We start from the raw sequence: 104929 nt of genomic DNA on the forward strand, positions 1-104929 counted from the left end.
TGACTTTGTCAGCATCCCTCTCAGGGTGAAAAGTATGTGCTTTAGGGATTGGATGCAACTGACCAGTTAATTTTACAGATTGGTATTACTGCTAGCTAATATATAACGCCTTTAGCAACTTAGCTTATCCTTATCAAAGACAGCACTGACTATTTTATTGGTCAAACTAGGCTGCTTTATTGTTTTATAAAACAGCCCTATTCGCTTTAAGCTAAATAGATTTAACCTAAATAAACTAAACTAGACAGGTTTAAGCTAGACTTTTATTAGGCCCAAATACTTCATAATGTATTTTATCGTCAGCAATCTGCAATGTTTTTAGCTGTTGATATACTGCTTTCATCATCGCTAACGGCCCACAAATATAATACTCTGCACCAGCAGGTAATGAATCGCTAATTTTCTGTAGATCGATCATGCCTTTGTGCTCACCTTCAGCTGTTGTTTCTTGGTAGAAACAATGTGCTTTAACCTTACCTTGTGTAACCAATGAATCCAGTTCAGTTTTAAAGGCTTGATGTTGCTGATTTTGATTACCATGGATAAAGTGTATATCGCGTGGCTGTGCTTGCTGAGTTAAGGTTTCTAACATCGCTTGCATTGGTGTAATTCCAACACCGCCACTAATTAATACCGCAGGGTTAGTTGACTCTTGTAACACAAACTCACCGCATGGTGGTGTTACTTTAAGCGTGTCGCCCACTTTATACTGGTCGTGTAAGTAATTTGAAACAAGGCCTTCGCCCTGTGCGTTTAACTCTTTTTTAACCGAGATACGGTAACCCTTTTGATCAAAAGCGCCAGATAAACTATATTGTCTAATTTGTTGGTATTCTTGTCCCTCAGGATGTAGATGAACACTAATATATTGGCCTGCAGTATATGCAGCAACAGTACCTTGATCAGAAGGTTGTAAGTAAAAAGAAGTGATAAGCGGTGTTTCTTGGTGCATTTTTACAATAGTAAAATCACGAGTATCTAACCAACCACCCTCTTTCTTAGCATTTTCTTCGTATAGTGCTTTTTCTCGTTCGATGAATACATTCGCTAGTACACCATAACCACTCGCCCAAGCTGAAATAACCTCTTCGCCAGGGTTTAAGATTTCTTCAATAGCTTCTAACAATGCGCTTCCTACTAGCGGGTAATGCTCTGCTTTAATACCTAAACTAGCGTGCTTTTGTGCAATACGCTCTACGTCGCCTAAAATAACCGATAAATCATCAACGTATTTTGAGAAAGCATAAACTGCCATTGCTAATGCATGTTTTTGATTACCTGATTTTTGGTTAGTCATGTTAAAGATATTTTTTAACTCAGGATTTTTTTCCAATAAGATTTGGTAAAAACGTCCAGTGATCTGCTCGCCATATTCAGCCAAAGCAGGAGTACTCGCTTTAATTATTTTAATCTCATTATCTGTTAACATGTGCCACCTCATTAAGTTGCATTTTAAATGCTTATTTAAATTTAAGATGTATATTAAATACTTATTTCAAAAGATGCAATTAAAATGCATAATTAAAAGTAATTCATTAGAGGTGGGTTACAAAACACCATTAATCATTATTAAAAGGTCATATATTGCAACTTACTAAGCACACAGATTACGCTGTTCGAGTTTTAATTTATTTAAACACACAGGTCGATCAAACCGCGTTATCCAAAGCCAATGAAATCGCTGAACTGTTTGATATCTCGTTTAATCACCTGACTAAAGTGATTCATCATTTAGGGAAAGCGGGGTTTATTCAAACCATACGAGGCAAAAGTGGTGGTATTAAGCTGGCTAAACCTGCGGAGCAAATCAATCTCGGTGATATTATTGAAGTAATGGAAACAAACTTATCTCCGGTTAATTGTCAGGAACCTCCCTGTCGTTTAGATAGCGTTTGTTTAGCCAAACCTATTTTCCATAAAGCGATGCAGGCGTTCCTTGATGAATTAAGAAAGCATACCTTGGCAGACATCTGTATCACTAAAAGCAATGATGTCTGGAAGTTAAATCTAGATCAGCCTGTCAATATAGTAGAGTAACAGGCTAATTGAGCTTATGTTGATTCAATACTTGACGAGAATATTGCACAATTTGTTGGGTTAATTGTTTCATCATTTCACCACCTAATTGCCAGCAATGCCAGTATAAAGGAACCTGCACTCTGTGCTCCGGTAATAGGTCAACTAAACGTCCGCTTTGCAAATGCTGTTCAACACTGAAGGTACTATTAAAGCTATACGCCCCACTCGCTAAGGTCAGGTCAACAAACGCTTCTGAAGAGCGAATTGTATGGCAAGGGTAATGCCCCATCTGTAATTGAAAATGCTCTCTCATAAATGAAAAGTGCATATCATCATGTTGATCAAAGGACATTGCTGGTGCACGTCGCAAACTTTCTCTATTAACACCTTGCTTAAAGAAACGTGCAATAAAATCAGGGCTAGCAACACAAACATATTCCATATAACCAAGAAAATGACTATCACTGCCGCTAATCGCTTTTTCTTTACTGGTTAAACAAGCAAGCGCTTCACCGCTGCGCATTCTTTCCCAGGTCGTCGACTCATCTTGTACAAATAAATTAAGTTGAACATTCTGCTCTTGGATAATTGGGCTTAATGCAGTGATTAACCAACTGGCAAGGCTATCTGCATTGACAGCCAATGGTAATACTTGTGCTTGATTACTTTGCTGATCCAGTTGTTGATTCAACTCCATTTCCAGTTGTAACACGCGTTGATAATGCCCTAATAAAACTCGTCCTAATCGTGAAGACTGAGGTGGTGTTGAACGAATCAATAAGGGCTCACCAAACTGCTTTTCTAATAACTTTATGCGTTGTGAAATGGCAGATTGAGTAATAAATAAACGTTTGGCAGCACGTTCAAAACTTTGCTCCATCACCACAGCATCCAAGGCTTTTAGTAACTTGTAATCAATGTTGCTTAAATCCATCTGCTCACCCCTTTACACAGGCTATTTATCAAAACAACAGCTTAACACGATATCATTAGAAAAATTAATTAAACATTAAATTTATTAGCTATATTAACAATGAAAATATATTTATAGTGCGCTCTCTGATAACGACTTACACACAAGATTAGAGAGAGAGAATATGATTAGTACTTATTTTACTGGCTTAACCTTAATGGCGACTTTAATTATGCCAATTGGTATGCAGAATGCCTTCGTACTAAATCAAGGTATTAAACGCCAACACCATCTTTTTGTGGCTTTATTCTGCTCTCTCGCCGATGCGCTATTTATGTCTATTGGTGTATGGGGCGGCGCAAAAATCTTTAATTCAAACCCATGGTTGTTAATGGCAATCGGCATACTCGGTGCTGTATTCATGTTTTATTATGGTTTTTTATGCTTCAAAAGTGCTTTTAAAGGAGGCAATGATTTAGCAAAGGATAACGCCAGTCGAAGCTTTAAAGCGATTGTTTTAGCTTGTTGTGCGTTCACCATCTTAAATCCACATGTTTATATCGATACTGTTGTTATTCTAGGTGGGTTTGCAGCGAATTTAACGGCAGCAGAGCGTCCTTGGTTTGTATTTGGTGGTGTGAGTGGATCGTTTATCTGGTTTTTTGGATTATCATTGTTAGGACAAAAACTATCACCTATTTTATCTAAGCCTAGAAATCAGCAAATAATAGACTTTGTAATTGCTTGTATGATGTGGCTATTAGCGACTTATTTATTATATTATGTGGCTATAAATTAATGATCAGATTAGGAATATTATTTTGCAGACACTTGCAGCACTCAAAGCCGGAAAACTCAAAGGTATAAAACGCTTAAAGCTATCAGAAGCACTAACCACATTTCCCATGGAAATTTTAACCTTAGCTGATAGCTTAGAAGTGCTCGACTTATCTAACAATCAATTAAGCGATATACCGAGTGAAATAAAACAGTTAACTAAGCTTAAGATCCTATTTGCATCAAATAATTTATTTACTGTTTTACCTGCTAGTATCGGGCAATGTCCAGCCTTAGAAATGATTGGCTTTAAATCAAACCAAATCACTACCGTACCGGAAACAGCATTACCTTTACCCTTACGCTGGTTGATTTTAACTGACAACAAAATTACTCAGTTACCACAGACACTTGGCCAGCGCCCTCGTTTAAAGAAATTGGCTTTAGCAGGAAATCAATTACAAACATTACCTGAGAATATGGACCAATTACATGAACTTGAATTGTTACGTATTTCAGCAAACCAACTGACCGACTTCCCAACACAGTTATTACGCTTACCGAAACTGGCTTGGTTTGCCTTTTCTGGCAACCCTTTTTGCTCGCATACTCTGCCTATCCAATCAGTACCTGAGGTTGCTTCAAGTTCGTTGCAATTAAATGAGACCTTAGGACAAGGTGCTTCTGGTATGATTTATCAAGCTAATTGGTTAGGTGATGTTAATGAAGCAGGACTTTTTCCCGCGCAAATTGCGGTAAAAGTATTTAAAGGTGAAGTTACCAGTGATGGCTATCCGCAAGATGAATTGCAAGCTTGTTTAAAAGTGGGTAACCATAATAACTTGGTTAAATCAGTGGGGCAGGTGAATGAAAGTGATTGCCTCGCATTAGTCATGGAACTGATTCCAGCTACATATAAAAACCTAGGTTTACCGCCTAGTCTTGACAGTTGTACAAGAGATACATTTGCTGACAACTTCACTTTGACCATTGAAAGTATTGAGAAAATAGTTAAACAGATGCAAGAGGTGTTTGAACACTTACACGCTAATCAAGTTTGCCATGGCGATTTATATGCCCATAATACGCTTTTTGATCAGCACTCAAACATCATCTTTGGCGATTTTGGCGCCGCAAGTATGTACCATATGCTCACAAAAGATATACAGGATAAAATTAAACAGATAGAACAGAGAGCCTTAAATCACTTTATAGATGATTTATTGGGAGTATGTTGTGCTAAAGATAAAAATACCGCGACTTATCATGATTTAGCTTCCTTGTTATAAAAATTAAGTTATAAATATCAAGTTATAATACCAATTATATTAAATAAGTGATCTAAATTTTGCGCAGAAAAAATGACTTAGTTTAAGGCGTAATTTGAGTTAAATAGTTGTTCTATTTGCGAAAATTACAACGAAGAAATAAGTTATTTTAGCAAGTAAAATAGATCAGTTAATTAGTGTGATTGGTATAACTATCGAGCTGTAAATAAAAAAGCGCTAACTCAGTCAAGGTGTTAGCGCTTATATGTTAGGTAAGTAAATCGCTGATTATCTTAGATCATCAACCACTGCTAACATCGCGACTAAAGAAGCTTCTCCTAACTTAATTGAACGCTCTGGCGACCATCCCATGGTTAAATCAGGTAAGTTATCATTGTCTTTAAATGGCATTTCTAAGGTATTTGCTAAACAATCAAAACGCTCTGCAACCCAGTTAGTTGCAACCGTCATATTCGCTTCACCAGGTGCATCAATATCGTAACCAAACTCAGATTGGAAGTCCGCACTAGCCAATGTTAACACTTCAGAGAATCGGTCACGTAAAGTCGCAAGACGCTCACTATAGCTTGGCGTACCTTGAGATCCCGCTAAGAATACAAAGGGTAATGCTTCATCACCGTGTACATCATAGAATAAATCAACACCAGTCTCTTCCATTTTCTTAATTACATGAAAAACTTCAGGGCTCTTTTCAAGGCTAGGGCTTTGCCACTCTCGATTTAAGTTAATACCTGCTGCATTAGTACGTAAATGTCCGCGTACACTGCCATCAGGATTCATATTCGGTACGATGTAGAAATTGGCTTTATCTAATAATAGTTTTGCTGTTGCGTTGTCGCTATCAAGTAAACTATGCAGTAACCCTTCGATTAACCATTCTGCCATTGTTTCACCTGGATGTTGACGAGCTGTGATCCAAATATTACGTTTGTTGGTGTCGCCATCTCCCACCTTAACCAATGATAAATCACGTTTATCAAGTGTTTCACCAAGATGCTCTAGACTCACTAAAGGATGCATCTGTACAGCGGCAAGAAGATCTTGATGGCGCTCATAACTATAAGGGGCAAAGTAAGCAATTTGAATCGTTTCACATTCCATTTCGGCAATAATGGTTAGCTTGCCATCTTTATAGAAAGTAGGTAATCGAAACCAGTGTTGACGATCATAAGAAGCAACGGCTTGGTAATCTTCCCACCCTTCTACATAAGAAGATTCAGCAGCATTTAAAATGTTAAATACATATTGCTCACCCACTTGACCTTCTACGCGAAAGTTAAACCATTGGAAAAACTCATCTCCAACGTCTCGGCGAATAGCCAATTGAATGTCTTTTTTGTCATCTTGATTAATAACGTCTATATTGCCAGCATCGAAATTAGCTGTGATACGCATATCAGTTCCTTTGTTGCTTTATATGATAAAAATAAAGCATAAACGATTGCATAGCTGCATCATAGCGTTTGCTACTATTTAAATACATTTTAAGCTTTATTTATGGTCTATTGAACGGCATCGAAGTGTGTTTAACGGTGTTGGGAGGAGCAAGAGGAATTCATGATGGTTGGAAATGGGTGTTGCTAAATAGTCTTAGCAACACCTGTATTTTTTAGCTTTCGCGTTTTGAAATAGCTTTCATGGCTAAAATAACCAATACAAAGGCCAGTGATGCAGCAATTAATGACGTTACCGTCGAACCAGTAAAGCCAATCACAACGAAACCAACGACTGAGACAAATGCCATCGATAATGCGTAAGGTAATTGTGTTGAAACATGAATAATATGCTCACAACGCGCACCTGTTGAAGATAGGATAGTGGTATCGGAAATAGGCGAACAATGATCACCGAAAACAGATCCTGCTAACACAGCACTTAACATAGGCAACATCATAGCTAAATCACTTGCAGCAGCCATATCACCGGCAATCGGTAACATGATCCCGAAAGTACCCCATGAAGTACCCGTTGAAAATGCCATCGCACCTGATAAAACAAATAAAATAACCGGTAACCAATGCAGGTTAATATTTCCTTGCACTAGGCTTGATAGGTAAACACCGGTATTCATATCACCGATTACACTACCAATTGACCAAGCAAAAAATAGAATAACAATCGCGCCAAACATCGATTTAGCACCAACCCACAAAGCAAACTTAATAAGTGAGAGTGGTTGCTTTTGTTTAAGCACAGTTAATAAAGCAAAGCCTAATCCTACTAAACCACCGTAAACCAATGAAGTACCTACGTCAGTATTTTCAAATGCACCTAATACCGAAAAAGCTTTACCATCAGCAGATAAAGCCAGGTTGCCTGTATATACCATAAAGAAGACAGTAGCCAAGATTAAACTAACAATAGGATAAACCAAGTCCCCTACTTTACCGCGAGTTGACTCTTTAATGCCTAGCTCATCTTGTAGATCAACATGGTTTTTATCGTCTAGATCTGTGTGTTGTTCCGCTTTTATTTCATGCTTCTTCATCAAACCAATATCAAGTTTGAATACGATAACGGCAAATACCAACAATAAGGTAAACACGGCATAAAAGTTCATTGGTATCAGAGCAACATATGCACCTAATGCAGAATATTCTGTCATACCATGACTCACTAATATCCCACCAATAATGGTCATGATATATGCGCCCCAGCTTGATACTGGCATTAAGATACACATAGGAGCAGCGGTAGAATCTAAGATATAAGCTAATTTAGCACGAGAAACCTTATAACGGTCTGTAACAGGTCGTGAGATTGAACCAACAGCTAAACTGTTAAAGTAATCATCAATAAAAATAAACACACCTAAAAACGCCGCTAATAAAGAAGCGCTTCTTTTATTTTTAATATGATTCATTGCCCAATTAGCAAAAGCACGTGTTCCACCTGACAGTGTTAACACTGCTGTCATCATGCCTAGCAATAATAAGAAAGCGACAATACTCATATTCCAAGTATTGATGCCTCCATCTTCAATAATAACCCCTTGCACTGTACTATAAATATACGTCGCAGAAGAGAGTACTGAAAAATCAGCTAACAGTAATGCCCCTAAAATAATACCTATGCCCAATGAGAGTAATACTCGGCGAGTAATAATAGCTAATCCAAGTGCGACAGCAGCGGGAACAATCGACAGCCCTGAAGCTGAAAAGTCGATAAGAGACATAAAATTTCCTTTATTCTAAGCTGCATAGATATGGTTGAATAAAAGAATATAACAACACAGCCTATGCTTTAAATATACACACTATTTAACAGCGTATTCTAGGGCAGAGGATTTTATACTAAATCGATTAAGTATGTGAAAAAAACTTGCTTATGAAGAAAACTAAATGACAAAACAATATGTATATAGAGAGAAATTAAGATAATAGAACCAAATCCATTACTTAACCACCCCTCTAGAGGTATTAACAACACTGATGATTTGTTAATAATTGGCCATTACTGGGTTCAGTTATATTAAGCGAATTTAAAGTAAATCACTCATCTTTATCAAACAAAGGGGATAACTGTTGATTACCTAACCATTGATAACAATGTTCATCAACCTGATCACGCTTCTTAACCCTATGCGTTTTCTTTGTACCTAAAATAATAAATGCAACTGGTTCTTGCTGCTTAGTTAAGCCAAACAATTGATGAACTTGCGGTATTTCTGCTGCATCGGTACTGTACCAAATAGCAGCAACTCCTTCTTGCTCTGCAGATAATAGAATATTTTGACATGCGGCAGCCGCAGCTAGCACTTGATCTCGTCGAGAAACCGCATGAGGCTCTGCAATATCAGCAGAAACTAATAGCACCATGGGTGCATCTTTTAAATAACTCGTTAACCGGCGAACTCGTCCAGGTTCAATATGTGCTGCATGCTTCAACCAAGCATCACACATCAACTCACACATATTTGCGACACGATCAGTATCCACCACCACAATGTGCCAAGGTTTAATATTACCGTGGTCTGGTGCACTCATCACCGATTGTAAAATGCGTTTTAACTTTACATTATCAGGAGCGGGATGTTGCATCTCATGTACATGACATGAACTACGCTGATAAATAAGATCCAATAATGACATCCTTACTTCCTTCTATAACCTAATAAAATTAAACAAATAAAATACAAACCACCAATAATTGAAACTAAAATACCACTGGCAATTTCAAATGGTGCCATCAAGGTTCTACCTAAACCATCGGCCAGTAATAATAACCAAGCACCGATTAGGCCACTGCCTAACAGTAAAACCCAGTGACGAGTTTGCCCCATTAAACGAAGAATATGTGGTGATAATAAACCGACAAAGGCAATGGCTCCCACAGCAGCAACAGCTGCAGCAGTCAATAATACAACCAATAAAATAATCAACAGGCGTAATTTCATTAATGGTTGACCAAGATGTAACCCCCAATCTTCGCCTAACGTAAATAAATCTAGGTGGCGAGCTAATGCAAATAACCCTAAACAGCAAGGTAATGTAACAGCCATCAGTAACCAACCTACTTGGGCATCTGCGCCATAAGTAGTACCTGTTAACCAAAGCACAGTAACAGAGGCGGCACCAGAACCAAAAGTTAACACCATCGAAGCAATGGTTCCACACCAAGCAGAAATAGCGATCCCTAACAGCGCCAATTGAGAGACGCGTAATTGATAATACATGGCGATAAATAAAACAATAACAACAATCGCTGCACCAATTAATGCCCATAGGAATAAATCCAGCCGTGATGCATCTGGCCAAACTTGTAACGCCAAAATAATGCATAAAACTGATGCTGAAGTTGCGCCTGATATATCAGGACTTGCCATTGGATTACGGAATAATGCCTGTAATGCACAACCGGCCATTCCTAGCCCTAATCCCGCCATTACGGCAACGCCCATACGCCATCCTGTAAACTGAAATTCAATAGCGTTAGGCCAATATGAGGTGGCTGTCCATATCAACAAAGAAGCGGGAATAACAATAGCCCACAGTTTAGGTAATTTAATCAAAGCAGCTAAGCCAAATCCATTTTCTTGGATGGCCATGCCCATGGCACTTTTTTTACGACATAACAGATACAAAAAGAATGGCATGCCTAACAAGACTGTTAATACCCCTGTTGGTAAACGAAATCCTGAAATGGGTAATGAGCGAGAAAAAAGCTCTGAAGCAATCACTAATAAAGCACCAAAAATACTCGCACAAATAAGTTGTTGTCGTGTTTTATTAAAGCCTAGCATTCTCGCTATGTGAGGAGCCATTAAACCAACAAAACCTAATACGCCGACCATTGCCGTCACTAATGATGCTTGTAACACAGCGATCAGTAGCAAGAGAGCTCGCCAACGACGAACCGATAACCCCACCACATTGGCGGTATCATCACCTAAACTCAACATATCTAATTGACGATGGCATAACAAAGGTAATATCAATAACAATAATGAAGGTACAATAATAATATTTAACAACTGACTGTCACTTTGCCCAATATTACCGCTCCCCCAAAGAAATAATCCATCCATACGCTGCTCTGCATAGATCATAATCGCCGAAGATAATGCCCCCACAGCCAAACTCATCGCCATGCCAATCAGAATCAGTTGTAGTTTTCCACCACCAATCACTTGAGACAACAACAAAATTAGCATAGATATTACAAGTGCAAAGCTAAAAGCAGATAGCCAAACCTGCCATATGGAGGGGTCATCAATGACTAAATTAACAACCATTGCTCCCAATAAAGCGCCAGCACTAATACCTATTGTTGATGGAGAAGCAAACGAGTTTCCTAACGCCGTTTGCACAACCGCTCCAGATTGAGCCAGTAAACAGCCACACAATAGTGCCATTATCAATGTCGGTAGTAACAACTCATAAAGGTAGGTTTGCTGATAACTGTTGTTCAACACATTCTCTTGGTATGACTGCCAACTAAAAATAGCGATCACAATGATGGTAAGCGATAAAAGAGACCATAGCGCTGGTCTTTGGTTAAGTGAACTTTTCACATTAACGTACATCACTTCCTCCCTTAGTATTGGTTAATGAAGCATGGTTACTCGCTACTTGTTTCATTAGCAATACTTTCGTAAATGCGCGTGCCATTCGAATCACGGATACAGGCCCACCAAAACTCCACAATGGTGATACTGTATAAATATCATCATTTTTTACAAACTCATGTTCATTCCATAATGGGGATAGCATCATTCTTTCCCCTTTCCCCGAACTTTCTTGAACGAGAATCAACCCTGTATCACCTAACATTTTTATTTGCTCTAATTGTAAGTGGGTGAAATCTTTACCTGGTAACGTAATATCCCACTCGTAACTCAAGCCTAACTGTTGCGCTACAGAAGCCGCTAAACTTTGCTGGGAAAAAACTCGAAGCCCATACCCCATCCCGACGAATTTACCGTATGCTAATTTCTTCCCTTGTAAACCAGCATCTACCAATACCTGTTTTAAACGAGCCAACTCTGCATCCATTTCAAGCAACTGAAGTGCAGCTAGTTCACTTTTACCAACACGATTGGCAAGCGTTTGATAATTTTCGCGCATCTGTTGCATATAGCGATACTCTGTTTGCTGAAAACCAGCAAACTGCTGTAACAGCAAGGTTGGTGCTATTTCATTTAACTCATTTAATATACGAGCATGGCGAAATGGGTAACCAATAATTAATTCAGGCTGTTGCATTACAATGGCAGGAAAACTAGGAAAGGCACGATCCCCTACTTCAGCAACACCATCAGGCAAAGCTGGGTGGTTTGATTGCCACTTCCGATAACCATTTTTAGAGGTCATCGCTAACGGTTTAATACCTAAAGACAGCAACATTTCAGTAGCTGACCAATTTAATGCGATAACACGAGGTTGTGTGGCTAATGTTGAAGGAATCGAGAGTAATGATGTCATTTCACCTGAAGCATCAATACGTTGAATAATACTCTCATTAGTAAACTTGTCTTGTATGCTATAAACACTAGTGCTTAATAGCGTTAATAAAGCACAAAGAATATACCGGCTAAACATTACTTAACCCTCGGTAACTTAGTCTCATTTACGACTGATGTTCTTGGCCAAAGTAAAGTTTGCCCTTCAACTTTAACGCGAGCAACTGAGGTATTATAAACCTTAGAGACTCGTTCAGCCGTCAGGACAGAATCAACATCACCAGCAACAACCACTTTACCTTTTTCAAGCATAATCGCATTGTCACTAAACTCTTGTGCATGGTTAAGGTCATGTAATACCCAAATAATCGTTTTTCCATATTGTTCATTTAAACGTTTAACAATATGTAACAATTCAACTTGGTGACCAATATCTAACCATGATGTTGGTTCATCTAGTAAAACAATATCCGTATCTTGAGCAAGTACCATGGCTAACCAGCAGCGTTGTGCTTCTCCACCAGATAGTGTTTCAATGGCAAGGTCAGCAAACTCTAATACTCCTGCTTCCTCCATCGCCCAGTGCATTTTTTGTTTATCTTTTTTAGTTAATGGCGCGAACCAACGGCGGTGAGGATGACGGCCAAATTCAACCAGATCGCTAACGGTAAGCCCAACAGGTGTACTATGACGTTGCGGTAACATTGCCAATTTTAGCGATAAATCAGCACGGGAATACTGCGTTATTCCCTTTCCAGACAATTGGATTTCACCTATACTGGCTTTTTCTAAACCAGCAATCAGCTTTAATAAAGTGCTTTTTCCAGAGCCATTAGGACCAATTAACGCGGTCACTTTCCCTTTATGGAATTCGCAAGAAATATTATCTAGGATTAACTTGCCACCTAGGCGGCAAGTTAATTTATTCACAGTAAGCAATTTAATCGACATTAAAATTTTACGTTGTAGTTAACAGAATAGGTACGGCCTTGGCCTTCATAGTTAAATAAACTATCGTTGTAAGCCGCATTGTAATAGTAGTTTGCACGTTGAGACCATAATGTTTGGTATTCACTGTTTAACAGATTAGTAATACCAAGCTGAACTCGACCAACAGGTAAAGCAATGCCTGCCAATAAATCAACCGTATTATATCCGTCCAAATCTTTATCATCGCCATCGGTATAATCAAACATTTGAGTTGTTTGCAGGCGTGTATTAAATAACGCTTTCTGCCAACTAACATAAGCAGTTAACTTCGAAGGGCTCGCAGTCGTTGCATCTAAGTTAACCCACTTACCGTCTGATTTGGTTTCACTAACAATATAATTAAAGTTACCACCTGCGGTGACTTCTTCAGTTAAGTAATAATCAAGTTGAGCTTCTAACCCATAAATACGTTTTTTATCATCAACAAGGGAAATTGAATAATCGCTTTTATTAACTTCAATCGATTTATCTGATATAGAGTAATATGCGGTCAACTGAGTAGATAAATTCTCATTATGTAATCGCCACCCTAACTCTACAGCATTGGTTTTAATACCATCTAACGGGCTATCTGCTACATTAATACTATTTGCAACTGAACCATCAGCGTTATATGAACCTACCCCATAAAATTTAGCACTGTCAGGAATCTCGAAACCTTGGGAGAAATTGAACCATACCTGTTGGGCTCTATTTATTTTATAAAGCGCACCTAGGTTCACTAAGAAATTCCCATAATCGTTAGATCCTCCTTCTATTTCGTCAAAATATCCCTCAGGCGCCAAACCACCTAACTCATAAGATTGCTGAGTGGCTGCAACAAAGTCGCTTATGTGAGTGTGAGTATATTGATAACGCAATCCACTGTGTATATTCAATGATGAATTTACATCGTAATCAGCTTGTACAAACCCCGCTAAAGACGTTGTTTCTACGTCAGGGTAACGTCCTGTGGTGCCAATTTCTTGTAGGGTTAAACCATTTGATACGCCTGCGGTTGCTAGATCATAATAGTGCTGCGTTGTATCTGACTTTTCAAATTCAGCATCCATACCATAAACTAAATTAAGTTTATCAATAGGGTTAGCAGTAAAAACTAACTTAGAGCCAAACACAGTCGTATTTTGCTCTGAAGCACTAATCGACGTTCCTGCATAAAATGGATTAAAACGATATGACTCATAACGTCCAAAAAATTGTAGATTCATCGTTTGGTTATAAAAATCACTATCACTATAATTTGCAGTAAGCATATAACGAGTCGTTGAGGCTTGATCATCAAGATTGTATCCTTCAACCATTCCTACTTCTTCAGAGCTTGACGCTGGGGCATAGGCATAGTTAGCGCCATAATCAATGCCATAATCACTATCTTGACCACTATCGTAAAATTGAGCAGTCAGTTCAAGGCGTTTTGTCTCAGAAATCTCATAGCCAAGGCTTCCCATCACATCCAATTGATCAATATACTGAGAACCTGTTTGAGCAGGGTCTTGTATTATCATGTCGCCATTTGAATCATAAGCGCCTTCCGCTTTATCATAAGAGATAGCAAGTCGAGCATCTAATTTATCTTGTTTAATAGAAATAGATTGAGCAACTTGATATTGCAAGTCTTCGCTGTTATTGAATCCGCTTTGTGCACTAACCCAGCTTTCATAATGAGTACCTTCCTCATCACTGCCTTTTTTAGTAATGATATTAATAATCCCGCCTGTACTACCACCGCCAAACATAGCGGTTGCACCGGCAACAACTTCTATACGAGCAATATTAAACGGGTTAATAGAATCAAAGTAACGGCTAACTAAACGTGAAGATTGTAATGAAACACCATCAATCATCACTAATGCAGTACGCCCTCGCATATTTTGTCCTGCATTTGAACGAGATTGGCTACCCACATCTAAACTAGGAATTAAGTTTGCTAATAAATCTTTAAATTCAACCCCCGATTGTGCTTGCTCTACAATTTGCTCTTCTTCAATGACCTGCACTGTTGCCGCAATATCACTGATATTTTGAGCTGAGCGGTTAGCGGTAATGATCATGCCATAATCGTTGTCATACTCTTTTTCTGCGTGTACTTGTAATGACAATCCCAACATACCGACCATAATTGGGTTTAAAATAAATTTAGTTTTGTTAGATTTAGTGAGTTGCATATTAAATTCCATTTAGACAAAAATGAGTGTTAAAAAACTTTTCATAAATAATTAGTTTTAAGTATTGTTAATTTTTAATAATCGACTGTTATTGGCTTGAGAGTTGTTATAAGAACTGTAAAACACAATTCCCCAAGCAATTAATATAAGTGTTGTGAATAAACCAAAACTTAGTAATAAAAACGACTGCCCAAAAACTAAAAGCCCTCCTCCGACTAAACCACCACAAGCATTACCTAGGGTATGTCCTTGGGATACGGAAGCAGACGCTCGCGCTTTATTATGCTCACTTGCGTGTATCGCTATCGCGGTATACCAAACAGGCCCCATAGATAAAGCAGCACTTAATAAAACAACGGCAATAATTAGATGCTGTTGCATAATAAATAAAGTACTGCCAATAATGAGGCTTACTGCAATCACAAGTAAAAAGACTTTAGGGTAACGGCTTAGAGGACGGTATAAAATAAACAGAGAAGTTAATGCACTTGCGCTTGATGCAAATAATAAGGTTGCAGTGACTTCACTTGCTAATGCAGCATTAGCAAACTTAACTAAAAATAACGGTCCTAAGCTAAACTGTAACTGTGATGAAAATAAAGAAATAAGGAGTGCGCTAATACAAATGCTTAGTAACAATGGATTGTTAAATAAAGTAAATAATTCTGGCTTATCTTTATTAGACTTGGCCTTATTAGGTTTAACAGAATCAAGTTGCTTTGATACGGAGACATTTTTTTCTTTATTAAGGCAAGCAACACACAAAGCCAAAAAAGTAATGGTAGCAATAAACCATAAGCTAAAATAATGAATCTGAACCGGTACAAAGGTCAATAAAGGAACTGTTATACGACCTACATTTATCGCAATGCTTGACCAGACTAATTTTTCCCCTTTACTGTCAGAACGGGATAATGTGATCTGTGTTATAGGAATGATGGCACTACAAAATATGCCATGTAACAATCGACTACTGCAAAGAGTTATTACTAAAGCTACACCATAAAAAGAAGTAAATTGCAGTAATGAAACAAAGGTTAACTGTGAAGCAAGAAAGCCTACTAAGACCCAACGTATAATAATCGTCAGTGGTTTATTCGCTACAAGTCGTTTATCAAGTATTTTTCCCCATTGACCAGAACAGTACATAAAAACAAATGTGCCAATCGATAAAGGAATCGCCAGTTGTAAGGCTGAAAGCTGCCCTCTTAACATCATTTCTGGTATCAGAATTAAAGTAGCAGCTTGCAGTGCTCCTAATATCCAGCATGATAAAATCAACACCCCCTGCATTGTTATTCCTATTTCTCTAAATACAACCAATCAAAGCAAGTATAATGATAATTACTCGCATTAGTAACGATAATGAATCGCATTATTGTGTAATTTTATGTTGAATACAACTACTAAATGACATCACCGTTAATGAAGCCTAGCAACCGATAACATTCGGATGTTAATAACATGGCGTACAAACAGTCGTTGCGCTATTTGAAGGAATATCTAGTACTCTTTGATGGTCACTTTTATGAGAAAAATATACGATTAATAGATACGTTTAATTTAACTTTGGTGGGAAGAAAAAAAGCAGTGAAATAAAAAACAGGTATGATACCAATCTAAGTAAAATGCAACAAGATAAAGAGCGAAGTGCTTTGTTTTATTGACTGCACCTTCAAGGGAGGCTGAAGCCACCGCCCCGAGATCAAAAACAAAAATCATCGAAGAAAAATGCTAAAAGGTAACTAGCGAAGTCATTCTTTTATTCATTGCATCTACAAGGGAGGGTAAAAAAAGAAGCCGCAGAGCTCCTTTGCTCATAATACTAAGCTGACGCTTAATTCGCCCACCGCCCCAAAGTCAAAGCAAGGTTCCTGAAAGTGAGCAGACCTAGCGTTAATAAATGGGTGAGTAACTATCTAAGCGAAGTAGTATTGACGTTCGCTTCGGGGCGGTGACTTTAGTCTCCCTGCTTGCATCAAAGCAAAAACCAAAACAAACTTCATCTAAGTAAAATGCAACAAGGTAAAGAGCGGAGTGCTTTGTTTTATTGACTGCACCTTCAAGGGAGGCTGAAGCCACCGCCCCGAGATCGAAAACAAAAATCATCGAAGAAAAATGCTAAAAGGTAACTAGCGAAGCCATTCTTTTATTCATTGCACCTTCAAGAGAGGCTGAGGCCACCGCCCCGAGATCGAAAACAAAAATTATCGAAGAAAAATACGATAAGGTAACGAGCGAAGTGTGATCTTTTGTTCATTGCATCTGCAAGGGAGGGTAAAAAAAGAAGTCGCAGAGCTTCTCTGCTCATAAGACTAATACCAATCTAAGTAACAAATATAATCTAATTGATTTATCTATTGCGATTAAAGCAACTCAAAATGGATCATATAAAAAAGACAGATTTTAAAGTACTTGCCCATAAGCAAACTTCATTACAAATGAAAATGCGTTTGTTGGCTTTAGCACATTTTCAAGATAGCCATTCACGAACCCAAATTGCTCTGTTCCTAAAAGTGAGTAGACCTAGCGTTAATAAATGAGTGAGTAACTATCTAAGCGGAGGCCTCGAAGGGTGAAAAGTATGTACTTTAGGGATTGGATGAAACTGACCAGTTAATTTTACAGATTAGTATGAGAGCAAGAGATCTAATATAAAATCGTATCACCTTACTTTATCAATGCATTTAAAAACAAACCCCCCCTACTCTAAAAAGAGTAGGGGGTTTATTAACTTTACCATCGCTTAATAATATTTATTGTTCAATAAACAATTAAATTATTAATTAGTCAGCGATCATTAGTGAATCATTGATACATTCAAGGTTAGTGTTACCCATCAAGTAAGTATCGATTGCACGTGCTGCTTCACGACCTTCATTAATACAACGTACGATCAATGATTGACCTGTACGCATATCACCGGCAGCAAAAACACCATCTTGGTTAGTTTGGAAATCGTCAGTTTTAACGTTACCGCGCTCATCAAGACCAATTTCTAACTGTGCTAATACACCTGTTGGTTCTGGGTGTAAGAAACCCATTGCCAAGAATGCTTTAGTACAAGGAATTGAACGTACAGAACCTTCAATTTCTTTAAAGTTTGGACGTTGACCTGGTTGTGCTTCTTCCCACTCGATATCAGCAACGACTAACTCTTTAACGTTACCGTTTTCATCACCGATGAACTCTTTGGTTAGGATTGACCAATGACGATCCACACCTTCTTCGTGAGAAGTGGTTGTTTTTAAGATCATTGGGTACGAAGGCCAAGGCATGTTAACAGTACGTTTTTCAGGTGGAATCGGCATGATTTCCACTTGTGTTACTGATGCAGCGCCGTGACGATTTGAAGTACCAACACAGTCAGAACCTGTATCACCACCACCGATAACAACAACATGGTCATCTTTTGCGTGAATTTCTTCAGTTTTAAGATCCATACCGTTAGCACGACGGTTATTTTGACCTAGGAATTCCATTGCAAAGTGAACACCTTTCAGGTCACGACCTGGAATCGGTAAATCACGTGGTACAGTAGAACCACCTGTCAATAACACAACGTCAAACTGCTTGCGTAAATCTTTTGCATCAAAGTCAACACCGATATGCGCGTTAACAACCATCTTGATACCAGCTGCTTCCATTACCGCGATTTTACGATCGATAACGTCCATACCTAGTTTAAAGTCTGGGATACCAAAGCGTAATAAACCACCAACTTTTTCATCACGTTCGTAAACTGTCACAGTATGACCTGCTGAGTTTAACTGCTCAGCTGCAGCTAAACCTGCAGGACCTGAGCCGATAATAGCAACGGTTTTACCACTGCGTGAACGAGGAATTTTTGGTTTAACGTAACCTTCAGCATAAGCTCTTTCTACGATGCTTTTTTCAATATTACAAATCGTAATCGGGTCTTGGTTAATACCTAATACACATGAACTCTCACAAGGTGCAGGACAAACACGGCCTGTAAACTCAGGGAAGTTATTAGTCGAGCTTAGGATATCCCAAGCTTCTGACCAACTATCACGGTAAACCGCATCATTGAATTCAGGAATGATATTACCAATCGGACAACCGTTGTGACAGAAAGGTACACCACAATCCATACAGCGAGATGCTTGGTCATTAACTTTTTTACCAAACTCATCGTTTTGTACAAACTCTTTATTATTTTTTAGACGCTCTTCAACCGGTAATTTTGGCGGAAGTTCACGGCCTAATTCTAAAAATCCAGTAGGCTTACCCATTATGCTTCTCCTTTCGCTCGAGCCGCTAATGCCGCTTTATAATCGCGAGGCATTACTTTAACAACTTTCGCTAAACTTGCTTCAACATCAGCTAAGAAATCGGCAGCAGTATTAGACTCTGTTAATTCGAAATGTTTAGTTACTTTTGCAATTAATAAATCTTTATCTTCTTGCTCTAGTGGATCTAGGTCAACTAGTTCCATATTACAGTTAGCAACAAATGATTCATCTCTATCCCAAATATAAGCAATACCACCACTCATACCTGCTGCAAAGTTACGACCTGTTGAACCAAGGTTAATCATTAAGCCACCAGTCATGTATTCACAACCGTGGTCACCGATACCCTCAACAACAACTTCCGCACCTGAGTTACGAACACAGAAACGTTCGCCTGCCATACCATTAATGTATGACTCACCCGATGTTGCACCGTAGAAACATACATTACCTACGATAATGTTGTCTTTAGATACAATGCTTGAGTTACGGTGTGGATGGATAATAATTTGTCCACCAGATAAACCTTTACCCCAGTAATCGTTTGCGTCACCTTCAACAGTAAACTCAACACCTTTCGCTAGGAAACAACCAAATGATTGCCCAGCAGAACCGTTGAATTTAATTTTCATTGGCTGAGGTAAACCTTGGTCGTTATACACTTTCGAAATTTCATTCGACAACATGGTGCCACAAGAACGGTCGATATTAGTAATTGGGAATGAACCCGAAACTGCTTCGCCTTTCTCTAGTGCAGGTTTAGCTAACTCAATTAGTTTTCTATCTAACACTTCTTCAAGGTTATGGTTTTGAGTTGTTTGGTTAAACATGCCATCTTCAGCTTTACCCTGTTGTTTAAACAAGATAGTGCTTAAATCTAAGTTTTTGTATTTCCAATGGTTGATATCAGAACGTACTTTTAGATTTTGAGTTTGACCTACCATTTCAGTGATAGTTTTGTAACCTAGTTTAGCCATGTTTTCACGCATGCCTTGTACCATGTAACCGAAGAAAGTAACAACATCTTCTACACGGCCGTCAAAACGCTCACGTAATGTTTTGTTTTGTGTTGCGATACCAACAGGACATGTATTCAAGTGACACTTACGCATCATAATACAACCTTCAACCACTAACGCAGCTGTTGCAACACCCCATTCTTCAGAACCTAATAACGCAGCAATAGTTAAATCGCGTGGCGTTTTCATCTGACCATCAGCTTGTAAAACGATACGATTACGTAAACCATTTTTCATTAGCGTTTGATGTGCTTCAGATAGTCCTAATTCCCATGGTAAACCCGCATGACGAATTGAAGAGATTGGCGATGCACCAGTACCACCATCAAAACCAGCGATTAAGATAACGTCTGCTTTTGCTTTCGCTACACCAGAAGCAATCGTACCCACACCCGCTTCCGATACTAATTTAACGTTAACACGGCCAGCACGGTTGGCATTTTTCAAATCGTAGATAAGCTGTGCTAAATCTTCGATTGAATAGATATCATGATGCGGCGGTGGTGAAATAAGACCTACGCCCGGTGTTGAGTGACGAGTACGACCAATCCAGTCATCTACTTTATGACCTGGTAATTGACCACCTTCACCTGGTTTAGCACCCTGTGCCATTTTAATTTGGATTTCAGCAGCATTGGTTAGGTAGTACGATGTAACACCGAAACGACCAGATGCAACCTGTTTGATAGCTGAACGTTCCCAGTCACCGTTTTCTTTTGGTGTGAAACGAATTGGATCTTCACCACCTTCACCAGAGTTTGACTTAGCGCCAATTCGGTTCATGGCAATCGCTAACGTTGAGTGAGCTTCATGTGAGATAGAACCGAAGCTCATCGCACCTGTTGCAAAACGTTTCAATATATTTTCAGCAGGCTCTACTTCATCAATTGAGATTGGACCAGATGCATTTGGTACAAATTCAAATTGGCTACGTAAAGTCGCAGCATCATCACCTTGTTGATCAACAGCAGCAGCGTATTGTTTAAACTGCTCGTAATTCTTATTACGTGTTGATTCTTGTAATAATGAAATCGTTGTTGGATTAAATAGATGTTTTTCACCACGTTGTTTCCATTGGTAAACACCACCTACGTCTAAACGTTGGCTTGGCACTGCACGTAATGGATAAGCAAAACGATGGCGTACTAAGATTTCATTAGCAATATCGTCTAGTGAAAGACCTTGGATACGTGTCACAGTCCCTTTGAAGTAATCATCAACAACTGCTTTACTGATACCCAATGCTTCAAAGATTTGCGCACCTTGGTAAGACTGAATCGTTGAGATACCCATTTTCGAGAAGATCTTCAATAGACCAGCATCGATTGCCGCTTTGTACGACTTAAAGATATCTTCTACAGATTTATCTGCAGGTAAACGTTTCTTCGCTTGTAGATCAACAATCATCTCTTCAATTAAGTAAGCGTTAACAGCTGAAGCACCGTAACCAATTACTGTTGCAAAGTGATGTGTTTCACGTACGTCACCAGTTTCTACTACTATGTCACACATAGCACGTAGGCCACGTTTGATTAAGTAGTGATGTACCGCACCTGTTACTAACATAGCAGGGATTGGTGCATGGTCAGACGTTGCATTACGGTCAGAAAGAATGATGATTGAGTAACCATCGTGAATTGCATCTTCTGCGTATCGACAAATACGTGCTAATGCTTTCTTCAGTTTGCCTGGTTCACCAGAAGCAGCAAAGAATGTTTCTAATGTTTTAGCTTGTAAATGTTTATCATCAAGTGCATTAATTTTTTGTAATTCAGCATTACTTAATACAGGTGATTCAAGCTCAACTTTATGACAGTGCTCAGGTGTTTCAGATAATAAGTTCTGATCTTTACCTAAGTAAGTATTCAGCGACATAACCATACGCTCACGAATCGGATCGATTGGTGGGTTAGTTACTTGTGCGAATAACTGTTTAAAGTAGTGAGATAAATGTTGAGATTGATGTGATAGAACCGCTAACGGCCAATCCACACCCATTGCACCCAATGGTTCTTTACCATCGCGGAACATTGGTAGAATAATCTCGTTTAATTCTTCAGAACTAACACCGAAAGCTTGTAGGCGTTTTAATAGTTTACCAGCATCTGGTTGAATATTACGCTCTAATGCCGCAGGTTGATCTTCTAATTTAACTAGGTTGTCATTTAACCAAGTTTCGTAAGGTTTTCTAGCTGCAATACCATCTTTCACTTCATCATCAGAGATGATACGGCCTTGTTCAAGGTCGGCAACAAAAATACGACCTGGTTGTAAACGACCACGTGATTTAATGTTTTCAGGTGCAATTTCAACTACACCAGACTCAGATGCCATTACTAAGAAGTCATCTTTAGTTACTGTGTAACGAGATGGACGTAGACCGTTACGGTCAAGCGTTGCACCAACTTGTACACCATCAGTGAAACAAACAGATGCTGGGCCATCCCATGGTTCCATTAGGTTGGCATGGTATTGATAGAATGCACGACGTTTAGGGTCCATTCCTTTGTTTTCTTGCCAAGCTTCAGGAATCATCATCATTAATGCATGAGGAAGGCTACGGCCAGAAAGTACTAATAATTCTAATGCCATATCAAAACTTGCAGAGTCAGACATACCGTCTGTACAAATTGGCATTAACATATCTAATTCAGAACGTGTAAAGAATTCAGCTTCAAGCAATGCTTCACGCGCTTTCATCCAGTTGATGTTACCACGTACCGTATTGATCTCACCGTTGTGAGCAATGTAACGGAATGGTTGTGCTAAACGCCAGCGTGGGAATGTATTCGTTGAGAAACGAGAATGAACCAAGGCTAATGCAGTAACCATGCTTGGATTTTGTAGATCTAGGAAGTACTGAGGTACTTGCTCAGTTGTTAACTGACCTTTATATACGATTGTTTTGTACGAGAAAGTATTAATGTAGAAGTTATCTTCGATACCTTGCACTGACTCTAAACAAATACGTGTAGCATAATTACGTAAAATAAATAACTTACGCTCTAACACATCTGGGTCCATATCCGGACCACCAGTAACGAACATATGCTCAAATTGTGGTTCTGTGCTTAGCGGGTCATCACCAATCATTGAGTTATCTGTAGGAAGTACACGGTAACCAATAACTTCAAGGCAAAGACGTTCTGCAGTTCTTTCTAAAATTTCACGACAATGATCACGGTGATTTTCATCTTTTGGGAATAGAATAGTACCTACACCGTATTGATCGAAGCGAGGAAGTGTAATGCCTTCCTTTAATGCTTCTGTTACTAAAAACTCATGCGGTTTTTGTAAAAGAATACCTGCACCGTCACCACTACATGGATCACAACCTTGTCCACCACGGTGTTCCATACGCGCTAGCATCTCTAAAGCTTCCGTCACAATTTTGTGTGATTTGCTATTTTTTAGATGAGCTACAAAGCCAATTCCACAGGCATCGTGCTCCATTTCTGGCACATAAAGGCCTTGAGCGTTTTGCTCTTTATTTGTCATAAACATGTCCTTCTAGATCCAACAATATGGTTTATTACATTGTTAAGTCTAATGTTTCCGAAGTGCTATACACGACTTGTTATTGAATAAACAAAAACAAGCAATTAATTTTTTTTACTTTTTGTAAGAAAACTACTTTTAAGAAAAGTGCACTTTACAAAGCTTCCTTGCTCAATAAATAAAGTTATTTAAAGCCTAGCAATATTAGGGGTTGTATCTTATTTATTGAGAAACACTCTATTGTCAGAGCTGTAATTTCGACAGTATTCTATCTTTTAAGCAAGATAAAATCCAATTTTCTTATTCACTCCATATTCATTTACAAGAAATGCGCGACACAATGCCCACTTCCCCTTTAAAAAAATAAGGTAAACAACTGATTTAAAATAGAAAATAAAATATTCAAGCATTAATATTCTAATTAATACCCGCAATAACCCAGTAAAGTAACTTCATGAAATTGAATTTTTACTTATTATATGTGAATATAAATTCACAAATGATAGTGATTATCATTACAATAAAGGTAGGTATGGCTTAATCAAAATAATGCCTAAAAAAATAAATTCTTAACAAATTAAAGCTTTTAATCTGTTATTTTTTTATCTATTTTCACTTCATATTACGCTTAAAAAATAGAGAATCAATGCTTGAAAATAAGCTTATAGATAAAAAAATGCATAAATGCTGTTATAAAATTACACTAATAAATAATAAATGGCGTTTATGTGTATAAAAAAGAAGATGTTTTTACAAAAGTACATTGCGCGGAATAAAGCAAAACCTGGCAGGACATAAATATTAATATTGAAAGGTAAATTAAACTAACAAAAGGCTGTTAGTCCCCTTCTTACTACAGCTTATCTAGCGAACCTTATAAAAAAATGGCCTTGTATTTGCACAAAGCCATTTATAACAAAAAATTAATTAAACTTTACTACCCTTGCACTCCGCCTTGCGTTAATTTGACAGGATCTAGGAGTCGATTAAGTTCATCTATTGAAATATCTGTGTTTTCCGCGGCTACTTCTACGATTGGTCGACCACTTTTGTATGCTAACTTGGCTATTTCAGCTGCTTTTGCATAGCCAATAATAGGATTCAATGCAGTCACTAGAATAGGATTTCGGGATAACGCTTCTTTGAGTTTTTCCTCTTTAACAACAAAAGTCGCAATGGCTTTGTCTGCCAATAAATGACTAACATTGGTTATAAGTTCGATGCTTTCTAGCAAGTTACTAGCGATTAAAGGTAGCATCACATTAAGTTCAAAGTTACCTGATTGACCAGCAACTGTAATCGTTGCATCGTTACCAATAACCTGCGCCGATACCATACAGGTCGCTTCAGCGATAACTGGATTCACTTTACCTGGCATAATCGATGAACCTGGTTGTAATGCTTCTAATTCAATCTCGCCTAAACCAGCTAAAGGCCCAGAATTCATCCAACGCAAATCATTGGCTATTTTCATCATACTCACCGCCAGTGTTTTCAACTGCCCAGAGAGAGAAACGGCAATATCTTGTGAGCTAATATGAGTAAAGAAGTTATCTGCCGGTGTAAAATTAAGTTGTGTTTTCTTGCTCAATGCTTGGGTAAATTTATCTGAAAAAGCAGGATCCGCATTAATACCTGTACCAACGGCTGTTCCACCTTGCGCTAAGCTTTGCAGGTTAGGCTGTAATTGTTCTAGTACGCCTTTATTTATCGCAATTTGATCAGCCCATGCAGTTAACGTTTGACTCATTCTAATAGGCATTGCATCCATTAAGTGAGTACGCCCCGTTTTTACATACTGATCAACCGTTTCCGCTTTGCTTCTAATGGTATCGATTAAATGTGTTAACGCAGGTAATAACTTATTATTAAGCTCTAACGCAGCACTAATATGAATCGTTGTAGGAATAATATCGTTACTACTTTGACCATAATTAATATGATCATTAGCACCGACAGTATCGCCATATAGTTTACTGGCTAAAGTCGACAATACTTCGTTCGCGTTCATATTAGAACTAGTACCTGAGCCGGTTTGGAATACATCAACTGGGAAATGAACCTGAAAATCACTGTCTAATAGTTGATCCGCTGCTTGGCAAATCGCTTTTCCCATTTCAGTCGGGATTAAATTCAATTCTGCATTTGCCTCAGCAGCAGCATATTTAGCTAAGATCAATGCACTAATAAAGGCTTTAGGCATCCCTTTACCACTGATCGAAAAGTTATTAATAGCGCGCTGAGTTTGTGCGCCATATAACGCATCAATCGGCACATCTAATTCACCCATGCTATCTTTTTCTATTCTTGTCTGTTTCATGTTTATCCTTTTGATATTTACTGTTGCAAGCTATGTTTAAAATATTGAGCGGTCAGTGATAACTCATGTAATAACGTTTGAACTTGTGTTTGCTGTTTTTCATTTTTAGCAATACGTTGTAATGAACAAATTGGCTTATAAATATTGTCTAGACAAGTACGTCGCCAATGCACAGGAATAAGTTCATCCGCAATTGTCTCTAATAATAAATAAAACTGTTCTTGATAGTGAGATTGTAGGTTGAGTTCTTCATAACCTATGTCTTGTTTAGATTCTTCAGCAGATAACCACAGAGAGATTAGCATTGGGTTATCAGGCTCTTTTGCATATCTAATTTTATCTTTTAAGGTGGATAGCATGATACTCATAGCAATAACTTCTTTGAAATAAATACCCAACAACAACATCAATATTGATAATCATTATCAACAATAAAACTAAACATTATGTGATGACGTGCAAAAATTAATGACGATTAAAACAAAAGCAATGACCTGTAACTTAGAGATTAAATGGCGTGCAAGCTAAAGATGAATGGAAGAATAAAAAGGCTTGCTAAGTAATACATAGCAAGCCCTGAAGGAATAAACTAAATAAGGTGGCTAAGGTTAGTAAACATCCCTCACATACCTTTTTTGTTTTTTCAATGTAGCGACATATTGAATCGCTTCTTCCGGCGACATTTTACCGTGCATTTCGATAATTGAGTGCAACGCTTTCTCTACATCTTTGGCCATATACATTGCGTCACCACAAATAAAGAAATACCCGCCCTTCTCTAGCCAAGCAAACAGTTGCTCGCCATTTTCAAGCATACGATCCTGTACATAGACTTTTTCTGGTTGGTCTCGAGAAAAGGCTAAATCTAATTTACTGATCAAGCCGCTTGCTTGCATCGCTTCTATCTCTTGTTGATAGATAAAATCAGTTTTACTATTTCTATCCCCAAAAATAAGCCAGTTCTGACCTTTTGCTTCGGTTGCTAAACGTTCTTCAAGGAATGCCCTAAACGGTGCAATACCCGTTCCAGGTCCGACCATAATCATTGGTGCATTAGGATCAGTAGGCACTGCAAAATGGCTATTTGGCGCAAAGTAACATTTTACTTTATCGCCTATTTTAGCTTGGTCAGACAAGAAGGTAGAGCATACTCCATTATGATCACGTTCATTACTTCGATAACGGACATTACCTATCGTAAGATGCACTTCGTTATTATGTTGCTTAATACTAGATGAGATAGAATAAGCGCGTGGAGCAAGCGGTTTGGTCAGATTAATAAACTCGACGACACTGAATTGCGCTTGTGGGAAAAGCAGCAATAAATCTATCGTATCCTTGCCCCATAAGAAGTCATTAAGTGCGTCAATGTCACCATTCACTAGTTTAGATAATTGTTTATCTCCACTTCTAATGGCTAACTCAGCAATAAACTCTTTGCTTGGAATACGAATTTCAACTTCTTCACTAAAAATTTGCAATAAGCTAATACTCTCTCCCTTATAGGGGATCATCTCTTTGCCCGTTGCATCAAATAATGCCAATAGCTCTGCAACTAGCTCAGTTCTATTTATCGGAATCACGTTTAATGCATCACCGGCTTCATAAATTTCGCCACTATCACCCAAAGAAAACTCATAATGAAAGGTTTCTTTACTTGATCCTGCTTTAGTTAAAGCCGTTTTAGTGATCAGCTCAGCTTGTAATGGATTTTTACGAGTGTATTTTGATTTAGCTTTTTTAGTTGCTTTCGCTTTAACCGCCTGCGTACTCTCTACAACCGATCCTTTTGTCGCAATATCCGGTAACACTTCTGCAGTCCATTGACTTGCTAGATCTTCAAAGTCGATATCACAGTCCACGCGGTCAACGATACGTGTTGCACCCAATGCTGCTAATCGCTGATCCCACTGAATGCCAGCCAAACAGAAATCATCGTAATTTGTATCACCTAGGGATAAGACAGAATAGAAAGTATTATTGAATTTAGGTGCATCTTGTTCATTAATTGCATCCCATAACGCTTGTGCATTATCCGGCATCTCCCCTTCACCATAGGTGCTAGTTACTACTAATAAACGCTCAACAGAAGCAAGCTCTGATAGCGTGATATCATCCATATCAAGCACACTTGCTGTTAAACCATATTGTGAAGCTAACTCTGCCGCTTCCTCTGCGACAGTTTGTGCATTACCGGTTTGGCTGCCGTAAATAATAGTTAAAGGTTTAATAGCAGGTGCCACTGTTTGCTGTGCGCTTGTGCCTTCTTCTTTTACTAATAAACGTGTATGTAATCCAGCTAGGAAGCCGCCTAACCATTGTTTTTGTTCGCCGTTAAAAGGCATGTTTTCTGGTAAATATGGTACTTTTAAGTCACTCATGAAAAACTCCAATAAATTAAGCAGTATCTTTAATAGCAAGCGCTAAGATATGACAATAATGAGCAGCAAGTTGCTGTTCAAAAATAGGTAACTCAGCTAACTTAGCTTGATTTACACGGTTTCGTTCGATGATCCACACACTAGTGCCCCACGCGTTACTATCAGAAACTTCTTTTTTATCGAGAGATTCTTTATAGTCTTTTAAACGTTTATCGGCGAGCAAATAAGCAAGCGCTTGGTCATCGTAACTTGCTAAAACTGATTTACAGTCTTTAGCCAGTACTTCAATTAACTTTCTATCCTCACTTTCAAATAAATACTCAGTCACCCGATCAACAGATTCGCCTTTACTAACCGCATCAGACTTCTGAGCAGCTTCAAATGCACGACGAATAGTGCCCGTTGCATTGATGTACTGACAAATAAGTGTGCTATCTAATTCGCCATAATCAGGTAGTTTTCCATTAAATAAATAGTGTTGCTGATCTACTTGCTGATAAGCAGATTTAATGGTTAGCATCAGCTGTTTTGCATGATATTGGGATAGCTCTTCAAGCATATTTTTACGCGCTGAATGAGCCAATATCTGTTCACTACATTGGTAGCTAAATAACGATAAAGGAATTAGCACATAAAAATGCTGTCTAGTCTCTTTCCAATTATCTAACAACATTTGTGTTTTAAGCGATTTGGTCGCCAACAAGTGTTGCTTTAAGTGATAACGTAATGCCATCTCATGGCCTGTCGTTAATTCACTCTCTTCGGCTAAACAGATGGTTTTGACTGAATCTTTGCTGCACTTAGTTAAAATAGAAGCTGTTATGTCATATTGATATGCACAGCCACCGCTCATGCCATTACCAAAGCCTTTGCCAAAAGCGCCTAAGTTGACGATCGCACCATTGGTCATATATTCACAACAAAAATCACCGACGCCTTCAACAACAGCAACAGCACCAGAGTTTCGCACACCAAAACGGTCGCCAGCTTGCCCTTCAACAAATAGCTCTCCACCCGTTGCCCCAAATAGCGCAAAGTTACCAATTAAAACATTACCAGCAACATCGCTTGCTCCGCCGCCTGGGCTAGTGACCACAATTCGACCACCACTTGCGCCTTTACCCACACCATCATTACAGGTACCGTCATGGATAAAGGTCATACCAGAGTTAAGGAAAGCCGCATAACTTTGTCCAGCAGAATGACTGGTTTTAATTACTAAACTGCCAGCCGCTAACACCTTACGTCCATTCGATAATTGCTGGATAGCAGGATGTGCTTTGATCTGTTCGCCACTTAAATCATAATTAAGCAAACGCTCAATATCGATAGACAGCTGACCGCCCACTGTTTTATTGCAGTTATCTAAGGCAGGCCCATCGATAGTCAAGGAAGGTGCTGAAGCATTGATTAAATCGTTTATTGCCTGCTCTAAAAAGCGATCGTCAGGGGTGAAGTTGGCCTCTAAATAGATAGGTGAAGTCACTTTGACTTCTTCAACAGGTTTGAACATGCCTGTCATATCCAATTGCCCGACCATCGCGGTATGATTAAGCAGATATAGAAGTTCGGTTTTACCACGAATCGCGTTTAAACTCTGATAGCCTAATTCAGCCAGTAACTCTCGCACTTCGTGAGCGACGTTTAAGAAGTATTGGGCCAGAGCTCTTGGGTCACCCTGATAAAGCTCAGCATTAGTTGTTAATCCGGCAGGACATTTAATATTACAGTTTTTTGCCATCACGCATTTCAGCATCATTAATGCTGTGGTTCCAAACTCAAAAGAGTCGCCCCCTAAAATGGCAGACTTAATGACATCTAGCCCTGTTTGATGAGCATCAGAACAACGCAATACAATTTTATCGCGCAAGCCATTTTCTGCTAATGATTGATGTACTTCCGCAATACCAATACAAGATGCTCGACCAGTATTTTTTAAGCTGGTTACCTGTGCAGCCCCCGTACCACCTGTATTACCGGCTACATTAATCACATCGGCTCCAGCTTTAGCTACACCGACGGCAATTGTCCCTATTCCTTCACTGGATACTAATTTAACCACAACACGTACTCGTGCTGCTTTAGCGTCGTGAATCAGTTGCCCCAAGTCTTCAATGGAATAAGTATCATGATGTGGCGGTGGAGATACCAGCTCAACGCCAGGTGTACCACCACGAGCGGCTGCAATTTCGACATTCACTTTTGCAGAAGGCAGCTGTCCACCTTCACCGGGTTTAGCCCCCTGGGCAATTTTTATTTCAATTTCTTGTAATGCCGGATCGGCAAGGTAACCAGTCCATACGCCAAAACGCCCTGACGCAAACTGCTTAATTTTACTGGCTTTTACCGTATTATAACGAGAAGAGTGTTCTCCCCCTTCTCCTGAGTTACTCATCGCGCCTGCAATGTTAGTACCTTGTGCAACTGCTTCATGTGCTTTTGCAACCAATGCACCATGACTCATCGCTCCGGAAGCAAAACTTGCAGTAATTTGATGAGCTGGTTGAACTTCTTCTAAGCTGATAGATTGAGGCGCAGAAAATATTTTGTTTACCCATAACAAGGCATCACCTACACAATGTATAGTAACCTGCTTAGCATCTATGCTAGTCAAAGTGACTTGATCTTTGTGTAAGATTTCAATCGCTTGATATAATTGCTGATGCCTTTCTTGGCTTGGCGTGGATAGCGCTAAACTCGCTTCGCCTTGCTCATTAACTTCAGCCGTTAACCCTTTTACAGAAAAACGCGGTGAGCCCTTATAAGAAACACTATTAAACGCAGTAACGAAATCTATCTCTACTTCACAGTCATCGAGTAACAAAGGTAACGCCAGCACATCACGCAATGCAGCGGGTCGCTTATCACGCTCTTCATGCATGCTTAAGGAAAATTGTCGGTACGCAGATGTAATGTTAAAAGTATCAATTTGAGCAGGTGTTCGTGCTTCAAAGCCTAAATCAACATAGCCGGCATCTTCAGGAATGGTCAGTAACTGCTCTTGCTCTACCGCGGCCTGTTGATCAACATAACTGATAGTTTCTTCCGTCATATTAATATATTCACGCACGGCGGTATTACCAAAACTATGGCCCGCCCCCTCTGCACGCTCTTTAAATAACCCTAATACAGGGATTTGATCGAGGCTTTGAATATCAAATACTTTTTTATGCCAATGCGCCGAACTATCTGCTAAATCAGCAAATCGAGCTCCCCCAACAGGTGAATGAATATTAGGAAATAGTTTTGCTAATGCTGAGTCTTGGGTATCGATAAAGTTAGATTCAAAAAACTCACCGCCGATATAACTTTCAACGGTACATAAACCAAATTTACCCATGGTTTTCATTAACGCTTTTTCAATCGCTTTTTGGAATTTTTGTAAGCCTTTTTCCATCTCACTTAAATTGCTACAAAGCTCTTGAGCACGGTAATAGACAGAGATAGGACAAACAGCAGATGCGCCAAATCCTAATAAACAGGCGATATCATGGGTACTGGAAATTTGTCCGGTTTGAAAGATTAAACTGGTTGTAAAACGTAAGCCTTTTTTAATCAAACGTTGATTCACAGATGCAATCACTAACATCGCCGGTACCGCAGCCAATTGATGAGATACCGCTTGGTCACTTAATACAATAATTTCACAGCCGTTACTGGCTAATGCTTCTGCTTGATCAGCAATCACTTCAAGCTGAGTTAACAAACGCACTTGATTGGCTTTTGAATTATTTAAATCAGCTTCATACAAGGTATCAATGGTGGCAACTGATAGACGATCTTGTTGTAAGATTTGCTGAAGGTGTTGTGGCTGTAAAATAGGAGATTCAAGCGTTAACTGTTTAGTTTTTACTTTCCCTTGTTGTTCATCCCCCATATTCGCTTTAGCCCCAAGCGTAACTCTTAGCGTCATACCATCAGCTTCACGAATACTATCTAAAGGCGGATTAGTCACCTGTGCAAAGCGTTGGCTGAAATAACGTGACATTCCCCCTTCATCTTTTGCTAAGGCATTAGGCGCAAGCCCATATCCCATTGCAGATATTTTTTCCATGCCGCTCTGAATCATTGGGTCAAGCATAAACTTAAAGCTTTCTTGGTTTAAGCTATAAGCAACATGGCGTGCGGCTAAACTCAAGCTAGAGGTATAATTCACGTCAGACAGCGGCACTTCAGGCAGCTGCGATAATTCGATACGCGCTTCCTGTAATAATGCTGAATAAGGCTTCTCTTTGGATAATCGCGCTAGTATGTCATTTGTATAAGATACCTGTTTTGAGGCATGGTCAAACACCACCATCCCGCCTGCTTCAATGCGTCCTCGGCGAATCACTTCATTAGCAGGGAAATCAATCTGACCCGCTTCACTCATAACGGCTAAATAATCATTGGTTTCAACGGTTCTTAATGGTCGTAAACCCAATCTATCGAGACGAGCTCCTATTTTGATGCCATCACCAAAAATAAACGCAGCCGGACCATCATTTTTCTCTTCATAAAGTGAGAAGTATTCGAGCATATGGCGTACTGGTTCAGTTAATGAACTATCATTTTCCCAAGCTGGCGGCATCATCGCTAAAGCAGCAAAATCAATCTCAAGGTCATCTTCACAAATACGACGAGCCAGTGTTTGGTCTAAACGCGCGGAATCTGACTGGCCTTGGGGAAAAATCACTTTTTTCTTTTTAAAACGCGCAATCGCATCTTCACTTAAACGATTTTTTCTATCGGTATTTAACTCGCCATTATGGGCCATACGATGAAATGGTTGAGCAAACATGGGGTTAGGGGCGGTATTAGTAGAGAAGCGTGTGTGGAAAAATAATGTATGTATTTTATGGTCTTCATCCACTAGATCTTTGAAATAAGGAATAACCTCCCAACTGTTTAAACGTCCTTTTAATACCTGTGTGCGACTGCTCATCGACATCGGATATAACCCATATAATTCAGGCTGAGTATAAGCAGGATATTCAATGGCTAGTAACGCCTGATGAATTTGCTTTTCAAATTCAGTTTGTGAATTAATATGCTGGGGACAATGAAAGATTAATTGCTTAATCGAAAATTGTGCCGCTTGGCTGGCTTCATTAAGCGCATTTAAATCAACGGGCAGTTCGCGCCACATGATAATTGGGAATTGAAAATCATTGAGTATATTTTCAATAATTTCATCTGCTACTTTATGCTGTGTTTTGTCTACGGGATAAAAAAAGTTAGCAACACCAAAACCACCTTGCTGTAACGTTTTATCGCCTGTCACTTTACGGAAAAAATCTAAAGAGATGTCAATATTGACACCAGCACCGTCACCAATTCCCTGCGCACTCATTCCTCCTCGGTGAGGAATCATACATAATGCTTGGTGTGCATGAGCTAATAACTGATGCGTTTGCAAACTGTGTTTGTTAGTAATAAACCCAACGCCACAACTAGAATGCTCATCATTTCTATCAAATAAATATCGTTTCATCATAATCCATTAGAACGACTGATCGCTAAGTAAAAAAAGAAAAGGGTTTGGAGAATAAACATTCTAAACTATAAATGCAAATAACTATCATTACCATAAGGAAAATTAAAACTCAGCTATTAACGTATTGTATTAGCTCGTTTCTTTTTGCTAAAAAGCGTAAACTAATGCTTTAACTAGGATAATACAGCGGATGAAATCCTCCCCTTTCTTTAAAAAACCAGAAAATTTATTACTAACGATGGCCTTTATTATGCCCCTCGTTTTTTCAGTTTGGATGGTATTACTCAATAACTTTGTGGTAGAAAAAGCGGCTTTTACAGGTGTTGAAATTGGTATTTTGCAAAGTCTACGTGAAGTCCCAGGCTTTTTAGCTTTCACGGTTATTTATGTTTTACTGTTCATTAAAGAGCAACGTTTAGCGATAGTTTCTTTGGCAATAACCTCAATAGGTGTGGCCATTACTGGCTTTTTCCCTCAGGTTATTGGCCTTTATTTAACCACCGTATTAATGTCGATCGGGTTTCATTATTTTGAAACAGTGAATCAATCATTAACCTTACAATGGATAGAAAAACAAAAAGCGGCGCATTTTATGGGGCGTATCTTATCTATAAAAGCAATCGCATCCTTATTAGCATACGCCAGTGTCTGGTTATTGATGGACCTATTTCATATCAGCTATCAAATAACTTATTTGCTGTTTGGTGGTTTGGGTTTAGTGTTAACCATTGTATTAGCCAATGCCTTTAAACAATTCCCGCCAATAACGGAACAAAGCAAGAAATTCATCTTAAAAAAACGTTATTGGTTATATTATGCTCTGACCTTTTTCAGTGGTGCTCGCCGACAAATATTTGTGGTCTTTGCTGGTTTTTTAATGGTCGAAAAATTCCATTACAGTGTTGCCCAGATCAGCGCTCTATTTTTAATTAACTATGTATTCAATTGGTTATTCGCCGCTAAAATTGGCAAGTTAATAGGCCACTTTGGAGAGCGTTCTGTTTTAATATTCGAATATATTGGTCTCGCTATATTATTCATCTCCTACGCTTTAGTTGAAAACAGTACAATAGCTGCCTCACTATATGTTATTGATCACCTGTTCTTTGCCTTAGCAATCGCCATTAAAACTTACTTTCAAAAAATAGCCAATCCAGAAGACATTGCTTCAACGGCAGGTATTAGTTTCACGATTAATCATATCGCCGCAGTTGTTATTCCGGTTTTATTAGGTATTGTTTGGATAAATAATCCTGCTTGGGTGTTTTATTGTGGTGCAGGGTTTGCTATCTGTTCATTAACTCTGTCTCTGTTAATACCTAAAAACCCAATGAAGGGTAATGAGTTTAGCTACAGTAAAGAAACAAAAAGAGTGGTTTAATGAAAGAATTTGCTCAAAATATTTATACTATTTTGTCTTATATTGAAAAAGGCAGCTTAATTACATATGGCCAACTGGCGAGTCAAGCTGGCTACCCTGCCCATTCACGTCATGTAGGTAAAATACTTGCTAAGTTACCCAAAGATACCCGTTTACCTTGGTTTCGAGTGGTTAACTCACAAGGAAAAATATCATTGCAAGGAGATGCCTTTATCCGACAAAAAACCTTGTTAGAGCAAGATGGTATCACTATTACAGAGCAAGGAAAGATACTCAAATTTAAGCAGTATTTAGGTTAAAGGTAATGACTCAAATAATCTAGGTGTGTCAATCAAGATGAGGAAGTGAGGTAAAAGACTTTCTCAATGCACTAGTTAACCAAGATAGCTAATTTAGATAAGCATCTAGAAAAATATTAATCAATTTAAGCTACCCACACTACCTTAGCATTTTTATATAACAAGGTAGTATGAGCATAGCATTGAGCAATAAAAGCTTATCACTTAATGAGCAGAAGAGATTAACCTAAAGGACCATTTACAATAGTTTGTTTTAGGCCTTCAATAATGTTTTCACCTGTTTCTTCTTTAAGCTCTTGATACCAAGTTTCTGTCGCAGCCGGATCTTTAGCATGAATAACGTCACAACGTTTACGTGCTTTCAATACTAGATCTGTTGCACGTTCGTGACGCATAGACTCATAAGCCGCTAGCGCAGTTTCAATATCTTTAGTTTCAGAAAAAGCCATACCAAGTGCCACTGAGTCTTCCATAGCAGAACCACCACCTTGACCAATATCAGGTGTTGTTGGATGAGCGGAGTCACCGAGTAAAGCTATTCTTCCTTTAACAAAGGTATCAATTGGCTCTACATCATGAATCTCAATACGGTTTGTGGTCATTGGATCTAGTTTTTCAATTAACGTTTGAACAGGTTCAACCCAACCTTCAAAATAACCTTTTAAATCATTGCGTAATGTTTCACGATCTTCTGGTAAACCAAGTGGTAATGGTACATCAAGGAAAAAGTAGAAACGGTTATCAGCAATCGGCATCACTGAAACACGTTTACCTTCGGCAACAAAAATAGTCCATTGTTGCTTCGGTGCAATTGATTCATCAACCTCAATTAATCCATTCCAATTCACATACCCTGCATAGCGACGTTCAATTTTCTTACCGATAACTGTTTCACGTACCGCTGAATTTGCACCATCAGCAGCAATCATAAAGTCGCCTGTTGCAGAAGTTCCATCAGTAAAATAAGCTGTCACGCTGCTTTCATCTTGCTCAACACGTTCAATACGTTTACCAAATTGTACTTTTTCTCTTCCCCAGTCATCGATCATCATAGACTGTAAATCAGCACGTGATACTGGGCATGGTCGTTCACCGACGGCATCAATTAAAGGAGATAGGCTAAATTGTGTCATGACCGTACCTGTCTTCGCTTCTAGGTACGCCATACTGAGCATTGGCCCACCTAGTTTATCCATAATGTAACCCATACCAAGATGGTTCATACATTTAACACCATTTGACCAAACAGATATCGCCGCACCAACAGGCTTCATCACTTTAACAGCTTCAAATACCTCACACTCAATTCCCTGTTGTTTTAATGACGCAGCAGCTGACATTCCACCGATTCCTGCACCTATAATTAAAGCTTTCATTATGACATCCCTTTTATTACATAAAGTTTAATACGATATAAATCTTGAAGAACAGCCTCATTAGCATTCGAATTTTTATCAAGATACCTAGCTTTTAAGCTAGCGCTCTTTATTTGCTGTTCGATTTAATTACCTAAACAATAATTCAAGATCCGCACCAACTTTTTTAAATATGCAAAAAATATAAAAAATAAATACAAAAAAAGCATTCTTTAGGAATATCTAATCAACTTTTCTGATGTAATTGCTTTTATTGATATTTATTCTTTCAACAAATAAACAATCAAAGCGTGAAATGAATAGACATGTTGACCAAACGGTTAAACTCTGCACTAAAATCAACCAAAACGACTTATTATGGTGCATTAATCTAAAGCAAGCGGTACAAATAATAATCGTAACGAAGGGTGATGAATTGCTTCACGCACTGCTACCCTTATTAAAATATCAATAAAACTAAAGACGAAATTCACCAAAAACAGATGAGTCACAATAAAAAAATGCTGGGCAGTAACTCATAAAACGTGGATCATGAATGGCTATGCGTTATTAAATCAGGTCATGAAAAAGATCAGAACTGACTATTAAATATTGTATGATAAGCCTCTGAGCATCAAAATTTTTTCGTTTTTTAAAATCACTACTTGACTCTGTACCACGGTACAGAGTGTAGGATGGGAGTTATCGATGAGTGAGAACAAACCTATTACCATTGGTGTACTGGCTAAGGCTGCTAATGTTGGCGTAGAAACGATTCGTTTTTATCAACGTAAAGATATTATTCAGCAACCGCCAAAAACCAATGGATTTCGTCACTACTCTAATGAAGACATCAGAGTGGTACGTTTAGTCAAAAAGCTGCAAGGCGTTGGCTTTTCCTTAGACGAGATTAAGGAATTTCTTATTTTCGATAGTTGTTGTAGTCAATCACAATCGGTCGTGAAACAGAAATCGTTGGCAAAAATTGAAGAAATTAAAACACAAATTTCAGAATTGCAGTCAACGTTAAAAGCGCTGGAACTATTTTCAAATACTTGTGGCTCAAGTAATAGTGTCCAAACTGATTGTCATTTACTAGATTGTTTTGAAAACCATTGGCAGTGTTGTAACACTGACCAAACCCTAACCTAATTGGAGAATAAGCATGAGCGATTGTAAATGTTGTGAAGATCAAAAAACACCTGAATGTTGTTGTAATACTGACAGCTGCAAATGCGCTGACGGTTGTGTTTGTGGTGATTGTTGTCGCGATTCAGATTGCTGCTAATACAGTTATTATCTGAATGCGAAGATCGGCCTACCTTAATAATTAAGTCACTAATATTTAATTAAAGGTAGGCAACTTTACCCCAGCCTACTATCTAAATCTAATCCAACGACCTAAAAACTAATAGACTTCACCTGTGATCTTTACATAATTCATAAACCACTATTAAACTTTCTTTTTGCTTAATCTTGCTGTGAGTAAATAAATTATTAAGGTTTGTGTCAGTAAAGAAACGGTCATGGAGACTTCATACCAATCATGGTAAATACTATTTAGGTTGTCACCTAAAAAGCCAGTCGTAGCTAATAAATGCAAAGGCCATACACAATATAAATTAGCTAAACTACTATCTAAGAGCACTAATATAAACAAAGTGGCGATAGAAAAAACAAATGAAATTGTAAATACCTTCACTAATAATACCTCAACTTTACTCGAATAAATCACATCTGGTTAATGAAAAAATGTAACAGGATAATAAAAAACCTGTATGTAATAGCGCTTACCGTCGCCCTCTTTATCATGTAAAAGATGATGACATTAAATAGTAGATCCCCTTTCATTAAAAACAGCTTTGTCACTCTTATACAGCGACTTTCAAAAGAAATGCTTTTTATAGGGGAAACTAGTTAGTATAGGGCATTTTTTCAACATAAAGCCCGACCAAGTAGGCCGTTGTGTTTCACGACAATTAACTAGCTAATAATGAATTTATAATTACTGAGTTTTTTATTTTAATCAATGGATTAACATAAAATATGCGAGTGAAGTATGGTAGAAGAATATAAAATGAGAGGAATAATAAAGTGCTTGAAAATTCATATTCATGCTTATTTTTTTAAATTATTTTATGTCGAATTAAGAGACACAGTATTAAAACTTATAATATAAAAAAGGTGATAAATATAATTATCACCTTCATGGTTTTCATTAACTAATTAAAATTAGTATTGTTTAAGTATTTCTATAATAGTATCCACACTTTCAGCTGTGATAATCTTTTCAATAGCATCATCACATTGGAATAAATTTGATAAGGCCATTATCGTTTGAATGTGCCTATCAGAGTCTTCAGCAGCTAAGGTAATGGACAAATAAACATCGCCATTATCTTCTGACTCAAAATCTACTCCTTGTGTAAATACTGTAATCTGCAATGCACCTTGATTGACACCATCTTCCGGACGAGCATGTGGCATTGCAAGTCTAGGAGCTAAAACATAATAAGGCCCTATTTTATGGTGTAAATCCTTAATCGCATCTACATACCTCTGCTCTACTTTTTTATTTACTAATAGTTTAGAACAACAGATATCTAATGCTGCGTTTACAGTTAAATTATTCTCTTTGCAAATAACAATACCATCGGTACCAATTAAGTCAAATATACTCATAGTACCATCCACCCAAGGAACAACCCAACAACGCCGAAGTCAAAATCAGCAAAGGTCGTTGCTTCTAAACCTAAACCACCGAGTACAGGCAATAACAACATAGGTAAAAATGAAATACATAAACCTTGTGTAAATGCCCCTAATATTGCACCGCGTAAACCACCAGTCGCATTACCGTATACACCAGCAGCCCCTCCAACAAAGAAGTGTGGAACTACCCCAGCAACAATAATCGTCCAACCAAATGCGCCTTGAATTCCCATTGCCAAAAGACCCGCAGCAAATGAAGAAATAAAACCTATTAATACTGCATTTGGAGCCATTGGGAAAACCATTGGACAATCTAAAGCTGGTTTTGCACCTGGAACTAATTTATCAGAGATCCCCTTAAATGCAGGCACAATTTCAGCGATGAGCATCTTCACACCTTGAAGAACGATATAAACACCGCCCGCAAAGGTTAAAGATTGGATAAAAGTAAATACCACCCAATTTTGTCCACCTGAAACCTCTTCTACAAAAGCGCCACCAGCAAAAATAGAAGCTAATAAGAAAAAGACTCCCATTGTTACCGCAATTGCAACAGGAGTATCACGTAAAAACATCAAACTTTTCGGCACATTAATATGCTCTGTGGACTTAGAAGTATCACCAAGCTTGCTACCGATATAACCAGCAACAACATAAGAAAGTGTTGAAAAATGTCCTATTGCTAATTGATCAGTCCCCATTACCTTTTCAGTATATTTCTGTCCTATTGCTGGCATAATTACCATTAATGAGCCAACAATACCTGAACCTAAAGCAACTAAAGTAATACCAGTAATATTTGCCGTTGATAGAATAACAGCAACCAACATAGACATAAACATTGTATGATGACCGGTTAAAAATATATATTTTAAAGGAGTAAGACGAGCTAATAGTATATTCACCACAAAAGCGAAGAACATAATTAACGCCATTTCATAACCAAAGGCTTCCTGAGCAATTGCAACTATTGCTTCATTATTGGGAATTACTCCACTTACGCCAAACGCCTCAGTGAATACTAATGCAAAATTATTTAACGCACCGACTAAAGCCCCTGCACCAAATCCTAAAATTAGAAATCCCATTACCGTTTTGATAGTGCCTTTCAATACCGATGATAGGTCTGCTTTTTGAGCGACTAATCCGATAAAGGCAATAAGGCCGACCATAAGTGCAGGCTCTTTTAATAAGCCAAGCATAAATTCAAAGAAATTAACCATATTAACCTCCTTATCCTTTAATGATATTTGTTAATTGCTCTTCTATCGCTTCTTTATCAAAAATATTAGTAAGACTGATGATATTTTTTTTGCCCATATCTTCCAACTGAGCTGCTATATCTGTTGCTGCGACCCAGATATCTGCTTGACTTGAATGAGCAGAGGATAGATCTTCATGATCAACATTCGCATCAAAGCTAATTTTTTTGACTACATCTTTAACCGCCATCTCCATCATAAGTGATGTCCCTAAACCATTTCCACATACCACTAATATTTTAGTCATATTACTTTCCCTTTATTAGGTGAATTAAAATTTCTATGTTGTTAATTTGAGGAAAATCATAACTGAATGAAGGGAAGGCAAATGTGATAACAGTCGCGAAACAAAAGTAGTCTTGCGATCACTGTCACAATTTCAAGTTTACTGAAAAGGGAGCGATTAGATAATCAATAAAAATTAAGGATCTAACGATAGAAAATAAAAGTTGGGACAAAAACAATTAATAAATATTATTAGGTAGGTTAAATTTAGTTATTTTCCGTAATCTGAAAGCATTTTTTTCACGATGGAATTAACAACTTTGTCTCTCTTTGTTAAGTCCTTCAAAGATAACATCTTACTATTATTAGGCTTACTTGAATCAAGTTTATTTAATTGGTTTCTCATTTTTTGTACTGCAGGTAGCAACATTTGCAGTTTTTCATTTTGCTCATTGTTTAGTATGACTATATTTTCAGACTGGATTTCTATAACAGTTAACCAACCGTGCTTTAAAGAATAAACTTTTTCACCTAATAAAACTGATTCGGGAGGGACGTTACGGTCTGGTACATTACCACTTCTAAGTTTTGCAGCACTGATAGAACGAATATTGCCTGTATTTTCAAAGCAAACAATAACGGTATGACAATTATAATATTCAACAATTGTCACATAACCAAATTTATTGGTTTTAAACTTTGCTCCATTTTGCATATCCAAAGGTGCAGCTATTTTTTTCACTTAAAACGAACCTTTTATTACTCTATAATTTAAACATTATAAAAACAGTTATTATATCAATTTACACTTCAGAGCATATAACTAACACTGAAATGAGTATATGTTTTAAAGTGTAAATAAGTACAAATATATAAACAACTGATACTTGAGAAAAAGAAACTCAAGACTTATGTATTTAAAGAATAGACGTATAGACTATATTTAGGAACAGGAGTTGTTCTTAAGTGCATCATCACCATCAATAACTGCAGACCTTAACTTACAATAACTAAAAGCACTCAAAAAGTACTTTTTGAAAATAAATAACAACGCATTTCTAGATTGTATTACTTTGCATTAATGATTTACTCATCACCCAGAATAAAAAACAGTCAGTTTCTTAAACAGAATTTAAAAATTTTTCAGAAAAATAACAACTATCATCATCCAAGCTCTCTGAATTTACAAATAGGCGTTTTCTAATTTATAAATAAATTATAACCTGAGTTTATAACTCATAAACTCAGGTGTTGGATACAAATATTTATTTCAAATGCGGTGTTTTAGTTGTGACATGTAAATTTTGTGCACGATGACGTAATACATGATCTAATAAAGTAATCGCCATTTGTGCTTCTGCGATAGGCACTGCGCGAATCCCTACACATGGATCATGACGCCCTTTGGTGATCATTTCCGTCGCATCACCATCGGTTGTAATAGTACGACCAGGAATAGTTAAACTAGACGTTGGTTTTAAAGCAATAGAAGCAACAATATCTTGCCCTGTTGAAATACCACCTAACACACCACCAGCATGATTTGATAAGAAACCATCAGGGGTCATCTCATCGCGGTGCTCAGTGCCTTTTTGGTTGGCAACTTCAAAACCATCACCAATTTCCACTCCTTTAACGGCATTAATGCTCATTAAAGAATGCGCTAATTCAGCATCAAGACGATCAAAAACCGGCTCGCCTAAACCAACAGGAACACCAGAAGCCACTACTGTTACCTTAGCACCAATTGAATTACCTTCTTTAATTAACGCTTTCACGCAATCTTCTAGGTCCGTTAATTTACTTGTGTCAGGGAAGAAGAAAGGGTTATTTTCTACTTCGTTCCAATCAATAGTATCAGGTGTGATATCGCCCATTTGGCTTAAGTAACCACGGATTTCAATACCAAATTGCTCTTTCAAGTATTTTTTAGCAATGGCGCCAGCGGCTACACGCATTGCAGTTTCACGTGCAGAAGAGCGACCGCCACCACGGTAATCGCGGTGTCCATACTTTTGATGGTAAGTGTAATCAGCGTGACCAGGACGAAATAAGTCTTTGATAGCTGAATAATCTTTAGAGCGTTGATCGGTATTTTCAATGATTAAACCAATGCTACAACCCGTTGTTTTTCCTTCAAATACGCCAGATAAAATCTTAACTTGGTCACCTTCTTGGCGCATCGTTGTATAACGAGATTGCCCTGGACGACGACGGTCTAAATCATGTTGCAAATCTTCTTCAGTGATTGCTAAGTTCGGTGGAATACCATCAATGATGCAACCTAACGCTACACCATGGCTCTCACCAAACGTTGTCACTTTAAACACTTGACCAATACTGCTTCCTGCCATTGTTAATTTCTCACTTTAATAAATGTTAAATAATACGCATCATCACAACTACGATGTTGCTATAACTAGATGTTAATGTTTTCAAGCTGTGCTTTAGTCAGAGTAAATACACCGTGTCCACCAATTGAAAATTCAATCCATTGGAACGGGATCTCTGGGTAAGCAGCTTGTAAGTGAACTTGAGAGTTCCCTACTTCAACAAATAAAACACCGTTATCTGTTAGCATACCTGCAGCTTGGCGTAACATATCACGCACAAGATCTAAACCATCATCACCACACGCTAAACCTAATTCAGGCTCATGTTTATATTCGTCTGGTAAGTTTGCCATATCTTCAGCATCAACATAAGGTGGATTAGAAACAATTAAGTCGTACTTCTCATTTTCTATGCCACTAAATAAATCAGATTGAATCGGGAACACTTGCTCTGAAAGGCCATGATTTTGGATATTAATATCCGTCACTTCTAATGCTTCTTCAGATAAATCAACTGCATCAACTTCTGCTTCAGGAAACTCGTAAGCACAAGCAATAGCAATACAGCCACTGCCCGTACATAAATCTAAAATACGTTTTGGTGGTGTCGTTACCCAAGGTTGGAATTTAGCTTCAATCAATTCAGCGATTGGAGAGCGAGGTACTAACGTGCGCTCATCAACATAAAACTCTAACCCTGCAAACCAAGCACTGTTGGTTAAATAAGGTACTGGAATACGTTGTTCAATACGCGTCACAATAAGGTCCACTAACATTCTACGCTCACGTTTTGTTAAACGTGATTGTAAAACAGAGACATTGCTTTGAAGCTCAATATTCAAAGAAGGTAATATTAACTGTACCGCTTCATCCCAAGCATTATCAGTACCGTGGCCGAAAAATAATCCAGCACGGTTAAATTCAGTCACCGCCCAACGTACCATATCTTGAATGGTAACTAACTCGTCAACCGCTTCATTACTAAAAATCGTATCCAATTTATTCTCCACTTAAGGTAAACTCCGCATACTCAAAACGCTAGATTAGGAAGAAGCATGGCCGACAATAAAAATGACAATGATTTTTCGCTGTTTAGCGCAGAATTTGCTGGTATCAAAAAATTGCAACAGGATACCATAATTTTGCCACCGAAAAACATTAAGAATAAAGCTGTTATCAAAGAAAAACGTGAACAGAACTTTGAACAGAGCCATTTTTCTGATGCTTTTGAGCCTCTATTACCTGCAGATGGCCCTGTTCGTTATTGTCGAGGTGATGCTCAAAAATACCTAGTGAAACAGTTACGCCGAGGCGACTTTGCTCCAGAGATCATTCTAGATTTACATGGTTTAACTCAACAAGAAGCAAAGAGTGAATTGGCCGCTTTGATTAATTGTTGTAAAAAAGAAGGGTTATATTGTTGTAGTGTTATCCATGGAATGGGCAAGCATGTCCTAAAAAAGCAAGTTCCTTTATGGCTAGCTCAACACCCTGACATCCTTGCTTTTCATCAAGCACCGCTTGAATTTGGTGGTCAAGGCGCATTGTCGGTATTAGTTGAACTTGAAGACTGGCAAATGAAAGAAGAGAAAAAACGTTAAACACCTGTTTATTCACGTACACCACTCTTTAAAAGATGAACTCCCTCCCCTTATTAATTTAATAGCCCCTAATAAATAAAGAGAAGCACGCTCCATGCTAGAAAAAGTGACTTCTCTCTTTTTTGTAAAACCTGCCATCTATTTTAAAAAATTAAACCAATTATTGAACTTTCAAGGCTAGTCAAATGACAATAAATAAGTAAAATAATCATCAAACCAGCATAAAGTTATAAATAATCTTTAATTTATGGATTATTTTTGTAACTCAGCATCGTTCTCAAACTGCAGTGAGAAATATGACATGAAAGATTCGAAAAACATGACCGTCCGTGTAAGCTTTAATCAACAGACCACCGCGCCTCTCAAAAATAACGGTGTACTAACAGAAAAACCGCGTCGTCAATATTACTGGGGACGTATCGCCCTCTTAATCGCTGCAATATTAATAATATTGATTACTATCATTATTAGTTTTAAACATTATTTTGGCGAAGACGAGCAACCAAAATCACAGCCAGTAGTCAAAGACCTAACGATCACATCCAACGAGATAAACTCATCTGAAGCGAAAAACACCAATTCTCTCAATACAAATACCACAACTGCACGAACAAACTCCAGCAATCAAGCGTCAACAACGCCAATTGTTGAAGCGACTCAAACAACGGCCCAAGCAACAGTTCAAACAAAGGATACTGCTGAAGTAACACCTCGTTCCAATGGCCTATTTAGCCAGCCTAATACAACCATTTTCTCTGATAATATTAAACGCTTTAGCTTAGCACCTTATATAAATGGCAAAGAACCTGCTGGTGACTTCAGCTCTCTCACATTTAAGAAGAACATTACGACGATCTGGGCATTCTCTGAAGCCATTAACTTAAGAAATGAAACGCTATATTATGTTTGGAAATTAAATGGCAAGCAGTTAGCTAAAGTAAGAGTTGGTGTAGGGGCTGACCGATGGAGAAGCAACTCAAGTAAACTCGTACAAAAAAATATGCAAGGTAACTGGTTAGTTGAATTACAAGATAGCCAAGGTAAAGTGCTGGCCAACAGTAAATTTACCTATTAAAACAGTTAATATGATGATGCTATTACCCACATATCGACCTGTCATTGATATTAGGAAATAAAAGTAGTCTCACTTAATAAAAATAGCGCTATTAAAAATCAGTGTTTAGCTTTATCAAAGCTGGCACTGGTTAATCTAATACTTTTGATGCAAAAAATGATTACCTAAGCATGACTTAAATACTCCTTCTCACTCGTTTCAAAATGGTTTCGTAATCGAGGTGAGCTTGGTATTTTTCATAGTCCAAGCCTTTTGCAAAAATATATTTAGTCACTAAAACACGTGCTTGCTGCAATAAAGTATCTGCGTCCCAGTCTAATTCATAAAAGCGATTGACGTGGGCGATATTAATTGCATTGATAAAAACTTCCTTAGCGGTATCACCGGCAATTAAAATTCTTTTAGTATGAACAAATCGAATATCTTCTGCGATACCTTCCAAAAATGAAACCTGACTTCCTTGGCAATGGGTTATACCTGACACAATTAAAACCAGAAAGTCGCCTTGCCTATCGATTTCATCCATTTTTTTTAAGGCTTCATCCGCCGAGTTACATTGCGATAAGGTCATAAACTGAGCAAGAGGCGAAAGCGCTTGTAACAAATTAAAGGTAACTTCTGCATCATCGTCAACACAAACAAGATGTAACTTATCCATATATACTCCTTAAATATGCCCAACTAAGTTTAATATCCAAACCATAATAAAACTTAATAAAATACCTGAAACCCCGACAATCACCCCCACTTTTGCCATATCTTTGGTTTTTATATGGCCAGTGGCATGCGCTAAAGCATTAGGAGGTGTACTAATGGGTAGCGACATTCCCAATGAAGAAGCGAATGTAATCACTAATAATAAAGTAACTTCGCCCCCTAATGGAATCAGTGAGCTCATTGATACTCCGAGCGTCGCCATAATCGGCATTAATAAGTTTGCCGTTGCGGTATTAGACATAAAATTAGCCATCAATAAACTTAAAAATGCCGCCCCAACTAGCACCACATAAGGAGAGAAAGAATCAAAAGGAATGCTATACACTATCAGGGCGGCTAACCCACTTTTGTCTAAGGCTAACCCCAATGCAATACCACCGGAAACTAACCACAAAACATCCCATGATATTTTCTTTAAATCATCTTTAGTAATAATCCCTGCCATTAAAAATATCGTCACCGGTATCATCGCGACTGTATAGGAGTTCATGCCATGAACTGAGCCCATTAACCACAATAGAATCGTGATAATAAATACCGCATAAACTAATAATGCTTTGGGTGTTTTTAAAAACTCACCTTGAATATCAAGCACTATTTCACGCTGATTTGCAGGAAATATTTTATTGATTAAGTACCAAGAAAAAGCCATCAATATAATCGTAAAAGGCACACCAAATGCCATCCACTCAGCAAAGTTAATACTATTCTCACCTTGTAAATACTTTAGTGCAATTGCGTTAGGTGGCGTGCCAATAGGCGTACCAATACCACCAATATTTGCAGCCAGTGGAATACATAATGCAAAGGCTACTCGACCAGGATCTTTAGGGCTGAACAAAGCAATAACTGGCCCCAAAATAGATAACATCATGGCAGTTGTCGCGGTATTTGACATAAACATTGAAAACAACCCGGTGATCAGCATCAACCCTAACATTAAAAAACGAGGTTGCTGACCAAACGGCTTAAGTAGAACACGTGCTAAATTAACATCTAAGCGATATTTTGTTGCCGCAATAGCCAGAAAAAAACCACCCAGAAACAGCATAATAATCGGGCTAGCAAAGGTAGCCATAATATCAACATAACTTATCGGATCGCCGTATTGTTGCAAACTCTCGCCACCACGAAACAGAATGAGTGCTTTATCTGAGACCAACAACAACTCAAAAGTAATGATCGCAACGGAAGTGGCATGAATGGGAATAGGCTCTAATATCCAGCTTAATGTAGCAAACACAAAAATGGCGGCGATACGCTGCTGAACAATTGTCATACCTTCAAAGGGAAAAGCCGACAGTGGTAAATACAGAATAAATAAAGGTACGCATATCGGTAATATATATTTCAAATATTTATACAATCTAACCTCCCCAAATCTAACTAGAAATAAGATTATCGAGGAATTGAGATGAATAATAATAGGCTTAGATCAATAACTGCTTTATAAGCGTAACCTATCTTATTGATTTGTGGAGCAGATCAAAGTAACACCAGCATAACTATCAAGCTCAGTTACTTTCTTAGATCCCAATCTTTATCAACTAAACTGTGTTGTTGTAATAAATTGATCACTGCCTCTAATACTGGCCCCGAGGTATGACTGCGAGAAACTAAACACCCGACCACTGTTAACCAACCATCGTACTCATGAGCAACGGGTAATGTTACTACCTCGCCAGCAGCAATACTTTCAGCAGCCAATAGCTCTGGCACCACAGCCCAACCGACATTTTGTTTAACCAGTTCAACTAATGCTTTATGCGTGTTGGCATACCATGCAGTTGAACTAATCTTATAACTAAACCACAACTCTTTTTTCTGCACGCTACGATGAACACATTGGCGGTACCCTTTCAAATCAGCTTCTTCTACTACCGATAAGTTAGCCAACGGATGTGTTGGCGAGGCAATAGTCAAAAACCGTGCATGTCCTAACGTAAAAAAGTCCATATCGACTTTCAGTTCACCATCAACATAAACGATACCAATCTGCGCATCTCCGGCACGCACCATACTTTCCACATCAAAGGTTGGCGCAACAACTAACTCAATGTGTGTAATAGGGAATTGTTCCGCGAGCGGCGATAAAATCTGCATCAAGGCCGCATTTACTAAGCTTTCATCAATGGCAACCACTAATTCATGCTCTTCACCTTGCGCTAACGATTCAACCTTTTGATCAAAATTCTGTTGTTGATGTAATATCGACTTGGCAATGGGCAACAAAGCTGTCCCTTGTTCGGTCAAGGCAGGCGTATTTTTATCACGATTAAATAAAGTTTTATCAATCGCAATTTCAAGATTTGCAATGGATTGACTCACCCCCGATTGTGCACGTTTTAATTGCCGTGCTGCAGCCGAAAAAGATCCCGTTTCACACACAGTCACGAATATTTTTAATTGCTCTAGGCTATACATTGAATTTACCTCATTATTTTCACACTAGGTTATCACGGTTCGTGATAGCTTCTAACTTTCTTGTGAAATTTAGATCTTTATACTCTCAGCTTCTACATGTGTAGAAACATTAACTTTAGAGAGATAAAAACAAAATGAAACCGATTGAACGTATTTTCCACGCTGTATTATTCGAGGTATTAGCAGTGAGTTTAGCTATTCTTGTCTTAATTGCATTCACGGATCATGATCCTGCTTCACTATCAGGAACCATGATAATAGTTGCAACTATCGCGATGGCATGGAACTTTATCTATAACTGGGGTTTTGATCGGGTTGTAACCGGAGATAAAACCAAACGTACCCTCTCATTACGTATTGTTCATACCATCTTATTCCAAGGCGGGTTATTAATTTTCACCATCCCGGTTATCGCTATCTTATTATCGGTGGGATTATGGGAAGCATTGATGATGGATATTGGTGTTACTATTTTTATTACAATTTACGCTTTCTTCTACAATTTAACTTACGATCATGCCAGAGCCTTCATTATGCGTGACCGTCAAGTAAGCTGTTAACCTTATTCCTATGGCCTATTTTAGTGATTAAAATAGGCTTTTTTTAGCCTGCCCCCCTGCCGCTGCTCTATTCTTTAAAACAACACTACATTGATTAGGTAATCACAAAAATAATCCCGTTACTCTGCCTCACTTTATTATTAACAAATAGTATAAACTGTTTTTAACATTATCAGTATTATCAATACATTAGAAAACGATATACTAGTTAACATTAAATGAATCCAAGAAATAAAAGCAATAACAGGAAACAACAATGTCACAGCAAATTATTAAAGACTTAAATACACGCTACACCACTAAAAAATATGATCAAACAAAACGTATTTCAGCTGAAGATATGCAAATAATCAAAGAAGCCTTACGTTTATCAGCTTCATCAATTAACTCACAACCATGGAAATTTATTGTGATTGAGAGTGATCAAGCGAAACAACGTTTACATGATACTTTTGCTAACAAGCACCAGTTTAACCAATTACATGCAAAAGAAGCATCACATACGATTTTATTGGCATACGATCCTAAATTTACCAAGGATAAATTCCGTAAACGTGTTGATGTAGAAGTTAGCTCAGGCCACCTACCAGCGGAAATGTACGGTAGATTTATGGGCGCTTATGCTTTTGCCGATGCGAATACTGACGAGAATGGCGTTAACGCTGCATGGACTAAAGCACAGGTTTACCTTGCACTAGGTAACATCCTGCACACATTGCCGCGCATGGGTATCTCTTCAACACCAATGGAAGGTGTTGATGCTGAGTTAATCGGAGAAGCATTTAAAGAAGAGCTAGATGGCCATATTTGTGAAGTGGCGTTAGCGATCGGTTATCCAAAAATAGAAGAAGACTACAATTACGGCTTACCAAAAGCACGATTAGCAATGGATGATGTCATTACTGTTGTTTAAAACAGTCAGCTGATAAAAATAGTCAGTTAATAAAGGGGCATCACAGCCCCTTTATTATTTGCTTTAACGACAGGTTAAATTTACAACCTTAATAGTGTTGCTTTAAAAAGTGAATAATATCCTGAGACTCATACAGCCACTGATCACTTTTACCCTTTTCAGAAATCAATAAGCACGGTACTTGTACTTTACCGCCACCAGCCATTAATTCTTTTCTTAATTTGTCATGCACATCTAAATCTTTGTAGGTCACAGGGACTTTCTGACTCTGAATAACTTTAATCACTCGTTTGCAGTACGGGCAATGTCCCATATGGTAAAGGGTTAATTTCATGAAAACTCCTCTTTGAATAATCTGTAATACGCTAAAGTGAATGAAAGCCGACGCTCAATATTAAATATCTATACAGCCTTACCTTGTTTGATGAGCTCTTCTTTTAATATCGCCGTATTACGGGTGTTCGCTTTAAAGTAGGCGTCAAAAAAATCACCAAATAACGGAATTAACCCACCGAAGAAATCGATTAAAATATTAATAAGCATCTTTAATTTAGTACGTTTACCTGCCCCTACCTTATGGGCTTCAAGCAACACATAACTTGATAAAGCCACACCAACAACATCCCCTGCCACAGGTATTAAACCGATAATAGCGTCAATCCCAAACTTAAACTTCGTAAAAGGCACACCAATATTACTATCGGTTATTTTACTAAAACGCTCCAGCCGTTTAATCGCTGCATCCATTTTCTGTTGGGAGGGCTTATCGCCTTGTGTTCTTTTTGACTTAAACATCTACGCTCCTCCGTAATAAAAACGAATTAAAAAGAGTAATAAGACGAATATCTAATATAAGAGCCTACCACTTATTAGCAAAGGTTTAATATAAAAATAAGAAGTTGATTGAAGAAAGGAAGTATAACCAAGGGCTTTGGTGAGTTTAGAGTGCAACCAATAGGAAAAAGTTATTTCCAGCCAATACTTCCATTAATATTTTTGAGTTGCATTTCAAAAGCCCATTCACAAAATACTCTCTCTAATTGATAACGTTCAGTAACATTACCTTCGTAGATACTATCTTTGACTATATTTTCTTGATTTTGAACAAACTCTTTAAATAAGTTTAAAATGTGTATTTTTAATTTATTTAATTGTTCGTCACAGCTCACTATATAAAATGGCAACTCAATAATTGGAGGCTTTATTTGACTAGTAATTGGAGTATTGAAAGATGGTGTGTCAGACTCCATTTTTCTTATGTGTAAGAATAAAGAGTATTCGAGCGTGCCTTTTTTAAAATAAAAAAGGTCACAATAAATATTAGCATTAAGCCCATCTCGTTTATCTGGGTATGTAATAAACTCAATATCAGGAAACGGAATAAGTAGTTTCTCATTTTGAAAATTAACGACAGGAACTTCATTGATTATTGTATTTTTAAACTTTAAAAAGTAGTTATACTTTATTGGCTTCTCGCTTAAACTATTCTGCCACCAATATTGACCACATTCGGATTCTGTATCACCAATTTCAATTGTAAAATCAGGATCCGGTGCATAAAATGCCGAATTTATGCCATTATAGATCCAATTATCCGCGTCCTCTAAAATAAAACCAAAACGCTTTGATGCAGGTAAATCCAAACCAAAATTTTCAGCCCACATTGCTTTTATATCTCGAGGGTTGGCGCAAGAATCTTTTGGTGTATTTGTATCTTTAACTCGAGAGTATATTGCTCCAGCTCGTAGAAATGTCCCTTTTAACTTTATTTCTTTAGTCAAAAAGTATGGTTTTACTCGCTCATTAGAAATTGTAAGTATTGCGATGTCTTTATCTTGGTATTTAATGAATTTTAAATTAATCTTAGGGACGTTATTTTCCGCAAATGGTTGTCTTCCTAACAAATCTAAAATATCAGCTTGTGTATAGTTTTTATTCACCGGCTCCAATCCAACCACATGAAGCTTATCAGAGATGCCAAAAATTAAGTATCTATCTCCATTATGAATAACATTAGATAAACAAATAATATCATGTAGTAAATCATAAGGATTATCATGAAATTTTTGCTTAAAGTCCCACCATAAGCCTTCACAATTCTGGGAGATTAGATTTGAAACAATTTCGTGCATGCAACCTCGAATAGCATATAGTAGTTTATTAAACCTTATTTCAGCTTGAAATACGAAATATCTAGTGTGTTAAAATTAACATAAAAATACTTTTACTACATATAAAATAAAAAGATTAATATTTTAAGTTAAACCTAAAAAGAAAAATTACAACTAAAGTATCAAGTATCTAACATAAAACCAGCCTTATATGGCTAAAACCCACTCACCGTAAAGCTTTCCCAACCCATTAATTCCTTTTAGCAACAGCAAACAGGACGTTTGCGGTAAGTTCATTCGGCACAGGGATGTGCCGTATGAACTGGTGCGTTAAAAAGGGATGAATGGGTTTGATAAAAAAGCGACTCGGTGCCAGTTTCTTTGCCAACCTTCTTTTCTGATAAAGAAAGTTTGGTCACCAACAAGTCGAAATAGCAGTAGTAAAACCTAAGAGACTGAATCAACGCAGACCAATCATCATTATCAAAAAATAAAAGCGCTATTAATAGCGCTTTTATTTACTACAGATTGCATTACTTTTTAAATCACTAAGTACTATTGGTTAGTATTTGAAGCGGGTAGCTTTAATGAAATAACACTGGTAATCAACAAGAAAGCAAAAGCTATCCATAAACACGCGGCAAAACCATAAACTTGATATACCCAGCCTGATAATACCGTGCCAACTAAACGCCCCATTGCATTGGCCATATAATAAAAACCAACATCCAATGACACACCATCTTGTTTTGCATAGCTAATGATTAAGTAAGAGTGTAATGATGAGTTAATGGCGAATATTGCACCGAAAATCAATAACCCTACAATAATTAAGGTTTGTACTTGCCATTGCAACTGAATACCCACTGCTAACACCCCCGTTACCACCGCTAGCAATGCACACCATAACATGGCACTTTTACCGTCCGGTGCAGCGTTGTCTTTTGTAAAAAAAGCTGTAATTTTAGGGGCAAAACCTTGCACAACGCCATAGGCGATCACCCAAGCAGCGAGAAAACCTCCCACAACAGAATGCGACCAACCAAAAATACTAGCAAGGTAAATAGGTAATGCTACTACAAACCAGACATCACGTGACGCAAATAAAAATAAACGTGCAGCTGAAAGGATGTTTACTGGCCCAGACTTTGAAAACATCTGGCTAAATTTAGGTTTGCTTTTAGCCTTACCTAAATCGCCCTCTAAGAACAATAAACTCATCACAAAAACAGCGGCTAATACGCTCGCCATGATCACTAAAGCAATTTGAAAGCCCACCAGCGTTAACAATAAGCCACCAATGAAGAAACCTGCTCCTTTTAAGGCATTTTTAGAGCCCGTTAGTACTGCAACCCAATGGTAAAGTTTGCCCTGCTGATTATTAGGAATTAAGGTTTTTATCGCACTTTTAGCACTCATTTTATTGAGATCTTTCGTAATGCCTGACAATGCTTGTGCCATCATCACCCAAGGAATAGTCAACCATGGGCTGGGTACTGTTAATAATAACAAGGCGACAACTTGCATCGCCAAACCAATATTCATGGTACGGTTTAAGCCGATCCGCGCGCCTAGCCACCCTCCAATGAGATTGGTGACAACACCAAAGATCTCATAGAACAAAAACAATAAAGCGATATCTAATGGGCTGTATCCTAGTTCATAAAAATACAACACCACTAACATACGTAATGCACCGTCAGTGACTGTAAAGTTCCAGTAATTAAAGGTAACCAATAAATACTGTCGTAGCGATTTATCGAGTGTTGAGAACCACTTCATTGCCGTTATTCCTATTTTAATAAGGTCACTTTTTTGATTAGCTCTGCCGTGCGTGTTGCATAACCCATTTCGTTGTCGTACCAAGCGTAGATTTTTAACATTCGCTTACCAATTAACATCGTTGATAAACCATCAACAATAGTAGAGCGTTGGTCTCCACGGTAATCAATGGAAACTAATGGGCGATCTTCATATCCAAGAATACCCGCTAGCTCGCCTTCCGATGCTTCTTTTAATAGTTGATTAACCTCTTCAATACTTGTATCACGTTCGACTTCAAACACAATATCGGTTAATGATGCGTTAGCTAAAGGTACACGCACAGCATGCCCGTTAATTTTATCTTTTAAGTCTGGGAAAATTTCAATAATGGCTTTTGCTGAGCCCGTTGTTGTTGGGATTAAGCTCATACCACATGCACGTGCGCGGCGTAGGTCTTTGTGTGGCGCATCAAGAATAGTTTGCGTATTAGTTAAATCATGAATAGTGGTAAATGCCGCCTGTGAGATACCTAATTTTTCACGAATGACCTTCACTACCGGTGCAATACAGTTAGTAGTACAAGACGCCGCTGTAATTATCTTATGTAAAGCAGGGTCAAAGGCCTCTTCATTAACACCGACAACTAGGTTCGCTACTTCAGGGTGTTTAACCGGAGCTGATACCACCACAAGTTTCACACCCTGTGCGGTGTATTTATCTAATAATGCTTTGTCTTTATTAACTCCTGTCGATTCAATCACCACATCACAAACAGACCAATCAACGGCATCAATCTCCCCTTGTTGTGTTACTGCAATCGATTGCCCAGCGACTTCCATGGTATTGTCCGTGCAAGTCACTGCGTGATTCCAACGTCCTTGAACTGAATCAAACTCTAGTAAATGAGCTAATGTTTTGGCATCACCAGCGACATCATTCACTTGTACAAATTCAACCTCAGGCCAATCAAATGCGGCGCGCATTGCTAAACGGCCAATACGCCCAAATCCATTAATACCTACTTTAATTGTCATGGTCATTATCTCTTTTATAAATAAAATTTAATTTGTTTTACATACTTAATGTAAAATGGCTTATTGTGTGGTTTTACGCATTTGGTACTGCTCAATATCTTCAAGGTATTCCGCTTTTAAACACTTTGATGTGGTTAAACCAGCAATCACTTTGCGCATCCAACCTGGTAATGCTGGATTCACTTGGTAATAAATCCACTGCCCTTCTCGTTCATCTAATAAGACACCCGATTGACGTAGTATTGCCAAGTGACGAGATATTTTTGGCTGGCTTTGGCTAAGTGCTAAACACAATTCACCAACACTGATCTTCCCTTCTCTTGCAATTAAGATCAGACAGCGTAATCGCGTTTCATCGGATAACATTTTAAAAAACTGATGGGGGCACATATAAAATTCCATATATTCACATATGCATATATATTAACGAGTAAAAATAGAAATGCAACACATGTAAATTATCTTTCAGGGTTTGTTTCAATGATGCACACAGGGTAAACCTAGAAATTGACAATAATATGAATGATTTAAAAGACATTGAAAACACTGGATATTGATTAAATAATCCAGCAATAGAAAGGTGTTATTCGCTTGGCTTTATTACGCTTTATGACGAAATGCTAAACTATTACTTAACACAGTAAATTCTTGAGGTGTAAAACAGAGAGTGCGTTGTGTTTCACTTGCTTTATCTGACCATATTATTTCACAGGTTACTTTTATCTGCAGAGCATGGCCGCCCCGCCAATCACAAAATAATAAACACGCCCTTGGGTTTGCCATGAGATTGCCTAAGGTATTAAAAAACCCGTTTCCCGGATAATCTTCTACTAATAACTGCCCACTTTCATTAACCTTAACAAAGCCAACTTCTCCACCACGATGTGAGATGTCAGCACCTCGATTACGTTTTTGTTTTCCATCATCAAAGTAACTAGCAATAAAAAAAGTATCTGATTGAACAATTAAGCTCTCAATATCATTGTTTAATGTTGTTTTAGATATTAGCCCAGAGGGGTCATACTGAGGATTGGTCACTAAGGTTTTAGGTTGGATATATTTAGGGCAATTACCATAGCTTTGTAATACTGATACTTTCATATATTTTTGATTGATCTCAGTGATAATGGCATTCACACGGTTACGTCTTTTAGTATTAAACTCAATACCGAGTAAACCAATTCGGTCGCCTACTGTAACTTCATCATGTCTAAAATCACTCATTGGATTTTGTGTATTAATCCATAGTTCAGTATCAGAAGGAGAATAAATAAAGCCCACTTCACCAAATAAAACACTGCTTTTGATCGTTGCAGTGGCATCTCGATAAGCAATAAAGATCATGGTTTGTGCTTGAAAAAATTGTTGGTGTTGTAATGGCATATACTCTCGAATATATTTTTGACCAACCACAACCATTTTCTGCTTTGTGCCTGCCAGTTCTTGTATTAATTGCTCACCTTGGTGCCATCTATTTTCCATCATTTTTTCCCTTTATTGACTAATCAATTCAAGCCTTACGCCACCAGGAATAAAACACATCATATGCTCAAAAGGTGAATCACCTAATGCTTCTGGAGCAAACTCGATCGTGACATCTTCTAAACCTTTCAAGTTTTCATAAATGCTGTGGAGTTGCTCAATACTAGCAACCTTAAGTGCAAAGTGATGTAAGCCAACATTAGCCGTACGATCGAAGGTTTGCATTTTATCCAATGCTTTAATTTGCCATAGCGTCAACATGACAGTGTCATCTGAAACAAAAATAGCTGGATACTCAGGCTTCCCGCCTACTTCCTTAAAGTTAAGTTGCTCAATAAAAAATGCTGCTGTTTTTTTAATATCAGGAATCGTTAGCCCTAGGTGATGAATTCCTTCTGTACTAATGGCTTTAGTCGAGGTTTGAGTTTCAGAATTGATAGTGCACATAATATTACCCTTAAGCTTTGCTCAGCTTTGATATGTTGTTTTAAATAATAGTCTCACTTAATCTTTTAAATAAAGTGAACAGATTTGTCTACCTGCAAACTATAGGTGAACAGAACTGTTTACGTCAAGTGAAATTAGGTTATAATTTGTTTTATAAATTAACGACAGCCAATAAATCTCAATAATAAGTGACATATCATGCAACCAAGAAAGCAACATCTGATTGAAACGGCACTCTCATTATTTTCTGAAAAGGGTTATCACGCGACGGGAATTGATTTGATATTAGCGACCTCTGGTGTCTCTAAAGCGACCCTCTATAAACACTTCCGAAGTAAAGAAGAATTGATATTAGCCGCACTTAAAAATAGAGATCAGCAAATATTAGGCACATTACAAACGGCATTAAGCAACGCCGATAAAACACAGCTTTCAGTAATTGAAGTGGTATTTGATCATTTACATAATTGGTTTAATAGTGAGGCATTTTTTGGCTGTAACTTCATTAATGCCAGTGCAGAATATAATGATCCAAACAGCCCTATTACCCTATATATTATTGAACATAAACAAAATGTAATTAAGGTAATCGCAGAACAACTTGCTACAACCAACTGCGATGATCAAGCTAATAAAGTACAACAAATTGGGTTATTAATTGAGGGAGCGATTGTGATGGCTCATACCCAAGGTGAGAAAAATGCGGCGTTAATAGCTAAAGAGATGGCAAAAACACTGCTCAAGATAAAATAGTATTATTCATGATTAACGCTCTAACCAACAACATTTGCTTTTAATTTTCACTATAAGCAATGCAAAGGCACATTAAATAACCTACCTTCAAACAGCCTAGCGAGTTAATACAACAAGTCCTTGGCAGGCGACAACCTGCCAGAATTAGCATAAAACATCATATAAATAGCGGTACGGCGTATCAACGCCGAATAAAAAGCAGTTAGTCGATGATTTGAGGAACGGTTGTTAAGCTCACTAATTCTGCAAAACCGTCTTCATCGTTAAGTGTTATATGCCCTACCGCTGACGTTGAAAAGGCAGGAACGCCTGCTGAAGGGACTAATTCACCAACGATATAACCCACTAATGGCAGGTGTGAAACTAATAAAACAGATTTAACGCCTGCGGCTTGCAATGCAAAAATCTCATCAACAGATTTTCTAGCGCTACCAGCAGGAGTTAAACAAGATAAGGTCTGAATATTACTGATGCCTTCAAAAAAAGGACTCACTGATTCCCAAGTTTGTTGTGCTCGCACATACGGACTAACAATAACCGCATCAAATGTTACATCTTGTTTTACGAGGTGTTTAGCCATTAGTTCAGACTCTTCACGTCCCTCTTCAGTAAGATTACGTTCCGCATCAGAATGAGCCATCATTTCAGCTTGTCCATGGCGCATTATATATATTTGCATAGTGGTTTCTCCCGAATAAAAGCTCTCATATTTTATATGGAGCTCAAAACAAAGTTTAGTAACTGTTTATGGTGTATTTCAAAGCATACTGCAATATAACTTAAACTAAACAATAAATTTATCATTTAACAAAAGCTTTTGATACAAAACATCAATTCCATTTAAAATAACTTAATAATTTTTAATTTTTTTCAATATTCAAGGAACTTTTTGATTTTAACGTTGCCTGTGGTTAGCAGTAATATTTTCCATAAACTCAAATTAAAGTAGATTCTCGAAATGATAAAACAACAATTAAATCAACTACGTGACTATTTAAATAAAATGATATTAGGGCAAAGTGAGCTAGTAGATAGTTTGCTAATTGCACTTTTAGCCGATGGACATATTTTAGTCGAAAGCCCACCAGGGTTAGCAAAAACACGTGCAATCAACGCACTATCAGATGGGATAGAAGGTGATTTCCACCGTATTCAATTCACACCAGACTTATTGCCTTCTGATGTAACAGGTACAGATATTTTTCGACAAGAAACAGGACAATTTACCTTTGAAAAAGGCCCTATCTTCCATAATTTGATCCTAGCCGATGAAATCAATCGTGCTCCTGCAAAAGTACAGTCAGCTTTATTAGAAGCAATGGCAGAGCGTCAAGTTACTGTGGGTAAAACCACTTACCCGCTACCTGATTTATTTTTAGTAATGGCAACTCAAAATCCATTAGAGCAAGAAGGGACTTATCCTTTACCAGAGGCACAGCTGGATCGCTTTATTATGCACCTAGAATTAAATTATCCAGATGCAAAAACTGAAAAGCAGATTCTGCAATTAAATCAAAAAGAGATTTTAAAAGAAGCCGTTGCTAAAGTGACGCCATTATTAAATGAGCAAATCTTTGCAATGCGTGACGCCGTCATGAAAGTGACCATTGCTGAACATTTAGAGCAATACTTAATTGACCTTATTATTGCTACACGTGAGCCAGCGCGCTTTAGTGAGCAACTTGGTGAGTGGATTAGCTATGGCGCTAGCCCTCGTGCAACACTCGCATTAATGAGAACAGCAAAAGCACGCGCTTGGTTAAATGGCAGAGATTTTGTGACACCTGAAGATATCATTAATAATCTATACCCTGTTTTACGCCATCGTCTCATTTTAAGTTACGAGGCAGAAGCACAAGGTGTCAGCGCCAACCGAGTGATCCAAGAAATAATTAATCAGGTGGCAATAGCAGGCTAATGAGTACTCCAAAAAATAGCATTTTCACTAATACTCCTTATACAACGGGTGTTGATGTGCAATTAAGTGAACTACTCAGTTATAAACAACACGGTAAAATGTCACTTAATGCAAAACGCTTGCCCGCGACTCGTAAATTATCTGGTAATTATTTATCAAATATTAAAGGTCGTGGGATGGAGTTTGCTGAGGTACGTCATTACCAAGCGGGTGATGATGTACGCTCTATTGATTGGGCGGTAACCGCTCGTACTGGAAAAGCCCATACTAAGCTATTCCAAGAAGAGAAAGAACGCCCCGTTTTTTTGTTGGTTGATTTATCAGACAGTATGATTTTTGGTAGTCAATTTGCCTTTAAGTCAGTACAAGCTTGTCATTTGGCAGCGCTATTGAGCTGGCAAACAAAGCAACGCAATGATCGTTTAGGCGGAATTGTTTTTAATCAGCAAAATGTTGCTGAGCTAAAACCCACCTCTCGCGGTAAAGGGTTAATGTCTTTTCTACATCATAATCAAATGTTGTGTCAAAAAGTGGCTTTTAAACAAACTCAAAAACAATCCTTACTACTTCAGTTAAAACGCCTTTCTCACCTCGTACAAACGGGGAGTCAAATACATCTTATTAGTGACTTTTCACAATTAGATGAAGGGTGTTACAAACTGATTAATCTATTGCGTCGCCATAACCAAGTGACGGTATGGCAAATAACCGATCCACTGGAAATGCAATTGCCTAAAAAAATGTTGAAAGCCAACTTTAAAATAACATCGCTTAAAGGAAGCGGCTTTTTACGTAATAAAAACCAACAGCACTCATATCAAACGGCCGCTCATGAGCGCCAACAAATAATGCAAAGAAATTTGTTAAAATATGGCATTGCGCATTATGAAGTCAGTGCCGCTAATCCCCTATTGGAGCAACTCAATGCCTACGCCCAATAATAACCCTTTTGAACAAATAATTTTACCAACCGATGTTCCTTCTGCTTGGCCTCCTGCACCGGTTTACTGGCTTATTTTAATTGCTACTATTGTTGTTTTACTTGTTATTACTTGGTTGATTAAACGCCATATTAAAAACACTAAAATAGTGAAACAAGCATTAACCGAATTAGCAAATTTAAGAAGCCAAAAAACAGCCTCCTTTTCTGAGTTAAACCAACTATTAAAAGGGCTTTGTTTACAGTATTACCCACGGGAAGCAGTAGCTTCTTTAAACGGAGAAGCTTGGTTTGATTTCATTGAAAGGCATAATGCGACATCTAATTCGCCGGTCTTTGAAAATAAAAGTGTTTTCTGTGAACGTTTATATGCAGGTAACTCACAGTGTGTTGAAAAAGATTTTACATCGGCAAGGAAATGGTTAAAAAGTTTTCCCGCTCAATGTAAAGCCTTCAAAAAATCAACAATTAACAATCAAAAGTTAACAGGTTCTAAACATGTTTGAATTCACTTATTGGTGGGTCATTTTATTATTACCTTTACCACTAATTGCACGTTATCTCTTAACACCCAAAAAACGCTCTTTCACACAGATATGGATCCCACTTGCTGAAGGGTTACAGCAGCATAAAGAGCAAAAATCAAATTTATTGATCAGCATTTTGATTCCATGGTTAATGTGGATATTATTGCTATTAACTTTAGCTAAGCCTATTTGGTTAGGTGACCCGATCAAGATTCAACAACAGAGTCGCGATATGATCTTATCATTGGATTTATCGGGCAGTATGAATCAGGTTGATATGCAGTTAAACGGCCAAACTGTTGACCGTTTAACCTTGGTTAAATCTATCGTGAAAGACTTTGTGCAGCAGCGTAAAGGCGACCGTCTCGGTTTAATTTTATTTGCTGATCATGCTTACTTACAGACTCCTTTAACCTTTGATATTGATACAATTTCCACCATGGTTGATGAAACAGAGCTAGGTTTGGTTGGTAAAAAAACAGCGATTGGTGAATCAATTGCGTTGGCCATTAAGCGTTTTGTTGAAAATAAAAATGAACAACGTGTATTAATTCTATTAACTGATGGTGCAAATACTGCTGGAGTTATTGACCCCATTGCAGCCGCTAAGCAAGCAGCGAAAAACAATATAACCATTTACACCATTGGAGTAGGCGCTGACTCTATGCTTCAGCGTGGTTTCTTCAGTAATCGCTATGTTAACCCATCTGCTGATTTAGATGAGCAGTCTTTAAAAGAAGTCGCTTCACTGACCGGAGGGCAATACTTCAGAGCCAAGAATCAGGCTGAATTGGCACAAATTTATGACACGATTAATGACCTTCAACCTGTTGATAGTGAACAACTTGAATTTCGCCCTGAAACAAATCTGTTTTATTGGCCATTATCCCTTTGCATCATCATTTTATTGTTAACAACTTTCTCTTTAAAAATGAGAGGTGAAGATGAACTTTAATGACTCTATTATCCATAATCTCAATGCTTTAGAATTCCTACGCCCGTATTGGCTAATTGGCCTAGCGGCAGTACTTTTACTAAATGTATGGCATCTAAAAGGACGTTCAAAGCAACAGACACATGGTATTGCCGCACATTTAAGCGAGCACTTAGTAACACAAGCTGAAACCCATAAAACCAGCCGATTAACCTTAAACCTGATCGCTATCATTGCTTTTATTGCATTGGCCGGACCAAGTATTCGTAGCGTGAAATTACCGGTTTACCAAATTCAAAAAGCACAAGTGATTGCCTTTGATTTATCTTATTCGATGTATGCAACGGATATTAAACCAAACCGCCTAAGCCGCGCAAAATATAAAGCTATTGACCTATTAAACCGTTGGACTGAAGGTGATAAAGCATTAATCGCTTATGCAGGTGATGCTTTTGCGATCACCCCGCTGACATCGGACAGTAAATCAATTATTACCCATATCAATAATTTATCGCCAGATTTAATGCCTGTTCGTGGTTCAAGACCGGACCTAGCATTAGACAAGGCGATTTCATTATTACAAAGTGCCGGTTATCAAGAAGGACATATTGTTTTTATCACCGATGGCTTTGATAAAAACAGTGTCGATAAGATGCAAACAACATTAAAAGGAAGTAAATGGACTGTTTCAGTATTGGCCGTTGCCACGCCTGAGGGTTCAACAATACCAACAGCTGACGGGAGCTTGTTACGAGATAGCAATAATAATATTGTATTTCCTAAACTACAGCCTGACACACTGACTCCTGTCGCAGAGATAAGTGGTGGTGTATATCGTACCTTTGATGCTCAAGGTAAAGATATTGCTGCACTCGCCGATATTTACAAAGATAATGGCGCACTCAAAAAGGATAAAGATTCCTCAGCACATGCTGAAAACAAAATTCTAATTGATGATGGATATTGGCTTAGTATTCTACTGCTTCCTTTATTAATTCTACTCTTTAGAAAAGGTGTTTTTTATATCGCATTGTTAGCATTAACCTTGCCTCTGAGCACGCCCAAAGTGCAAGCGTCTATATGGCAAAATGAACAACAAAATGCTTACCAAGCATTTCAAGAAGGTGATTATCAAAGTGCCAGTGAGACCTTTGAGGATCAGGCTTGGAAAGCCTCTGCTTTGTTTAAAAATAAACAATACGAGGAAGCTGAGCTAGCTTATAAAGCACAACAAAAACAACAACCAAATGATGCGAATACCTTGTATAACTTGGGTAATACTCAAGCAATACAGGAAAAATACGAAGCAGCACTAGCGAGTTACAATGCCGCATTAGCGATTGATCCTGATTTTAAACTAGCTCAAGAAAACAAAGCGATTGTGGAAGACCTGCTGAAGAAGAAAGAGGAACAGGAACAACAGAATCAGCAACAAGATCAGCAATCTGAGCAACAACAGGACCAACAGCAGGATCAGCAGTCTGGGCAACAGCAAGACCAGCAACAAAATCAGCAATCTGGACAACAGCAGAACCAGCAACAAGATCAACAGTCTGGACAACAGCAGAACCAGCAACAAGATCAGCAATCTGGGCAACAACAGAACCAGCAGCAGGATCAACAGTCTGGGCAACAACAAAACCAGCAGCAGGATAAACAGTCTGGGCAACAACAAAACCAGCAGCAAGATCAGCAGTCTGGACAACAGCAGAATCAGCAGCAAGATCAGCAGTCTGGGCAACAGCAGAACCAGCAACAAGATCAACAGTCTGGGCAACAACAGAACCAGCAGCAAGATCAACAGTCTGGACAGCAGCAAAACCAGCAGCAAGATCAACAGTCTGGACAACAGCAGAACCAACAGCAACAGCAAGATCAGTCGGAGCCTGAACAACAAGGTCAACAACAGCAACAGCAATCAGCGCAACAGGCACTGGGCAAAGCACAACAACAAGATAATGCAGAAAATAATGTAGGCGCTATGCAACCATCATCAGAGGAAAACCAAGAGTATGAAGAATTACCTAACTGGTTGAAAAATATGCCAGATGACCCTGCGTTATTATTACGTAATAAAATGCGTCTCGAATATCAGAAACGTTCAAATAACCCTGTTCAACAAAACAATAACGGAGAGATTTGGTAATGCCGTTCTTAACTAAATGTTTTAATATTATTCTATTTGTATTCATCTTAAATACGCCTGTGTTTGCTCAAACAGAAGCGATTGCTAGCGTCAGTGATAATAGTGTCGTAAAAGGAGATTTATTTAGATTAACGGTGACAGTCAATGACACCGGATCTCAATATCGCGTTGATACCAGTGCACTAGAAAATAATTTTAAGGTTAGTTCCCCTTCTCGCCAACAAGAAACTATCTATGATAACGGCGATTGGAAAAAGCGTTTAACTTGGTCATATACTTTACAGGCAACCAAAACAGGGACATTTGTTATCCCGCCTTTGAAAATCGGTGACGTTTCAACACAACCGATTGAAATAAAAGTCAGTGATGCGAAACCAGCAGATTATTCCACTACCGATGATGCTATTTTCATTGAGAATACAATTAATAAGAACAATACCTATATTAATCAACCTGCTATTTTAGAATCTAAAATATATGTGTCTGGGAGATTTACTAATGGTCAAATCCAACCTCCGCAGTTAGATGGAGCAGAAATAGAGCAAATATCAGGGAATAATAGCAATATTGTTAAAAATGGTATTCGTTATGAGCTTTACACTTATCAATATAAAATAACACCTTCAACTTCAGGTGAATTGAATATTGACTCTCCCATCTTAACTGGCTCTGTTTATAAAACAATCCGAGCAAATAGTTTTCAACAAAGAATGGCTTCAGTACCTGTTAACATTCGTGGTAATAACATTAGCCTAAAAGTCAATGAAATGCCTGCAGACTACCAACCCGGCTGGCTGATTAGTGAAGATGTTAGATTAAAAGAAAACAATAACTTGCAAGAAAAGGAACACTTTGTAGGTGAGCCTATTACGCGCAGCATCAGTTTACAGGCGGCTTCCGTTGACCTAGAGAAAATGCCTGAGATAAAATTAAATTATGATAACTCGGTTCGCTATTACCCAGATAAAGATGAATTAACACAGGGGCGAGCGAATAATACTATCTATAGTCAACGTACGATCACACACGCGATTATTGCCGATAAAAGTGGTCCGCTGGTTTTACCTGAAATCAAAGTGTCATGGTGGAACAGCCAAACACAGCAACAAGAAGTTGCGACCTTACCGGCACAAACTATTATGATAAAACCGAGTACAACCAGTGTTGAGACAACTCAACCGACGCAACAAACTTCGGTTACACCAACAACTCAAAACAATAGTGTTGCAGTTGAAAAAGAGGCGGTAAACACAACCGTTAAAGAATCAAGCCCGTCACAAGTAATGCCATGGAAAATAAGTACCTTGGTTTTATTGTGTCTGCTGATATTAATGATTATTTATCACCTATATACACGTAAAACATCGCGCCCTATCGATGTGAAGACACAACCGGCTGTTACTAATAAACCTTATCAAGATTTATTAAAAGTATTAAAACAAGAAAACCCACAACAAGCTTACTTAGCATTACTAGTGTATTTTCAGTCACAACATCCTGATATAACGCATCTGCAACAAATAGCAGATTATACGAATCTAGATGAAAGCAAAAAGCAGGCGTTGCTAGAAAACCTTATGCAACTTGAATTAGCTTGCTCTAATAGTGCGCACAAATGGAGTGCAAAAGCGTTATCAAAATTAATTATTTTGCACCACAAGATAACAAAGCAAGCAACATCACTCGCCGTTAATAATATTAATCCATAAAAGTGTTTACCTGTGAGCAAATTGATTTCCATTCAATTTGCTCACAAATCCCAAATGAATCGCAATAAAAAGCAAAAAAACAATGCAAATATGATTCAGGTCAAACCTTATAACTAATTATAAAGCCCTCCAAGCCTCGCTAGCCTAGTATAAAAATTGAATGTAATTGGTGGCATATGAAATGCATCACCAATTGTCTATGAATATCAGAATAAATAAAGTGGCATATAATTTGCCTCCTTATTTCCCATAACGTTCATTCACGTTATCCATATTCATCGTTAATTTATTTAATTTTAAGCCACAAGGAAAATACAATGAAAGTGACAAAATTAGCTCTATTAGTAGGTCTTACTGCTGCTCTACCGAGTTTATCTCAAGCTGGTACATTAGAAGATGTACTCAAAGAAGGCGTACTTAAGTGTGGTGTTTCTACTGGTATACCAGGTTTCTCAGCAACAGACTCAAATGGTGTATGGAAAGGCCTTGATGTTGACTTCTGTCGTTCGGTAGCAAGTGCAGTATTAGGCGATGAAAGCAAAGTAAAATACTTTCCTTTAACAGCAAAAGAACGATTCACTGCACTACAAAGTGGTGAAATCGATGTACTTTCTCGTGCAACTACATGGACTGCAACACGTGATACATCATTAGGATTAAATTTTGCTGGCGTTAACTATTATGACGGCCAAGGCTTCCTAGTTAGTAAAAGTTTAGGCGTTACTTCTGCTAAAGAGTTAGATGGTGCAACATTCTGTATTCAAGCCGGTACAACAACAGAACTTAACCTAACAGATTACTTTAAATCGACAGGCATGGAATATAAAGCGGTAACTTATGATACATCAGGACAAACCATTGATGGATTCAAAAAAGGTCGTTGTGATGCCGTTACTTCAGATCGCTCTCAACTAGCTGGTCTACGTATTAAACTTGATGATCCAACATCAGCTGTGCTGTTACCTGAAACTATCTCTAAAGAGCCGCTAGGCCCAGTAGTACGTCAAGGTGATGATGCATGGTTTAACATTGTACGTTGGAGCATGTTTGCAACAATTGAAGCTGAAGAGCTAGGTGTCACTTCTGCGAATGTAGATGACATGTTGAAATCAGAAAATCCTGCTGTGAAGCGTTTATTAGGCACAACAGGCAAAATCGGTGAAGATTTAGGTCTTAAAACTGATTGGGCTTACCAAATTGTTAAGCAAGTAGGTAACTATGCTGAGTCTTACGATATTAACGTAGGTAAAGATTCACCAATTGAAATTGAACGTAGTTACAACAAACTATGGAACCAAGGTGGGTTAATGTACCCAATGCCAGTTCGTTAATTTTAAACAGTATCCTAGGGGGAAGTTGACCTTCCCCTTTTTGTTTCGCTGATTAAAAACAAAGGCAATTATGAAAAACAAACCTCTCCCTACAGACGGTCAAGGGTTTTTAAATAACCCGAAGAACCGTGCAATTATATTCCAAGCAGTCGCTTTATTCCTTGTGGTGTTTTTTGCATTCTATTTTGCAAACAACATGAATGAAAACATTGAAAGCCGAGGCATAACGACAGGGTTTTCCTTCTTAAACAACACGGCAGGTTTTGGTATAAGCCAAACATTAATCCCTTATGATGATGGTACATCAACGTTTCTTGATGTATTTATAGTTGGGTTATTGAATACCATTTTAGTTTCTGTGTTAGGTATTATTTTTGCCTCAATTCTAGGCTTAATATTAGGTGTTTCGCGTTTATCAAGTAACTTTTTAGTCTCTAAGCTCGCACTCGTCTATATTGAAATTTTCCGTAACATCCCAATCTTATTACAAATTTTGTTCTGGTATAACGTTGTCCTAGCGGCATTACCAAGTCCTAGACAAAGCTTTGCTTATTTAGATAGCGTATTTTTAAATAATCGAGGTTTATTATTACCCGAGCCGATTTTAGAAAATGGCAGCGGTTTTGTTATCGTTTCTTTTGTTCTTGCTGTTGCAGCCGTTATTTACCTAGTACGTTGGTCTCGCAAGCGCCACGATGACACCGGTCAAAACTTCCCTATCTTCAAAGTATCGATTGCTTTGCTAATTTTAGCGCCAACACTCGTATACTTTATCGCAGGGCAACCAATCTCTGGTGAGTACCCTGTTTTAAAAGGCTTTAACTTTAAAGGTGGATTGACCATCATTCCTGAGTTATTAGCTCTCTTATTTGCATTAAGTATTTACACTGCTACGTATATCGCTGAAGCGGTTCGTGCCGGTATCGAGTCAGTGCCTAAAGGTCAGAAGGAAGCAGCAGCGTCATTGGGCTTAAGTGACTATGTTATTTTAACCAAGGTCGTTTTACCTCAAGCATTACGTGTAATCATTCCTCCTGTTATCAATCAATTCTTAAATTTAACTAAGAACTCATCGTTAGCGACCGCGATTGGCTACCCTGAATTAGTCACGCTTTTCTCTGGAACAACATTAAACCAAGTAGGTCAGGCAATTGAAATTATTTTAATGACAATGGCTGTTTACTTAACCATTAGCATTATGATTTCTCTGCTATTGAACTGGGTTAATGCAAAAATGGCGATAAAAGGACGTTAAAATGGCAACTTATACAATAAAACAAGCCAAGCCGGCTCCATCAACCAATAAAGGTGTTGTTTATTGGTTAAAAGAAAACCTGTTTCCAGACCTAAAAAATAGCTTATTAACATTAGCCGGTCTGTACTTACTTTACGCAATTATTCCACCTTTATTAAACTGGATGATCTTTGATGCAACGTGGACAGGCTCAAAAGATGAAGTCGTCAATAGCGGTGCTCGCTGGATATTTATCGTTGAGAAATTTGACCAGTTTATGTATGGCTTCTACCCTGAGCACTTACATTGGCGCCCTAATCTAGTGGCAATCCTAAGCATTGTTTTAATGTTTGGATTCAAATATATCGGCAACTTAAAAGCTAAAATTGCGGTCATTCTGCTTTTTCCTGTTGTCTGCTTCATTTTAATTAGCGGTGGATTTGGACTAGAAGTTGTTGAAACGGAAAAATGGGGTGGCTTAATGTTAACCATTTTAGTAGCAGCGGTTGGTATTATTGCTTCATTCCCAATTGGTGTGGTTTTAGCGCTTGGCCGTCAATCAGATATGCCAATACTTAAGACATTATGTGTGGGTTTCATCGAGTTTGTTCGTGGTGTTCCCCTGATTACTATCTTGTTTATGGCGTCGGTTTTATTACCGCTATTTTTCCATGACGGCATTGAGTTTAATAAACTGTTACGTGCTTTGATTGGGATTACGTTATTCCAAGCGGCTTATATTGCAGAGGTTGTACGTGGTGGTTTACAAGCCATCCCTAAAGGCCAATACGAAGCAAGTGAAGCACTGGGGCTGACTTACTGGCAGGGAATGATTTTAATTATTCTTCCACAAGCACTAAAAATATCGATCCCTAATTTAGTAGGTTCATTTATTTCTTTATTTAAAGATACAACACTTGTTTTAATTATCGGTTTATTCGACGTGTTAGCAATGGTTACGCTAACAAATAGTGATACCAATTGGTTAGGTTACGAAATTGAAGGTTATGTTTTTGTAACACTTATCTACTGGGTATGCTGTTTCTCAATGTCACAATATTCAAAATCGATTGAACGCAAATTTAACACCGAGCATTAAAAGGAAATATCATGTCAGACCAAGAATCAATGATAACAATGAAGGACGTCAACAAGTGGTACGGTGATTTCCATGTACTTAAAGATGTAAACCTAACAATTAAAAAAGGTGAAAAAGTGGTTATCTGTGGTCCATCAGGCTCAGGTAAATCAACGACTATCCGTTGTTTAAATCATTTAGAGAAGTTCCAAGAAGGTAGTATTAATATCAACGGTACTGATCTGGTTGAAGATGTAAAAGTGGTACGTCATATTCGTTCACAAGTTGGAATGGTATTCCAGCACTTTAACCTTTTCCCACATTTATCAGTACTAGAAAACTTATTAATCGCACCGACTTGGGTACACAAAAAGCCTCGTAAAGAAGCGATTGAAACAGCAATGTACTACCTTGAGCGCGTAAAAATTGCAGAACAAGCACATAAATACCCAAATCAACTATCAGGTGGACAACAACAACGTGTAGCAATTGCTCGCTGCCTATGTATAAACCCTGAAATAATGTTATTTGATGAGCCGACATCAGCACTGGATCCAGAAATGGTATCGGAAGTGCTTGATGTAATGGTGGAATTAGCAGATGAAGGTATTACTATGATCTGTGTAACGCATGAAATGGGCTTTGCTAAGAAAGTCGCGGATCGTGTTGTGTTTATGGATGCAGGGCAGATTATTGAAGAGAATGAACCCAATGAGTTCTTTGATAACCCTCAATCGGATCGATTAAAAACATTTTTAGAGCAGATTCTATCTCACTAATTTACCAGCAAAAATAAGACAAAATAAGGGCTCTTGAATAGCCCTTATTTATTTGTGTTGATCACCGTATTATCTACCTTATACCTTAATAACGGCGTTTTACTTTAATAAAGGTATTTTTACTTTAAGGCATTGGGATTGATTTGTTTAACCACTTTTTCTTCAAAAGTAATATCGGAGTAAAATTGAGTCACTAAATGCTGAGGACTAATCTCAGTACTCTGCATCAATGGCACAGCTCTTTCGGTGGCGACGATATAACAAAAAATACCTTGGTGTCTTGCTAATAGCGGCTGAATATATTCCTTATAGATCTCATCAGCGAGCATACCTGCATATCCTCTTTTACGATATTCAGGTAACGTCACAAAATGAACTACGCCTAAGTCTTGGTAAACTTGCCCTTTAAAACACTTTCTCTTATCACTGCAAGCTTCGTAGTTTTCTAACAAACTATAGGCTACTAATTGATCATCAAGGTATAACTTAACAATTTCTGCTTGTGTGCCATAGCGCAACTCTCCGTGCTCATTTAACCACTGAAAGGTGTACCACATTTTCATATTAATTTGCCCGAGGGCTAATAACTCTTCAGCACAGTTTTTAGCATTATCTAATTCAAAACGCAGCATAAGCGCCCTTCTAAGTAGTTGAATAGCTTATTTAACAGCTATATAAAGCTCAACCTTATCTGCACTTTCATAAAATTCAAAGTCAGTTGTAAATAAACGCGTATGATCAGCCTCGTCACTTGCAAAATATTGCCACACTTCTTTCCAAGCATTGATAACAGCATCAGGCATTTTACCTGTCTGAGTAAAGACTAAGTACCTTGCTTCAGGAATAATCACTTTTTCCAAGGCAGAGTCAGATAAATTTTTGCCGTTAAACCCAGCTAACACATTAAACTGGCCGGAATGATCTGATTCGTAATCATAATAAACACCATATACCCTTTCACCATTGGCATAATCGACAGCAATAGTTTGATCAAAGGTTTGGTATAAACCACCTATTTTAGCTTTATTAGGGTCTATTTCCGTTGCATTATCAGTTCTGATGCTTAATCCATAAACACTTTTTTCTGTGACTGTTTTTAATTGCATTATCCCCTCCTGGTCGCTAAGTTATTATAAAATGTAATATCTTTTACTAAATAGATATTCCTCACCTACCTAGTCCCGCTGTACAGTTATCATAGCATTCAATAAAAATAAAAAAACCGCCTATAAATATTGAAAAGAATACTCTCTTCAATCAATGTTTAATCAAGTATCTCGCACAAAAATTACGATTTAATGATCTGCTTTTGTATTTTTTTCAATCATATCCAATTGACTTTTCAATGAAGTCATACAGCTACTACAAGGCGGATAGATACTGGCAAATGCCATCAAGGGTGGCAATGTAAGTGATAGAGCTCTGAGCGCTATTTGTTCTTGCTCATCATCCGCCTTATGCTCCTGTGCCATATAAAGCATTGAACGATGAGGGATCAGTAAGCATTTTTGTGCAGATTCAATCTTCCCTTCTTGAGCATAAATAGAAGCAAGCTCATGATAATTTTCAATCCAGCGACATAACAGGTCAACACATTTAGGTTGTTTAGCTAACTGCCTTTCATAATCATAAATTGCTTCTCTATAATAATTTTTATCACGGTAAGTATTCTCTTTCCCATAAGCACTAGACGGCTTTGTTCTTAATTTGCTAAATAACGCCATACACATCTCCATTAATCCCAAAATGCAAATGATAATAAATATCATTTGTATTTTCTAGGGGGGATGTCAAATTTTCAGTGATTGATATTAAATAAACCATGATAATGTTAAACGTGAAATACACGATTAAACTTTGATACCGCTCATTAAACCTTAAATAAAATTAAACCCAGCGAGCGTTATTGAACGTGTTATGCTCTGCCTCTAATTCCATATTAAAATAGTTAACCATGATGCAATTATCAACAGAAAGGCTTTTGTTACGCCCATTTAAAAGAAGTGACTGGCACGCGCTGCATCAAATTTTAAGTGATGTGGATGTTATGCAGTATTCATTAAATGGTCCATACTCAGTACAAAAAAGTAAGGCTTTTCTTGAACAGTGCATTTTAAGATCCAACAATAATGAGCCAACATTATTGGCAGCCATTGATAAACACACTCAGCAATTAATAGGCTCATGTGGCTTCTTTCCACAAACGATACAAAGAGTCGCTGAGCTCGAGTTGGGATACCGCTTTGCAAAAGATTATTGGGGAAAAGGATTGGCAACAGAAGCAACTCTCGCCCTAAAACGTTATGCCTTTAATGAAATGAAATTAACGCGATTAATTTCCTTGATTAATAGTCATCATATCGCGTCAATAAGAGTGGCTGAAAAGAATAAGTTTAGGTTAGAAAAGAAGATGTTATACGCAGGAAAAATTCCCATTTCGATGTATGCAGTGATGCGCTAAACAATCACTATAGATGATCCTTAATGCATTCCACTTTTCGAAAAAACATTCATAACAATGACCCCAAGTATAATCAAGAACATCCCAATTAACGCAGGTAGATCTGGGATTTGTCGATAAATAATAGCGCTGATTGCTGCCACCAACACAATCCCCATGCCCGCCCAAATAGCATATGCAATCCCTACCGGCACGGTTTTAAGCACCAATGACAAAGCATAGAAAGCAATAATATAACCTATAACAGCAACGCTGCTATAAAACCAATGTGTAAAGCCCATTGAAGGTTTTAAGGATAAGGTGGCAATCACCTCTGAGACAATTGCAATCACTAGATACCAGTAGCCCATTTTATAACCCTATCGTTTATGTTTATACTGCAGAATATTTCTCAAGCATTAATGCTCCTGTGAATGCATCCACCAGCCTATTTGAGTTGTTAACCAGAAAAGTGAACTTAATCTGAATCACCTTCGTATTAGTTACAAATACTAAAATTTAAAGGCTAACTTATGTTTTCAATTTTCAAAAAAGATCCTACTAAAAAGCTTAAAAAACAATTAGCATTGAAATTAGAGTCTGCGATGCAAGCACAACGAAATGGTGACATAAAAACTTATTCAACCTTGAGTTATGAAGCAGATGAAATTGATAAAAAGATCACCGAAATAGAAAACAACACAGCGTCATAAGCGTCATATTATTTGATTAATCCTCTTTCTTCACGCGCTTCCTCGATACTACCTGCATTATAAAGGTTTTGATAACCTTCCCGTTCTAGCGCCGAGATAGCGATATCAGAACGACCGCCTGTTTTATCATAAAAGTGAAGCGGCGTATTTTTATCTGGATAACGCTCAAGTACTTCTCTAACGATATTCGAATGTGAAATTCGGATATCGCCGGGAATACTATCTCGCAGACTTTCAGATAAAGTGCGTACATCAATCCAAATATCATCTGCTAAACTAAAAGAACTAAAAGCAACAGATAACGTTAACAATAGTGTGGTATATATTGCTTTAACCTTCATTTAAAACTCCTTAGCTAAGAGCCTCAAGCTCTTCTCTTGAATAAGTACAGGCATTAGTACGCTTAATATAGTTGTATTCAGCAAAAGCAGGTAGCCCTAAAATAGCCCTACGTAGCATATCAAAAGCCAGCGCAACGGTTAGGTCTCTGATGTAATTTCTATTTCTTGTCGATGCAATACTAATTTCTTGGCAAGCAATAACATCACCTGCTTTCACGGCAATCACAACTGTACCAACTGGCATTGTATCTGTGCCGCCTTGTGGTCCAGCGATTCCAGTTGTTGCAATGGCATAATCGGTGCGATTAATAAGTGTATTTGCATTCGCCGCTCCTAATGCCATTTGTGCTGCACAAATCATCGACACCTCAGTTTCCTCGACAATACTTTTTTCTGTGACTTTTAATAATGACATTTTAGCTTCATTACAATAACTCACCACTCCTTGTTTTAAGTAATGAGAACTCCCTGGATAGGCAACTAATTGACTACAAATTTCACCACCCGTTAGTGACTCAGCAACAGCTAATGTAGCATTCCGTTCGCTTAACAGATGATGAACTTCTGCTGCTAAGGTGTTTTTATCCTGAGCAACCACACAATCTTTCAGCGCTGATTTAGCTTGTAGCATGGCAGCCGTTTGTTGTGCTTTGGGTACATCTCGTGCAATTAACTTCAACTCTAAGTAAGGCGTGTAAGAACGATACCCTAAAGTAATACCCTGCGGCCAATCAAGCGTCTCTAATTGCTCCGCCATATCTGATTCGCCAATACCAATACATAACAGTTTAGTCACTTCAACATGACTGCGCACTGCAGATTCAGACTTAACAAAAGGAATAAATTGCTCTGTCACCATGGTTTTGTATTCATGTGGTACGCCCGGTGTAAAAAACAACCATGCATTGTTAAACTTAACTCTAAATCCACAAGCACTTCCCACTGGGTTATCAACCATGATTGCCCCTTCTGGCAGCAAGGCTTGTTTTAAATTACTGTCACTTAAGGTGATATTACGCCCTTTAGCCCACTCAACTAAACGTGCACGCCATGTTTTATCTTCTACTAATTCAACGCCCATCGCTTTCGCCATTGCTAGCGCAGATAAATCATCAGCCGTTGGCCCTAAGCCGCCATTAACTAAAATAATATCAGCCACTAAACTACGCTCATTAAAAATATCAACAAGATCAGATAACCGATCTCCAACCGTGGTGCGGCGATGCATCTCAAAGCCACTTTCCATTAATTGATTACCTAACCATGCCGCATTAGTATCAACAATTTGGCCTGAAAGCACTTCTTCACCTGTACATATCATTTCTAATTTCATTTACGTCTCTTTTTATTTTAATTACCTACAAAGTCCCCATTAAGTAACAGAAAGTATTCCTGTTTATGCTCTGTAACTTTAATAAGCGCTATACAAGGGCACTAATAATCCAACCACCTACTATGACAATAGTTAATATGACCATGGCTTTTGTTTTATGTTTACTAATAATTCTCTGTGCTTGGTTTCCCGCATAATAAACTAAAATAGCGAGTCCAAAATAACGAATGGAGCGCGCAATGGCTGAAGCTAAAATAAATAAAATAAGAGAATATTTAGTCGCTCCAGCGGCCAACATAGCAATTTGAAAAGGAATAGGAATAATCCCTAAACTGATCACAAACCAAAAACCTTGCGCTTGCATCTTTTGTCTAACAACTTCAAATTGTTCAGGGCTTGAAAAAGTATTAATAACCCAATCACCGACTAAATCAAATAGATAATAACCAAGGGCATAACCAAATAATGCTCCAATCATACAACCCAAGGTGGCCATCAATGCGATAAGCCAAATTTTATCACGACGAGCTTGCATCAAAGGCACTAACACTGCTTCCAATGGAATTGGAACAATCGTTGACTCTAAAAATGAAGCAACGGTAATACTACTTAGCATATGCTTTGATTCAATAAAGCGTTGTGTTTTATGTTTCACATTGTCTGTAAAAGACATATTTCTCCCTATATCAGTCAATAAAAGAGGCTTAAATCGAAGCAGATAGTGTTCATCTGCTGCTGCCGCGTTTACTTAGGATGTTGCTCATTCTCTGGCAATAATACTTCCTCGTTATAAATCAACTCACTCAATAACGGGAAATGATCTGAACCAATAGAAGGCATCCTTTTTAACGAACCTAACGTAAAATGTTCACTATGAAAGATATGGTCTAAAGGCCAACGTAAAATAGGATAGCTTGCATGAAAAGTATTAAACATGCCTCTACCTATCCTTGGGTCTTTTAACCCACTTACATGCCTAAAGGTACGCGTTGTTGGTGACCATGCCACATCGTTCAAGTCGCCGGTAACAATTGTCGGTTCAGTAGTTTTTGCTACCTGTTTAGCGACAATTAACAACTCTTTATCTCTTGGTGTTGAGGTTTCATTTTCGGTTGGACTAGGAGGAGCTGGATGAATAAAGTGACATTTTACTTTTACACCATTATCCAATACTAAATAACCATGCATTGATGGAATATCTTCTTCAACCAAGTTTAAAATCTGTATATCTTCTAAACGATACTTACTATAAAGATGCATCCCATATAAGTTATCTAGGGGCTTATTGACTCGGTAAGGGTAAGCCTCATGAATGCCCTTTAGTGCATTTTCCCACCACAAGTCTGTCTCTAATGTGACAATCACATCCGGTTGATACTGGTCAATTAACGCAATTAATTTATCGGAGGCGTGATTAGGCATTAAAACATTACTTGTTAGTATTTTAATAGATGGTGAGCTTTGTTTAGTCGCTGTTTTTTTGACCTGAATTGGGTACAACTTGGTATAAGGTAATATCCAAAAGAATTGATACAATAGTGAGGCACTATTTAAACCGATTAAGACTATTTTGAGCGGCAGCGAAGCCACAAAAAAGCTCACAATAATTAACACCAAACAAATAACTGAAATTTGTACTCTGGGGAATTCCCATACTCTCGATAACCAATGGTTCGATGGTAAGAACGGTGCTACGCATACTAATAACATGGCTACCGTGAGTATTATTAAAGAAGACTCAAACATATTTAATTCCTTTATCAGCTTTAATAAACGCTAGATTCGATTCAAATGAAGTAATGATCTAGTGCCATCAAGATAACATAAAATAGATAGTTAATTTTCAATAATACAAATAAATACAAGTCATTACACTGATTTATTAAAAGTAATCCCAGTATGACAAGATTCAAGTAAGGAATATTAAAATCAAATAAAGAGGATTTAATCACTAAGTTAATAATACACTTGAACAATTTAATCCTGAAAAATGTGAGGCTAACTTGTAACAAAATAGCGCCAAGCGCTCCTCTACTCTTCCCACTAGCAATCCGCTTTAAGCGATCTCTTTTTTAAATATTAAAGAACTCTTAACCGGACTTTAACCTTTTTTCTGACATTCTATTCGCACTTATCACTGGCTATATTCTATTTCAGGTTTAACTTATGTTATTTACAGAGACTAAAAAATATTTATTGTTACTTTTTATTACGCTTAATTTAATTGGTTGTGAAGATCAAAGTGCCTCGACGCCTCCTCCATCGGAAATTCATGTTGATACATTAACAACCAATTATATTAATCTACGCCTGAGTAATGAGTTACCAGGACGCGTTACTGCTTTTAAAGAAGCGGAAGTAAGACCTCAAATCACCGGTATTGTGAAAGAACGTTTATATGAAGAAGGTAGCGAGGTTAAAGAAGGTGATACACTCTTCCTAATCGACCCAACCACCTATCAATCTACGGTGAACAGCGCAAAAGCTGAGCTCAAGAGAGCACAAAGTAGCGAGCGGAATGCACAAAAAGAGATGGTCCGTTATGCTGCATTATTAAAAAAGAAACTGAGTAGCCAACAACTTTACGATCAAGCAGAAGCTACCTATTTAGAAGCTAAAGCTGAAACCGAAATTAGCCAAGCAGCCTTAGATTACGCTAACATCGAACTCTCTTATACTAAGATCACTGCCCCTATTTCAGGACAAGCCGGTTTTTCTAATGTCTCTGAAGGCTCTTTATTAACCTCGGGTCAAGCTGACTATTTAACGACCATCATACAAACCAATAATGTTTATGTTGATATGCAGCAATCGGCAGTGGATCTTTATAAACTAAAACAACAATTTAAAGATTCTTCTGCTGAAAAAGCAAGCGTTCCGGTAACACTTACCTTAGAAGATGGAACATCGTATCAACATCAAGGTAGATTAGCTTTTGTTGATACACAAGTCGAAGGTTCAACAGGTACCGTTACTTTAAGAGCCGTCTTCCCTAACCCTGATAAATCATTATTAGCTGGGATGTACGTTCGAGCACATATCGCTTATCCAGAAGCCCGTGATTATCTAATAGTGCCGCAAACAGCGGTGGTAAGAAGCCAGTCTGGCGCACCTTCTGTTTATATTGTGAATGAAGAAAATAAGGTGGAGAAAAAAAGCTTAACCTTAAGTAATGAGGTCGGCAGCAACTGGGTTGTTGAAGAGGGTTTGGAGGTTGGTGATCGCATTATTACCAATAACCTAACCAAGGTAAAAAATGGGTTGACTGTGGTTGTTGATAGTAACAAAAGCACAGACCAAGTGGTTGCAGAAAACACGACTAACACACTAACCACTGACACAGAGAAATAGGAACTAAGCATGTCTAACTTTTTCATTCATAGACCCATTTTTGCATGGGCAATGACAATAGTCGTTTTAATTGCAGGTATCGCCTCCATTCTCAATTTACCAATAGCACAATATCCGACGATTGCCCCTCCTTCTGTGGAAATTAAAGCGACTTATACAGGCGCGTCGGCAAAGACCATTGAAGACAGTGTGACGCAAGTGATCGAACAAAGCATGACCGGGATTGATAATTTACTTTATATGTCATCAACCAGTGACTCTTCTGGTAGCGCATCAATAAAATTAACCTTTAGTGCAGAAACAGATCCTGATATCGCCCAAGTACAAGTTCAAAATAGCTTACAACAAGCCAGTAGCCGATTGCCAACGGCAGTGCAAAATGTAGGTATCACGGTAACTAAAAGTACCTCGGGCTTTATGTCGGTAACCGCGCTTTACTCACCAGATAATTCAATGTCTGCAGGCGATATTCAAGATTATGCGAACTCAAGTATTAAAGACATTGTTAGTCGCGTAAATGGGGTCGGTAGTGTAACTATTTTTGGTCCTTCCTATGCTATGCGTATTTGGTTAGATCCAGCAAAACTATATAGTTACAATCTTACACCGGTTGATGTTTCAAGCGCTGTATCAGTACAAAATAGCCAAGTAACCGTAGGACAAATTGGTGGCACACCGTCTACGGATACACAAATGATCAATGCCACTATCACCGCACAAAGTTTATTAACCACAGTTGATGAGTTCGAAGACATCTTACTTAAAGTCAACGAAGATGGCTCTAAAGTACGCTTAAAAGATGTGGCTAAGGTTGAACTAAGCAGTGAAAAATCTAGTGTTATTCCTGCATTTAACGGTTACCCTACTTCGGGTATCGCAATCACTCTTGCATCAGGTGCTAATTCCCTAGATACACAAAATGCTGTAGATGAAAAACTCGCCGAACTCTCTGTTTCATTTCCAGAGGGTTTATCACTAGCCAAAGCCACAGATAATAATAAGTTTATTCGATTATCAATTAGCGAAGTAGTTCAAACACTGGTTGAAGCGGTTATTTTAGTTTTCTTTGTCATGCTTTTATTCTTACAAAACCTAAGAGCAACATTGGTGCCTACCATTGCAGTACCAATCGTACTGCTGGGTACGATCACCATGATGTCACTATTAGGCTTTTCGATTAATACCTTAACTATGTTTGGCATGGTGTTGGCGATTGGTTTATTAGTTGATGATGCGATCGTTGTAGTAGAAAACGTAGAGCGAATTATGCATGAAGATAAGCTCTCGCCTTTAGAAGCCACTAAAAAATCGATGGGACAGATCACCAGTGCGCTGATTGGTATCACTATGGTATTAACCGTTGTATTTATACCAATGGCCTTTATGTCTGGATCAACGGGTGTTATTTATCAGCAATTCTCAATCACTATTGTAACTGCGATGGTGTTATCTGTAATCGTTGCATTAACCTTAACACCTGTACTTTGTTCAACATTATTAAAACCGACAGACAAAACCAAGTCTTTGAAAATATTTACTTATTTTAACCGAGGCTTCGAGCGTGTATTAAAAGGTTACCATGGCTCAATAGGCCCTGTTTTAGCACGTCCAGCTCGCTTTGTAGTTATTTACGTGGTGTTATTTGCTGGGGCTGGTTACCTGTTTAATAGTATCCCAAGTTCATTTTTACCAAGTGAAGACCAAGGTGACTTTAATGTAATGGTACAGTTACCAACGGGTGCGACCATTAAGCAAACAGCAGAAGTCATGAATGATGTTAAAAACTATTTTGAAGAAAATGAAAGTGACACTGTTAACACTGTTTTTAGTGTTTCTGGCTTTAACTTTGCAGGATCTGGACAAAACGCTGGTATGGCTTTCATCGGATTAAAAGATTGGTCTGAAAGGACCTCTGAAGAAACCAATGTCAATGCAATTATCCAACGCAGTATGGCTTACTTCTCTGGTTATAAAAAAGCGTCGATTGTTGCTTTCAACTCCCCTGCTATTCGCGAGTTGGGGACTTCAACAGGGTTTGACTTTTTTCTTGAAGATATTGGCGGCATCAGTCATAGCGAGTTAGTAGAAATACGTAATCAACTACTGGCTAAAATGGCAGAGAGCCCTGTTTTACAAAGAACACGCGCCAATGGCTTAGAGGATAATGCACAGTTCTACCTAGATATTGATTATGAAAAAGCCAAAGTATATGGTCTGAGTATTAGTGATATCAATGATACCTTATCTATCGCCTGGGGATCATCTTATGTAAATGACTTTATTGATAAAGGCCGTTCCAAGAAAGTCTATATTCAAGCCGATGCACCGTACCGCATGAGCCCTGAAGATTTACAGCATTGGTTTGTCCGTAACAGCCAGTCACAAATGGTGCCCTTTTCAGCCTTTACTTCTTCGCATTGGGGCGTAGGTTCTCCACAACTATCTCGATATAACGGTAACTCAGCTTTAGAGGTATTAGGAGAAGCTGCAGATGGTTACAGTACCGGGGATGCAATGGCAGAAGTGAATAAACTTGCAGCTGAGATTTCTAGTGATGTACAGGTAAGCTGGACTGGTACTTCCTACCAAGAAATAGAAGCTGGTAACCAAGCCCCTATTTTATACGGTATCTCTATTTTAATGGTTTTCCTTTGTTTAGCCGCGTTATATGAGAGCTGGAGCATTCCTTTAGCCATTATTCTAGTGGTTCCTTTAGGGGTATTAGGCGCATTAACAGCAATCTTATTAAGAGGCTTTGAGAATGATGTTTACTTCCAGGTCGGCTTATTAACGACTGTCGGCTTAACGGCTAAGAATGCAATTTTGATCGTAGAGTTTGCGAAAGAGCAATACGATAAAGGTGTTGATCTTATTACCGCGACAATTCATGCATGTGAAATGCGTCTACGTCCTATTGTGATGACCTCACTTGCCTTTGTTTTAGGTGTATTACCGCTGGTACTGAGTACAGGTGCTGGGGCTAATGCACGAAATGCATTGGGGACATCAGTGATGGGTGGAATGATTGCAGCGACTTGTTTGGTCATGTATTTCGCGCCGCTTTTCTTTGTTATGATTGTAAAATTATTTAAGTCGGAACCGAAGCCAAAACCCGCTGACTAAATACCAATAAAGAGCATAATCAGTATCAACAAGAGCGGCTTATGTCGCTCTTTTTATTTATCATCGATAACAAGGATTAATTGTTTTTAGAGAGTAGGCTTTATCGTCATCTATCATGGCATAGCAAAAACAGTAACGATCTTACTAAGCGAGTAAATAATAAAAAAGGCGTTAAGCAAAAAATGCTTAACGCCTTATCAATCAGCTTAAATCAAAAGCAATTAATCGTTTTAATAAACGATTAAGAGACATCTTTCATAAATGGATAGTCCGTATAACCTTCTTCACCTGGTGTGTAGAAAGTAGTTTGGTCTGGCTCATTAAATTCAGCACCTTGTTTAACACGTTCAACAAAGTCTGGGTTTGCTAAAATACCAGTACCAAATGCGACGCTATCCGCCTGTTTATTTTTAATCACTTGATTGGCTTCTTGTGGTGTATAACCCATATTCACCATTAAGTGACCTTGATAATGTTCACGAGCAATAGGCACTACATCAGCTTCTTGTAACCCAAAGAAATCAGCACGCATTAAGTGTAAGTAAGCTAGGTTATATTTATTCAACATATCAGAAAGATAAGCTGTCCATGCAATTGGATCGCTTTCTTTCATGCTATTAAAGCTATTTAATGGTGATAACCTCAGGCCAACTCGCTCACTGCCTAATACATCTGTGACAGCTTCAATGATTTCTCTTAAAAAACGTGAACGGTTTTCAAAAGAACCACCATATTGGTCTGTACGTTGGTTCGCGCTTTCACGTAAGAATTGGTCAATTAAATAACCATTGGCACCGTGTATTTCTACACCATCAAAGCCAGCTTCTTTCGCATTAACAGCAGCCTGACGAAAGCTTGCAACAATCTCTTTAATTTCTTCAACAGTTAAAGCACGCGGCACAGTGTAAGGTTTTTTACCTTCAGGTGTATGAGTAACATCATCAATTGCAATTGCACTTGGTGCAACAGCTTCTTTACCATCATTCAATAAAGGGTGTGCTGCACGTCCTGCATGCCAAATTTGCATAAAGATACGTCCACCAGCTTGATGAACTGCTTCTGTTGTTAATTTCCAACCCTCAATTTGTTGTGCTGAATAAATGCCAGGATCATCACCAAAAGAAGAAGTTCCTTCGCGAACCATTGTACATTCAGTCACTAACAAACCTGTTGAAGCACGTTGAGCATAATATTTAGCCATTAATGCATTTGGTTGATGTTGTGGTGCTCGAGTACGTGTTAATGGAGCCATTACAACGCGGTTAGGTAATTCCAGGCTACCAATGATCACAGGACTCAGTAGTTCGTTTTCGGTTACAGACATTCTTTACTCCAAAAAAATTAAGGTAAAATTGTTATTATTGCTACTTTATCTATTTAGTTAGTGCGTTGACTACCGCTTCAGCGACTGCATGAGCACTTGCAGGGTTTTGCCCTGTGATAAGACGTTGATCTTCAATGACAAAGACATTCCAAGGTTGCACTTTATTATAACGCGCAGCATTACGTGCTAAAGCTTCTTCTAATAGAAATGGAATATGCTCAATAGTGCCATAATCAATTTCTTCTTCACGTGTAAATCCAGTGACCGATTTGTCCGCTAACAATTTTTCACCATTACTTAGGGTTATCGGTAATAAAGCACCCGGACCATGACAGACAGCGGAAATAATACCGCCGTTTTCATAGTGTTTAGCACTTAGTGCAGCGACTTCTTGGTTAACTGCTAAGTCAGATAATAAGCCAAATCCACCAGGATAGAAGATAGCATCATAATCATCGATGTTAACCTTTGATACTGCAATAGTATTGTTTAATTTTTGTTTAAACTGCTGATCATCTAATATTTTTGTATTAACGTCATCGTCTTCAATATCAGTACCATAGATAGGTGCTGCGCCGCCGTTAATGGAAATCAACTCATAATCAAAACCAGCTTTTAAAAAAACAGCTAAGGCATGTGTCAACTCAGGTGAAAAGGTTCCGTTTTCTTGATCTGTTGTACCAAGAGTCGGGTGATTTGTTACTGGTATTAATATTTTTTTCATTTTCTACCTCGTTGCTTTATTTATTGAATCTTTAATACTACACCTCATACTCATTGACAACAATATAGATAAATGACAAATTACTATTGCAATATAGCAACAATAAATAAGGGTAACAGTGGATAGTTTCGATGGAATAATTGAGTTTGTCTGTGTCGCGGAATGCCAAGGATTTTCAACGGCAGCAAAACAACTTGGCTGTAGTACCAGTCATGTAAGTCGGCAAATAGCTAAATTAGAAAAAAGGCTGGGCTGTGCTTTGTTCGCGCGAACCACTCGATTAGTGAGCTTAACATCTGCAGGGCAAAGCTATTATCAACAATGTCGTGAACTGGTCACTGGGTTACAACAAGCAAATGAGCAAATTAATGCGCAACAGTTTAAGTTAGTTGGTACATTACGCGTGAGCGCAGCCGGTTCCTTTGCTGAGCAAGAGGTTGCTCCAGCATTGATGCAGTTTGCACTACTCCATCCCGAGCTGTCCATTGAGATTGATTTCAATAGTCGCAGAGTAAACTTAATTGAAGATGGTATTGATTTCGCCATTCGCTATGGAAAGTTAGAAGATTCAGGCCTAGTGGCGCGCAGGTTATTAGCGCATCCGATGATGGCGGTTGCCAGTAGCAGTTACCTAAGTAAATATGGGACGCCAGTAGATCCGTATGATCTTAAAGACCACAGCTGTATTATCTCCAACAACGAACACTGGCAGTTTAATTGCCAGGGAACCCCTGAAAACATAAAAGTAAAAGGACGCTGGAAAAGCAATAATGCTCAAGCTGTACTTGAAGCATGTGAGCAAGGACTGGGTATCGCTTATATGCCACAACATAATTTTTTAAAATCAGTGGAACAGAAAAAGCTAACACCTATCTTAGAAAATTATTGGCGAAAAGATTCTCATAGCTGGATAGTTTATCAAGATCGCCATTTCTTGCCTTTAAGGGCTAGGTTGGCGATCGATCATTTAATTGAGTACTTTAATCGCTAACTAAGTACCGCAATAAGTCGTGTAAGTATTATTGCCATTATTAGGCGCTTGAGCATATTTTTCCATGTTATCGGCTGCCTGATAAGGATTTGTGACAGCCAGCATTAACTTATCAAAATAACTCAGATCACCTGCTTCAGCAGCGACAATCATTTCATCAACAAGATGGTTACGTGGAATGTATAACGGATTAACTTGATTCATATTTTTAATGCGCTGCTCGACACTGATTGACTCTTTATTAATTCGAGCAAGCCATAAGCTATACCATTCATCCAACAAACGCGTATCCGTAAATAACTGACTTACTACATATTGTCCATGCTTAAGAGAATGCGCAAGCGATCTAAAGAATAAAGTATAATCAACTTGCTGATTTTGCATCGCTTGTAGCATCTGATTAATCAGTTCGCTATCGCCTTCTGCTGCCGTTGATAAACCAATTTTTTCACGCATATTCGCTAGCCAAAACGCTTGGTAAGAAACGGTGAAATCATTGATCACTTGTGTCGCTTTTTCGATTGACTGTTGTTCGTCCTGATCAATCAAGGTTAGTATTGTTTCTGCTAGACGAGCGAGGTTCCACTGTGCAACAGGCGGCTGATTTTCAAAGGCATAACGGCCATTTGCATCAATAGAGCTGAATAAGGCATTTGCATCATAATTATCAATAAATGCACACGGACCATAATCAATTGTTTCACCTGAAATAGTCATGTTATCGGTATTCATCACCCCATGTACAAAACCCACTGATAACCATTTTGCTACTAATAACGCTTGTTTATCTCGTACTGCAATTAAAAAATCTAAGTAAGGTGTTTCACTTTGTAATACTTCTGGATAATGACGTTGAATGCAATAATCGGCTAATTGCTTAATCATCTCAGGGTCATGAGCAAAAGCTTGAAAAGTACCAACACGTAGATGACTTGAAGCCACCCGAGCAATAACAGCACCTTCTTTAACGCCACTTCGCATCACTTTCTCACCGGTTTTCACTGCAGCTAATGCTCGTGTGGTTGGAATATTCATCGCGTGCATTGCTTCACTGATTAAGTACTCTCTTAAAATAGGACCTAATACTGCTTTACCATCTCCACCACGTGAATACGGAGTACGACCTGATCCTTTTAATTGAATGTCGTAACGTTGCTGATCATTGCCAATTACCTCGCCTAGTAATAAAGCTCGACCATCACCTAATCCAGGGTTAAAACTACCAAATTGATGCCCAGCATACTTTTGAGCAATAGGCTGTGCCCCCATTGGTAAAGCACTCGCTGAAAAAACTTCCGCTAATTGCTGTTGGTTTACATTATTAATACCTAAGATTGCAGCTAAAGGTTTATTTAATGCAATTAAAGATGGTGCGGGTGCTACATCACCACTTACTTGCGCATAAAACCCATCCATCTGTTTTACGTAACTATTATCAAAAGAAACCCCAAGATTAATTGTTTCGTTTGTCATTAAACTACCCTATTTATATTGAATATGTATGGCCTATTAGTGAGACTTTAAGCTAGCCATTGAAAAGCATTATTTATCATAACAGGCTTAACTTACTGCGTCTGATTTGTCATAACTTAAATTAAACTCGACAACGGTAAAAGTTATCACAAACAATAACACCACCAAAACACAGGCTATCGATTGATGACTCAATCATTAGTTACTGCAAAGCACTTTATTCGCTAGTTTAATATGTACGGCTTGCAACTTTTCGTCACCAATCAGCGCTGCTGTATGACCATGTAATGCCGAATCAAAAGACTCATCTTCTTGTAAAGCATCTTGTGCTATAAATAATTCACCGGCAGAAAAATCTCTATACTCACCATTCCTTACGGTTAAGCGCAAGGTACCTGAACGAATAATAATTAACGTCGGGTCACCAGCGATATGCCATGAGCTAAAATAACCAGGCTCACTAATGCGATAACGAAAATTCAATGCATCTTGTCTGTCCGTAATGAACAGGCCATTATAATCTTCGAGCGAATATTGCATTTCATCAAAGTAGGAAGCTCCAGATGTTCCGCCCTTTAAAAAAGATGATGTTAAAACAGTAATCTTAATGTCTTTGATAATATATCTCCTGATCTTAACGTTGAGGTGAGCTACCGTTTTACATTAATAACTTATAAGGAAATCACGGCATGATGTTAATTATATCGTTATAGTTTAACGGTTACACACGATAACGTGACAACACCAGAATAACCACCTTTGATATGGGAACATGCAATGTTAGATAAACAAAACACTGGCCTAATTATTGTTGATATTCAAGGTAAACTGGCTAATACAGTGTACCAACATCAAACCCTTATCACTAACTATACAAAGTTAATTAAAGGCGCACTCGTATTAAATATTCCGCTCATCTGTCTTGAACAAAATCCACTAAAGCTAGGCCCCACGGTTGAACCACTTCAGGCATTATTAAAGAATGTGCCTACTATTTCTAAATTTACCTTTAACGGTTGTGCAGAAGAAAAGTTCGTCACAGAAGTTAAACAAGCTAATGTAGAGACATGGTTAATATGCGGTATCGAATCGCATATTTGTGTTTATCAAACGGCGCTCGGCTTAGTAGAGATCGGCTACCAGGTACAATTAGTTCATGATTGTATTTCTTCTCGAACGCAAAATAACAACCAGCTAGGTATTAATAAGTTAACCGCTCATGGTGTTGAATTATCTGGCTTAGAAATGTGTCTATACGAGCTAGTAAAAGATTGTCGAGCACCTGAATTCAAGCGCATACTTAACTTGATAAAATAATTTAACCGCTAAGAAAATAACCAGAACGACTACCGCTAACTTTACTTGTAACAAGAATTTGTCATGAAGTTGGCAAATAATTAACCCGTTGTGTTGTAGTTACTTGCTACTATTTACATGGTAAAGTATGCCACCCTTTTACTTCTGACAATTCTCCCTATCAAAGGGCTACCACAATTTGAGTTAAAGATTTTATGAGTGCTTCTGGTTTAAATAATATTGAAAAAAAAGCGGCCATTTCGCTAGCTGCTGTGTTCGGTCTTCGTATGCTTGGCTTATTTATGATCCTGCCTGTTTTTGCAATTTATGGAGAGCAATTACAGGGCTATAGCCCTATTTGGATTGGCTTAGCCATTGGCGCCTATGGATTAACCCAAGCGATGTTTCAAATCCCAATGGGAATTTTATCTGATAAATATGGACGTAAGCCGGTTATATTAATTGGTTTACTCATTTTTCTTTTAGGCAGCATTGTCGCAGCTATGTCCGATACCATCTACGGTGTTGTATTAGGTCGAGCGTTACAAGGTACAGGGGCAATTGCCAGCGCCATACTGGCTTTAGCAGCAGATTTAAGCCGTGAAGAGCAACGTCCTAAAGTGATGGCAACCATAGGGATGTTTATCGGCCTTTCTTTCACTGTTGCCATGATAATAGGTCCGATAGTTGCAGAGGACTTTGGCTTAAGTGGTTTATTTTGGTGTATTGCCATCTTAACAGTATTTGCAATGCTGTTAATCCAATTCATTGTACCCTCTTCTGTAAATAAAGGCCCGCGAGGCGACTCTGTTGCATTACCCTCGCAATTGAAGAAGTTAATTGTTGACTCACAATTATCACGATTAAATTTCGGTATTTTTACTCTGCATATGGCAATGACAGCTTGCTTTATTACCTTACCTAAACAGTTTGTAGCAAATGGGTTAGCGCTTGAAAATCATTGGCAACTTTATCTGCCCACTTTGATAGGGTCTTTCTTTTTGATGGTGCCATTTATGATTTGGGCGATTAAAAAACAGAAAGAAAAGCAAATGTTGTCAGGTGCTGTTTTATTATTAACTATCTCTTTATTCTTTTTATGGTATTTACCAAGCAGCCTTGAAGAGCTAATTTTATTAATTGTCATGTTTTTTGCGGCCTTTAATTATTTAGAGGCGAGCATGCCTTCTATTTTGTCACGCATTGCACCCGCTGGGGTTAAAGGTAGTGTGATGGGTATTTACTCAAGTAGTCAGTTCTTAGGTGCATTCACAGGTGGCGTCTTAGGCGGCTTTGTGGCGAGTAAGTTTGGTGAGCAAGCTATTTTCCTAGTGATGGCTTTAATCAGTGCCGTTTGGTTTACTGTTTCGCTGGGGATGAAAGCACTTAAAAAATCTAAAAACGTTAGCTTTGCTATTGATGTTAAAACTGAAAAGGAAGCTGGCGAAGTGGCTGAACAATTAATTAATATGCCAGGCGTCATTGAAGCTACGATTGTATTTACTGAAGCAGTTGCATACCTGAAAATCGATGAAAAGCAGATAAAGATTACAGATATAAAGGCTGCACTTAATCACGCTAAATAAGCTTATACACCACAATCAATAACCTGTGTAGATAATTGTCAATGCCACGCAGGTGCGAGCAACATTTATGCTGTAGAGGCGTAGCGCCGCTAAGCTTTACCTGAAAGTGAAGCGGTGCAAAACCTTGTATTTCCAGTCTTTAACTACCTCAATTACCACTTAGATAAATACTACTTTATACAGTGCCATATTAGACTCCTCCTTAAAAATTAGAGAATTTTATGAGACAGCCTTCACCATCAAAATCGCAGGAAAATAGATAAAAATGACGAATATAAACGCAGCCCTAACTCACGCTAGGTGAGCCTACAAAGGTACTTAATCAGAACTATCGATACTCTCTGATATTTTCTGCTGTAGAGGCTTACTCCGCTTAGTTTTATCTTAAGTGAGGCAGTGTCCCCTTCTTTCTATACTGTAATAGCCTCAATCAAAACTTAGCTAAATAGCATTTTATATAGCGCGATATTCGCTTCACCGACAAGTAGATTTGATAGTAAAAGCGATGAGATCTGCATAAAACTAGAAATGATCATAAATCGGGTAAGCTAGTAATATGGCTGATTATAGCGGTAGGAAATAATTACTTAGCAGTATAAGTAAGTAAAAAGGATAACTAATTCTTCTTGGCTAAAGTATTTTACTATAATAAAAGTACCATCACTAAGTGACCACCAATAATCGCAATTAATTTTAAAGTAAAAAAAAGGCCTTGAGTAATATTACTCAAGGCCTTTTCAATGTATTGAAACCTATGATTAAAAATTAATCACTTGTGGTGCAATGCTTTGATAATCTAACGCCATGGCGATACTTAACGCAGTAATATTGACGATTGAAAAGGCAAACACTTGGCGTGCCCAACCAACAATATCAACATCACGACGGTAGCCACGTAATGCCATAAATAACCACCACAAACTAGTCGTACAAGCTACAGCCATAAACGCTGAGCCAGTAATACCATTAAGTGGCAATAACATCACAACTAATGCATAAATTGCGATGTATATAACAATGTGACGCTTCGCTTTATCAATACCATGCGATACTGGTAAAACTGGAATATTTGCAGCCTGATAATCTTTGAAACGGAAAATAGCAATAGCGTAAGAATGAGGCATTTGCCACAAACTAAACATCACTAATAAAATCACCGCTCCCATATCAAACACGCCTGTAACAGCACAGTAACCAACAACTGGCGGTACTGCTCCAGACAAACTACCTACAAATGTGCCATAAACTGATTTACGCTTCATGTATAAGCTGTAAACAACTACATAGATAAAGTAACCAAATAAAGCAAAGAATACAGCAGCGAGTGTTGTATAGGTAATTAACAAACCAAAACCAATTACGCCTAAGACCGCGGCATGAGACAACGCAGTAAACGCTGACATTTCGCCGGTGACGGTAACTCGCTTACGAGTTCGAGCCATCACCACATCTATATCCCTATCAATCACGTTATTGATTGCACAACCCGATGCTATGATCAGTGATAAACCAACTAACGTGGCGCACATTAACCACAGGTCTACATCACCACGAGAAGCAAGTAGAAAACCACCCGCTCCGCTGATGAGGTTACCCATGATAATGCCAGGTTTAGTTACACTTAGATAACGACGAAACATCTCTAACCTCTTATTGAAAATGCACTACTAGAAGTGCATCATCATTGCGTTTGATTCGTAAATAATCCAAACAGACAAGCCAACTACCATAATGATAACGAGCGCGCTGAATAGAAATGAGAAGGTATTTGCACGTCCGTCTTCAGTAATAAAGTTCAGGTGTAAAAAGTATTTTAAATGCACCCAAATCTGAATAATACCTAAGGTAATAATTGTCCAAACCGTCGTTATTTTTGAAAAATCACCGCCCATTACCATGTAAAAAGGAATAGCAGTTAAAATAACCGATAGGACAAAGCCAATTAGGTAACTTTTAACAGTACCGTGTGACTCATCATGATGTGTTTCTTGATTCATTACATTGCCCCCATTAAATAAACAACGGTAAATACGCAAATCCAAACGATGTCTAAGAAGTGCCAGAATAAGCTTAAGCAGCTTAAACGTGTCACTGTTGCTTTGCCTAGACCACGGCGTGCAACTTCAATCATCATAATAGTCATCCAGATTAAACCAGCTGTTACATGTAAACCATGTAGACCAACTAGCGCAAAGAATGAACTTAAAAAAGCACTTGTTTGTGGGCCGTGACCGTTAACAATCAGGTGATGGAATTCATAGATTTCCATCGCGATAAACACAGCACCTAAACAAAACGTTACTAATAACCAAGTTAGTGTTAATGCTTTCTTTTGGCCTTGCGCTGCAATCATTGCAAAACCAAAAGTAATACTACTTAACAATAATGCTGCTGTTTCCACAGCAACAAAATCAAGTTCAAAAATATCTTTACCTGACACACCACCAGCTGTGTTCATAAATAACACAGCATAAGTAGCAAAGAACGAGGCAAACAATAGGCAATCGGTCATTAAGTATAACCAAAAGCCAAATACCGTATCGCCTGATGTGTCATGATGATCGTCATGACCATCATGTGTTGATGCAGCATCTACCTTAGTAGATGCTAAATCTGCTGAAAGTGTACTCATGCTTTAACTCCTTCACGGCCACTTAAATTAAATGCTTGTTCAGTTTTAAGGATCTCGTCAGGCTGTACGTAGTAATCTACGTCATTGCTGTAACAACGTTGGATAAACACAGCAATTGCACCAATAAGACCTGCACCAGCTAACCACCAGATGTGCCAAACCATTGCAAAACAGAACACAGTTAATGTTGCACCTATTAACACACCAGCAGATGTATTCTTAGGCATATGAATTGGACTGTAACTTGATTGAGAAAGGTAAGCTTTACCTTTTTCTTTCATATCTGTCCATGCATCAATATCATCAACATGTGGAATCACAGCAAAGTTATACGCTTGTGGTGGTGACGTGCTCGCCCACTCAAGTGTATGACCATTCCATGGATCACCTGTTTTATCATCAAGTGCTTCACGATCTCTAAAGCTCACAATTAATTGAATTACTTGCGCCACGATACCGAACAGAATAATAATCGCACCAACAGCAGCTAAGTATAGCCAGAAGTTCCACTCAGGGTTATCTGTATGGTTTAGACGTCGTGTCATACCTAGGAAACCAAGTACATACAACGGCATAAACGCCACGAAGAAACCAACGATCCAGCACCAGAAAGAGACTTTGCCCCATTTCTCATTAAGCTTGAAGCCCATTGCTTTAGGGAACCAGAAAGAGAAACCAGCTAGGTAACCGAATACAGCACCACCGATAATCGTATTATGGAAGTGAGCAATTAGGAATAAACTGTTATGTAATACATAATCAGCACCTGGAATTGCAAGAAGTACCCCGGTCATACCACCAACAGTAAATGTCACCATAAAACCAAGTGTCCATAATACTGGTACTGTGATACGTAAACGACCACGGTAGATAGTAAATAACCAGTTAAATAGTTTAACACCCGTTGGTACCGCAATGATCATCGTCATCACACCAAAGAAGGCATTTACATTGGCGCTCGATCCCATCGTAAAGAAGTGATGTAACCAAACAATGAAACCGAGAATGGAAATTGCGCCACTCGCGTAAATCATTGATTTGTAACCAAATAAACGCTTGCCTGTAAAGGTAGAGATAATCTCTGAGAATATACCAAATGCAGGTAGCACTAAGATATATACTTCAGGATGTCCCCATGCCCAGAACAAGTTGATGTACATCATTGAATTACCACCAAGATCATTGGTGAAGAAGTGGAAATCCAAGTAACGGTCAAGTGTCAACATCGCTAATACAGCTGTTAAAATTGGGAATGAAGCAGCGATTAAGATGTTTGCCCAAGTACAAGTCCAAGTGAAAATAGGCATTTTCATTAGCGTCATACCAGGAGCACGCATTTTAAATACAGTAACTAGGAAGTTAACAGAAGTTAACAAGGTACCCAGTCCCGATATCTGCAAGGCCCAAATATAGTAATCGACCCCCACCCCAGGGCTAAAGGTCAACTCCGATAGCGGAGGATAAGCAACCCAACCAGTCTTAGCAAATTCACCGAATACCAAAGAGATATTCATTAAGATTGCACCGCTGGCTGTTAACCAAAAACTTAAGTTGTTTAAGAAAGGAAATGCTACATCACGTGCACCAATCTGAAGTGGCAAGATAATGTTCATTAGACCAACCATGAATGGCATTGCCATAAAGATGATCATGATAACACCATGCGCTGTAAAGATTTGGTCGTAATGCTCTGGCGGTAAATAGCCAGGAGAACCATTGGTTGCCAGTGCTAATTGTGAACGCATCAGAATTGCATCACTGAAACCACGGAATAACATGATTAATGCAAGAATGATGTACATGACACCTAGGCGTTTGTGATCAACTGAAGTGATCCAGTCGTGCCATAACACGCCCCATTTCTTATATTTTGTAATAAGCCCTAATAGAATAAGGCCCCCTAGTGCAATACCTATCATGGTCGCCACAAGAATGGGATCATGAAGCGGGATTGCATCTAAAGTAATTTTGCCTAAAAACGACATGATTATTCCTCGCCTTTGGTGTGAGATGAATGTTCTGAATGCTCTGAGTGCTGAGCATGACCTGAATGCTCTGAATGACCAGCATGCTCTGAGTGTTCTGAATGATCAGCATGCTCTGAATGCTTATGATCCATGCCTTTCATATCTTCTACACTATCGTGACCAGCCATATGCACCATGAATTTCATCATAATAGTATGGAATAAATCTTTTTCCACATCACCATAATAAGTTACAGGGTGTTTTTCAGTAGGTTCAGCTAACTCATAGTAACTTTCTTTAGTTAGTTTATTACCTTGAGCTTTAATGTTAGCAACCCACTCATCAAAACCAGCTTGAGTTGGTGTAGCAATCGCATTAAATTTCATACCAGAGAAACCTGCACCACTATAGTTTGCAGAAATACCTTTAAATGTACCCGGCTCATCAGCAATTAAATGCAATTTAGTCTGCATACCAGCCATAGAATAGATTTGGCTACCTAATTGCGGAATAAAGAACGAGTTCATCGTGCCTTCAGAAGTAATTTTAAACTCAAGTGGTACATTGGCAGGGAATACCAATTCATTTACCGTTGCAATTCCTTGCTCAGGGTAAATAAATAACCATTTCCAGTTCAATGATACTACTTCAACAGTGATGTGCTCACCTCTGCCTTCAAGCGGTTTATAAGGGTCTAAACGATGTGTAGACTCCCAAGTAATCACGCCTAAAATCAGTACAATAATAATTGGAACTGCCCATACAACAGCCTCAATTTTTGTAGAGTGAGCCCACTTAGGAGCATAGATTTCATGGGTTCGTGAATCTCTATATTTCCATGCGAAATATAAAGTCATCACAATTACGGGGATCACAACAAGCAACATAAGCACAGTGGCGATAATGATAAGATTCTTCTCATCAACACCTATTTGCCCTTTTGGATCAAGTACGCCGCCTTCACAGCCTGACAGAATCAGTACTACGCTAGCTATGGCTATTTTACAAAGGTTTCGAATTAACAATGGACTATCCTACTAACCTAAATTTAAAATAAGCTGTTTTTAAAAAAACAACAATTCAAGGGGGTTCTCAAGGAACTTTACACAACTAATAAACGTCATAAAAAGTATGAGAATTTTAAGTAATTGGTTAAACGCTAATATGATGATGACTAAAAAATCAGTCATCATTAGCACTTAACCGCTCACGTGCGGAGGAGCACGACAACCATGTACGTTAAGACCAATAAATGATTGTAGCGTTTCTCTGAATGCCAACGCGGTTTTACGTAATACAATAGCAATGCGTCGAACAGGGAAGAAGATAAAAAATAACCAGCATAAGCCAATTACTAATGGGGTAGACATCAAAGGCGAAAAGAGAAAGCCTAAAGTGCTTCCTAATAAGAAGCTAGATAAGAAATGTCCATTAATTAATTCTTTTAATTCACTGCCATCTTGTTTGATGCCATTAAATACCATTATGGTATTCAGTAAGAATATAAGTGAGAGAGAAAAAAATCTTTGTTTATATAAAGTATTTCGCGCACTCGAGCGCAACTGATGATCAGTTGGTCGTAATTGTGTGAGCTGAAAACTTTTAATATCCAAAATTTTATAACCTTTATTAGGGATAACGATGGTAAAACTAAAATTGCTACTTTAGTTTTTCAAAACCTGACATGATTGATATCAAGTAATATAAAGTAAATAGTAGATTTTTGGGAAGTATAACAAAGTCATTGAACTCAACAAGTAGAAAACATGTAATTTCTTAGGTTCCGTCAATATTTCTATAAATTTCAGCGTTTTTTACACGAAGTTCAATATATATTCTATTTCATTCCATTAAAAAAGCTTTTTTGCTCTTTAATCAATTGTAATAAAGGGGGAAGAAAATCTCGCTCTACATGTGACGATTGCTCCCAAAGTTTTGCCTTCTTTATCGCTTTGGGGCAATGGAAAAAAGTTTCTTCTATCTTCACTTTTACAACAAGTTTTGCTGGTTTCATATTATCTAAACACAGATCCAATAATGTCTGGTCCCTATGAAGAGTCGCTGTGCCTTTGATACGTACAATATCTTCGATACCTGGGATGGTTAATAAAATACCAATTTGCGGGCGTGCTAGTATATTTCTTAAAGTATCAAGGCGATTATTACCAGGGCTATCCGTGAAGGCAATTGTCTGCGCATCGAGTATCTTAACAAACCCAGCCTCTCCTCCTCGTGGAGAATTATCGATAAAGCCATTTTCATCGACGCTTGAGATCATTATAAAAGGGCAATGTTCAATAAAGGTTATTGAGTGAGGTTCAAGTTCTGGTACCGCCTTACTCAAGGTAAAAGGATGTGGTGACGGATAAAGTGCAGTTAATTGTTCTAATGTAGTAATTTGAGACATCTACCTTCTCACTATTTATATTGGAATTATATGGTTATAGAAGGCAAAAGTGAGTATTTGAAAATGATTAACTCATAACTCCATAGTACTTTACTTGAGTACTTTACTTGAGTGCTTTACTTGATTTCCCCTTAATTAAGAAATCTTAAATCGAAACCTTTAGTAAATCTACTTTTACCATTACCTCTTCTCTTAACGTTTATCTTGAATCTTTTAACTCACTAAATAATGCGCTTGATAAAAACGTTAATTTATAAATATTATTGATGAATATATAACATATTAATTCATACATTATATTAGGGAGTAACACCATGATCACTTATACTGACTTAACATTAACTTTTTAATATGGGTGAGCTAAGCAATTGGCAGAGAACGTACACTTTACAAGAATTGAGCGTCTTCTTGATTATATTCATGAGAATATAGACTTACCGCTATCTGTTGAATCATTAGCAGAAAAAAGCTGTTGGTCTCGTTGGCAATTACAACGCACATTTCTTAAAGAAACAAATCAAACTGTCGCACAGTACGTACGTGAAATAAAGTTAAGCAGCGCAGCTGAACAATTACTTCTCAGCACAGATAGAATTATGGATATTGCACTTAATTGTGGGTTTAATTCAGAAGTAAGCTTTAACCGTGCATTTAAACAACTTTTCAAGTGTTCTCCAAATACCTACCGAAAACGTGGTCAAAGTATTGGTTTAAAAACCCCACTCACCTCAACTATGTCAATACACCAAGCCTATGAAATAAAAAAAAGGTTATTACAAATACGTTTTGAACACCTTGATAGTTTTCATTTATACGGTGTATCAGGGGAGATCCAAGGTCTTTTTTCTGCGCAACCAAATTACAACAAAGTCATCCCAAGCATATGGCAACAAATGGTAAAATTAACAGGCATTACTCCGCCCTTTAAAGAGCCAGTAATGGGAGTCATAGACACTAGACAAAATGATGTTTCGTTACCAACCCCCTATTGGGCTGGCTATAAAATCAAAGAAGCTGATATGGCTGGTTTACCTGCGAATAATTTGTTAACTGTTCCAGAACAGGTTTACGCTGTTATCCCTCACACTGGCTTAGTTGCTTACCTCGATAGAACCATACAATGGTTTTTAACAAGCTGGTTGCCACAATCTCATTATGAAGCATCACACGGGTTTGATTTAGAAATTTATCAAGCCGGTTTTGATATACACAGCCAAGACTCAACGATGGAATGTTGGATCCCAATAAAGCTCAAAAAATAACTATCTCAGACTATTTACTCTCCAACACCCAAATAAGAATCATTTTTATTTGAAAATGCCCCAAATTGTTAAGTTTTGCTTTAATCAGTACTTTAAAATAGACCTATTGATAATGATTCCCATTAATAAATGGATTTTTAATAACTGAGGTTCTAATGAAAAAGCACTACTCGCATTCAATTCTTGCATTATCTATCGCATCTGCACTGGCAGCTTCGCATTCTGTGACAGCAGCAGAAGAAAGCATACAATCTGATACGATAGATACAATGACAATAATGGGAAAAACCTATCGTAACACTGCAACAAAAACGGCATTAGAGCCTGAAGAAACACCACAAGCAATTAATATTATTGATAATCAACAGCTAGAAATTCGTGGTGTAAAAACCCTAGGTGAAACACTTAAATATACACCGGGTATTACCACTAATAATTATGGTTCCGAAGCAACCTTCTTAGATGTATTTAACATTCGTGGATTTAATGTCAGTCAAAGTTATTATAACGGCGTATCACTTCAATCGTTATCAGGATGGAATTTACAACCACAGATAGATCCAATTGCATTACAGCAAGTGGAAGTATTTAAAGGCCCTACTTCTGTTTTATACGGTGCGATGCCACCGGGAGGTATGGTTAACTTAATTGGTAAATCACCACAAGTTGAAAGCAATACAATAATAAGCGCTTCAATAGGGACCGATGACTTAAAAGAATTTTCCATTGACTCTGCTGGTCAAATTGGCGACAGTGATTTTAATTACCGGTTTGTAGGATTAGCACGTCAATATGATACACAAACATCACTTTCAGGTAATGAACGCTATGTTATAGCGCCTTCGATTGACTGGAATATCAGTGATAAAACATTATTAAATGTAAACCTGTATTACCAAAATGATCCAGAAGTTGGCAACAACACTTCAATGCCAGAGTCCGTTTTAGTAGATAATGATAGCGATTACTCTATCGGTGACAAAAACTGGAACGAGACAGAGCGTGAGTTCTTATTAGCAGGTTATAAATTCCAACATGAATTTGAAAACAGCCTAACTTATATGCAAAACTTTCGTTATATGAAAGCTAACTTCAAGCAAAAAAATTCTTATTCTTATAGCTATGATCAAACAACGGGAGATATTGGCCGTGCATTTTATAGTACAGAAGAAGATTCAGAAGGATTTGTTTTTGATAACCAATTATCTGCAGATATTACAACAGGCGATGTTTACCATAGTCTATTAGTCGGTGCAGATATACAAAAACTAGACGGTAACGCTGAATACGCTACCTACGGTGTTTCTACTTTCAATACTTTCACACCAGATAACGATATGGTTGATCCAAGTACTTTTACTAAGTCTGTTTACTCAGATGATAATATTCACAGTAAACAAGTTGGCCTTTATGCACAGGATCAACTGCAATGGGGTAGCTTAATTGTTATTGCTGGGTTACGTTACGACCATTATGAATCTAATGGAACCTCATACGGCGCAAACTACGAAGTTGATGAATCAAACCTATCGTATCGTGTAGGTGCATTATACGAATTAGATAACGGCGTCTCACCTTTCGTTAGTTATGCAACCAGCTTTGAGCCACTGAATACATCTGGCTATGAACCAGAGCTAGGCGAACAAGTCGAGCTTGGTTTAAAATATATGTCTGATGATGAGTCAATTTCTGGATCTGTTGCTTTATTCAACATTGTGAAATCAAACGTAGTCACTGTTGATCCAACGACAGTAGGATCTGGTACATATTCTTACGTTCAAATCGGAGAAGTTAGATCACGAGGTGTAGAGTTTGATAGTAAATTCCAACTTACCGATTCATTAGACCTTGCAGCTAATTACACTTATTTAGATGTCGAAGTAACAAAAGATACGTTATACGAAGGGACAACTCCATTATATAACCCAGAGCATTCTGCTAGCTTATGGGCTAATTACGTAACAGATGAAGGCATTTTCAGAGGAAGTAAAGTCGGTGCAGGTGTACGTTATGTTGGTGAAATGCAAAAAAACACAGCCAATACACAAGGCATGGTACCTGACTATACTATCGTAGATCTTTCACTAGGTTATGAATTAGGTAATGCGCTACCTTCATTAGAAGGGGCATCTGCAGACCTAATCGTTAGTAACTTATTTGATACCGACTCTTACACTTGTTATGACGAAGATAGTTGTTGGAATAATGAAGATCGTAGTATTGAACTGAAAGTAAACTATACTTTTTAAGCAGAGGGGCGGTGCAAGCCGCCCTCTTTAATTATGATGATGAATTCAATACAAGCGCCCCACTCCCTAAACCCGATACTGGATCTATGCCGGCAATTTATTCCTTATTTGGATGGTTGCTTTGAAGATCCTGCGGCAGCCTCACAGCAACAAATACAGGGTAATCAATGGTTAACCGGCCGCACCTGCGATCGATCAACTATCCAAGCTTTAATAGATGATTTAAAATCACAACATCCAGATGCTGGACATGCCTACATTCAAGCTCGTACTTGGCACTTATTATGTTGGCAACCCGTCTATATTGCTTTCATCAGTATTTATGGCTTACAGCGATTACCTGATTTTAATCACTTTAAACAACAGCGACAGCATAATGCGATCATTGGCTTCAAATTTGAAAGTGCGGAGATTACAGTCGATAAAGAAGAGCAATTGATCTCGCAAGCAGCCAAACAACTAAAAACCTTATTTGCACATTATCGGGAACAACTTGACTCAGTTCAACGTTGCCGTCCACACTATGCAAACCGCTTTGTAGCCGATTTAATACTTGGGACCTTGATTAAAGTGAAAGATGTGAATGCTCACTTTACGGATCAAAAAATACTGCAACATGCCCAGTTATGGCTGAAACATATGGAGTTATCGAGTACCTTTATTAAAGCCCTCAAGATTAAGCACAATCAACCAATCAGTTTTGTTAGAACAAGTTGTTGTCTTGCTGATAAAGTAAATCAATCACTTTGCAGTGATTGCCCTAAAGTACATAAAAACAATAATACACAAAAATACAAAACAGCAGATATTCAAACAATGGTTATTAATTAAAATAATGATAGATTCAAAAATTAGCTTAACCACAAACAAGCTCGTTGTAGGTTATAGCACTCCAATAGTAAAAGGCGTTGACCTTAATATCCAACAAGGCAAAGTGACTGTCTTAATTGGCTCTAACGGTTGTGGAAAATCAACACTATTAAAATGTATCGCTAGAGTACTTTCACCAATGAGCGGAGAGGTTAGGCTCAATCAAAAAAGTATTCATCAACAACCTGCCAAACAAGTGGCTAAAAAGTTAGCACTACTGCCACAAGGCCCAATCGCTCCAGAAGGTTTAACAGTAAAAGAATTAGTTGCTCAAGGACGTTTTCCACATCAAGGTTTTTTGAGACAGTGGAGTGTTGAAGATGAAGCCGCTGTCAATGAAGCAATGCAACAAGCTAATATCACCGAGCTAGCAGATAAAATGATCACTGACTTATCAGGCGGCCAAAGACAACGTTGCTGGATAGCAATGGTGTTAGCACAGCAAACCGATATTATTTTACTTGATGAGCCCACCACTTATTTAGACTTAAAAGTGCAAGTTGATCTACTCGAACTATTATCTAAACTAGCCCATCAACATCAACGTACCTTAGTACTCGTATTACATGAATTAAATCTTGCCGCATCCTATGCAGATCATTTAATAATGATGAAAGAAGGTAAAGTATATGCACAAGGTAGCCCTCTTAATGTGTTTAACTCAGAAAATTTAGCAGCCGTATTTGGTCTCGATGCAAAAGTGATGCTTGACCCAGATTCAACCGCGCTAGTTTGTATTCCTAACAAGCCCTTTAATGATAAGGGCAAACCATGACTCGTCAACAATGGTTAAGCTCAACAGGGCTGCTCATAATGATCATTGTGTTAGTGATGGCGCTGATTTTACATTTATCAATTGGTACTAAAGTCATTTCCACCAACGAATTAATACAATCTTTTTATGCATATAACGATGAAAATTTTAATCACCTTATCATTCAGGAGCTTCGCCTCCCTCGCGCACTGATTGCTGCTTCTGTTGGTGCTTGCTTAGCGACTGCTGGTGCACTAATGCAAGGAGTCACGCGTAATCCATTAGCAGATCCTGGACTGTTAGGAATGATGACTGGCGGTGCATTAGCTGTCGTTTATTGGTCTAGCTTTGTAAATGATGCTTCTTTAATTTGGTTACCTGTTGTGGCTGCAGCTGGCGCTTTATTTAGTGCTATCATCGTATGGCTAATTGCCTCACGCGCCGCCGGTGGCATGACGACACTTAGCCTTATTTTATCTGGTTCTGCATTCACTGCTTTCTCTGGTGCATTATTAGCGATTCACCACCTACTCGACCAACAAACCTTTGAAGAGATGAGAACTTGGTTAGTCGGCTCACTAACAGCAAGCCATATTGAAACCTTATACTGGTGTCTTCCTTGGATAATATTAGGGCTGATAGGATCAATAATATTAGCACCAAGCGTAACCGCATTGGCAATGGGTGAAGAGGTGGCTATTGGTTTAGGGATTAATACCGTCAAACGAAAATGGCAGCTGTTAATTTGTGTCGTAATATTAACCTCAGCGGCAATTGCTCTAGCTGGGCCACTCGGCTTTATAGGCTTGGTGATACCGCATGTCGTGCGTTTTATCGTTGGTGCAGATTATCGATGGATTATTCCTTACTCTATTTTATTAGGGAGTATTTATTTACTGGTCATTGATAGCCTAGCAAGGTGGATAATACAACCTCAAGAATTAGCAACGGGTCTGATTACTGTGTTAATAGGCGCCCCTTTATTTGTTTGGTTAGTAAAAGTAAGGGTAAGATAAGTATGCTAATTATTCGTCTCTATAAACAGCATATCTCCTTTAAGCTAAATATACTGGCCGTAGCTTTTACTGGTATTTTGTTATTGCTGTTAATATCGATTCTACTTTTGAGTCTAATAAATGGCACTTATCAATTATCTTTACAAGATGCATTATTGAGCTTATTTTCTCAGAAACAATTGATTAGCGATCCGCAAGCATCATTAATTATTTGGGATTTTCGCTTACCTAGAAGTTTAGTGGCCATATTAAGCGGTGCATTATTTGCTATATCAGGCGCCATTTTACAAAATATGACACGTAATCCCCTTTCAGATCCAAGCTTAGTTGGTATCAGTCAAGGTGCAGCACTCGCAGTGGTTGTACTGACTATTTTATTTCCTGAATATATCGATGACTGGCGAGAAATATCAGCCTTTTTAGGGGCCATTTTAATCGCATCTCTGATCCAACTATTACGTGGTAAAGGGCGCCCTCTTAAATTTATTTTATTAGGGATTGGAGTCGCAGCCTTTATTAGTGCGATCATTTCAACCCTATTAACTTACGGTAACCTACAATCGGCAATGACCGCATTATCATGGCTTGCAGGGAGTGTACATAATAGTAACTGGCATGATGTCAGTATATTAGGTGTTGCATGTCTAATACTCACATTTGCTGGTATTTATCAGGCAAGAGTGATGTCAGTAATAAGCTTAGGAGATGAAGTTACGATAGGCTTAGGCATCAATCTTAGAAAGACCATGGTCATACAGCTTTCGATATCAGTCGCCGCAGCTGCCATTGCCACTTCAGTTGTCGGGCCGCTTGGCTTTATTGGCTTATTGGCACCTCATTTAGCGCGTAAACTCACTCATAGCGGTCCAGCTAATCACTTATTACTCACTGCATTAACCGGTGCAATCTTAGTACTGATAGCAGACCTAATTGGTAGAACCTTGTTTGCTCCAACACAGTTGGCTGCTGGCCTTGTAACCTCACTAGTGGGGGCCCCACTATTTGCATATTTATTAATAAAAAAACAGACATAAAATAGGAATGACTATGAAGTGGATATTAGGAATAACAATACTGTGCCTAAGTATTAATGTACTTGCTTTCCCGATTACAATTGAACATAAATACGGCATACTCACTGTTGAAAAGAAAGCAACAAGAGTTGTCGTTGTAGGGCAAGTTGACCAAGATGATGTTTTGTCTTTTGGTGTCAAACCGATAGCGATACGAGATTGGTATGGCAATCAACCCTATGGAGTATGGCCATGGGCACAAGATAAATTAGGAGAAGCACAACCGGTCCTACTCCAAGCTAGAATATTAGACTATGAAGTGATTGCCTCATTAAAGCCTGATTTGATTATTGGTGTCACGTCAGCGATGAATGAAAAAGAATATCAAAAGTTATCTGCTATCGCTCCGGTGCTCGCTCCCCCTGCTGAATATGAAGATTGGACAATTCCTTGGGATGTCCGACACTTATTAATAGGTACAGCACTAGGCTTTTCGGGCATAGCTAAGCAACAGGTAACAGCTTTAAAACAAAAGCTAACACAAGCCAAGTTAGATAATCCTGAATTTAAAGATAAAACAGCGGCAGTGGCATTTTATTATAATAAACAACCAGGTGCTTATGCATCGAAAGATTTACGCTCACAATTTTTAATGGATCTTGGTTTTATTATTCCACAGGAAATAGATCAAATCGCAGGAAATGCTTTTTATGCATCATTCAGTGAAGAGCGTTTAGATATTTTGAATAATGATATTGTGGTTTGGCTCGCCACGAAAGAAGCCATTGAAAGAGCTAGCACTTCAGCTTTCAGACAACGTATGCCTTTTTATAAAAATAAAAAGGAGTACTTTACTGGCGATCTAGTGGGAGGTGCATTCTCATTTTTCAGCTACTTATCTATCCAGTACTTATTAGATGAGATGCTACCAGAACTTGCTAAAGTAACAAAAGAAGCCTCATAATACCATTTCCGATAAATATGTGATCTAATTAAGGTTCTTACAAAGGAGCTAG

At 38.1% G+C, this 104929-nt stretch carries 90 protein-coding genes; 35 read left to right on the forward strand and 55 right to left on the reverse strand.

Going from position 1 to position 104929, the window contains the following annotated elements; all coding sequences use genetic code 11:
• Positions 1–250: 250 nt before the first annotated feature.
• Entirely contained in the window at positions 251–1429 is a 1179-nt protein-coding gene (gene hmpA / locus V6256_RS01455; protein WP_341596211.1) for an NO-inducible flavohemoprotein, read from the reverse strand.
• Between the two features lie 155 nt (positions 1430–1584).
• Between hmpA and V6256_RS01460 the strand changes: the two genes are divergently transcribed.
• Positions 1585–2037 carry an RrF2 family transcriptional regulator gene (locus V6256_RS01460; RefSeq protein WP_341596212.1) on the forward strand — a complete coding sequence of 151 codons (453 nt, stop codon included), beginning with the start codon at positions 1585–1587 and terminating at the stop codon, positions 2035–2037.
• Positions 2038–2041: 4 nt separating this feature from the next.
• On the opposite strand, the gene V6256_RS01465 is transcribed toward V6256_RS01460, so the two are convergent.
• Positions 2042–2953, reverse strand: a complete 912-nt coding sequence (locus V6256_RS01465) for a LysR family transcriptional regulator ArgP (protein ID WP_341596213.1) — start codon at positions 2951–2953, stop codon at positions 2042–2044.
• A 163-nt stretch (positions 2954–3116) separates the two neighbouring features.
• On the opposite strand from V6256_RS01465, the gene V6256_RS01470 reads away from it, so the two are divergent.
• Positions 3117–3731 carry a LysE/ArgO family amino acid transporter gene (locus V6256_RS01470; RefSeq protein WP_341596214.1) on the forward strand — a complete coding sequence of 205 codons (615 nt, stop codon included), beginning with the start codon at positions 3117–3119 and terminating at the stop codon, positions 3729–3731.
• A gap of 22 nt (positions 3732–3753) precedes the next feature.
• Positions 3754–4998: a leucine-rich repeat-containing protein kinase family protein gene (locus tag V6256_RS01475; RefSeq protein WP_341596215.1), complete on the forward strand. Its 1245-nt coding sequence runs from the start codon at positions 3754–3756 to the stop codon at positions 4996–4998.
• A 267-nt stretch (positions 4999–5265) separates the two neighbouring features.
• On the opposite strand, the gene V6256_RS01480 is transcribed toward V6256_RS01475, so the two are convergent.
• The 14 genes from V6256_RS01480 to V6256_RS01545 all read right to left on the reverse strand — a co-directional run bounded on the left by V6256_RS01480 (position 5266) and on the right by V6256_RS01545 (position 34001).
• Complete coding sequence (locus tag V6256_RS01480) at positions 5266–6393, reverse strand: M14 family metallopeptidase (protein WP_341596216.1); 1128 nt, start codon at positions 6391–6393, stop codon at positions 5266–5268.
• Between the two features lie 214 nt (positions 6394–6607).
• A complete protein-coding gene (locus tag V6256_RS01485; protein ID WP_341596217.1) occupies positions 6608–8173 on the reverse strand; it encodes a Na+/H+ antiporter NhaC family protein in 1566 nt (521 codons plus the stop codon).
• 316 nt (positions 8174–8489) lie between these two features.
• Positions 8490–9089, reverse strand: coding sequence for a nitroreductase family protein (locus V6256_RS01490; RefSeq protein WP_341596218.1), 600 nt, complete (start codon positions 9087–9089; stop codon positions 8490–8492).
• Between the two features lie 2 nt (positions 9090–9091).
• Positions 9092–11023, reverse strand: a complete 1932-nt coding sequence (locus V6256_RS01495; RefSeq protein WP_341596219.1) for an iron ABC transporter permease — start codon at positions 11021–11023, stop codon at positions 9092–9094.
• On the reverse strand, positions 11013–12038 hold the full coding sequence (locus V6256_RS01500) for an ABC transporter substrate-binding protein (RefSeq protein ID WP_341596220.1): 1026 nt from the start codon (positions 12036–12038) through the stop codon (positions 11013–11015). Before V6256_RS01500 ends, V6256_RS01495 begins: the two co-directional genes overlap by 11 nt.
• Positions 12038–12850 (reverse strand): ABC transporter ATP-binding protein, encoded by an 813-nt coding sequence (locus V6256_RS01505; RefSeq protein ID WP_341596221.1) that lies wholly within the window; start codon positions 12848–12850, stop codon positions 12038–12040. The genes V6256_RS01500 and V6256_RS01505 overlap by 1 nt, the downstream gene beginning before the upstream one ends.
• On the reverse strand, positions 12850–15054 hold the full coding sequence (locus V6256_RS01510) for a TonB-dependent receptor (protein ID WP_341596222.1): 2205 nt from the start codon (positions 15052–15054) through the stop codon (positions 12850–12852). Before V6256_RS01510 ends, V6256_RS01505 begins: the two co-directional genes overlap by 1 nt.
• Before the next feature lie 57 nt (positions 15055–15111).
• Positions 15112–16347, reverse strand: a complete 1236-nt coding sequence (locus V6256_RS01515; protein ID WP_341596223.1) for a permease — start codon at positions 16345–16347, stop codon at positions 15112–15114.
• Between the two features lie 1493 nt (positions 16348–17840).
• The gene (locus V6256_RS01520) at positions 17841–19310 is read right to left on the reverse strand and encodes a glutamate synthase subunit beta (RefSeq protein WP_341596224.1); all 1470 of its coding nucleotides are present in this window, start codon (positions 19308–19310) and stop codon (positions 17841–17843) included.
• Positions 19310–23827 carry a glutamate synthase large subunit gene (gene gltB, locus V6256_RS01525; RefSeq protein WP_341596225.1) on the reverse strand — a complete coding sequence of 1506 codons (4518 nt, stop codon included), beginning with the start codon at positions 23825–23827 and terminating at the stop codon, positions 19310–19312. The genes V6256_RS01520 and gltB overlap by 1 nt, the downstream gene beginning before the upstream one ends.
• Before the next feature lie 937 nt (positions 23828–24764).
• On the reverse strand, positions 24765–26147 hold the full coding sequence (locus V6256_RS01530) for a class II fumarate hydratase (RefSeq protein WP_341596226.1): 1383 nt from the start codon (positions 26145–26147) through the stop codon (positions 24765–24767).
• 17 nt (positions 26148–26164) lie between these two features.
• Positions 26165–26515 (reverse strand): hypothetical protein, encoded by a 351-nt coding sequence (locus V6256_RS01535; RefSeq protein ID WP_341596227.1) that lies wholly within the window; start codon positions 26513–26515, stop codon positions 26165–26167.
• Positions 26516–26755: 240 nt separating this feature from the next.
• Positions 26756–28528, reverse strand: a complete 1773-nt coding sequence (locus V6256_RS01540; RefSeq protein ID WP_341596228.1) for a diflavin oxidoreductase — start codon at positions 28526–28528, stop codon at positions 26756–26758.
• A gap of 16 nt (positions 28529–28544) precedes the next feature.
• A complete protein-coding gene (locus V6256_RS01545; RefSeq protein WP_341596229.1) occupies positions 28545–34001 on the reverse strand; it encodes a glutamate synthase-related protein in 5457 nt (1818 codons plus the stop codon).
• Positions 34002–34194: 193 nt separating this feature from the next.
• Between V6256_RS01545 and V6256_RS01550 the strand changes: the two genes are divergently transcribed.
• Positions 34195–35385 carry an MFS transporter gene (locus tag V6256_RS01550; RefSeq protein ID WP_341596230.1) on the forward strand — a complete coding sequence of 397 codons (1191 nt, stop codon included), beginning with the start codon at positions 34195–34197 and terminating at the stop codon, positions 35383–35385.
• Entirely contained in the window at positions 35385–35684 is a 300-nt protein-coding gene (locus V6256_RS01555; protein ID WP_341596231.1) for an MGMT family protein, read from the forward strand. The genes V6256_RS01550 and V6256_RS01555 overlap by 1 nt, the downstream gene beginning before the upstream one ends.
• Before the next feature lie 221 nt (positions 35685–35905).
• Here the strand turns inward: V6256_RS01555 and hpxO are convergent, their stop codons facing one another.
• The gene (gene hpxO / locus V6256_RS01560; RefSeq protein WP_341596232.1) at positions 35906–37060 is read right to left on the reverse strand and encodes an FAD-dependent urate hydroxylase HpxO; all 1155 of its coding nucleotides are present in this window, start codon (positions 37058–37060) and stop codon (positions 35906–35908) included.
• A gap of 687 nt (positions 37061–37747) precedes the next feature.
• Here hpxO and V6256_RS01565 point away from each other — a divergent pair.
• Positions 37748–38191 carry a MerR family transcriptional regulator gene (locus tag V6256_RS01565; RefSeq protein WP_341596233.1) on the forward strand — a complete coding sequence of 148 codons (444 nt, stop codon included), beginning with the start codon at positions 37748–37750 and terminating at the stop codon, positions 38189–38191.
• A 301-nt stretch (positions 38192–38492) separates the two neighbouring features.
• On the opposite strand, the gene V6256_RS01570 is transcribed toward V6256_RS01565, so the two are convergent.
• The 7 genes from V6256_RS01570 to prmB form a co-directional block, all read right to left on the reverse strand.
• Positions 38493–38741, reverse strand: coding sequence for a hypothetical protein (locus tag V6256_RS01570; RefSeq protein WP_341596234.1), 249 nt, complete (start codon positions 38739–38741; stop codon positions 38493–38495).
• A gap of 530 nt (positions 38742–39271) precedes the next feature.
• Positions 39272–39721, reverse strand: a complete 450-nt coding sequence (locus tag V6256_RS01575; protein ID WP_341596235.1) for a PTS sugar transporter subunit IIA — start codon at positions 39719–39721, stop codon at positions 39272–39274.
• The gene (locus V6256_RS01580) at positions 39718–40974 is read right to left on the reverse strand and encodes a PTS ascorbate transporter subunit IIC (RefSeq protein WP_341596236.1); all 1257 of its coding nucleotides are present in this window, start codon (positions 40972–40974) and stop codon (positions 39718–39720) included. The genes V6256_RS01575 and V6256_RS01580 overlap by 4 nt, the downstream gene beginning before the upstream one ends.
• A gap of 10 nt (positions 40975–40984) precedes the next feature.
• On the reverse strand, positions 40985–41260 hold the full coding sequence (locus tag V6256_RS01585; RefSeq protein WP_341596237.1) for a PTS sugar transporter subunit IIB: 276 nt from the start codon (positions 41258–41260) through the stop codon (positions 40985–40987).
• A gap of 249 nt (positions 41261–41509) precedes the next feature.
• Positions 41510–41980, reverse strand: a complete 471-nt coding sequence (locus V6256_RS01590; RefSeq protein ID WP_341596238.1) for a hypothetical protein — start codon at positions 41978–41980, stop codon at positions 41510–41512.
• A 523-nt stretch (positions 41981–42503) separates the two neighbouring features.
• On the reverse strand, positions 42504–43592 hold the full coding sequence (gene aroC / locus V6256_RS01595) for a chorismate synthase (RefSeq protein WP_341596239.1): 1089 nt from the start codon (positions 43590–43592) through the stop codon (positions 42504–42506).
• Between the two features lie 65 nt (positions 43593–43657).
• Positions 43658–44569 carry a 50S ribosomal protein L3 N(5)-glutamine methyltransferase gene (gene prmB / locus V6256_RS01600; protein WP_341596240.1) on the reverse strand — a complete coding sequence of 304 codons (912 nt, stop codon included), beginning with the start codon at positions 44567–44569 and terminating at the stop codon, positions 43658–43660.
• Positions 44570–44626: 57 nt separating this feature from the next.
• On the opposite strand from prmB, the gene smrB reads away from it, so the two are divergent.
• Positions 44627–45172: an endonuclease SmrB gene (gene smrB / locus V6256_RS01605; protein WP_341596241.1), complete on the forward strand. Its 546-nt coding sequence runs from the start codon at positions 44627–44629 to the stop codon at positions 45170–45172.
• Positions 45173–45473: 301 nt separating this feature from the next.
• Positions 45474–46247 carry a DUF2914 domain-containing protein gene (locus V6256_RS01610; RefSeq protein ID WP_341596242.1) on the forward strand — a complete coding sequence of 258 codons (774 nt, stop codon included), beginning with the start codon at positions 45474–45476 and terminating at the stop codon, positions 46245–46247.
• 175 nt (positions 46248–46422) lie between these two features.
• Here the strand turns inward: V6256_RS01610 and V6256_RS01615 are convergent, their stop codons facing one another.
• The 3 genes from V6256_RS01615 to V6256_RS01625 form a co-directional block, all read right to left on the reverse strand.
• Positions 46423–46905 (reverse strand): response regulator, encoded by a 483-nt coding sequence (locus V6256_RS01615; RefSeq protein ID WP_341596243.1) that lies wholly within the window; start codon positions 46903–46905, stop codon positions 46423–46425.
• Between the two features lie 9 nt (positions 46906–46914).
• Positions 46915–48330: an SLC13 family permease gene (locus V6256_RS01620; RefSeq protein ID WP_341596244.1), complete on the reverse strand. Its 1416-nt coding sequence runs from the start codon at positions 48328–48330 to the stop codon at positions 46915–46917.
• Between the two features lie 152 nt (positions 48331–48482).
• A complete protein-coding gene (locus V6256_RS01625; protein WP_341596245.1) occupies positions 48483–49388 on the reverse strand; it encodes a LysR family transcriptional regulator in 906 nt (301 codons plus the stop codon).
• A gap of 134 nt (positions 49389–49522) precedes the next feature.
• On the opposite strand from V6256_RS01625, the gene V6256_RS01630 reads away from it, so the two are divergent.
• Both V6256_RS01630 and V6256_RS01635 read left to right on the forward strand, forming a co-directional pair.
• Positions 49523–49948 carry a PACE efflux transporter gene (locus V6256_RS01630; protein WP_341596246.1) on the forward strand — a complete coding sequence of 142 codons (426 nt, stop codon included), beginning with the start codon at positions 49523–49525 and terminating at the stop codon, positions 49946–49948.
• 256 nt (positions 49949–50204) lie between these two features.
• Positions 50205–50861 carry a nitroreductase family protein gene (locus tag V6256_RS01635; protein ID WP_341596247.1) on the forward strand — a complete coding sequence of 219 codons (657 nt, stop codon included), beginning with the start codon at positions 50205–50207 and terminating at the stop codon, positions 50859–50861.
• An 88-nt stretch (positions 50862–50949) separates the two neighbouring features.
• Here V6256_RS01635 and V6256_RS01640 read toward each other — a convergent pair whose 3' ends face one another.
• From V6256_RS01640 to V6256_RS01675, 8 genes are all read right to left on the reverse strand, one after another.
• The gene (locus V6256_RS01640) at positions 50950–51195 is read right to left on the reverse strand and encodes a glutaredoxin family protein (RefSeq protein WP_341596248.1); all 246 of its coding nucleotides are present in this window, start codon (positions 51193–51195) and stop codon (positions 50950–50952) included.
• A gap of 68 nt (positions 51196–51263) precedes the next feature.
• Positions 51264–51656 (reverse strand): DUF4112 domain-containing protein, encoded by a 393-nt coding sequence (locus V6256_RS01645; protein WP_341596249.1) that lies wholly within the window; start codon positions 51654–51656, stop codon positions 51264–51266.
• Positions 51657–51826: 170 nt separating this feature from the next.
• On the reverse strand, positions 51827–52993 hold the full coding sequence (locus V6256_RS01650; RefSeq protein WP_341596250.1) for an AlbA family DNA-binding domain-containing protein: 1167 nt from the start codon (positions 52991–52993) through the stop codon (positions 51827–51829).
• Positions 52994–53527: 534 nt separating this feature from the next.
• A complete protein-coding gene (gene arsJ / locus V6256_RS01655; protein WP_341596251.1) occupies positions 53528–54754 on the reverse strand; it encodes an organoarsenical effux MFS transporter ArsJ in 1227 nt (408 codons plus the stop codon).
• Between the two features lie 11 nt (positions 54755–54765).
• Positions 54766–55770, reverse strand: a complete 1005-nt coding sequence (locus V6256_RS01660) for an ArsJ-associated glyceraldehyde-3-phosphate dehydrogenase (protein ID WP_341596252.1) — start codon at positions 55768–55770, stop codon at positions 54766–54768.
• 60 nt (positions 55771–55830) lie between these two features.
• Complete coding sequence (locus tag V6256_RS01665; protein ID WP_341596253.1) at positions 55831–56172, reverse strand: metalloregulator ArsR/SmtB family transcription factor; 342 nt, start codon at positions 56170–56172, stop codon at positions 55831–55833.
• Between the two features lie 198 nt (positions 56173–56370).
• The gene (locus V6256_RS01670) at positions 56371–57255 is read right to left on the reverse strand and encodes a pyridoxamine 5'-phosphate oxidase family protein (protein ID WP_341596254.1); all 885 of its coding nucleotides are present in this window, start codon (positions 57253–57255) and stop codon (positions 56371–56373) included.
• 9 nt (positions 57256–57264) lie between these two features.
• Complete coding sequence (locus V6256_RS01675; protein ID WP_341596255.1) at positions 57265–57699, reverse strand: VOC family protein; 435 nt, start codon at positions 57697–57699, stop codon at positions 57265–57267.
• A 198-nt stretch (positions 57700–57897) separates the two neighbouring features.
• Here V6256_RS01675 and V6256_RS01680 point away from each other — a divergent pair, with 198 nt between their 5' ends.
• Positions 57898–58452 carry a TetR/AcrR family transcriptional regulator gene (locus V6256_RS01680; RefSeq protein WP_341596256.1) on the forward strand — a complete coding sequence of 185 codons (555 nt, stop codon included), beginning with the start codon at positions 57898–57900 and terminating at the stop codon, positions 58450–58452.
• Between the two features lie 202 nt (positions 58453–58654).
• On the opposite strand, the gene sixA is transcribed toward V6256_RS01680, so the two are convergent.
• On the reverse strand, positions 58655–59131 hold the full coding sequence (gene sixA, locus V6256_RS01685) for a phosphohistidine phosphatase SixA (RefSeq protein ID WP_341596257.1): 477 nt from the start codon (positions 59129–59131) through the stop codon (positions 58655–58657).
• A 279-nt stretch (positions 59132–59410) separates the two neighbouring features.
• Between sixA and V6256_RS01690 the strand changes: the two genes are divergently transcribed.
• The 10 genes from V6256_RS01690 (at position 59411) to V6256_RS01735 (ending at position 71048) form a co-directional block, all read left to right on the forward strand.
• Positions 59411–60370 (forward strand): AAA family ATPase, encoded by a 960-nt coding sequence (locus tag V6256_RS01690; protein ID WP_341596258.1) that lies wholly within the window; start codon positions 59411–59413, stop codon positions 60368–60370.
• Entirely contained in the window at positions 60370–61311 is a 942-nt protein-coding gene (locus V6256_RS01695) for a DUF58 domain-containing protein (protein ID WP_341596259.1), read from the forward strand. Before V6256_RS01690 ends, V6256_RS01695 begins: the two co-directional genes overlap by 1 nt.
• Positions 61295–61816: a DUF4381 domain-containing protein gene (locus tag V6256_RS01700; protein WP_341596260.1), complete on the forward strand. Its 522-nt coding sequence runs from the start codon at positions 61295–61297 to the stop codon at positions 61814–61816. Before V6256_RS01695 ends, V6256_RS01700 begins: the two co-directional genes overlap by 17 nt.
• On the forward strand, positions 61809–62792 hold the full coding sequence (locus V6256_RS01705; RefSeq protein WP_341596261.1) for a VWA domain-containing protein: 984 nt from the start codon (positions 61809–61811) through the stop codon (positions 62790–62792). The genes V6256_RS01700 and V6256_RS01705 overlap by 8 nt, the downstream gene beginning before the upstream one ends.
• On the forward strand, positions 62782–64917 hold the full coding sequence (locus tag V6256_RS01710; protein WP_341596262.1) for a VWA domain-containing protein: 2136 nt from the start codon (positions 62782–62784) through the stop codon (positions 64915–64917). Before V6256_RS01705 ends, V6256_RS01710 begins: the two co-directional genes overlap by 11 nt.
• Positions 64917–66626: a BatD family protein gene (locus tag V6256_RS01715; RefSeq protein ID WP_341596263.1), complete on the forward strand. Its 1710-nt coding sequence runs from the start codon at positions 64917–64919 to the stop codon at positions 66624–66626. Before V6256_RS01710 ends, V6256_RS01715 begins: the two co-directional genes overlap by 1 nt.
• A gap of 317 nt (positions 66627–66943) precedes the next feature.
• Entirely contained in the window at positions 66944–67957 is a 1014-nt protein-coding gene (locus tag V6256_RS01720) for an amino acid ABC transporter substrate-binding protein (protein ID WP_341596264.1), read from the forward strand.
• A 70-nt stretch (positions 67958–68027) separates the two neighbouring features.
• On the forward strand, positions 68028–69212 hold the full coding sequence (locus V6256_RS01725; protein ID WP_341596265.1) for an amino acid ABC transporter permease: 1185 nt from the start codon (positions 68028–68030) through the stop codon (positions 69210–69212).
• Between the two features lies 1 nt (position 69213).
• A complete protein-coding gene (locus tag V6256_RS01730; protein WP_341596266.1) occupies positions 69214–70290 on the forward strand; it encodes an amino acid ABC transporter permease in 1077 nt (358 codons plus the stop codon).
• Between the two features lie 11 nt (positions 70291–70301).
• Entirely contained in the window at positions 70302–71048 is a 747-nt protein-coding gene (locus V6256_RS01735) for an amino acid ABC transporter ATP-binding protein (RefSeq protein ID WP_424141040.1), read from the forward strand.
• Between the two features lie 119 nt (positions 71049–71167).
• Here V6256_RS01735 and V6256_RS01740 read toward each other — a convergent pair whose 3' ends face one another.
• From V6256_RS01740 to V6256_RS01750, 3 genes are all read right to left on the reverse strand, one after another.
• Complete coding sequence (locus tag V6256_RS01740) at positions 71168–71680, reverse strand: GNAT family N-acetyltransferase (RefSeq protein WP_341596267.1); 513 nt, start codon at positions 71678–71680, stop codon at positions 71168–71170.
• A gap of 27 nt (positions 71681–71707) precedes the next feature.
• Positions 71708–72154: a GyrI-like domain-containing protein gene (locus V6256_RS01745; RefSeq protein WP_341596268.1), complete on the reverse strand. Its 447-nt coding sequence runs from the start codon at positions 72152–72154 to the stop codon at positions 71708–71710.
• Positions 72155–72343: 189 nt separating this feature from the next.
• Positions 72344–72772, reverse strand: a complete 429-nt coding sequence (locus V6256_RS01750) for a hypothetical protein (RefSeq protein WP_341596269.1) — start codon at positions 72770–72772, stop codon at positions 72344–72346.
• A 230-nt stretch (positions 72773–73002) separates the two neighbouring features.
• On the opposite strand from V6256_RS01750, the gene V6256_RS01755 reads away from it, so the two are divergent.
• Complete coding sequence (locus tag V6256_RS01755) at positions 73003–73509, forward strand: GNAT family N-acetyltransferase (protein ID WP_341596270.1); 507 nt, start codon at positions 73003–73005, stop codon at positions 73507–73509.
• Positions 73510–73529: 20 nt separating this feature from the next.
• On the opposite strand, the gene V6256_RS01760 is transcribed toward V6256_RS01755, so the two are convergent.
• Complete coding sequence (locus V6256_RS01760; protein WP_341596271.1) at positions 73530–73859, reverse strand: DMT family transporter; 330 nt, start codon at positions 73857–73859, stop codon at positions 73530–73532.
• Positions 73860–74021: 162 nt separating this feature from the next.
• Here V6256_RS01760 and V6256_RS01765 point away from each other — a divergent pair, with 162 nt between their 5' ends.
• A complete protein-coding gene (locus V6256_RS01765) occupies positions 74022–74201 on the forward strand; it encodes a DUF6435 family protein (RefSeq protein ID WP_341596272.1) in 180 nt (59 codons plus the stop codon).
• A gap of 8 nt (positions 74202–74209) precedes the next feature.
• Here the strand turns inward: V6256_RS01765 and V6256_RS01770 are convergent, their stop codons facing one another.
• The 4 genes from V6256_RS01770 to V6256_RS01785 form a co-directional block, all read right to left on the reverse strand.
• Positions 74210–74542, reverse strand: coding sequence for a rhodanese-like domain-containing protein (locus V6256_RS01770; protein ID WP_341596273.1), 333 nt, complete (start codon positions 74540–74542; stop codon positions 74210–74212).
• A 10-nt stretch (positions 74543–74552) separates the two neighbouring features.
• Positions 74553–75875, reverse strand: coding sequence for a CinA family nicotinamide mononucleotide deamidase-related protein (locus tag V6256_RS01775; protein WP_341596274.1), 1323 nt, complete (start codon positions 75873–75875; stop codon positions 74553–74555).
• 88 nt (positions 75876–75963) lie between these two features.
• The gene (locus tag V6256_RS01780) at positions 75964–76548 is read right to left on the reverse strand and encodes a YqaA family protein (RefSeq protein WP_341596275.1); all 585 of its coding nucleotides are present in this window, start codon (positions 76546–76548) and stop codon (positions 75964–75966) included.
• A gap of 71 nt (positions 76549–76619) precedes the next feature.
• On the reverse strand, positions 76620–77621 hold the full coding sequence (locus V6256_RS01785; RefSeq protein WP_341596276.1) for an endonuclease/exonuclease/phosphatase family protein: 1002 nt from the start codon (positions 77619–77621) through the stop codon (positions 76620–76622).
• 420 nt (positions 77622–78041) lie between these two features.
• Between V6256_RS01785 and V6256_RS01790 the strand changes: the two genes are divergently transcribed.
• Entirely contained in the window at positions 78042–79226 is a 1185-nt protein-coding gene (locus tag V6256_RS01790) for an efflux RND transporter periplasmic adaptor subunit (RefSeq protein WP_341596277.1), read from the forward strand.
• Positions 79227–79235: 9 nt separating this feature from the next.
• Positions 79236–82349 (forward strand): efflux RND transporter permease subunit, encoded by a 3114-nt coding sequence (locus tag V6256_RS01795; protein WP_341596278.1) that lies wholly within the window; start codon positions 79236–79238, stop codon positions 82347–82349.
• Positions 82350–82590: 241 nt separating this feature from the next.
• Here V6256_RS01795 and V6256_RS01800 read toward each other — a convergent pair whose 3' ends face one another.
• Positions 82591–83673 (reverse strand): alkene reductase, encoded by a 1083-nt coding sequence (locus tag V6256_RS01800; protein WP_341596279.1) that lies wholly within the window; start codon positions 83671–83673, stop codon positions 82591–82593.
• A gap of 49 nt (positions 83674–83722) precedes the next feature.
• A complete protein-coding gene (locus tag V6256_RS01805) occupies positions 83723–84397 on the reverse strand; it encodes a type 1 glutamine amidotransferase domain-containing protein (RefSeq protein ID WP_341596280.1) in 675 nt (224 codons plus the stop codon).
• A gap of 118 nt (positions 84398–84515) precedes the next feature.
• On the opposite strand from V6256_RS01805, the gene V6256_RS01810 reads away from it, so the two are divergent.
• Entirely contained in the window at positions 84516–85388 is an 873-nt protein-coding gene (locus tag V6256_RS01810) for a LysR family transcriptional regulator (protein WP_341596281.1), read from the forward strand.
• Here the strand turns inward: V6256_RS01810 and V6256_RS01815 are convergent, their stop codons facing one another.
• Together V6256_RS01815 and V6256_RS01820 are read right to left on the reverse strand one after the other, a co-directional pair.
• Positions 85389–86861 (reverse strand): protein adenylyltransferase SelO, encoded by a 1473-nt coding sequence (locus tag V6256_RS01815; RefSeq protein WP_341596282.1) that lies wholly within the window; start codon positions 86859–86861, stop codon positions 85389–85391.
• A gap of 198 nt (positions 86862–87059) precedes the next feature.
• Complete coding sequence (locus V6256_RS01820) at positions 87060–87401, reverse strand: cupin domain-containing protein (RefSeq protein WP_341596283.1); 342 nt, start codon at positions 87399–87401, stop codon at positions 87060–87062.
• Between the two features lie 237 nt (positions 87402–87638).
• Between V6256_RS01820 and V6256_RS01825 the strand changes: the two genes are divergently transcribed.
• Both V6256_RS01825 and V6256_RS01830 read left to right on the forward strand, forming a co-directional pair.
• Positions 87639–88178: an isochorismatase family protein gene (locus V6256_RS01825; protein WP_341596284.1), complete on the forward strand. Its 540-nt coding sequence runs from the start codon at positions 87639–87641 to the stop codon at positions 88176–88178.
• Between the two features lie 194 nt (positions 88179–88372).
• Positions 88373–89743 carry an MFS transporter gene (locus V6256_RS01830; protein ID WP_341596285.1) on the forward strand — a complete coding sequence of 457 codons (1371 nt, stop codon included), beginning with the start codon at positions 88373–88375 and terminating at the stop codon, positions 89741–89743.
• Positions 89744–90501: 758 nt separating this feature from the next.
• Here V6256_RS01830 and cyoE read toward each other — a convergent pair.
• The 7 genes from cyoE to V6256_RS01865 all read right to left on the reverse strand — a co-directional run bounded on the left by cyoE (position 90502) and on the right by V6256_RS01865 (position 96749).
• The gene (cyoE, locus tag V6256_RS01835; RefSeq protein WP_341596286.1) at positions 90502–91383 is read right to left on the reverse strand and encodes a heme o synthase; all 882 of its coding nucleotides are present in this window, start codon (positions 91381–91383) and stop codon (positions 90502–90504) included.
• A gap of 27 nt (positions 91384–91410) precedes the next feature.
• The gene (gene cyoD / locus V6256_RS01840) at positions 91411–91740 is read right to left on the reverse strand and encodes a cytochrome o ubiquinol oxidase subunit IV (protein WP_341596287.1); all 330 of its coding nucleotides are present in this window, start codon (positions 91738–91740) and stop codon (positions 91411–91413) included.
• Complete coding sequence (cyoC, locus tag V6256_RS01845; protein ID WP_341596288.1) at positions 91740–92375, reverse strand: cytochrome o ubiquinol oxidase subunit III; 636 nt, start codon at positions 92373–92375, stop codon at positions 91740–91742. Before cyoC ends, cyoD begins: the two co-directional genes overlap by 1 nt.
• Positions 92372–94360, reverse strand: coding sequence for a cytochrome o ubiquinol oxidase subunit I (gene cyoB / locus V6256_RS01850; protein ID WP_341596289.1), 1989 nt, complete (start codon positions 94358–94360; stop codon positions 92372–92374). The genes cyoC and cyoB overlap by 4 nt, the downstream gene beginning before the upstream one ends.
• Positions 94361–94362: 2 nt before the next feature.
• Positions 94363–95367 (reverse strand): ubiquinol oxidase subunit II, encoded by a 1005-nt coding sequence (cyoA, locus tag V6256_RS01855; RefSeq protein WP_341596290.1) that lies wholly within the window; start codon positions 95365–95367, stop codon positions 94363–94365.
• 174 nt (positions 95368–95541) lie between these two features.
• Complete coding sequence (locus V6256_RS01860) at positions 95542–95826, reverse strand: hypothetical protein (RefSeq protein WP_341596291.1); 285 nt, start codon at positions 95824–95826, stop codon at positions 95542–95544.
• 353 nt (positions 95827–96179) lie between these two features.
• A complete protein-coding gene (locus tag V6256_RS01865; RefSeq protein WP_341596292.1) occupies positions 96180–96749 on the reverse strand; it encodes an MSMEG_1061 family FMN-dependent PPOX-type flavoprotein in 570 nt (189 codons plus the stop codon).
• Between the two features lie 368 nt (positions 96750–97117).
• Between V6256_RS01865 and V6256_RS01870 the strand changes: the two genes are divergently transcribed.
• The 7 genes from V6256_RS01870 to V6256_RS01900 all read left to right on the forward strand — a co-directional run bounded on the left by V6256_RS01870 (position 97118) and on the right by V6256_RS01900 (position 104877).
• The gene (locus tag V6256_RS01870; RefSeq protein ID WP_341596293.1) at positions 97118–98011 is read left to right on the forward strand and encodes a helix-turn-helix domain-containing protein; all 894 of its coding nucleotides are present in this window, start codon (positions 97118–97120) and stop codon (positions 98009–98011) included.
• Between the two features lie 155 nt (positions 98012–98166).
• Positions 98167–100260, forward strand: coding sequence for a TonB-dependent siderophore receptor (locus V6256_RS01875; protein ID WP_341596294.1), 2094 nt, complete (start codon positions 98167–98169; stop codon positions 100258–100260).
• A gap of 33 nt (positions 100261–100293) precedes the next feature.
• A complete protein-coding gene (locus V6256_RS01880; RefSeq protein ID WP_341596295.1) occupies positions 100294–101091 on the forward strand; it encodes a siderophore ferric iron reductase in 798 nt (265 codons plus the stop codon).
• Between the two features lie 4 nt (positions 101092–101095).
• Positions 101096–101905, forward strand: a complete 810-nt coding sequence (locus tag V6256_RS01885; RefSeq protein ID WP_341596296.1) for an ABC transporter ATP-binding protein — start codon at positions 101096–101098, stop codon at positions 101903–101905.
• Entirely contained in the window at positions 101902–102900 is a 999-nt protein-coding gene (locus tag V6256_RS01890; RefSeq protein WP_341596297.1) for a FecCD family ABC transporter permease, read from the forward strand. Before V6256_RS01885 ends, V6256_RS01890 begins: the two co-directional genes overlap by 4 nt.
• Before the next feature lie 2 nt (positions 102901–102902).
• Positions 102903–103934: a FecCD family ABC transporter permease gene (locus tag V6256_RS01895; protein ID WP_341596298.1), complete on the forward strand. Its 1032-nt coding sequence runs from the start codon at positions 102903–102905 to the stop codon at positions 103932–103934.
• A gap of 13 nt (positions 103935–103947) precedes the next feature.
• Complete coding sequence (locus V6256_RS01900; RefSeq protein WP_341596299.1) at positions 103948–104877, forward strand: ABC transporter substrate-binding protein; 930 nt, start codon at positions 103948–103950, stop codon at positions 104875–104877.
• Positions 104878–104929: the final 52 nt, after the last annotated feature.

Origin of the sequence: Psychromonas aquatilis, assembly GCF_038155185.1 — a bacterium.
GTDB classification, from domain to species: Bacteria; Pseudomonadota; Gammaproteobacteria; order Enterobacterales; family Psychromonadaceae; genus Psychromonas; species Psychromonas aquatilis.

Bases quoted from the DNA above. Each gene is read 5' to 3' on its own strand.
- V6256_RS01755 (WP_341596270.1), top strand. From the start codon at position 73,003: ATGATGCAATTATCAACAGAAAGGCTTTTGTTACGCCCATTTAAAAGA.
- V6256_RS01800 (WP_341596279.1), bottom strand. From the start codon at position 83,673: ATGTCTGTAACCGAAAACGAACTACTGAGTCCTGTGATCATTGGTAGC.
- cyoE (WP_341596286.1), bottom strand. From the start codon at position 91,383: ATGTTTCGTCGTTATCTAAGTGTAACTAAACCTGGCATTATCATGGGT.
- V6256_RS01625 (WP_341596245.1), bottom strand. From the start codon at position 49,388: ATGTATAGCCTAGAGCAATTAAAAATATTCGTGACTGTGTGTGAAACG.
- V6256_RS01875 (WP_341596294.1), top strand. From the start codon at position 98,167: ATGAAAAAGCACTACTCGCATTCAATTCTTGCATTATCTATCGCATCT.
- V6256_RS01540 (WP_341596228.1), bottom strand. From the start codon at position 28,528: ATGAGTGACTTAAAAGTACCATATTTACCAGAAAACATGCCTTTTAAC.
- V6256_RS01550 (WP_341596230.1), top strand. From the start codon at position 34,195: ATGAAATCCTCCCCTTTCTTTAAAAAACCAGAAAATTTATTACTAACG.
- V6256_RS01825 (WP_341596284.1), top strand. From the start codon at position 87,639: ATGTTAGATAAACAAAACACTGGCCTAATTATTGTTGATATTCAAGGT.
- V6256_RS01535 (WP_341596227.1), bottom strand. From the start codon at position 26,515: ATGAGTATCATGCTATCCACCTTAAAAGATAAAATTAGATATGCAAAA.
- V6256_RS01795 (WP_341596278.1), top strand. From the start codon at position 79,236: ATGTCTAACTTTTTCATTCATAGACCCATTTTTGCATGGGCAATGACA.
- cyoD (WP_341596287.1), bottom strand. From the start codon at position 91,740: ATGAATCAAGAAACACATCATGATGAGTCACACGGTACTGTTAAAAGT.
- V6256_RS01700 (WP_341596260.1), top strand. From the start codon at position 61,295: ATGCCTACGCCCAATAATAACCCTTTTGAACAAATAATTTTACCAACC.
- V6256_RS01515 (WP_341596223.1), bottom strand. From the start codon at position 16,347: ATGCAGGGGGTGTTGATTTTATCATGCTGGATATTAGGAGCACTGCAA.
- cyoB (WP_341596289.1), bottom strand. From the start codon at position 94,360: ATGTCGTTTTTAGGCAAAATTACTTTAGATGCAATCCCGCTTCATGAT.
- V6256_RS01495 (WP_341596219.1), bottom strand. From the start codon at position 11,023: ATGTACGTTAATGTGAAAAGTTCACTTAACCAAAGACCAGCGCTATGG.
- V6256_RS01710 (WP_341596262.1), top strand. From the start codon at position 62,782: ATGAACTTTAATGACTCTATTATCCATAATCTCAATGCTTTAGAATTC.
- V6256_RS01820 (WP_341596283.1), bottom strand. From the start codon at position 87,401: ATGCAATATTCGCTCGAAGATTATAATGGCCTGTTCATTACGGACAGA.
- V6256_RS01640 (WP_341596248.1), bottom strand. From the start codon at position 51,195: ATGAAATTAACCCTTTACCATATGGGACATTGCCCGTACTGCAAACGA.
- gltB (WP_341596225.1), bottom strand. From the start codon at position 23,827: ATGACAAATAAAGAGCAAAACGCTCAAGGCCTTTATGTGCCAGAAATG.
- V6256_RS01585 (WP_341596237.1), bottom strand. From the start codon at position 41,260: ATGACTAAAATATTAGTGGTATGTGGAAATGGTTTAGGGACATCACTT.
- V6256_RS01770 (WP_341596273.1), bottom strand. From the start codon at position 74,542: ATGAAGGTTAAAGCAATATATACCACACTATTGTTAACGTTATCTGTT.
- V6256_RS01760 (WP_341596271.1), bottom strand. From the start codon at position 73,859: ATGGGCTACTGGTATCTAGTGATTGCAATTGTCTCAGAGGTGATTGCC.
- V6256_RS01660 (WP_341596252.1), bottom strand. From the start codon at position 55,770: ATGACAATTAAAGTAGGTATTAATGGATTTGGGCGTATTGGCCGTTTA.
- V6256_RS01575 (WP_341596235.1), bottom strand. From the start codon at position 39,721: ATGAGTATATTTGACTTAATTGGTACCGATGGTATTGTTATTTGCAAA.
- V6256_RS01695 (WP_341596259.1), top strand. From the start codon at position 60,370: ATGAGTACTCCAAAAAATAGCATTTTCACTAATACTCCTTATACAACG.
- V6256_RS01615 (WP_341596243.1), bottom strand. From the start codon at position 46,905: ATGGATAAGTTACATCTTGTTTGTGTTGACGATGATGCAGAAGTTACC.
- V6256_RS01690 (WP_341596258.1), top strand. From the start codon at position 59,411: ATGATAAAACAACAATTAAATCAACTACGTGACTATTTAAATAAAATG.
- V6256_RS01520 (WP_341596224.1), bottom strand. From the start codon at position 19,310: ATGGGTAAGCCTACTGGATTTTTAGAATTAGGCCGTGAACTTCCGCCA.
- V6256_RS01715 (WP_341596263.1), top strand. From the start codon at position 64,917: ATGCCGTTCTTAACTAAATGTTTTAATATTATTCTATTTGTATTCATC.
- V6256_RS01630 (WP_341596246.1), top strand. From the start codon at position 49,523: ATGAAACCGATTGAACGTATTTTCCACGCTGTATTATTCGAGGTATTA.
- V6256_RS01635 (WP_341596247.1), top strand. From the start codon at position 50,205: ATGTCACAGCAAATTATTAAAGACTTAAATACACGCTACACCACTAAA.
- V6256_RS01610 (WP_341596242.1), top strand. From the start codon at position 45,474: ATGAAAGATTCGAAAAACATGACCGTCCGTGTAAGCTTTAATCAACAG.
- V6256_RS01735 (WP_424141040.1), top strand. From the start codon at position 70,302: ATGTCAGACCAAGAATCAATGATAACAATGAAGGACGTCAACAAGTGG.
- cyoC (WP_341596288.1), bottom strand. From the start codon at position 92,375: ATGAGTACACTTTCAGCAGATTTAGCATCTACTAAGGTAGATGCTGCA.
- V6256_RS01500 (WP_341596220.1), bottom strand. From the start codon at position 12,038: ATGTTTAGCCGGTATATTCTTTGTGCTTTATTAACGCTATTAAGCACT.
- hpxO (WP_341596232.1), bottom strand. From the start codon at position 37,060: ATGAAAGCTTTAATTATAGGTGCAGGAATCGGTGGAATGTCAGCTGCT.
- V6256_RS01775 (WP_341596274.1), bottom strand. From the start codon at position 75,875: ATGAAATTAGAAATGATATGTACAGGTGAAGAAGTGCTTTCAGGCCAA.
- V6256_RS01645 (WP_341596249.1), bottom strand. From the start codon at position 51,656: ATGTTTAAGTCAAAAAGAACACAAGGCGATAAGCCCTCCCAACAGAAA.
- V6256_RS01730 (WP_341596266.1), top strand. From the start codon at position 69,214: ATGGCAACTTATACAATAAAACAAGCCAAGCCGGCTCCATCAACCAAT.
- V6256_RS01830 (WP_341596285.1), top strand. From the start codon at position 88,373: ATGAGTGCTTCTGGTTTAAATAATATTGAAAAAAAAGCGGCCATTTCG.
- V6256_RS01815 (WP_341596282.1), bottom strand. From the start codon at position 86,861: ATGACAAACGAAACAATTAATCTTGGGGTTTCTTTTGATAATAGTTAC.
- V6256_RS01860 (WP_341596291.1), bottom strand. From the start codon at position 95,826: ATGGTATTTAATGGCATCAAACAAGATGGCAGTGAATTAAAAGAATTA.
- V6256_RS01510 (WP_341596222.1), bottom strand. From the start codon at position 15,054: ATGCAACTCACTAAATCTAACAAAACTAAATTTATTTTAAACCCAATT.
- V6256_RS01790 (WP_341596277.1), top strand. From the start codon at position 78,042: ATGTTATTTACAGAGACTAAAAAATATTTATTGTTACTTTTTATTACG.
- smrB (WP_341596241.1), top strand. From the start codon at position 44,627: ATGGCCGACAATAAAAATGACAATGATTTTTCGCTGTTTAGCGCAGAA.
- V6256_RS01805 (WP_341596280.1), bottom strand. From the start codon at position 84,397: ATGAAAAAAATATTAATACCAGTAACAAATCACCCGACTCTTGGTACA.
- V6256_RS01505 (WP_341596221.1), bottom strand. From the start codon at position 12,850: ATGTCGATTAAATTGCTTACTGTGAATAAATTAACTTGCCGCCTAGGT.
- V6256_RS01900 (WP_341596299.1), top strand. From the start codon at position 103,948: ATGAAGTGGATATTAGGAATAACAATACTGTGCCTAAGTATTAATGTA.
- V6256_RS01545 (WP_341596229.1), bottom strand. From the start codon at position 34,001: ATGAAACGATATTTATTTGATAGAAATGATGAGCATTCTAGTTGTGGC.
- V6256_RS01765 (WP_341596272.1), top strand. From the start codon at position 74,022: ATGTTTTCAATTTTCAAAAAAGATCCTACTAAAAAGCTTAAAAAACAA.
- V6256_RS01465 (WP_341596213.1), bottom strand. From the start codon at position 2,953: ATGGATTTAAGCAACATTGATTACAAGTTACTAAAAGCCTTGGATGCT.
- V6256_RS01895 (WP_341596298.1), top strand. From the start codon at position 102,903: ATGCTAATTATTCGTCTCTATAAACAGCATATCTCCTTTAAGCTAAAT.
- V6256_RS01885 (WP_341596296.1), top strand. From the start codon at position 101,096: ATGATAGATTCAAAAATTAGCTTAACCACAAACAAGCTCGTTGTAGGT.
- V6256_RS01785 (WP_341596276.1), bottom strand. From the start codon at position 77,621: ATGTTTGAGTCTTCTTTAATAATACTCACGGTAGCCATGTTATTAGTA.
- V6256_RS01865 (WP_341596292.1), bottom strand. From the start codon at position 96,749: ATGTCTCAAATTACTACATTAGAACAATTAACTGCACTTTATCCGTCA.
- V6256_RS01720 (WP_341596264.1), top strand. From the start codon at position 66,944: ATGAAAGTGACAAAATTAGCTCTATTAGTAGGTCTTACTGCTGCTCTA.
- aroC (WP_341596239.1), bottom strand. From the start codon at position 43,592: ATGGCAGGAAGCAGTATTGGTCAAGTGTTTAAAGTGACAACGTTTGGT.
- sixA (WP_341596257.1), bottom strand. From the start codon at position 59,131: ATGCAAATATATATAATGCGCCATGGACAAGCTGAAATGATGGCTCAT.
- V6256_RS01565 (WP_341596233.1), top strand. From the start codon at position 37,748: ATGAGTGAGAACAAACCTATTACCATTGGTGTACTGGCTAAGGCTGCT.
- V6256_RS01680 (WP_341596256.1), top strand. From the start codon at position 57,898: ATGCAACCAAGAAAGCAACATCTGATTGAAACGGCACTCTCATTATTT.
- V6256_RS01725 (WP_341596265.1), top strand. From the start codon at position 68,028: ATGAAAAACAAACCTCTCCCTACAGACGGTCAAGGGTTTTTAAATAAC.
- V6256_RS01670 (WP_341596254.1), bottom strand. From the start codon at position 57,255: ATGATGGAAAATAGATGGCACCAAGGTGAGCAATTAATACAAGAACTG.
- V6256_RS01740 (WP_341596267.1), bottom strand. From the start codon at position 71,680: ATGCTGCGTTTTGAATTAGATAATGCTAAAAACTGTGCTGAAGAGTTA.
- V6256_RS01750 (WP_341596269.1), bottom strand. From the start codon at position 72,772: ATGGCGTTATTTAGCAAATTAAGAACAAAGCCGTCTAGTGCTTATGGG.
- V6256_RS01555 (WP_341596231.1), top strand. From the start codon at position 35,385: ATGAAAGAATTTGCTCAAAATATTTATACTATTTTGTCTTATATTGAA.
- arsJ (WP_341596251.1), bottom strand. From the start codon at position 54,754: ATGAAGTGGTTCTCAACACTCGATAAATCGCTACGACAGTATTTATTG.
- V6256_RS01675 (WP_341596255.1), bottom strand. From the start codon at position 57,699: ATGTGCACTATCAATTCTGAAACTCAAACCTCGACTAAAGCCATTAGT.
- V6256_RS01890 (WP_341596297.1), top strand. From the start codon at position 101,902: ATGACTCGTCAACAATGGTTAAGCTCAACAGGGCTGCTCATAATGATC.
- V6256_RS01485 (WP_341596217.1), bottom strand. From the start codon at position 8,173: ATGTCTCTTATCGACTTTTCAGCTTCAGGGCTGTCGATTGTTCCCGCT.
- hmpA (WP_341596211.1), bottom strand. From the start codon at position 1,429: ATGTTAACAGATAATGAGATTAAAATAATTAAAGCGAGTACTCCTGCT.
- V6256_RS01530 (WP_341596226.1), bottom strand. From the start codon at position 26,147: ATGAAACAGACAAGAATAGAAAAAGATAGCATGGGTGAATTAGATGTG.
- V6256_RS01580 (WP_341596236.1), bottom strand. From the start codon at position 40,974: ATGGTTAATTTCTTTGAATTTATGCTTGGCTTATTAAAAGAGCCTGCA.
- V6256_RS01880 (WP_341596295.1), top strand. From the start codon at position 100,294: ATGATGATGAATTCAATACAAGCGCCCCACTCCCTAAACCCGATACTG.
- V6256_RS01705 (WP_341596261.1), top strand. From the start codon at position 61,809: ATGTTTGAATTCACTTATTGGTGGGTCATTTTATTATTACCTTTACCA.
- V6256_RS01480 (WP_341596216.1), bottom strand. From the start codon at position 6,393: ATGCGTATCACAGCTAATTTCGATGCTGGCAATATAGACGTTATTAAT.
- V6256_RS01470 (WP_341596214.1), top strand. From the start codon at position 3,117: ATGATTAGTACTTATTTTACTGGCTTAACCTTAATGGCGACTTTAATT.
- V6256_RS01490 (WP_341596218.1), bottom strand. From the start codon at position 9,089: ATGTCATTATTGGATCTTATTTATCAGCGTAGTTCATGTCATGTACAT.
- V6256_RS01745 (WP_341596268.1), bottom strand. From the start codon at position 72,154: ATGCAATTAAAAACAGTCACAGAAAAAAGTGTTTATGGATTAAGCATC.
- V6256_RS01650 (WP_341596250.1), bottom strand. From the start codon at position 52,993: ATGCACGAAATTGTTTCAAATCTAATCTCCCAGAATTGTGAAGGCTTA.
- V6256_RS01780 (WP_341596275.1), bottom strand. From the start codon at position 76,548: ATGTCTTTTACAGACAATGTGAAACATAAAACACAACGCTTTATTGAA.
- V6256_RS01665 (WP_341596253.1), bottom strand. From the start codon at position 56,172: ATGGAATTTTATATGTGCCCCCATCAGTTTTTTAAAATGTTATCCGAT.